General features: G+C 66.9%; 87 protein-coding genes and 1 tRNA gene (2 of these 88 running past the window's edge). 35 read left to right on the top strand and 53 right to left on the bottom strand.

Annotated features, from left to right (window positions below; genetic code table 11):
• Positions 1-1,460 carry the 3' portion of an acyltransferase family protein gene (locus ACR81A_RS02485; RefSeq protein WP_440312477.1) on the top strand. The gene continues 772 nt to the left of window position 1, outside the view, so only the last 1,460 of its 2,232 coding nucleotides appear in the window; its start codon lies off the left edge, out of view; the stop codon is at positions 1,458-1,460.
• A gap of 59 nt (positions 1,461-1,519) precedes the next feature.
• Here the strand turns inward: ACR81A_RS02485 and glf are convergent, their stop codons facing one another.
• On the bottom strand, positions 1,520-2,659 hold the full coding sequence (gene glf / locus ACR81A_RS02480) for a UDP-galactopyranose mutase (protein ID WP_440312476.1): 1,140 nt from the start codon (positions 2,657-2,659) through the stop codon (positions 1,520-1,522).
• A gap of 110 nt (positions 2,660-2,769) precedes the next feature.
• Between glf and ACR81A_RS02475 the strand changes: the two genes are divergently transcribed.
• Positions 2,770-4,584 carry a methyltransferase domain-containing protein gene (locus ACR81A_RS02475; RefSeq protein WP_440312475.1) on the top strand — a complete coding sequence of 605 codons (1,815 nt, stop codon included), beginning with the start codon at positions 2,770-2,772 and terminating at the stop codon, positions 4,582-4,584.
• Positions 4,585-4,673: 89 nt separating this feature from the next.
• Here the strand turns inward: ACR81A_RS02475 and ACR81A_RS02470 are convergent, their stop codons facing one another.
• Together ACR81A_RS02470 and ACR81A_RS02465 are read right to left on the bottom strand one after the other, a co-directional pair.
• Positions 4,674-5,969 carry a nucleotide sugar dehydrogenase gene (locus tag ACR81A_RS02470; protein ID WP_440312474.1) on the bottom strand — a complete coding sequence of 432 codons (1,296 nt, stop codon included), beginning with the start codon at positions 5,967-5,969 and terminating at the stop codon, positions 4,674-4,676.
• Positions 5,970-5,978: 9 nt separating this feature from the next.
• Positions 5,979-7,094 carry a glycosyltransferase family 4 protein gene (locus tag ACR81A_RS02465; protein WP_440312473.1) on the bottom strand — a complete coding sequence of 372 codons (1,116 nt, stop codon included), beginning with the start codon at positions 7,092-7,094 and terminating at the stop codon, positions 5,979-5,981.
• Between the two features lie 56 nt (positions 7,095-7,150).
• Between ACR81A_RS02465 and wecB the strand changes: the two genes are divergently transcribed.
• The gene (gene wecB, locus ACR81A_RS02460; protein ID WP_440312472.1) at positions 7,151-8,221 is read left to right on the top strand and encodes a non-hydrolyzing UDP-N-acetylglucosamine 2-epimerase; all 1,071 of its coding nucleotides are present in this window, start codon (positions 7,151-7,153) and stop codon (positions 8,219-8,221) included.
• Between the two features lie 23 nt (positions 8,222-8,244).
• Here the strand turns inward: wecB and ACR81A_RS02455 are convergent, their stop codons facing one another.
• The gene (locus ACR81A_RS02455; protein WP_440312471.1) at positions 8,245-9,333 is read right to left on the bottom strand and encodes a glycosyltransferase; all 1,089 of its coding nucleotides are present in this window, start codon (positions 9,331-9,333) and stop codon (positions 8,245-8,247) included.
• The gene (locus ACR81A_RS02450; protein ID WP_440312470.1) at positions 9,334-10,500 is read right to left on the bottom strand and encodes a glycosyltransferase; all 1,167 of its coding nucleotides are present in this window, start codon (positions 10,498-10,500) and stop codon (positions 9,334-9,336) included.
• 85 nt (positions 10,501-10,585) lie between these two features.
• Between ACR81A_RS02450 and ACR81A_RS02445 the strand changes: the two genes are divergently transcribed.
• Positions 10,586-12,211, top strand: coding sequence for an asparagine synthase-related protein (locus tag ACR81A_RS02445; RefSeq protein ID WP_440312469.1), 1,626 nt, complete (start codon positions 10,586-10,588; stop codon positions 12,209-12,211).
• On the opposite strand, the gene ACR81A_RS02440 is transcribed toward ACR81A_RS02445, so the two are convergent.
• From ACR81A_RS02440 to ACR81A_RS02410, 7 genes are all read right to left on the bottom strand, one after another.
• On the bottom strand, positions 12,208-13,320 hold the full coding sequence (locus tag ACR81A_RS02440) for a glycosyltransferase family A protein (protein ID WP_440312468.1): 1,113 nt from the start codon (positions 13,318-13,320) through the stop codon (positions 12,208-12,210). The genes ACR81A_RS02445 and ACR81A_RS02440 overlap by 4 nt on opposite strands.
• Before the next feature lies 1 nt (position 13,321).
• Positions 13,322-14,476 carry a glycosyltransferase gene (locus tag ACR81A_RS02435; protein WP_440312467.1) on the bottom strand — a complete coding sequence of 385 codons (1,155 nt, stop codon included), beginning with the start codon at positions 14,474-14,476 and terminating at the stop codon, positions 13,322-13,324.
• 13 nt (positions 14,477-14,489) lie between these two features.
• Positions 14,490-15,605, bottom strand: a complete 1,116-nt coding sequence (locus ACR81A_RS02430; RefSeq protein WP_440312466.1) for a glycosyltransferase family 2 protein — start codon at positions 15,603-15,605, stop codon at positions 14,490-14,492.
• A gap of 4 nt (positions 15,606-15,609) precedes the next feature.
• Positions 15,610-17,394 (bottom strand): ABC transporter ATP-binding protein, encoded by a 1,785-nt coding sequence (locus ACR81A_RS02425; RefSeq protein WP_440312465.1) that lies wholly within the window; start codon positions 17,392-17,394, stop codon positions 15,610-15,612.
• Entirely contained in the window at positions 17,391-18,038 is a 648-nt protein-coding gene (locus ACR81A_RS02420; RefSeq protein ID WP_440312464.1) for a hypothetical protein, read from the bottom strand. Before ACR81A_RS02420 ends, ACR81A_RS02425 begins: the two co-directional genes overlap by 4 nt.
• A 550-nt stretch (positions 18,039-18,588) precedes the next feature.
• Positions 18,589-19,746 carry a glycosyltransferase family 4 protein gene (locus tag ACR81A_RS02415; protein WP_440312463.1) on the bottom strand — a complete coding sequence of 386 codons (1,158 nt, stop codon included), beginning with the start codon at positions 19,744-19,746 and terminating at the stop codon, positions 18,589-18,591.
• Positions 19,747-19,781: 35 nt separating this feature from the next.
• A complete protein-coding gene (locus ACR81A_RS02410) occupies positions 19,782-20,900 on the bottom strand; it encodes a DegT/DnrJ/EryC1/StrS family aminotransferase (RefSeq protein ID WP_440312462.1) in 1,119 nt (372 codons plus the stop codon).
• 163 nt (positions 20,901-21,063) lie between these two features.
• On the opposite strand from ACR81A_RS02410, the gene ACR81A_RS02405 reads away from it, so the two are divergent.
• From ACR81A_RS02405 to ACR81A_RS02375, 7 genes are all read left to right on the top strand, one after another.
• Entirely contained in the window at positions 21,064-21,768 is a 705-nt protein-coding gene (locus tag ACR81A_RS02405) for a glycosyltransferase family 2 protein (protein WP_440312461.1), read from the top strand.
• 5 nt (positions 21,769-21,773) lie between these two features.
• Complete coding sequence (locus tag ACR81A_RS02400) at positions 21,774-22,142, top strand: DUF2304 domain-containing protein (RefSeq protein ID WP_440312460.1); 369 nt, start codon at positions 21,774-21,776, stop codon at positions 22,140-22,142.
• On the top strand, positions 22,142-24,118 hold the full coding sequence (locus tag ACR81A_RS02395; protein ID WP_440312459.1) for a DUF6541 family protein: 1,977 nt from the start codon (positions 22,142-22,144) through the stop codon (positions 24,116-24,118). Before ACR81A_RS02400 ends, ACR81A_RS02395 begins: the two co-directional genes overlap by 1 nt.
• A 76-nt stretch (positions 24,119-24,194) precedes the next feature.
• A complete protein-coding gene (locus ACR81A_RS02390; RefSeq protein ID WP_440312458.1) occupies positions 24,195-25,190 on the top strand; it encodes a Gfo/Idh/MocA family oxidoreductase in 996 nt (331 codons plus the stop codon).
• A gap of 2 nt (positions 25,191-25,192) precedes the next feature.
• Positions 25,193-25,945, top strand: a complete 753-nt coding sequence (locus ACR81A_RS02385) for a DapH/DapD/GlmU-related protein (protein WP_440312457.1) — start codon at positions 25,193-25,195, stop codon at positions 25,943-25,945.
• An 11-nt stretch (positions 25,946-25,956) separates the two neighbouring features.
• Positions 25,957-26,823 carry an ABC transporter permease gene (locus ACR81A_RS02380; RefSeq protein ID WP_440312456.1) on the top strand — a complete coding sequence of 289 codons (867 nt, stop codon included), beginning with the start codon at positions 25,957-25,959 and terminating at the stop codon, positions 26,821-26,823.
• Positions 26,824-26,830: 7 nt separating this feature from the next.
• Complete coding sequence (locus ACR81A_RS02375) at positions 26,831-27,931, top strand: ABC transporter ATP-binding protein (protein WP_440312455.1); 1,101 nt, start codon at positions 26,831-26,833, stop codon at positions 27,929-27,931.
• Between the two features lie 179 nt (positions 27,932-28,110).
• Here ACR81A_RS02375 and ACR81A_RS02370 read toward each other — a convergent pair whose 3' ends face one another.
• The 7 genes from ACR81A_RS02370 to galE form a co-directional block, all read right to left on the bottom strand.
• Complete coding sequence (locus ACR81A_RS02370; protein WP_440312454.1) at positions 28,111-31,827, bottom strand: CDP-glycerol glycerophosphotransferase family protein; 3,717 nt, start codon at positions 31,825-31,827, stop codon at positions 28,111-28,113.
• A 142-nt stretch (positions 31,828-31,969) separates the two neighbouring features.
• Positions 31,970-34,000 carry an LGFP repeat-containing protein gene (locus tag ACR81A_RS02365; protein ID WP_440312453.1) on the bottom strand — a complete coding sequence of 677 codons (2,031 nt, stop codon included), beginning with the start codon at positions 33,998-34,000 and terminating at the stop codon, positions 31,970-31,972.
• A 311-nt stretch (positions 34,001-34,311) separates the two neighbouring features.
• Entirely contained in the window at positions 34,312-35,181 is an 870-nt protein-coding gene (locus ACR81A_RS02360; protein WP_440312452.1) for a glycosyltransferase, read from the bottom strand.
• A 65-nt stretch (positions 35,182-35,246) separates the two neighbouring features.
• The gene (locus ACR81A_RS02355; RefSeq protein WP_440312451.1) at positions 35,247-37,007 is read right to left on the bottom strand and encodes a sunset domain-containing protein; all 1,761 of its coding nucleotides are present in this window, start codon (positions 37,005-37,007) and stop codon (positions 35,247-35,249) included.
• A gap of 76 nt (positions 37,008-37,083) precedes the next feature.
• Positions 37,084-38,061: a glycosyltransferase gene (locus ACR81A_RS02350; protein WP_202382275.1), complete on the bottom strand. Its 978-nt coding sequence runs from the start codon at positions 38,059-38,061 to the stop codon at positions 37,084-37,086.
• Between the two features lie 105 nt (positions 38,062-38,166).
• Positions 38,167-39,555, bottom strand: coding sequence for an LCP family protein (locus tag ACR81A_RS02345; RefSeq protein ID WP_202382276.1), 1,389 nt, complete (start codon positions 39,553-39,555; stop codon positions 38,167-38,169).
• A complete protein-coding gene (galE, locus tag ACR81A_RS02340; protein WP_440312450.1) occupies positions 39,552-40,565 on the bottom strand; it encodes a UDP-glucose 4-epimerase GalE in 1,014 nt (337 codons plus the stop codon). Before galE ends, ACR81A_RS02345 begins: the two co-directional genes overlap by 4 nt.
• 236 nt (positions 40,566-40,801) lie before the next feature.
• Between galE and ACR81A_RS02335 the strand changes: the two genes are divergently transcribed.
• A complete protein-coding gene (locus ACR81A_RS02335; protein ID WP_440312449.1) occupies positions 40,802-41,920 on the top strand; it encodes a glycosyltransferase in 1,119 nt (372 codons plus the stop codon).
• A 21-nt stretch (positions 41,921-41,941) separates the two neighbouring features.
• On the opposite strand, the gene purE is transcribed toward ACR81A_RS02335, so the two are convergent.
• The 3 genes from purE to ACR81A_RS02320 form a co-directional block, all read right to left on the bottom strand.
• The gene (gene purE, locus ACR81A_RS02330; RefSeq protein WP_202382279.1) at positions 41,942-42,475 is read right to left on the bottom strand and encodes a 5-(carboxyamino)imidazole ribonucleotide mutase; all 534 of its coding nucleotides are present in this window, start codon (positions 42,473-42,475) and stop codon (positions 41,942-41,944) included.
• 38 nt (positions 42,476-42,513) lie between these two features.
• Positions 42,514-43,662, bottom strand: a complete 1,149-nt coding sequence (locus ACR81A_RS02325; protein WP_202382280.1) for a 5-(carboxyamino)imidazole ribonucleotide synthase — start codon at positions 43,660-43,662, stop codon at positions 42,514-42,516.
• Positions 43,663-43,846: 184 nt separating this feature from the next.
• Positions 43,847-44,764 (bottom strand): endonuclease domain-containing protein, encoded by a 918-nt coding sequence (locus tag ACR81A_RS02320; protein ID WP_440312448.1) that lies wholly within the window; start codon positions 44,762-44,764, stop codon positions 43,847-43,849.
• A gap of 362 nt (positions 44,765-45,126) precedes the next feature.
• On the opposite strand from ACR81A_RS02320, the gene ACR81A_RS02315 reads away from it, so the two are divergent.
• Both ACR81A_RS02315 and ACR81A_RS02310 read left to right on the top strand, forming a co-directional pair.
• On the top strand, positions 45,127-46,830 hold the full coding sequence (locus ACR81A_RS02315) for an MDR family MFS transporter (protein ID WP_202382282.1): 1,704 nt from the start codon (positions 45,127-45,129) through the stop codon (positions 46,828-46,830).
• 11 nt (positions 46,831-46,841) lie between these two features.
• Positions 46,842-47,432, top strand: coding sequence for a MarR family winged helix-turn-helix transcriptional regulator (locus tag ACR81A_RS02310; RefSeq protein WP_202382283.1), 591 nt, complete (start codon positions 46,842-46,844; stop codon positions 47,430-47,432).
• A gap of 54 nt (positions 47,433-47,486) precedes the next feature.
• On the opposite strand, the gene phnE is transcribed toward ACR81A_RS02310, so the two are convergent.
• The 4 genes from phnE to ACR81A_RS02290 all read right to left on the bottom strand — a co-directional run bounded on the left by phnE (position 47,487) and on the right by ACR81A_RS02290 (position 51,308).
• Entirely contained in the window at positions 47,487-48,341 is an 855-nt protein-coding gene (phnE, locus tag ACR81A_RS02305; RefSeq protein WP_440312447.1) for a phosphonate ABC transporter, permease protein PhnE, read from the bottom strand.
• 17 nt (positions 48,342-48,358) lie between these two features.
• The gene (locus ACR81A_RS02300) at positions 48,359-49,186 is read right to left on the bottom strand and encodes a phosphonate ABC transporter ATP-binding protein (protein WP_440312446.1); all 828 of its coding nucleotides are present in this window, start codon (positions 49,184-49,186) and stop codon (positions 48,359-48,361) included.
• Positions 49,186-50,094, bottom strand: coding sequence for a phosphate/phosphite/phosphonate ABC transporter substrate-binding protein (locus ACR81A_RS02295; protein ID WP_202382285.1), 909 nt, complete (start codon positions 50,092-50,094; stop codon positions 49,186-49,188). The genes ACR81A_RS02300 and ACR81A_RS02295 overlap by 1 nt, the downstream gene beginning before the upstream one ends.
• A gap of 74 nt (positions 50,095-50,168) precedes the next feature.
• Entirely contained in the window at positions 50,169-51,308 is a 1,140-nt protein-coding gene (locus ACR81A_RS02290) for a TIGR03364 family FAD-dependent oxidoreductase (RefSeq protein ID WP_440312445.1), read from the bottom strand.
• Positions 51,309-51,472: 164 nt separating this feature from the next.
• On the opposite strand from ACR81A_RS02290, the gene ACR81A_RS02285 reads away from it, so the two are divergent.
• A complete protein-coding gene (locus ACR81A_RS02285; protein WP_202382287.1) occupies positions 51,473-52,255 on the top strand; it encodes a GntR family transcriptional regulator in 783 nt (260 codons plus the stop codon).
• Between the two features lie 31 nt (positions 52,256-52,286).
• Positions 52,287-53,027, top strand: a complete 741-nt coding sequence (locus tag ACR81A_RS02280; protein WP_440312444.1) for an HAD family hydrolase — start codon at positions 52,287-52,289, stop codon at positions 53,025-53,027.
• Between the two features lie 27 nt (positions 53,028-53,054).
• On the opposite strand, the gene ACR81A_RS02275 is transcribed toward ACR81A_RS02280, so the two are convergent.
• A complete protein-coding gene (locus tag ACR81A_RS02275; protein ID WP_202382289.1) occupies positions 53,055-53,750 on the bottom strand; it encodes an endonuclease/exonuclease/phosphatase family protein in 696 nt (231 codons plus the stop codon).
• Between the two features lie 109 nt (positions 53,751-53,859).
• Entirely contained in the window at positions 53,860-54,768 is a 909-nt protein-coding gene (locus tag ACR81A_RS02270) for a LysR family transcriptional regulator (protein WP_202382290.1), read from the bottom strand.
• A gap of 158 nt (positions 54,769-54,926) precedes the next feature.
• On the opposite strand from ACR81A_RS02270, the gene ACR81A_RS02265 reads away from it, so the two are divergent.
• The gene (locus ACR81A_RS02265) at positions 54,927-58,517 is read left to right on the top strand and encodes a proline dehydrogenase family protein (protein ID WP_440312443.1); all 3,591 of its coding nucleotides are present in this window, start codon (positions 54,927-54,929) and stop codon (positions 58,515-58,517) included.
• Positions 58,518-58,669: 152 nt separating this feature from the next.
• Here ACR81A_RS02265 and ACR81A_RS02260 read toward each other — a convergent pair whose 3' ends face one another.
• The 13 genes from ACR81A_RS02260 to ACR81A_RS02200 form a co-directional block, all read right to left on the bottom strand.
• A complete protein-coding gene (locus tag ACR81A_RS02260) occupies positions 58,670-60,022 on the bottom strand; it encodes a DUF5684 domain-containing protein (RefSeq protein ID WP_440312442.1) in 1,353 nt (450 codons plus the stop codon).
• Between the two features lie 124 nt (positions 60,023-60,146).
• The gene (locus ACR81A_RS02255) at positions 60,147-60,626 is read right to left on the bottom strand and encodes a hypothetical protein (protein ID WP_440312441.1); all 480 of its coding nucleotides are present in this window, start codon (positions 60,624-60,626) and stop codon (positions 60,147-60,149) included.
• Positions 60,619-63,114, bottom strand: a complete 2,496-nt coding sequence (locus ACR81A_RS02250) for a transglutaminase domain-containing protein (protein ID WP_440312440.1) — start codon at positions 63,112-63,114, stop codon at positions 60,619-60,621. The genes ACR81A_RS02255 and ACR81A_RS02250 overlap by 8 nt, the downstream gene beginning before the upstream one ends.
• Entirely contained in the window at positions 63,111-64,370 is a 1,260-nt protein-coding gene (locus tag ACR81A_RS02245) for a DUF58 domain-containing protein (protein ID WP_440312439.1), read from the bottom strand. Before ACR81A_RS02245 ends, ACR81A_RS02250 begins: the two co-directional genes overlap by 4 nt.
• Positions 64,367-65,494 (bottom strand): AAA family ATPase, encoded by a 1,128-nt coding sequence (locus tag ACR81A_RS02240; protein ID WP_440312438.1) that lies wholly within the window; start codon positions 65,492-65,494, stop codon positions 64,367-64,369. The genes ACR81A_RS02245 and ACR81A_RS02240 overlap by 4 nt, the downstream gene beginning before the upstream one ends.
• Before the next feature lie 43 nt (positions 65,495-65,537).
• Positions 65,538-71,489 (bottom strand): Ig-like domain-containing protein, encoded by a 5,952-nt coding sequence (locus ACR81A_RS02235; RefSeq protein ID WP_440312437.1) that lies wholly within the window; start codon positions 71,487-71,489, stop codon positions 65,538-65,540.
• Positions 71,490-71,530: 41 nt separating this feature from the next.
• On the bottom strand, positions 71,531-72,634 hold the full coding sequence (locus ACR81A_RS02230; RefSeq protein ID WP_337248957.1) for a serine/threonine-protein kinase: 1,104 nt from the start codon (positions 72,632-72,634) through the stop codon (positions 71,531-71,533).
• A gap of 181 nt (positions 72,635-72,815) precedes the next feature.
• Positions 72,816-73,505, bottom strand: a complete 690-nt coding sequence (gene rplA, locus ACR81A_RS02225; protein WP_025134077.1) for a 50S ribosomal protein L1 — start codon at positions 73,503-73,505, stop codon at positions 72,816-72,818.
• 11 nt (positions 73,506-73,516) lie between these two features.
• Positions 73,517-73,945 carry a 50S ribosomal protein L11 gene (gene rplK, locus ACR81A_RS02220; RefSeq protein WP_025134078.1) on the bottom strand — a complete coding sequence of 143 codons (429 nt, stop codon included), beginning with the start codon at positions 73,943-73,945 and terminating at the stop codon, positions 73,517-73,519.
• Positions 73,946-74,249: 304 nt separating this feature from the next.
• On the bottom strand, positions 74,250-75,071 hold the full coding sequence (gene nusG / locus ACR81A_RS02215) for a transcription termination/antitermination protein NusG (protein WP_202382298.1): 822 nt from the start codon (positions 75,069-75,071) through the stop codon (positions 74,250-74,252).
• Positions 75,072-75,132: 61 nt separating this feature from the next.
• A complete protein-coding gene (gene secE / locus ACR81A_RS02210; RefSeq protein WP_202382299.1) occupies positions 75,133-75,405 on the bottom strand; it encodes a preprotein translocase subunit SecE in 273 nt (90 codons plus the stop codon).
• 53 nt (positions 75,406-75,458) lie between these two features.
• Positions 75,459-75,531, bottom strand: a tRNA-Trp gene (locus tag ACR81A_RS02205).
• Positions 75,532-75,776: 245 nt separating this feature from the next.
• Positions 75,777-78,164 (bottom strand): chitobiase/beta-hexosaminidase C-terminal domain-containing protein, encoded by a 2,388-nt coding sequence (locus tag ACR81A_RS02200; RefSeq protein WP_440312436.1) that lies wholly within the window; start codon positions 78,162-78,164, stop codon positions 75,777-75,779.
• A gap of 173 nt (positions 78,165-78,337) precedes the next feature.
• Here ACR81A_RS02200 and ACR81A_RS02195 point away from each other — a divergent pair, with 173 nt between their 5' ends.
• Positions 78,338-79,540 (top strand): pyridoxal phosphate-dependent aminotransferase, encoded by a 1,203-nt coding sequence (locus ACR81A_RS02195; RefSeq protein ID WP_440312435.1) that lies wholly within the window; start codon positions 78,338-78,340, stop codon positions 79,538-79,540.
• Between the two features lie 110 nt (positions 79,541-79,650).
• Here ACR81A_RS02195 and ACR81A_RS02190 read toward each other — a convergent pair whose 3' ends face one another.
• Both ACR81A_RS02190 and ACR81A_RS02185 read right to left on the bottom strand, forming a co-directional pair.
• Entirely contained in the window at positions 79,651-80,211 is a 561-nt protein-coding gene (locus tag ACR81A_RS02190) for a TetR/AcrR family transcriptional regulator (protein ID WP_202382302.1), read from the bottom strand.
• Positions 80,212-80,225: 14 nt separating this feature from the next.
• Positions 80,226-81,275 (bottom strand): Lrp/AsnC family transcriptional regulator, encoded by a 1,050-nt coding sequence (locus ACR81A_RS02185; RefSeq protein ID WP_440312434.1) that lies wholly within the window; start codon positions 81,273-81,275, stop codon positions 80,226-80,228.
• 108 nt (positions 81,276-81,383) lie between these two features.
• Between ACR81A_RS02185 and ACR81A_RS02180 the strand changes: the two genes are divergently transcribed.
• A complete protein-coding gene (locus tag ACR81A_RS02180; protein WP_440312433.1) occupies positions 81,384-82,613 on the top strand; it encodes a M20 metallopeptidase family protein in 1,230 nt (409 codons plus the stop codon).
• A 17-nt stretch (positions 82,614-82,630) separates the two neighbouring features.
• Positions 82,631-83,920, top strand: a complete 1,290-nt coding sequence (locus ACR81A_RS02175; protein ID WP_440313121.1) for an MFS transporter — start codon at positions 82,631-82,633, stop codon at positions 83,918-83,920.
• Between the two features lie 75 nt (positions 83,921-83,995).
• Here ACR81A_RS02175 and ACR81A_RS02170 read toward each other — a convergent pair whose 3' ends face one another.
• Complete coding sequence (locus ACR81A_RS02170; RefSeq protein WP_440312432.1) at positions 83,996-86,521, bottom strand: YhgE/Pip family protein; 2,526 nt, start codon at positions 86,519-86,521, stop codon at positions 83,996-83,998.
• A gap of 33 nt (positions 86,522-86,554) precedes the next feature.
• On the bottom strand, positions 86,555-87,259 hold the full coding sequence (locus ACR81A_RS02165) for an ATP-binding cassette domain-containing protein (RefSeq protein WP_440312431.1): 705 nt from the start codon (positions 87,257-87,259) through the stop codon (positions 86,555-86,557).
• A gap of 137 nt (positions 87,260-87,396) precedes the next feature.
• Here ACR81A_RS02165 and ACR81A_RS02160 point away from each other — a divergent pair, with 137 nt between their 5' ends.
• The 3 genes from ACR81A_RS02160 to ACR81A_RS02150 all read left to right on the top strand — a co-directional run bounded on the left by ACR81A_RS02160 (position 87,397) and on the right by ACR81A_RS02150 (position 89,845).
• Complete coding sequence (locus ACR81A_RS02160) at positions 87,397-88,581, top strand: LLM class flavin-dependent oxidoreductase (RefSeq protein WP_440312430.1); 1,185 nt, start codon at positions 87,397-87,399, stop codon at positions 88,579-88,581.
• A gap of 96 nt (positions 88,582-88,677) precedes the next feature.
• Positions 88,678-89,136, top strand: a complete 459-nt coding sequence (locus ACR81A_RS02155; RefSeq protein ID WP_202382308.1) for a MarR family winged helix-turn-helix transcriptional regulator — start codon at positions 88,678-88,680, stop codon at positions 89,134-89,136.
• Positions 89,137-89,152: 16 nt separating this feature from the next.
• The gene (locus ACR81A_RS02150) at positions 89,153-89,845 is read left to right on the top strand and encodes a CE1759 family FMN reductase (protein WP_440312429.1); all 693 of its coding nucleotides are present in this window, start codon (positions 89,153-89,155) and stop codon (positions 89,843-89,845) included.
• Positions 89,846-89,976: 131 nt separating this feature from the next.
• Here ACR81A_RS02150 and ACR81A_RS02145 read toward each other — a convergent pair whose 3' ends face one another.
• The 4 genes from ACR81A_RS02145 to ACR81A_RS02130 form a co-directional block, all read right to left on the bottom strand.
• Positions 89,977-91,269, bottom strand: a complete 1,293-nt coding sequence (locus tag ACR81A_RS02145) for an MFS transporter (protein WP_440312428.1) — start codon at positions 91,267-91,269, stop codon at positions 89,977-89,979.
• 126 nt (positions 91,270-91,395) lie between these two features.
• A complete protein-coding gene (locus ACR81A_RS02140) occupies positions 91,396-91,854 on the bottom strand; it encodes a MarR family winged helix-turn-helix transcriptional regulator (RefSeq protein WP_440312427.1) in 459 nt (152 codons plus the stop codon).
• A gap of 117 nt (positions 91,855-91,971) precedes the next feature.
• A complete protein-coding gene (locus ACR81A_RS02135) occupies positions 91,972-93,360 on the bottom strand; it encodes an aspartate aminotransferase family protein (RefSeq protein ID WP_440312426.1) in 1,389 nt (462 codons plus the stop codon).
• Between the two features lie 25 nt (positions 93,361-93,385).
• The gene (locus ACR81A_RS02130) at positions 93,386-94,870 is read right to left on the bottom strand and encodes a CoA-acylating methylmalonate-semialdehyde dehydrogenase (RefSeq protein WP_202382313.1); all 1,485 of its coding nucleotides are present in this window, start codon (positions 94,868-94,870) and stop codon (positions 93,386-93,388) included.
• A 169-nt stretch (positions 94,871-95,039) separates the two neighbouring features.
• On the opposite strand from ACR81A_RS02130, the gene ACR81A_RS02125 reads away from it, so the two are divergent.
• Positions 95,040-96,695, top strand: a complete 1,656-nt coding sequence (locus ACR81A_RS02125) for a PucR family transcriptional regulator (RefSeq protein WP_440312425.1) — start codon at positions 95,040-95,042, stop codon at positions 96,693-96,695.
• 25 nt (positions 96,696-96,720) lie between these two features.
• On the opposite strand, the gene ACR81A_RS02120 is transcribed toward ACR81A_RS02125, so the two are convergent.
• A complete protein-coding gene (locus tag ACR81A_RS02120) occupies positions 96,721-97,395 on the bottom strand; it encodes a Maf family protein (RefSeq protein WP_440312424.1) in 675 nt (224 codons plus the stop codon).
• A gap of 94 nt (positions 97,396-97,489) precedes the next feature.
• Here ACR81A_RS02120 and ACR81A_RS02115 point away from each other — a divergent pair, with 94 nt between their 5' ends.
• From ACR81A_RS02115 to ACR81A_RS02090, 6 genes are all read left to right on the top strand, one after another.
• Entirely contained in the window at positions 97,490-98,293 is an 804-nt protein-coding gene (locus ACR81A_RS02115; RefSeq protein ID WP_440312423.1) for a DUF6612 family protein, read from the top strand.
• Between the two features lie 95 nt (positions 98,294-98,388).
• Positions 98,389-99,717, top strand: coding sequence for a class I SAM-dependent RNA methyltransferase (locus ACR81A_RS02110; RefSeq protein WP_440312422.1), 1,329 nt, complete (start codon positions 98,389-98,391; stop codon positions 99,715-99,717).
• A 77-nt stretch (positions 99,718-99,794) separates the two neighbouring features.
• Positions 99,795-100,751 carry a LysR family transcriptional regulator gene (locus ACR81A_RS02105; protein ID WP_440312421.1) on the top strand — a complete coding sequence of 319 codons (957 nt, stop codon included), beginning with the start codon at positions 99,795-99,797 and terminating at the stop codon, positions 100,749-100,751.
• Between the two features lie 88 nt (positions 100,752-100,839).
• The gene (locus ACR81A_RS02100; protein ID WP_440312420.1) at positions 100,840-102,279 is read left to right on the top strand and encodes an MFS transporter; all 1,440 of its coding nucleotides are present in this window, start codon (positions 100,840-100,842) and stop codon (positions 102,277-102,279) included.
• Positions 102,276-103,559 (top strand): M20 family metallo-hydrolase, encoded by a 1,284-nt coding sequence (locus ACR81A_RS02095; protein ID WP_337248960.1) that lies wholly within the window; start codon positions 102,276-102,278, stop codon positions 103,557-103,559. Before ACR81A_RS02100 ends, ACR81A_RS02095 begins: the two co-directional genes overlap by 4 nt.
• Before the next feature lie 45 nt (positions 103,560-103,604).
• Positions 103,605-105,104: an amidase gene (locus ACR81A_RS02090; RefSeq protein WP_440312419.1), complete on the top strand. Its 1,500-nt coding sequence runs from the start codon at positions 103,605-103,607 to the stop codon at positions 105,102-105,104.
• On the opposite strand, the gene ACR81A_RS02085 is transcribed toward ACR81A_RS02090, so the two are convergent.
• From ACR81A_RS02085 to ACR81A_RS02075, 3 genes are all read right to left on the bottom strand, one after another.
• Positions 105,101-105,505, bottom strand: a complete 405-nt coding sequence (locus ACR81A_RS02085) for a plastocyanin/azurin family copper-binding protein (RefSeq protein WP_440312418.1) — start codon at positions 105,503-105,505, stop codon at positions 105,101-105,103. The genes ACR81A_RS02090 and ACR81A_RS02085 overlap by 4 nt on opposite strands.
• Positions 105,506-105,551: 46 nt before the next feature.
• Entirely contained in the window at positions 105,552-106,991 is a 1,440-nt protein-coding gene (locus ACR81A_RS02080; protein ID WP_202382322.1) for an NAD(P)H-quinone dehydrogenase, read from the bottom strand.
• A gap of 75 nt (positions 106,992-107,066) precedes the next feature.
• Positions 107,067-107,543 carry an SIP domain-containing protein gene (locus ACR81A_RS02075; RefSeq protein ID WP_440312417.1) on the bottom strand — a complete coding sequence of 159 codons (477 nt, stop codon included), beginning with the start codon at positions 107,541-107,543 and terminating at the stop codon, positions 107,067-107,069.
• Positions 107,544-107,750: 207 nt separating this feature from the next.
• On the opposite strand from ACR81A_RS02075, the gene ACR81A_RS02070 reads away from it, so the two are divergent.
• The 5 genes from ACR81A_RS02070 to ACR81A_RS02050 form a co-directional block, all read left to right on the top strand.
• On the top strand, positions 107,751-110,591 hold the full coding sequence (locus tag ACR81A_RS02070) for an aminotransferase class I/II-fold pyridoxal phosphate-dependent enzyme (RefSeq protein ID WP_440312416.1): 2,841 nt from the start codon (positions 107,751-107,753) through the stop codon (positions 110,589-110,591).
• A 75-nt stretch (positions 110,592-110,666) separates the two neighbouring features.
• Positions 110,667-112,040, top strand: coding sequence for an amino acid permease (locus ACR81A_RS02065; protein ID WP_440312415.1), 1,374 nt, complete (start codon positions 110,667-110,669; stop codon positions 112,038-112,040).
• 10 nt (positions 112,041-112,050) lie between these two features.
• Positions 112,051-112,857, top strand: a complete 807-nt coding sequence (locus tag ACR81A_RS02060; RefSeq protein ID WP_202382325.1) for a purine-nucleoside phosphorylase — start codon at positions 112,051-112,053, stop codon at positions 112,855-112,857.
• 8 nt (positions 112,858-112,865) lie between these two features.
• A complete protein-coding gene (locus tag ACR81A_RS02055) occupies positions 112,866-114,008 on the top strand; it encodes a hypothetical protein (RefSeq protein WP_440312414.1) in 1,143 nt (380 codons plus the stop codon).
• Positions 114,009-114,217: 209 nt separating this feature from the next.
• On the top strand, positions 114,218-115,343 hold the 5' portion of the coding sequence (locus tag ACR81A_RS02050) for a flavin monoamine oxidase family protein (protein ID WP_440312413.1). It continues 179 nt past the right edge of the window; 1,126 of the gene's 1,305 nt are visible here — the first part of the coding sequence; its start codon is at positions 114,218-114,220; the stop codon falls past the right edge of the window.

The following is a 115,343-nucleotide window of genomic DNA, read 5'->3' as shown; positions in this document are numbered from 1 at the left end:
GGGGCACCGGAGTGACCCTCTTCCGCGGTGCCGCGCACTGGCTCGGCATCGGCATGATCGGGATCTCGGCGCTCGCGTTCACCGCGACCACCCCGTTCCCGGGCCCGTGGGCGGCTCTGCCCGTCGCGGGCACCGTGCTCATCATCGCCACCGGGGATGCGGCACCACGGTGGTCGCCGCTCTTCCTGTTGCGATGGCGACCGGTGCAGTGGACGGGCGATCTCTCATACTCGCTGTACCTCTGGCACTGGCCGCTCATTGTGCTCGCCCCCGCGGTACTCTCCCGGGACCTCCGTCTGCGCGACCGCCTCATCATCCTCGCGCTCACGGTTGTGCTCGCTGCGCTCACCAAGTACTTCGTTGAGGATCCGGGCCGCACACGGCTGTTCCGCGGCGCACGCCCCCGGCGCACGCTCTGGGCCACCGCGGCGAGCATCGTTGCCATCGCGCTCCTGGCCGGCGGAGTGCACGTGGCGGCCCAGCAGATTGCTGCTCAGACCGCGCGTGAGGCAGCGCAGTTTGAGAGCGGCGGGTGCTTCGGCGCTGCTGCCCTCACACCTGGCGCAGACTGCGGCGACCCGTTTGGTGTCGCGCAGGTGCCGCCACGGGGCGACGACAACACTCCGTGGTTCTCACCCGCCGAGTGCGTCCTCGCGGAACAGCAGATCCTGGCGGACGGGAAGCCGTCGCTCGTGGAGTGCGACTTTGCCGCACCCGGCGCGAGCGCTGACGCTCCGCTCGTGTGGCTCGTGGGTGACTCGCACGCGGAACACTGGAAGGCCGCCGTGTACGACGTGGCGCGCGGCAATGGGTGGCGGGTCAACGCCTCGATGCAGGGTGGCTGCCCCATCGTCGATGTGCCACGCGTCGCGTTCAAGGGAACGCCCGACTCGAACGGCGCGAAGGCCGAGGCATGCCGCAGCTGGAGCGCAGAACTCACCGAACGGATCCGCGCGAGCGATCCCGATCTGATTCTGGTCTCCACATTCACCGCCCAGGAGACCATCGATGACGGGAGCGGCCGCCCGCAGGACGCGCAGTATGCTGCTGCAGCCGAGCGCTTGTTCTCGGAGTGGCGTGCCGCCGGCGCATCAGTCGTGGCGATCCGGGATGTCCCGTACGCGGAGACTCGCCTCGGCCCCGACTGCGTGGAGCGCGCGCTCGATACCCCCGCGGCGTGCACTGCCCCGAGCGCCGAAGTGTTGCCGCCCGACGCGTTCGCGGCAGCTGCGGCCGCGAGCCCGGGCGCCGGAGTGACGGCGATCGATCTCACCGACCGGTTCTGTCGCGAGGGCACGTGCCACGGGGTCATCGGAGGCGTTCCCGTGTTCTACGACAGCGACCACATCTCCCGCAGCTACGCGCGCAGCCTCGCCCCGGCGCTCGCTGCCGCGCTCGAGGGCCAGGTCGGCTGGGCGCTGCGGCCGCCGCTCGCGGAGGCCCCAGCAACAGAGCGCTAAACGCAGAGAGGCCCGATCCCCCTCCCGGGAATCGAGCCTCTCGCAGCGGCGCGGCTGGGTTACAGCAGCTCGCTCAGCTTGTTGTTCCACATCGACAGCGCCGAACCGATGGCCATGTGCATGTCGAGGTACTGGTAGGTCCCGAGGCGGCCGCCGAAGAGGACGCGGTCCTCGCTGTCGGTGAGCTCGCGGTACTTGAGCAGGCGCTCGCGGTCCTCCGGGGTGTTCACCGGGTAGTACGGCTCGTCCTCGCGCTTCGCGAAGCGGGAGAACTCGCGCATGATGACCGTCTTGTCGGTCGGGTAGTCGCGCTCAGGGTGGAAGTGGCGGAACTCGTGGATGCGCGTGTACGGCACGTCGGATCCCGCGTAGTTCATCACGCTGGTGCCCTGGAAGTCGCCCGTGGGGAGCACCTCCTGCTCGAAGTCGAGCGTGCGCCAGCCGAGCTCGCCCTCCGCATAGTCGAAGTAACGATCAACGGGCCCCGTGTACACGACGGGCACGGTGCCGATGATGGCGTTCTTGTTGAGCGGCTGCGACTCGTCGAAGAAGTCGGTGTCGAGCTTCACCTCGATGTTCGGGTGGTCGGCCATCTTCTCGAGCCACGCGGTGTAGCCCTCGGTGGGCAGACCCTCGTGGGTGTCGTTGAAGTAGCGGTTGTCGTAGGTGTAGCGCACGGGGAGGCGGCTGATCACCTCGGCGGGCAGCTCCGTCGTCGGCGTCTGCCACTGCTTCGAGGTGTAGTCGCGGATGAACGCTTCGTAGAGCGGGCGACCGATGAGAGAGATGCCCTTCTCCTCGAGGTTCTGCGCACTCTTCGTGTCGAACTCGCCCGCCTGCTCGGCGATGAGGGCGCGCGCCTCGTCCGGGCCATAGGCGGCGCGGAAGAACTGGTTGATGGTGCCAAGGTTGATCGGCAGCGGGAAGACCTCGCCCTGGAAATTCGAATACACCTTGTGCTCGTAGTTCGTGAACGTGGTGAAGCGGTTCACGTACTCCCACACGGTCTCGTTCGAGGTGTGGAAGAGGTGGGCGCCGTAGCGGTGCACCTCGATGCCCGTCTCGGGCTCCGCCTCCGAGTAGGCGTTGCCGCCGATGTGCGAGCGACGGTCGATCACGACGACCTTCTTGCCGGCGCTTGCGGCGCGCTCCGCAATCGTGAGCCCGAAGAAACCTGATCCAACTACAAGGAGATCCATGTGCGTCAGTTTACCCGCCCGCACCGGGTGGGCCGTCTTCGGGGCGGCGGTGCGCAAAGAGTATGCTGAATCGGATACGCCCGTTCACGAGATGTTGAGAGTGCCTTCGAATGACCGCAGCTGCCACGCCAAGCGCCCTGACGCTTCCAGCGCTGCCCGCGTCAGTGGTCTCCGTCGATGTGCGCTTCGACGGCACCCGCGTCTGGTCCATCGATCTGACCGCGCAGCCGATTCCCGAAGACCGCACGGTCGCGTGGCCTGACGCCCTGCTCCCCCACCTCACGGGCAGCACCGAGATCACCATCCGGGATTCGGGAACGAAGAACGAGTTTGCGCGTTTCCCGGTGGTCTTCAGCGACGCCGAGGAACGCACGAGCATCCGCGACAGCGACGGCATCCCGCTCGCTGTGAACAAGTGGGGCCGGCTCGGAAAGACGCTCGCGGCCGGCAATCCCGGCGTGCAGGAGCGCATCCTCGCGCGAACCACGGAGATCGTCGCACTGCTGCAGGAGATGGGGCTGCGTCCCTTCATTGTCGGCGGGACGCTGCTCGGGGCCGTGCGAGACGGCGCGCTGCTTCCCCACGACGACGACGCCGACGTGGCGTACCTGTCTGAGCACAGCAACCCCGCGGACGTCGCGCGTGAGGGTTTTGCAGTGGGCCACCGCTTGCAGGAACTCGGCTACGAGGTCGTGCGGCACAGCGCCACCCATATGCAGCTCCAGTTCCGCGCAGACTCGGGGCGGCTCGATCACTACCTGGATGTGTTTACCGCGTTCTTCACCGACGACGGTCACATCAACCAGCCCTTCCACGTGCGCGGGGAGCTGCGGCGCGAGCAAATGCTGCCGTTCTCAACCGTGCAGATCTCAGGCCGGGAGTATCCGGCACCCGCCGATCCCGAAGCCTGGCTCGTCATCAACTACGACGAGAACTGGCGCACCCCGATTCCGGGTTACCAGCTCGAGACCCCGCGCAGCACCGTGCGTCGCTTCGACACCTGGTTTGGCGCGTTCCACTTTCAGCGCGACTTTTGGAACGACTGGTTCCAGACGCACAGCGCCTCAGACGAAGCGGATTGGCAGCCAGGCAGGGATTGGGTGCTGAGTGTTGCGGACGAGCTCCGCTCTGCCACGGTGCTCGAGCTCGGAGCCGGACGCGGCACGCTTGCCGCCGCGCTTGCGGCGGCACGGCCCGAGCGGCGCGTGATCGCCACCGATTTCTCGCACGACGCAGGAGCACTCGCTGCGACAGGGGCGCGCGCCGGCGGGTACGAGACCGCGCACGTGAACCTCTACCGCACCCTCGCACTCGCGGCCCCGCAGCAGCTGGGGATCACCGGACCCTTCGACGTTGTCGCCTCACATCTCCTTGAGCAAACCGGCCACCTCGCACGCGCGAATGCCCTCCGGCTCATGCGAATGGCGCTCCGCTCCGGTGGCACTGCACTCGCGACGTTTTACGGGGAGCCCGCGGCGGATGTCGTGTACGACGACCCGACCGGGTGGCACATGCACCGCTTCGACCTCGCACGCGAGGCGAAGCAGCTCGGGTTGGGGATCGAGTTTGAGGCGATCCCGCTTCCCGATCCCGATCGAGATACGGCTGCGGGGGCACCGGACGATCCGGCCCGCGCGCTTCGCCGCCGCTACGGGGCCCGTTTCACTCTTTCCGACCGTCCATTCCCTGCCCAGGAGGATTCCTTGCGCCAGCGACTGAAGCGACTGTTCATGCGTTCCCGCCCCCAGAGCTCCCGGGAAGCGCTCGAGGCGCTCACCGCCCGGGTCGCAGAGCTCGAGCTCGAACTCGACGAGTATCGCCGCGACAGCCTGCGCGTGGCCGAGTTGATGGACCTCGCCGAGCAGAAGTTCACCCCTGGTACCCCTGGGGGCCAGGGCTCAGACGAAACACTGCGGAACGTCTAAGCAAACGCTCGCGCGCTCGATTTATGAGCGCGCGCATGCAAACGCCGCCCTCCTAAGCTTCGGAAGAGCGGCGTTTGTGAGGCGCGTTGCTACGCGCCAGCTCCAATGACGATGCGCGGAACGCCGCGCCACTGCGCAGGGTCAGTAGCGTTGCGGCCGTCCGCAAACAGCTTGATGCCAGGGAAGTCTGCGGGCCCAAGCTCGCGGTACTCCGCGTGGTCAGCCTGCAAGATCGCAACGTCTGCGGGGTCACCGATCGTGTGAGCGGTGAATCCGTAGGCGGCGAGCTCGTCGGCGCTAAAGAGCGGGTCATGCACGGTCACGATCGCACCACGCGATGTGAGTTCCTCAACGGTCGGGAACACCCCGGAAACCGCAGTCTCCTTCACTCCTCCGCGGTACGCTGCGCCGAGAACGACTACGCGAGACCCGTTGAGGTCACCGATCGTCTGTTCAACTCGATCCACCACGTACTGGGGCATGGTTGCGTTGTAGTTGCGCGCGGTCCGCACGATGTCAGCGTCGGGATCCGTTGAGAGATACAGGCGGGGGTACACCGGAATGCAGTGTCCGCCAACCGCGATCCCGGGCCGGTGGATATGACTGAAGGGCTGCGAGTTGCACGCCTCGATCACCTTGTACACGTCGATGCCTGCGGTGTCCGCAAAGCGGGCGAACTGGTTCGCGAGCCCGATATTCACATCACGGTAGGTGGTCTCCGCAAGCTTCGCCATCTCCGCGGCTTCGGCGGTGCCCATGTCCCATACGCCGTTGGGACGTGCGAGATCCGGGCGCTCGTCAAACGTTAGGACGGACTCGTAGAACTCTATGGCTCGCTGCGTGCCCGCTTCGGTGAGGCCGCCAACGAGCTTCGGGTACTTCTTGAGGTCAGCGAAGACGCGCCCCGTGAGCACGCGCTCCGGCGAGAACACCACGTGAAAGTCTTCGCCCTCAGTCAGGCCAGAGACTTCCTCGATGAGCGGCTTCCAGCGGCCACGAACCGTGCCGACGGGCAAGGTTGTTTCGTAGGACACGAGCGTCCCCGGGGTAAGGTGCTCTGCGAGCGAACGCGTAGCGGCGTCCATCCATTTGAAGTCCGGTTGCCAGGTCTCCTCGTCAACGAGAAGCGGCACAACAATAACGATCGCGTCAGCACCGGGGATGGCTTCCGCATAGTCGGTCGTTGCACGGAGCTTTCCCGCGGGAACGAGTTCCGCAAGGCGCTCGGCAAGTTCAGCTTCGCCGGGGAACGGTTCTTCCCCACGATTAATCGCGTCAACCAACGCCTGGTTCACGTCGACGCCAATCACGTCGTGTCCCATCGACGCATACTGCGTTGCGAGGGGGAGGCCAATTTTTCCGGTGGCGACGACTGCGATCTTCACGGGGACAGTCTACGGCTTCTTGCTCGAAGACCGCTCAACCGCCCGCCGATAGACCTCTTCGTAGGCGGCGACGCGCGAAGCCTCGGAGAAACGTGCGCGCGCGTAGGCCGAAATCTCTGTGCGCGACCACAGCTTTGGGTCCCTCATGAGCTCTCCCGCGGCCGCGGCGAGTGGTGCAGCCGCTCGCTCGGAAACGAGCCTCGACGCCTCCGGCGGCAGGAACTCTTCGTGCCCGCCGGTCCCCGTTGCCACCACAGGGAGTCCGTGGGCGAGCGCCTCCGCCATCGCAACACCGAATGTCTCGGTCTCAACCGGAAGCACAAAGAGGTTTGCGGCCTGCAGCTGCTGCGAGAGCTCATCGGGTGTTTGGTGGCCGGGCAGCGTCAGTCGATCGCGTACGCCGAGCTTCTCCGCGAGCGCCACCATTTCATCGCGCAGTGGCCCTGTTCCCACCCACGTGAGACGCGCTTCGAAGCCTCGATCCACCAGCTCGCCCAGCACACCGACGGCTTCGAGCGCGCCCTTCCTCGCAACCATGCCGCCGACGCTGATCATGCGCACCTCGGCAAAGCGTTGGCCTTCCTCGTCCGGCACGGACGCTTCCGGCATCATGACGTGATTCGGGATCACCGTGGTTGGACGCGAACGCACGCGATCGATGACTCGAGCGAGCGCCGAGCTGACCGCGACCGCTTCGGTCGGCCGGCTGAGTAGGCGTGTGAGCAGATGCTTCGCTGCTCGACCCACAAAGTTCCCGCCCGGAGTAACGAGCATCGACATGTGCTCGGTGTGCACAAACGGCTGCCGCACGCGCACCAGTCGCAGTGGGATCAGCGCGGGGAGCGCCATCGAGTGGAGCAACTCCGCGCCACGCAGCTCCTCCTTGATCGCCCGCGCGGCCGCCAGCGTCCCCCGCACGGAACCCACCCGATACGGCACTCGCCGCACCGTCATCCCCGCGGTCCGCTCTTCTTCTTCCCCGGTGCCCAGCAGACTGGGCGTACACAGGTGAAGCACGCGCAGTTCGTGCTGCGATGCGAGCAGCTCAGCGTCGCGAAGGTTGAAGATGCCCGATCCCGGTGCCGCGGCAGTGGGAAACCAAGGGGTCACAACGAGCACGCGCATGCCCTCAGTCTAGGCTCCGCGCCGTCCGAGCGAGCCGCACAAGTAGGATTGAGCACGTGAAGATCATGAGTGTTGTGGGCGCACGCCCCCAGTTCGTTAAACTCGCGCCCATTGCTCGAGCCATCACCTCGGCTGGTCACGAACACGTCATCGTGCATACTGGCCAGCACTACGATCCGATGCTCTCGGACGTGTTTTTCCGCGATCTCGGTATCCCTGAACCCGACGCGCATCTCGGAGTCGGCTCAGGATCGCATGGCGTTCAGACCGGCAGCATGCTTGCGCAAATGGACGAAGTGCTCGAGCGGTTCACCCCCGACTGTGTCCTCGTGTACGGCGACACGAACTCCACGCTTGCCGCCGCGGTGAGTGCGGTCAAGCTGCACTACCCCGTCGCACACCTCGAGGCAGGGTTGCGCTCGTTCAACCGGAGGATGCCCGAGGAACACAACCGTGTGCTGACCGACCACGCCGCTGATCTCTGCCTCGCTCCAACGGAGGTCGCAATGCAGCACCTCGCCACTGAGGGGCTGACTGCGCGGTCCGTTCTCGTGGGCGATGTCATGACCGATGTGTTGTTCGAGGTGCGTGATCGTGTGCTCGCTACCGACGAGCCACACCCGCTTGCTCAGGACTTCGCCGCGGGCGAGTTCTATGTCGCGACCATTCACCGGGCTGAGAACACGAATGAGCCCGATCGGCTCCGAGAGGTTGTCGCTGCGCTGAGCCAGGCAGACAAGCCCGTCGTGCTACTCGCGCACCCTCGTGTTCGCGCGAAGGCCGAGGAGCATGACATCTCGCTCGATTCCGGCGCCTTGACCACCCGCGATCCGCTCGCCTACCCGCAGCTCATTGCCGCTGTGCTCGCAAGCGCTGGAGTCATCACCGACTCGGGCGGCCTGCAGAAGGAGGCGTTCCTCCTGCGTGTCCCGTGCACCACGGTGCGCCACGAGACTGAGTGGGTGGAGACTGTGGAGCTTGGTTGGAACGTGCTCGCGAACACGCCCGCTGAGATCTCGGCAGCGCTCACTCGACCGGCACCCCAGCCCACCGATGCGGCCCCGTACGGTGACGGTCACGCGGCGGAGGCTGCCGTTCGCGCAATTGCGGAACGCATCAACTCGTAAGTGACGCTCGTATCCGCCGTCCTTCAGTCGGCGGGTACGAGCGCAGCTCGCGCCTGGGCAGCGCGCGCTTCCCAGGTGTGCGCTTCACGCACCTCGCGGACGCGCGCGCTCGCGCGCTCATACTCCTCGGGATCCTCCTGCAGGCGAACAAGCAGCTCTGCAAGCGCCTCCGCACTGTACGGAAGGGCCCAGCCCACGCCGTGTTCAACGACAAAGTCGCCGGCGAGCGAGCCCTCAGTGGCGAGAATCGGCTTTCCGTGGCCGAGGTACTCGTACAGTTTCATCGGCGCGGCAAACTCGCGGTAACCGATGGGCTCCATCATCAGGACCCCCAGGTGCGCATCGTCGTAGAGCTCTTCGAGCGCCGCACCGGATCGGTGCACCACGGTCGTGGCCGCTCCCAGCACCTCAGCGTATGCGGACTTCGCCTGCTCCCACTCGTTCTCCCGCGTGCAGATGGTCAGCCGGGCGCCCGGCGCGGCTTCGACGCCCGCGACGGTCTCCTGCATCCGATAGTAACTCCCGGTTCCGCCGACGTAGAGCAGCGACATCCCCTCGTCGGGACGGGCCGAATCAACGATCGGGGATCCCGGTGGGAGCGCGGTGCACTGCTCGATCCGAGTCAGGGGCATCACCTCCGCCATCCGCATCGACGGTACAAAAATCCGCGCAACCGCGGTGCGATAGCGTCGCAGGTCTGAACGGTACAGGCGGCGGGTCACCGCGGCCACAGGCGCGGGCACCGTCTCCAAGTACTTCGGACTATCCCAGTAAATGTCGCGGTAGAACACCCCAACGGGGATCCCGCGTCGGGTGCAGAAGCTGAGGAATCCGAGATCGAGGAAGGGGTGCGTCGGAAGGCTGTGTGATTCGGTCATCGCGGTCGGTTTCGTCGACGCCTCCGAGTACACAAACTCGAACTCCTCGCCCGCCCGAATTCGCCGCTTCACCTCGCGGATGAGCCGCCGGCGCTGTCGCGCGTCTCCCGAAATCTCAACGACCTCGTACCCGATTGCTGCGAATGCATCCCGCATGCGCACCGGCCGGATCCCGCTTGCCGAAGTCGCCTCGCGGTTCAGCGGGTAGGGGACGTGGAAAATCATCTTCGCCATTTAGTGGGACTCGTCAATCGCGTCGCGATACACCTCGGTGTATCTCTGGGTGAAGGTCTTTGCGCCGGCCTCGTCGATACTGATCCGTCGGATCGCGGCGCGGTCGTACTGGCCGGCAGTCTCGCGCATGGTTCGCAATGCCTGCACCAACGCCGCATGGTCGTCAATTTCGACGAGCAGCCCCGTCTCGGGTCGAACCGCATAGCGCCCGCCGTCGGTGTTCGTTGCAATCAGCGGAAGCCCTGCGGCAAGCGCTTCCCAGAACACCACACCGAACGACTCGGCCGTGCTCGGCAGCACGAACGCGTCGTAGTGCGCGAACTCCGCGGCGATGTCCTGTCGTGGCACGGACCCCACGAACAAGACGTTGCTCAGGCCCAGCTGCTCAGCCACCCGTTCGAGCTCAGAGCGATGTTCCGAGTCACCAGCGATCCGAAGCTGCACTGCAGGGCTATTCCCGAACGCTTCGGCAAACGCCTCGATCAGCCGGTCGACGCGCTTCATGGGAGTGAGGTTCGATACACACCCGAACACGAACGGGTCGGCGGCCTGTCGCGCAGGCTCCAACTCAGCAAACTGCGCGGGCAGCAGGTTGGGAATCGATTCCCAGCTCAGCGGGGCGTACACCTGCGAAAGCTGACTCGCAAATCCTGGCGATACCGCGATAAGCGCGGCAGCCTCGCATGCCACGTTCCGCAGGAGTGCGGCCAACCGCGGAGAGCCAAGCTCCTCGATCGAGCTCTCAGCACGATGCTCAGTCACCACGAACGGGATACCGTGGCGTTTCGCGATACGAGCCGCCGCAACCCCACCCGGGTTCATCGCGTGCGCGTGCAGCACGTCAGGTCGCCCGTGCTGCGCAACGTACTGTACGAAATAGCGTTCCCAGCGTCGCGCGATCGCCTGCGCGTTCAGCCGATGCGCGAACGGGATCGGTCGAAGCGCGGCTCCGCGCCACACGGTGACGCCGTTCTCCTGTGCCGGCGCGGCACGCAAGGCGGTCGCTGCCCGGAATGCGCCACGGTCGAGCACAGATGCAGCGGTGACACTGATCACCCCGACCTGATGACCGGCCTGAACGAGAGCTTCCGCTTGCTCTCGGAAGAAGCTCCCGTGAAACTCGCCCTCCCCCTGGGGATACCACGACGGGAGCATCAGAATGTGCATGCGGATGTCCTCGGGTTGATCGTGCGGGAGGTCCCCATGCTACCGGAGTTCCTGTAGCCGAGCCGGGCACGGCAGAATAGAGCACATGCAGATCGATGTGCAGCTCACGGACGCGGAATGGCAGAGCCAGGAGACTCCGTCGGGCACGCTCCTCTGGCGCGGTTTCCCCGACAGCGTTGAGGATCTCAGTCGCGCCATCGCCGCCGCAGCCGCAACCGGGCATGCTGATGCCACCGCAGCCGCGGGCCACTGGACCGCGATCCTTCGCTCGCCCAGCGGCGTCATCCTTGCGCAGGACAGCGTCCGCAGCTGGCCACTCTTTATCGCAACGGACGAGCACGGCAAGCGCACCGTTACGGATCAGATCGATCGAGCGCGGCAGGCTGCGGGCGATCCCGATCGTGATGGAGCAGCGGCGCTCGAGTTTCTCCAGCTCGGCTATGTCACCGGCGGTGACACGCTCTTCACGCGGATCTCTCAGCTGCAAGCAGGCGAATGGCGCAGGATCAGCGGGGAGACGGACGAACGTTTGTCCGGTGCGCTCGGAATGAAGCCGCATGTCGCCCCCGGGATCACTGATGTGGCGGAGCTTGATGCTGCGTTCACGGGCGCTCTCGACGCAGTGTTCGACCGGTTGTTCGATCGGATCGGCGAACGCCAGGTCGTCATCCCACTGAGCGGGGGGCTCGACTCCCGCCTGCTCGCCATTGCACTGCGGGAACGGGGGCACCAGAACGTCGTGAATTTCACGTACGGCGTTGGGCGCACCCGCGAAGTCGCGATCAGCGAAGAGGTCGCTGCCGCGCTGGGGCAACGGTGGGAATTCATCCAGTACTCCAACGAAGAAATTCGCGCGGCGTGGCAGTCACCAGCGGCCGCCGAGTTCATTACCGCAAGCTATGCTGGCGCGTCTCTCCCCCACATTCAGGATTGGTATCCAGTCGCCGAGCTTCGCCGTCGCGGTTTGATCGCCGATGACGCGGTGTTCCTCCCCGGGCACACGGTCGTCGGGAATATGCACGACGAAGAAATTCTCGTGGACCCGCAACCGATGTCGCGTGCTGCACTCACGGACGTCCTGCTGCACCATCACGCGACGATTCAGCCGAGTCACGACGCGCTGCGAGATTCACCCCGGTTCTCGGCGAAGCTCGCAGAGTTCCTCGACGGAATGCAATACGACGGAAGCCCAGCGTCTCGCCTGGATGCCCTGGAGTCGTGGAACATCGTTGAGCGCCAAACCAAGTACATCAATCACTCGGTGCGCGGCTACGAACACCACGGGTATGAATGGGCGCTCCCGATGCTCGACCGCGAGCTTCTCGATGTCTGGGCGCGGTTCGATCTCTCGGTCGCTCAGGATCGCGAATGGTACCGAGGGTACGTTGACCGCAGGTACACCGCGGCGAGCGGTCAGAGCGCGCCGACGTTTGAGGCGTTTGCCGCCGCAAACGTGAGCAAGAGCAACCGGGACCGCGTGAAGGCGGTGCTCCGCGGGCTCGGCCTGCTCCGACGCGTCGAACGGGGAATCACCGCGAACGCGTACGCACAGCATCCGATGGGATTCCAGGAGTTCGTAGGAGACGCAACGCCGGCGGAGGTGCGCAAGTTCATCCTTCGTGGCGGGCTGCCGATGGGAATCTACACGCGGAAGTTCCTTGACGACAGTTGGAACCCGCACACCCGAATCTTCCGCGGGCAGCCTTCCTAGCCGCGAGAACCGCGCAGCAGCAGCGCACCCGCGAGGTGGTAGCGGAGCGGGGCCTGCGAGTGGAAAACGTATCTCATTCGCTGTGGCAGCAACGCGCCGGGTGAACGCAGGTGACCACGGGCCGCAAGCAGGTCGCGAAGGATCGCTGAGTCCGTTTCCTCCGCGCGAATCGCAGCGAGCAACCGTGCATCGGCTCGCGAGAGAAGCCCTGGAGCGAGCGGCGCCCAGGCGGCAATCCGTTCCGCTGCTTCGGCGAGCTGTGACGCTGCCTCGCGATCCCACGCTCCATTGATTCTGGCCCGCAGCGCATCAAAGAGGTGCACCCGCATCAGTTTCACGCCCAAGCTCAACCGCGCGTTCTTCGAACGGGCCCACGGCGTGCCAGGGGCAAGCGTCACATCGAGCGAGGCGAACTCTTCCGCCACGGAACGCGAGACGGCGGTGACTCGATCAACCTGGTCATCATGTTCCAGGTAGCGCGGCGCTCGGGTCGGGAACACCACGCGCGATCCGGGAGTGAACCAGAGCTCCGCGGTGACCGGCTGGTCTTCGCCGGTGGGAATGCCCTCAGCAAACCGAAGGTGCCCGAACCGTGCGCGGCCGATCAGCCCGAGCGGAGAGGCCCGGTAGGCCAGTCGGTCCAGGTACGGGTCGAGCGGACTCCCGGTGCGCGCCCGCATCCACCGAATCGGCGGCGAGGGGTGGAGCCTGCCGTGTGCTCCCGAAGTTGGCGCAATCACCGCGTCAGCTGCGCCGGCGGGCGTCTCCGCTGCAGCGAGCCACGCATCGAGCGCGCCCGGCTCAAGCGAATCATCGGAGTCGAGCATTGCCGTGTACTGGGCCGTCGCGAGTGAGAGGCCCAGGTTCTTCGGCCCCGCCGGGGTTCGGTAGTCGTCCGTATGAGTAATCACTCGGAGACGGGGATCATCGAGGTACTCCTGCAGCCGCGCGCTGATCGGCGCTGGATCGGTGTTATGCACAACCACGGTGACCCGAACGTCTGCGACCGTGTGCTTGAGCACCGAACCCACTGCGCGTTCCACTGGCCGGCTGGGCGTGTGGACCGCAGTAATCACATCAACAGCTGGAGCGGGGTGTGTGTCTTGCATTTCAGCGACCGCGCGGGTGTGTAAGAAGACCGCCGAGGGCGGCAACCAGCACCGGCAGCTCGGCATCGGAGTTCAGGACCTCAGCGGCTGTGTGCGATGCAGCCTTCCACGCACGCACGTCCTCGGCCGTCACCGCGTCCAGTGCGCGCACCACGGCGTCTTCGTCGAAGCCGTCCGCGACGAGGCCGAGTCCAAATCCCTTGACCCGGCTCGCCATATCTTCGGTGGGACCGACCACGAGCCCTAACCGGGCCTGCACGTAGTCGAACAGCTTGTTCGGGAGCGCAAGCGCATTGTTCGTGTTCGTCGCTGGCAGCACATGGATCCCGAGATCGTATTCGTTGAGCGTCGCGATCAGCTCGTCATAGGGCTTCGGAGGCAGGATCCGCACGCGGTCGCCGAGCTCCGACGCAAGTGCGAGCAGTGACTGCGCGTACTCCGTGTGCTGCCCGGTGAGATACATGTCCATCTGCAGCGGAGCGGAAGATCGAGCAACTGCCCGCATCATGATCTCGGGCTGGCGGTTGGGCTGGGCTCCGCCGGAGTGCACCACCCGAATCACATCGCCGACCGGAGTTGGGAGCAGGTCATGCTTCGGGGTCGCGTTGTGGACCACGCCGCAAGATACCCCGAACTCACGTTGGTATCGGTCTGCAATGGCCTGAGAAACGGTGATCGCCGCGCCGGCCCGCGCCACAAACGTGCGAATCATCCACCGATAATACGGTTGCCGCAAACGCACCCAGTTGGGGATCTGGTCGTGGAGCCCAGGCCAGTACTCGTGGAGGTCCGAGAGCGTGCGCTCGTACCCGGCACCCGCTGCCGCAACCGGCACGCTCTCGAGGTCGTTCGCAATCGCGAGATCGAAGGTCCGTCCGCGGAGCAGGCGGCGAGCTTGACGCGCTTCGGTCTCAAGCGAGAATGCGCCACGCCACATCTTTGCCCGGAGCAGGACCGCCTGGGCGACGTCCCGGATCTTGGACTCCTGGGGAGTGAGTTCGATGTGCTCGACGTCTTCCCGGATCGCCGGACCCCGCCCGCATGTCGTCACTCGGAATTGTTCCGCGAAGAGGTTGATCTGCTTCTTCACGCGTGCATCGTTTGCGATGTCGGAGAAAGAAACGATGAGGAGGCTCGGCCGCTGGTCGGTGGTCACTCACACATCCTAACTACGCTGCGGAGCCGGCTGAGCTGTCGCCGGCCTCTTCATCCAGCAACTCGGTAAGCGCGCGCGAGCGCCTCCCCCGCATCAGGAACGCTTCCGCAGCGAACGTCCGGAGCGGGTTCGCGGGGATCAGCTTGGACCGGAAACTCGCAGCGTCGATGGCGCGCATTGCGCGCTCAAAACCGGCGGCGTCTTCCGCTCGGATCGCGTCGATGGCTTGTGCCTCACGCCGCTGGAAGAACCCGCGGCTTCCCGGAGCAAACTGCAAAAGCTCGTTGAGGGTCGCTGCGGCCTCCGGGAGGAATTCCGAGATCGAGCGCCCGGCGCGGAGTTGAGCGATGAGAAAGTCCAGCACGTGGCGGCGCATGAGCTTCACTGCAATTGCCTGCCGCTTTCGACGCTTCAAAGCCTCGAGAGCGGGCAGTCTGACTACCGAGCGCACCGGTGAGAAGAGTACCCCTGGGGAGTGCTGTTCTTGGGTCACACGGTCGGTGGCATCGCCATGCAAGTAGTACCCAGAGGGCGCTGACACGTAGCGAATATGCGAGGCATGGTTCCAGACATAGAGGCCAATACCGATGTCCTCGCCCACACGAAAGGACTCGTCAAACTTCGGACAGTCAGCGTTCTGGAGTACCGCGGTGCGCACCAACGTCCCTTGGAGTGTGGTGCGATAATTCAGCAAGTCTCGCACCGGATCGAGCCGGTCGAAGCGAGCAAGCCGAGGAACTGGCGCGAGTGCTCTCCCGCTCCCCTCGACATACATCTGTCCCACAACCAAGTCAGGTTTCGCGGAAAGCTCCGCAGCCAGCACAGCGAGAGCACCAGGCTGAAGCTCATCGTCCGAATCCAAGAAACCAAGATATCGCGCAGAGGAACGCGTGATCCCAAGGTTTCGCGGAGCCGCTGGCGAGTTCGTATCGTCGTTCAGAACGAGGATCCGCACAGCGGGGTCCTCGGCCACCGTCCCCAGTCGTGTTCGGATCTCGCCCGCATCAATGTTGTGACACACGACCACAGCCGAGGCTCCGTCAACACGGTCCGCGAGGACACTCCTCACAGCGCGAGCAATCGGGCGGGACAGCGAGTGGACGGGAATAACTATGTCGATAGTGCTCATCCAGCTACTCCACGAGACCAGCGAGCGTCGCCTGCATTCTGAAGTCTGGCACCTGCGCGACCACTTCGTCGAACGTCCCGCTTCCCAGGATCCGGCCCTGATCGAGGTAGCACACCTGGTCGTAGTCGCGAATCGTCGCGAGGCGGTGTGCCACCGTGATGAAGGTCACTTCGCCTTGAAGATCACGCATTGATTCCGTGATCCGGTTCTCGGTTGCAGTATCGAGCGAACTCGTCGCCTCATCCATCACCATCACCATCGGGTCGGAATAGAGCGCACGCGCGATTCCAAGTCGCTGCTGTTGCCCTCCTGAGACAGACTGGCCACGTTCCCCTATTGGCTCAGCGATACCTCGGCCTCTGGCAATGAGCTCACCAAGATGAGCACGTTCAAGCGAATGCGCAACGCGCGTTGCGTCATAGTCCGACTCCCAAGTCAAAGCAACGTTCTGAGCGATTGAAGCGTCGAAAAGAGCAACTCTCTGTGGCACGTATCCCACGCGGCTACGCCACTGCTGCATAACCTTTGTCAGCGGGATGCCGTCAATGGTCATCTCACCGGAAGTTGGCTCACTCAGGCCGAGCAGAATATCGATGAGTGTGGATTTTCCTGCTCCGGAGGGACCGACCACCGCAAGACTCTGACCAAACGGGACCCGGAGGGAGAGCTCTCTCAATACTTCGTTTTCCGCACCCGGATAGCGGAAGCTCACGCTCTTGAGTTCGAGCATTCGTGGCGCTTCTGGGAGCGGGAGAGGGTCGGAGACGATCGTTGCTTGTTTCTCCTTCTGCGCACGAGAGGCACGAAGCTGCGCGATAACGTCTCGCGCGAAAAACAAATTGGCAGAGGCGTTCGTGATCGCTCCCTGGACGCCATTCATTGCCGGGATCATCCTGAAGCCCGTTGCGGCGAACAGCGTCACCGACGCCACCGCTGCCGCGCTGCCTCCGAGCGCGAACGAGGCCGCGCCGATCAGCAGGAAGCCCCCGATGAGCGCGGCCTCGAAGGCGTACTTAGGCACAATGCCCAGGAACGACATATTCGCGCGAGCACGCGTCGCGCGTGCACGGTTCTTCGATACGACGCGGCCGACCTCGTCGAGCTTCCCCCGCAGGGTTACTTCCTTCAGCGCGTCAACCATCTCAGTCATGATCGTCGCAACGCGGTACGCAAAGTGGCGATTGTGCTCGCCGGCAAGCTTCGCACGACGCGTAATGAGGAGCATCATGACGAGCGAGATCGAGGAGAGATACACGAGCGCGATGAGCGCGGTGAGTGGGTCCGCCACGACCAGAACGGCAAGCACAGCGACGAAGGTGAGCGCGTTCCCGGGAATCTGAGACAGCGGCAGAATGAAGCCAAGGTTCGTGTTCGCCATCGAAGTGTCGACTACGCGCGTAACTTCGGCTGTGCTCATGCGCGAGCGCTCTTCCCAGCTTGATCGCATGTAGTTCCGAAAGAGCTCGTCGCCCACCTCAAGCTCATATCGCGCAAAGCGGCGTGTCGCGAACCAGTGGAGAATAACCGCGAACACACCCTTAAAAATAAAGAGCGCACACACAACCACAGCCACCCACGGCACAGCCCCGGCCGGAAGCTCTCCGATTATCGGAAGGGTGATTGGCTTCCCGGACACAAGGGGGGTGACAGTGAGCACGATCAGCGCAAGCGCTGCCGTATCCAGGATCGCGAGGAGGCTGGTCACGATGGAGTACCAGATATAGAAAGGTTTGGCCCCGGAGGGCAGCACGTCGAACAGCTCGAGGAGAGTCTTCCAAATGGTTTTCACGGCAGATCCACTCCACTCTTCGTGCCAGCGGGACCACCGGCATCGCACTCTTCCAGCCAGGTCGCCAACACTCGACCGCTTTCGCGACCGTCATGCCAGTACTTCACAAAAGCTCGTCCCGCCTCGCTCACGCGCGCGCATCCTTCAGGATCCGCGCTCAGCGCCCGAATTACCTGCTCCAGCGTATCCGGCTGCGCTTCAACAATGGGGAGCTCTTGGCCGCTCAGTTCACGAGTACGTGTACGCACCACTTCTGGGACATGTGCCACGACAACGCGTCCAGCTGCCATCGCCTCGCAAGCGGCAACCCCGTAGGGACCGCCACGAACCTGGTCAACCACGATATCCGCATTGCCCACGAGCTTCCTCACTGCAGCGTGAGGTACGCCGGAGGCTGATCGATACTCGATTAGACCCTCAGCGTCGAGGGCTCTCAGCACCGGTTCAATGAGAGCCGTTCCCTTGACCTGCGAGCTCGACGGTACATGAACCACCACCGGGGTGCGGCTCCGGGAAAATGGGGCATCCGCTGCGCTCTGGGCCCAGGCTTCAACGTCGACCACAACGGGCAACCAGGTTGCGTCTGGCAGCTCAGTCAGGAGGTCTGGTGTGGAAACAAACACCGGCGCATCAACGCGTTCCACAAGTCCACGACTACGCGCTGCGCGAGCCCGCATCTGCGCCGTGAACCCTGGGTCAACTCTGAAGTACGAGAGCGGCTCGGCCGCGAGGTGCAAGTCTGGGTCCCGCAGGTCACTCCCGTGGAACAAGAGACCGACCCCGACACCGGCCTCGCGGAGTTGTGAGATCTGCGCAGCGGGATCATTGTTGTGCATCCCACCCAAAGGCGGGAGGGCAGATTCCACGAGGACCGCAGAGTACTCACGCAGCGCCGCAAACTGGGCCCTCTGCCACCGCCCGGAATACGCTCCGTACCCGCTGAGCACCGCTTGGTCGACGGGAAACTGGTAGCGGTCATCGTTGTGGATGAACTGCATGCTCGTGGCGGCAAGGCCGGGCCGAGAACGTTCCACAGCCCGCGCCCAGGCGTACCCCTGGCCCGCGCTGTTCGCCGGCCCGATGAGGAGCCTCCACTCCGCCCCTCCGGTCTGGGCAGCGGAAGGCAGCGGATTCCCAGCCAGGCGCAGCTTCGCAACTGACACGGCCGCCCAGACCCGGTCTTTCAGCGTCGGCCTAGGCACGAGTGCCCCGCCCGGTCTGCTCCCGAACGAATTCGACCACACGGTCCGCAACCCCGGCAAGTGACACGTTGCGCACCGCCCAGTTGGCGATATCTTGCCGCGATGAGCTTCCGCGTTCGGCAACGCGTCGGATCGCTCCGGCTACCGCGGCGTCGTCGTAGTCGGTTCCTTCGCCAAGCATCGTTGTTTTCGCAAGCGCATCGCGCGCAGGCCCGGGCCCCGCATAGACCACCGGCGTCCCGCATCCCCAAGCGGCAAAGACCTTCGTGGGGTACGCAAAGTCATAGCCAGCCCCGGGCCGAATACTCGCGAGACTTACCGTGGCGCCACGAAGCCACGCGGCAGCTTCGTGCGGTGGCACCGGATCATGGAACTCGACCGGCGCCGAGAGCTCTTCGGCAAGTGCACGAAGCTCCGCAAAGGCGGTCCCCTGGCCCAGGAACACCAGCGAAATCGGTGTTCCCGCGCGGTTGAGCTCCGCCACCGCGCGCACGAACACCTCCGCGCCCTGCCATTCCGAAGCCGTACCCGTATAAATGGCGTAGGCACCGCTCGGCGCCGCAGCCGCGGTTTCCCCGTCTGGCCGGAATACCGCGGTATCGATCCCGTTCCCGACCACACGCACACGAGCACGTGGGGCGATGGCCTTCACACGCTCCGCGACGCCCTCGTTCACCGCAAGCACACCCGCGGCCCTGTTCCACGCGACGCGTTCCATCCACCGCACTGCACGCACGACAAAGCTGGGTGCTCCGGTGCTCTCGCTCGCATCAGACCAAACGTCAGCGGCGTAGGGGAACACCGGAATCCTCCGGATCCACGCGGCGACCGTGGCGCTCAGCGCGGTAGTGGGCGGAGGCTCGACGACCAGAGCGTCCTGACCGCGACCGAGCAGAATCCGGAACCACAACGGAATGTCAAAACTCATGTACTGGGCGTACCCACGTACATACCCAGTGCTGTCCCGGAGCACCGGGAATCGTGTCACACGATAGTTTGTTGCTGACGGTACGGCCCCTTCCGGGGGCTGTACCGTCAGCACACGGACGACATCGCCAGACTCAGCGAAGCGGCTCGCAAGTGCGCTCAAGCGGAACGAGGCAGCACTGGGCTCGGGATCGAAGATCCGCGTGGCAATCGCTATTCGCATAGTCCAGTTCGGGGTTCACAGGCGTCGAGAGACGCCTAGGATCCTGCCCCAAGTACCGCAGTTACGCCAGCCACGATTCGATCCAGATCCACCGCAGTCAGCGCAGGGTGGACCGGCAGCGAAAGCACTTCGCTCGCGGCACGTTCCGTCTCGGGAAGCTCGAGGCCCGGCGCGAAGTGCGCCAGCGAGGGCAGGCGATGGTTCGGAATCGGGTAGTACACGCCGGAACCAACGTTGTGCTCATCCTTCAGAGCGGTCCGAATACGATCCCGCTCCCCCGCTGCAACCCGGATTGTGTACTGGTGATACACGTGCACGGCGCCGTCTCGTACCACCGGAGTGAGCACGCCGTCGACGCCAGCAAGTCCCTCGTTCAAGAACGCGGCGTTTTCTTGCCGCTTCGCAGTCCACGCATCGACCTTCGTGAGCTGGACACGTCCGATCGCCGCGTGAATATCTGTCATACGCGCGTTGAAACCGACGACCTCGTTCTCATACTGCGTCTCCATGCCCTGATTGCGCAGCAGCCGAACACCGCGTGCCAGTTCTGGGGTCGCGCAGGTCACCATGCCTCCCTCGCCCGCGGTCATGTTCTTCGTGGGGTAGAGGCTGAACATGGCGAAGTCGCCGAAGGTGCCGACCGGCTGGCCCTTCCAGCTCGCGCCATGTGCCTGCGCGGCGTCCTCGTACACTGCAATTCCTGCGTCGCGAGCGATCGCACCAATCTCATCAGCGAGGAACGGGTGACCGTAGAGGTGCACGGGCATGACACCCTTCGTGCGCGGCGTAATCGCAGCGCGCACAGCTTCAGGGTCGAGGGTAAACGTCTCAGGCTCGATATCCACGAACACCGGGGTGGCACCCGTCAGCGCAACGGAGTTGCCCGTCGCGGCAAACGTGAAGGAGGGCACGATCACTTCGTCGCCGGGACCCACTCCCGCCGCGAGCAGGCCGAGGTGCTGCCCGCTGGTGCCGGAGTTCACGGCAACGGTTTCGCGGCCCTGTACGAAGTGGTCCGCGAACTCACGCTCGAACGCAGCGACCTCGGGCCCCTGGGCGATCATGCCCGAACGGAGCACACGGTCCACGGCCTCGCGCTCTTCGTCCCCAATGAGCGGGCGGGCCGGCGGAATGAACTCGGGCTCAGTCGACATGCGTGCCTCTCTTCTCCTGCGTATTCAAAGCGCCCGCGGGTGCCAAGCGATTCACCCCGCCTCTCGGATGGGCAGACGGAGCATGCCAATCCTACAGAACCGCGTCTGAGGCCCCGCTGCCGCACAGTGCGCTGAGTTCTTCTGGATCTGAGACAATATGCGCATGACGTCCCCCAGCCCCGGGCTTGCAGCCCCTTCGCATCGCAATCCTGACACCTGGGTTGTGATTCCGCTGTTTAACGAGGCTACGGTGATCGGTCAGGTCATTTCAGAGCTGCGCAACGCTTTCTCGAACGTCGTCTGCATCGACGACGGGTCGCGCGATGGGTCTGGGGAGGTCGCCCGAAACGCGGGGGCTTGCATTGTGCGACACCCGATCAATCTCGGGCAGGGAGCCGCACTGCAGACTGGTTTTGAGTATGCCCTTGAGCGTGGTGCGAAGTTTGTAGTGACCTTTGACGCAGACGGGCAGCATCGTGTCGTAGACGCGGTCGCGATGCTCGATCGTGCACGAGACGAGGATCTTGCCATTGTCTTTGGCTCGCGCTTCCTTGACGACCGCACAAAGCCTGGCTTGATGAAGAAGATCGTGCTCAAGACTGCCGTGTGGGTCACGAACGTGACAACACGTACTCGACTCACCGATGCCCACAATGGGCTTCGGGTGATTCGAGAGGACGCACTCCGCAGGATCAAGTTGCGTCAGGATCGCATGGCTCACGGGACCGAGATCGTTGTTCAGCTGGGGCGCACCGGGCTGCCATATGCTGAGCAGCCCGTTGAAGTGATCTATACGGACTACTCAAAGGCAAAGGGCCAGTCTCTGCTGAACTCCGTCAACATTCTCATCGACCTCGTCATTCGGTAGGCATCATGCAGCTCATCCAGTTCATCCTGATTGTCGGAGTCCTCATCGCAGCAGGTCTCGCGATGAAGTTCCTGCCCGGCGATCGGTCGCTCGCACTGAAGCGAATCTTCGCACTGTGCTTCGTTGTGGTCGCAATACTCGCGATCCTATTTCCCGGCGCGCTCAGCGCAGTGGCCCAATTCATCGGCGTCGGTCGCGGCGCCGATCTCCTGCTCTACATCTTTGTGGTGATGACTCTGCTATTCGCTGTTGCCACGATTCGGGCGAAAGCTCGCAGCGACGCTCGTGTGACCGACCTCGCGCGCGCCGTCGCGCTCATGGACGCGCGAATCTCTGAGCGCACCGAGGCGCCCGAGTCGGACACTGCTGCATGATGTCATGGCTCGCACTCGCGGCCCCTGTCGGTGTCGCGATCGGATTGCTCGCCCTGTTCGGTACTCCCATCGCCTTCGCGCTCAGACTGCGGGGCTTCTTCGCAGCTGTCGCGGCGGCTCCAGCTGCGCTCGCAATCGTCGCGCTCTCGTCGCTCCTGTCGCCACTGCTCGGCTTGTCTTGGGGCCCCCTCGTCCCGCTCGCGCTGACTGTCGCTTGCACGGTGTTCCTTGGAATACTCGGCCGCTGGCTCGGGCCTCGTGCGGCAGTGACAGCTCGGGCCCACCGATTGCTGGTTCCGCTCGGCGCGGCAGCGCTCGGCGGACTCGCAATCGCGGCGGCGCTGGTGATGAGCCTCAAATCACCCGATGCGGTCTCACAAACGTACGATGCGAACTTCCATCTCAACGCGGTACGCCAGATTCTTGATTCGGGAAATGCGTCACCGTTCGCGATGGATCTTTCCGCACCCGGAGACCAGGTCTTTTACCCGACCCTCTGGCACGCTCTGGTTGCACTCGTCGCGCAAGTTACTGGCGCCAGCATCCCTCTCGCAACAAATGCTCTAGTGTTCGTTGTTTGCACAGTGCTGTGGCCCATTGGCATGGTCGCGCTGGGGCGCGCAGTCGCGGGGCCGAGCGTTCGTGTTTCGCTCGTCTCCGGGGTCCTCGCCGCGGCTTTTCCAAACTTCCCGCTCGCGCTGGTCGGCTACGGGGTGTTGTACCCCAATCTGCTCTCGCTGGCCATCGTGCCGTTCATCATCGTGGCATGCATGCAAGTCCTTGGGCTCGGCCATGCACGTAGCGCTGAGCACACCAGTCCTGGCACCGCCTGGCTGCTCCTCGGTGGAGCGTTTGGAGCATCGATCTTCGCGCATCCGAATGCCCTCCACATCACGCTGCTGTGGCTCATTGCTCCGACAGCTCATTGCGTTGTCCGCGCATTTCGAAAGAGCAAGATCCCTACGTGGGCCGGCCCACTCGGAGAGCAGTCTCGTGCCCGCGCGCTGAGCATGGTTGGCGCTGCTCTCGCCTTGCCCGCGCTTGCTCTCGCGTTCGCGGCGGCATGGTACTTCGGCCGCACTTCAGACAATCCTTGGGGCGGAAAGCATGGGCCGAAGGGAGCAATTCTCGATGCGCTGGGGATGACCCCGCACCTCGAGGGACACGTCTGGCCGCTCACGCTTCTCTTCTTTGCAGGCTTGGTGATTGCCTGTCGTTTGCCGCGACTTCGCTGGGCAGTGGGAAGCGCAACCGTACTGCTCGGCGTCTATGTCATCGCTGACGGGTTCCCACCCAGCGAATGGCGAACGGCTATCTTGGCTCCCTGGTACAGCGATCCCTGGCGGCTCTCAGCGCTCGTCTGGCTCGGAGCATTCCCACTTGCGGTCTTGGGGGCAAGCTGGCTCTGGTCCGTTGCAGCAGTGGGAGTGAACCGTGCTCGGCGTATCGGCGGGGTCACGCGCTCGCTACGTCCATTCGCCGCTATCGCGGGCGCGGTGCTCCTGTTGGCTGCGACGCAGGGAGCTGGCGCGTTTGCAGGAGTGCAGTATGTGAGCAGCAAGTACGCGGCCAATGAGGAGTCGCCGCTCCTCACGCCCGATGAACGCGCATTGCTTGAGCGCCTTCCCGAGCACGTTCCCGAGTCTGAGACCATCATCAACAATCCCTGGAACGGCGGGGCGCTCGCCTACGCGCTCGGCGACCGAAAGGTGCTGGTTCCGCATACAGGTGGAGCCTATGACCCCCGCATATTTGAGCTGATCGAGGGAATCGACGACGCCAAGCCCCACGCATGTGACCTCAGCAGAGAGTTCAACGCACAGTTTGTCCTCGATTTTGGCACTGAATACGTCTTTGAAGGCACGCCTCTTGCGAAGCCGTACTCGCCGATCAGTGACATCGAGAGCGCCCCCGCTCTCACCGAGGTAGACCGTGAGGGAGATGCAGTGCTGTACCGCGTCGATGGGTGCAAGTAAACCGACCGTTCATCCTTCAGGCATACACTGAACACGTTTTGCAACACACGCCGTTTCCCGGCAGGAAGAAGCACACATGAGCATCAAGTACGGACTCATCGGACTCGGAATGATGGGGCGGCATCACGCACGCGTCATTCGCGAGACCGAGGGAACGGAGCTCATTGCGCTGGCTGATCCCGCGGGTGACCCGCACGGAGTCGCCGGCGATACCCCCATCCACGACTCTGTGCAGGGGCTTATCGATGCGGGTGTAGAGGCCGCCGTCGTGGCGGTCCCCACGCGGTTCCACGAGGACGTCGCACTCGCGCTCGCCGAAGCGGGAGTCCACACCCTGATCGAAAAGCCTGTTGCTCACACGCTCGAGGCTGCCGAGCGTCTGGTTTCCGCGTTCGAAAGCGCCAACCTTGTGGCCGCAGTCGGCCACGTCGAGCGTTTCAACCCGGCGCTGGTGAGTCTGCGTGCTCGCATCGAGAATGGTGACCTCGGTGAGGTCTACCAGATCCAAACCCGCCGACAGGGCCCTTTCCCGGCACGAATTGCCGACGTCGGCGTGGTGAAGGATCTGGGGAGCCACGACATTGATCTCACCGCGTGGCTTGCGCAGTCCCACTACGCGAGCATTGCCGCCCAGACCACCTGCCGCAGTGGCCGGGAGCATGAGGACATGGTCGCGATCACCGGGACGCTTGAGAACGGGATCATGGTCAATCACATCGTGAACTGGCTCACCCCGTTCAAGGAGCGGCTTACGCTTGTCACCGGCGAACGCGGTGCGTTTGTGGCTGACACCCTCACCGCAGATCTGACGTTCTATGAGAATGGCACAGGTCACGGCACCTGGGACGCAGTCACGACGTTCCGCGGTGTCAGCGAGGGCACGGTCACCCGGTTCGCGCTGGACAAGCGGGAGCCGCTGAAGAGCGAACACGAGGCATTCCGTGATGCAATCCTCGGCACCCGCCAGGACCATGTCTCGCTCCGAGAGGGCTACGAGACGCTCCGTGTCGCTGAGGCCGCAATCGCTTCCGCGAAAAGCGGAGACGCCGTGAAGTTTGGAACCAAGGAGTAAGCGTGTCAGACCGCATTAGCGCTCAGGCTTTTATTGGGGAAGGCGTCGAGCTGGGAAACAACGTCACAGTTGGTCCCGGCGCAGTCATCCTCGGCCCGTGCGTCATCGAGGACGACGTATGGATTGGCCCTGGCGCACAAATCGGGGCCCCACCTGAGATGTCAACCCTGCCGCAGAACGCAGCATGGGCGGGCGAGCTCACCCACGCTGGTGTACGGATCTGCTCGGGCGCAGTCATCCGCGAGGGTGCTGTTATCAACCAAGGAAGCTACCGCGAGACGACGGTCGGCGCCCGGAGCTGGGTCCTGAACCGTGCCTACCTTGCGCATGACGTGCTCCTGGGCGAGGACGTGACTGTCTCCGCGGGTGTTTCTATCGGTGGCCACTGTGTGATCGGCGACCGCGTCAACATTGGCATGAATGCCGTTGTTCATCAGCGTCGCGTGATTGCACCTGGCGCCATGATCGGTATGGGGACGCCAGTGACGCGCGATGTGCCTCCGTTCGCGAAGGTCTACGGCACGCCGCCCCGCCTCACTGGCGTGAATGCTGTCGGGATCGAGCGCGCAGGTCACGCCCCGGAGACTGCAGACGCGCTTCTCGCGCACTACGCTGCAGGTGAGTTCTTTACGGGGGATGACTGGATCCCGGACGACCTCGGCTCGCTCTGTGATGCAGTCTCATGGTGGCGTGCGCAGGGAGACCTGACCGCCGTCACCTTGTCAGGTCATTTCTCCCCCAGAGAAGCGCAGTAGGATACCTCCTCGTGGCATATCAAGCAGCACTTACTGACCCAGATTTCGACACACCAGGTCAGAGCAAGGGTCTCGTTGATGTATTTCGTCACCGATACCTGTTGTCGCTCCTTTTCAAAAAAGGAGTAACAACGAGATATTACGGATCAGCCCTCGGCTGGGTGTGGTCCTACATCCGACCAGCTGCGCAATTCCTGATGTATTTCCTCGTAGTAGACGTCATCATGAGAGCTACTCGAGACATCAGCCAGTTCCCCGTGTATCTGTTCGCAGGGATCGTGGCTGTGAATCTCTTCAGCGAGGTACTCCGAAACACAACGAACGCGATCACCGACAACGCAGCCCTTGTAAAGAAGATCTACCTGCCGAGAGAGCTCTTCCCTGTTTCTGCCGTTGGGATTGCCCTCGTGCATTTCCTCCCGCAAGGCGCGCTGCTGCTCATAGTGTCCATCCTCTTGGGCTGGACAGTTTCCTGGCTGCAAATTGTGACGCTTGTTGTAGGCGTTGCCCTAATCGTAGTTTTCGGCCTCGGCTTGGGTCTATTCTTCGGCGCCATCAATGTCGCCTACCGTGACGCCAAAAACTTCGTGGATCTCATTCTCATGTTTTCCACGTGGGTGTCACCCGTGCTCTACGTGTGGACAATGGTTGCAGACCGAGCCCCAAATTGGCTCTTCCACCTCTACATGTCGAACCCAATGACGGTCGCGGTGGAGATGTTCCACGATGCGTTCTGGCTGCCCCTCGCGCCAGACAGTCCTCGGCCCGATGCACTCCTGACGTATGCGCTTATCGGAAGCGCCATCGCAGTATTTACGCTGCTCCTCGGGCAGCTCGTTTTCCGTAAGTTGGAGGGGTCCTTTGCCCAGAAGCTCTGAGCCAGACGTGCGTCCAGCAATCGTCTTCAACGAGGTTGTGAAGTCCTTTAAGATTAACCACACCCATTCGCTCAAAGAGTCTTTCCTGGCTGCCATACGCAGGAAGGATTTGAGCAGCAGCTTCCGGGCAGTCGATGGCGTGAATTTCGCGGTTCCTGAAGGGCAATCGATTGCACTCCTCGGACGCAACGGTTCGGGAAAGTCGACAACGCTCAAGCTACTTTCGGGTGTCATGCGCCCAGATAGCGGTTGGATTCGCACACGCGGCCGAGTTGCGGGCTTGCTGGAGGTCGGCGCGGGCTTCCACCCAGATCTCACTGGACGGGAAAATGTCTACCTCAACGCCGCCATCCTGGGGATGTCTCGCGAAGAAACTGAAGCGCGATTCAATGACATCTTGGCTTTCTCCGAGATCGGTGATTTCATCGACACGGAAGTCAAACGATACTCGTCTGGCATGTATGCCCGGCTCGGCTTCTCAGTAGCTGTCCACACGGAGCTCGACGTCCTGCTTGTCGACGAAATTCTGTCCGTGGGCGATGCTCAGTTCCGCAAGAAGTGCGATGAAAAAATGCTTGAGCTACGAGAGCAAGGGAAGACCATGTTCATCGTTAGCCACAATGCCAGCCAAGTCAAGCGGCTCTGTGAACGGGGCATAGTGCTCGATCGTGGCGAAGTCATCTTCGATGGCCCGATCGAGGAGGCCGTAGACACAATGAATGCGAGACTGGTCACAGAGCTGCCCTATCCCGTTCTTGGCAGCATTCGAGACGTCTACGATCAGAACCCGGGATTTGGTAAGCCAGTTGGACCCGCTGTCCAAATCTCAGAGTCTGAAGGTAGCTCCTACCAAGAATTTAGCTCGGGGATCATCACTACGTTTCGGGGGTCCGATGGCGAGGCCCGAACCTTTGGCCTGGGCAAGGGAATATTCCTTGCTGCGTACCGCCGCAACGGTGGGCCAGCAGGACCTTGGGGGTGCCTCGATGGCGTTCCGCAAGGCTCTCTCGAGCAGTATGAAGAACGACGCCTCCCGTTCCAACACGGCGTCGCATCGAATCACATCGAAAGAGGGCTGAGGTTCGAAGCTCATGATTCCCACATGTAGCGTTCAGTTGCTGTCTGATTCCAGTCGTAAAGCGAGTTTCTACTTCTCGCTCTCGGGCTAAGGCAGTTGGCACCTTGTTTTCTCACATACAGCGAGGGCCTCCGGTACGGAATATTCCGTACCGGAGGCCCTCGCTGTATGTGTCAGAAAAAACTACCTGGCACACTGTGCCATTGGTTTTACCTCTCTGAGAACAAGGCGCGATACTTCTTATTCACCTCTGATTCGTAAGACACCGGGTTGAATCGTGCCAACTCTCGAACCGGAGTCCCCTCCATTAGGACCCGGTGCAACGCGCCGGCTACGCCTTCTGCGTCGGGATGAAAGCCAATCCCGAGCCGGTCCTGCCCAACCACAGGCAGTAAAGCCGGTATCTTGCTTGCAGCGATGGGAGTCTGCAGCGTGAGTGCTTCAAGAAGCACGAGGCCTTGTCCTTCGTGCACAGAAGCCATGATGACGAGGTCGCTCGCCTTCATCAGCGGGTAGGGGTTCGAAAGGTGTCCAAAAAACTCGACCTGAGACTCGACGCCCAAATCAGACACAAGTCTTTTCAGATCAGACGCCATCGGGCCTTCACCCACAAGTGCTACCTGAACAGCTCCCAAAGTGTCACGGTTCTCAGCAAGAGCCCGAATAATCGCCTCTTGGTTCTTCTCCGGAGCCAAACGTCCGACTGCGGTGACGTGCAAGCCCGGCCGCGTCAGCCAAGCATCTTCAGCATCAGTCAGTTCCACTTGACCGAGTTCTGCAATGCGTGTCGGGTCAATGAGGTTCTCAATCACCCGATGCCGATCGCGAGGCACCCCATACTCTTCAAAGAGCATGTTCTCATTGTCTTCGCGAACGCCTTCGCTCACCGAGACGAGAAAGTCGAACTGGTCATAAAACTTGAAGGATGAGTCAAGCCAGGGGTACTTGATATCCCGCTCTCGCACCATAGCGCTATGCAGGAACTGAGCGTTCCGCGGTGCAAGCTGCGGTTTCTGCATGCCAATAAACACAGACTTCGCAGGAGAATAGCCGTCAAATTCGATCGCGATATCAAACTCCGCTGTTCCAAAGAGTCTTCGCGCTTCGCGTTGTTCCGACCCACGTAAGACGTCGATCAGATTCTGATGCAGAGGAACCTTGCCTTCAAGGGCCTGTCGAAGGACTTCGACTTCAAGCCGAGTACCCGCATGCTGGCCCACAGCAAGCAGTACGTGGCTGAACTCCTGCAGAGCCTCTACTGCGTCTGACGTGCCATTCTCCATAATGTCACGTGTCAGTAGAAGATACGGCTCTACCGGCTCCGCCCTAAAAGACGTCACCATATTCTTCAACGCGCGAGTGATCCCATTGGCATTGAGCCCAGAAACGGAAATCAGTGGGCGGACTTCATCCCTCGGCGGACCGTCCTCCTTAATATCGTCTTGTTGCACAAACTCCCATACCCGCTGCGACGCACTCCCGTCCTCTTGCGCGTAGAAGGACTTTTGCTTCGCCGTTCTCTCTTCAAAGCGCTCGGGAGTCTCCAGCGCGTCGTTTAGTGCTTCCCGCAGTGATTCCAGGCTAAAGCAGCTGCGTCCAAGAATCTCCGAATGAGAAAAGTACAGACCACGTTCTTCTCGGTACGACTCATAGTCAGGAATGTACTTGATCACTGGACGCTCAAGCACACCAAAATCGAAGATGATGCTTGAGAAGTCGCTTACGAGGACATCTGTGATCGACAGCAGCTCGTTGGAGTTCACAGAAGCGGGAACGAGTGCGACATCGCCGAACTCCTCGTTTCTTCGCAGTTCAGCTTCGACAAAATGATGTGCTCGCATGATCACTTGTGCGCCGCTCTGCTGCATGGTGCGTACGGCAGCAAGCGTCATAGAGAGGTCGAAGGATTCATCCGAGACAGAGCCACGCCAGGTCGGCGCGTAGAGCACAACAGGAGTGTCGCGCGAAAGCCCTAGCTCTCGCCTCAGCTGGTCCTTCCTCGCTTCAGAAAACGAAACTGTCAAATCGATGCGGGGGTACCCTGTGACTTGTGTCACAGCAGGAGAAAGCAACCGATCAACGTTTTGGTCGCGAGTCAAAGCCTCAAGTGTGTGACTGTCAGGGGCAATAATGTGAGTCGCTTGGAGCATGTTCCGCGCAATGTTTCCATAGGAGAACGGATCTCCCGCTACGCGTTTACCCAGGTGTTTCCACGGAATACCGTGCCATGTGTTGAGATACCTTTGACCCTCACGACGGTAGTATGCAGCCTCAAAGCTCGTGTTGTTGATGACGGTGCCAGCGGTAGCCAGCATTCGCGCAGCATTTGCGCTCGAGCGCAGGACGAAAGTGACCCGCGAGTCAGCGCGTAGACGTTCGTCGATCTCCGCATTCGAGTTCACAATCCACACATGCTGAAGATGGCTGAGCGACGGCTCACCCAACGCGTGCAAGCACAAGGCCAGCGGATTGCAGGAGGTAGCCCCACCGTGGAAAGACTCATAGACTACGAGGTCTTGTTCCACCGGGAACAGCTCAATCGTCTCAGCGAAGGTCTCATGCCACCGTGGATGAGGTTGTGAACGACGTGCACCAAAATATGGAAGGGTGGCGCCCCGTTTGGAGGAGACCAGTCGAAGTGCCTCGAATGCCAGTTCGTACTCGCCATTCTGGGCATAGCGCGAACCGAGCGTATGGGAGACATAGGTCAGCGCTCGGTGCGTGGAAACGCCTCGTAGCGCACGTCTAAGATCCTCGATGCTCCACTCGCGCAGGTGCTTGCTCGACGCCTGCGTGACCGCACTGAAGTTCGGTTCGCCCTTCAAGGACTTCGAATTCAATTGTCGTGAACGGAGTAGAACATCAACCGCTTGCTGAGTTCGTCCCTGCTGCCCGAGATTGATCCCGGCTCGATAAAGGGAGTCTGGGTCTGAAAGGCCTCTTTGCTCGGCGTCAAGGAGCAACTCGGCAGCACGGTGGAAGTCCCCAAGATGCTCCAGAAGTAGAGCAATATCTTTGATGCGTGACAGCGGGGCACCAGAATCGCGCTTCAGGTACCTATCCGCAATGAAACTGGCTGTTTCCCACTCTCCCTGAAGGAACGCAACTCGAAGTTCCGCCCAATCCCTGCTGCCGTCCAAGTCCGAACTTGCTGGCGCTTTTGAAATGTAATACTCAGCGGCTTCGATATCGACCATCGTGGAGTAAGCATCAGCAAGTACGAGCTCAGGGGCGACCGACGGTTTCTTTCGTCCGCGCCAGTATGTGTTGAGCGCCCGCTTCCTCGCTTCTTCCCGCCCAACGCGCCTGAATGATTCGGCGGCGGCGAGCATCCCCGAGGCCGACGCCCCGTCAAGCTCGGCTTCGGAAAAAGCCTGAGCCGCTGCTTCGAAATCACGCTTCGAATACTCGAGATACCCCAGCTGCACCAGAGCCGCGGAACGCTGCTTGGATTCCTGACTGAGCTCAAGAATTCTTTGTATGGCTGACCGCTCTCGAGAATGATTCCGCCGGACACGCTGATTTGCGGCTTCCTCAAGGTAGATAGGAAGGTAGTCGGGATCTATCTCCTTGGCGAGTTCAAGCGCTTCGTCTCCGCGTCGGTAGTCCCCCCAGCCGTACCAAAAGTTGACAAGAAAGGTGAGCCAAACTGCGTCATCATTGTGCTCGGCTTGAAGCTCCTCTGCGAGTGCACGAACTTTGCCGGCGGGAAGCACACGTCGCAGCTGATTCAGGTAGCGCGGCACAAGTTCCGGATATTCCGGGAGCATTCCCTCTAGTTGGCCTTGCAGCTTGGCAAATGCAGCTGAGTTCACTGCTGCACGCCCCTGGCGGTCAATGATCACACGGAGGAGGAGGAGCCACCGTCTCCACGGTCGGCGGTAGGAAAACGCAATACCAATGGCTCTCCCGACATTCGTGATCATCGCGCTCCTAAAGGTGGGTTTGACTGCGAGTCAAAGCAATCAGTTTACCCTCTCTAATTGCTTCGCTCCTCCTGCTTACTCTTAGAGCTCTGGGCTGGGCTCGTTGCGGCCCTCCCAGATCGAGTGCGGCTTCGCTTTCACGTCACTCGGCCCCAGTCACACCAACACCTGAGTCATCTTGCGGTTGCGCAGAGCGCAATGACTCTTCGTCGTCAGACGGTTCGCCTTTTGGGGCCGGAGAGACAGTCGAGGCCTCCTCCTCTTCACCTTTCTCTTGCGGAGCTTCTGCGTCCTCCTTCTGGGGGACGTTGAGGTCATTTGAGTCTCCTTCAAGGTGTCTCATCGCGGCCTTCGGCGTTACGACAGCCTTGCCAGCCGCGGTGTACTCAATAGTGCCGCCCTGGAAACTCTGCACCAGAGACCCGTCCGCCCGTTTCTGCACACCACTCGTCGGATAGCCGAGCACCCCACGCCAGTAACCGCTCTTCTGATACGCAGCCCGAATCGGATCAGTCACCACCTGAGCACCCGTACTCGGCGAATAGAACACCGACCCACCAGCAAAACGCTGACCCAAGCCACCACCCGGGTACGACTCAACACCACCCGCAGGGTAACCCAGCACCCCACGCCAGTACCCACTCTTCTGATACGCAGCCCGAATCGGATCAGTCACCACCTGAGCACCCGTACTCGGCGAATAGAACACCGACCCACCAGCAAAACGCTGACCCAAGCCACCACCCGGGTACGACTCAACACCACCCGCAGGGTAACCCAGCACCCCACGCCAGTACCCACTCTTCTGATACGCAGCCCGAATCGGATCAGTCACCACCTGAGCACCCGTACTCGGCGAATAGAACACCGACCCACCAGCAAAACGCTGACCCAAGCCACCACCCGGGTACGACTCAACACCACCCGCAGGGTAACCCAGCACCCCACGCCAGTACCCACTCTTCTGATACGCAGCCCGAATCGGATCAGTCACCACCTGAGCACCCGTACTCGGCGAATAGAACACCGACCCACCAGCAAAACGCTGACCCAAGCCACCACCCGGGTACGACTCAACACCACCCGCAGGGTAACCCAGCACCCCACGCCAGTACCCACTCTTCTGATACGCAGCCCGAATCGGATCAGTCACCACCTGAGCACCCGTACTCGGCGAATAGAACACCGACCCACCAGCAAAACGCTGACCCAAGCCACCACCCGGGTACGACTCAACACCACCCGCAGGGTAACCCAGCACCCCACGCCAGTACCCACTCTTCTGATACGCAGCCCGAATCGGATCAGTCACCACCTGAGCACCCGTACTCGGCGAATAGAACACCGACCCACCAGCAAAACGCTGACCCAAGCCACCACCCGGGTACGACTCAATACCGCTCAAAGGAGCACCCAGAATCCCTCCCGATCCTCCAGTCTCTACATACTTCGCTGTGACAGGATCAAGCGCCGTGGGGGACCCGAACCATGTGTTGTAGAAGTTGTAGAAATTGCGGTTGCCGTATGAGGAGCAGGCGTCACCCGTCCCCCAGCCCGCATTCAGCGCCGCCTGGTTTGGGCGGTACGGCGTGTAGATGTAGAGGGAAGCCGTCGCGCGGTTCTCGATGTACACGTTCGACGTGCCACAGCCCAGGTTCGGGTGCCACTGAACCGTGTTGTTCTGGAAGGGCTTGTAGCGGTAGCTGTCCGGGAAAGCGCGGTACACCTTGTATTGCCACGCCGAGTAGTAGACCTGGTTGAAAAAGCCGTAGTACTGCGTGTCACAGTTCGCGGAGCCCCCCGGGCCGGAGTCCGGGCAGGCGTAGCCCATGGCGCGGTCGAACTGGTGCTGCGCCGGGAAGTCATCCTGAACGAGCGACTGTTCCTTCTCAAGCATCACGAGCAGAACTCGCTGGCTAATGCCGCACGCTTGGCCGACCTTCTGGATGATCGTCGCGGCGCTCTCGCCCTTGCTGCCAACGTAGCTACTGCAGTACGGGTTTGATGCCATGCTGCGGGAAGGAAGCACCGCATCCTTCAGGCATTTCGTGGCAAGCTTCGTCGATCCGCCACCCGGGAAGTAGTAGGTCCCTCCAGCTGGTTTTCCCGGGTCGCCGATCGTGCAACGCGGGACACGCTGGTTCAGGAATGTCTGCACCTGGGCTGCAGACATTGCCGTGCCCTGATAGAAGTTTGCATCGGAAATAATGTTGCCCGGATTGAATCCGTTCGACGGGTTCGCGAGTGCGGGAGAAACTGGCGAAACTACCAGACCGACACACAGCGTGAGGAAGGCGGTAGCGAGCGCTGCCCAAGTTCCAGCACGTCGAGCACGCGGCCGTTTCTGGTCGGTCTTATGCTCAGTACGCTGTCTGGCCACTCGGCTCCTCGTTTCGTCTAGGCCCCCACCCGTTCACCCGAGTTTACGCACTTGCGGGGAACTCATAGGAAAAGATGCGTCGCATGTTGCGTGAGAAGGCCTGTTCAGGCAGAGCGGTCGCCGGGGAGGCCGCCGCTCACCAGGCCGCGGAACAGCAGACGCTTGAGGCCCGCCGGGAGCAGCCGGTAGGCGCCCTTCATGACGACGTTGCGCAGGTATTCTCCGCGCGAAATGAAGCCCATCTTGCGCAGTTCACCTTGCAGGCGCCACTCCGTGCGCGCTTCGGTCCATCCGCCGCGGCGCGCGAACGCGCCCGCTCCCACGCGGTAGCGGAGCAGCGGCTCGGGGATGTTCTCGACCTGCGCGCCAGAATCGATGAGCCGGATCCCAAGCCAGTAGTCCTCCATCTTGCCGAACGACTGGTAGCGGCCGATCCGATCAAGAGCTGCCACCCGATACATCATGGTCGGGTGATTGAAGGGGTTGTGCGTGCGCGCGTGCGCTCGAATCCGCTCCGCACCCACGGGCGGCGTGCGCACTGAAGAAATCTGCTCGGGATCGTGCTCAAACTCCGCCATCCCGGTGCCGACCAAGTCAAGCCCGGTTTCCATCAGCGCCCACTGGCGCGCAAACCGCTCGGGCATTGACACGTCGTCGGCGTCCATGCGGGCGACGACCGGGTATGAGCATGCGTCGAGGCCACGGTTCAACGCCTCGGTAAGGCCACGGTTCTCGGGCAGCGTGACCCGCACCACGGGAACCGGGCTCGCTTTCTCGATCCGCGCGAGCTCGTCCGCAAGCGCCTGCGGGACGGGGCCGTCTTGCACGATGACAGCTTCCGCGGGCCGCAGCGTCTGGTGGTCGACCGAGCTCTCGAACGCGAGGCGCAGAAACTCTGCGCTATCTCCCGCGTAGACGGGCAAGAGCAGCGAGAACTCAGCTGTCGGAGCAGCGGGCGCGGAGGGATTCGACATGATCCCCCAAGCCTATCCCGGTGCCGCGGGGCACCCCAGAACGTTCCCGCGGCACCGCGGGCGGCCTACCGGAGCGGGGCGCGGTACCCAGCGGCCTGAGCTGCGGCCACGGTGGAGAAGCACTCCTCAGGGACGGTTCGGCTGTAGTACGTGCTTCCCGGAACGTGGTAGATCCACTTCTTGCCTGTCTGGTTACCCTTGATGGGCGCCCACGCCGGGCAGGTGCCCGAGTACCCGGGGTTGTAGCGACTCGGGGTCTTCACCACGCCGGTGGCGTTCGACACCTGCGCAGCGGTCGAGTACCCGCTCTGCGAGCCCGTGACGCGCACCGAAATCCGCTTCCCAATGTCGCCGCTGCCCACGGTGTAGCTCGACCCAGTCGCGCCACGAATCGCGGCCCCATTGCGCAACCACTGCGTACTGAGCTTCGTGCCCTTGGTCCAGGTGCCACGCTTGACGGTGAGCTTCGACCCCACCACAGCCGAACCCGAGATGGTGGGCTTCGGGCTGCTCAGCACCTTCGGGATGCTGCGCGTACCGGAGGTCTTCGCCACGGTGACGTAGCCCGACTTCTTTCCGGTGATGCGCACGGACACCTTCGCGCCGCCATCGGACTTCGTGAGCGTGTAGCTCGCCTTCGTCGCGCCGCTGATCGCCTTCCCGTTGCGCAGCCACTGGTACGACAGGGAGACGGGGGCCGGCTTCCACGCGCCCGCCGAGGCCGTCAGCTTCGCCCCGACCTTCGAGGTGCCGGAGATCTTCGGCGTCGGTGCCGCGGTGAGCGTCCAGAGCACGGTGCCGGTGGCGGCGGAGGTCACTGTGCGGGTGCCGTACCCGGCAAGCGTGCCCGTGACGCTCAGGGTAATTTTCTTCCCCGCATCGGCGGAGGTGAGCTTGTAGCTCGACCCCGTTGCCTTCGGAATCGCGGCACCGCCGCGATTCCACTGGTATTTGAGCGCCACGCCGCCGGGCTTCCAACTGCCCACGGAACTCTTGAGGGTGGTGCCCACCACAGCGGCGCCCGAGATCTTTGGCGTCGCGGTGGTGAGGGTGCCAGCGGCCACGGCCTTGCCCACCCCAACGGAGGCTGCGGCCGGCGTGAAACCAGCGAGCTGCGAGGTGACCGTGACCGTGATCTGCTTGCCGAGGTCTGCGGCGACAAGGGTGTAGCTCGCCGCGGTTGCCCCCGCGATCGCCGAACCCGCGCGCTTCCACTGGTAGCTCAGCGCCGCACCGCTCGGCACAGATGCCTGCGCGCTCACGCTGAGCTTCTGCCCCACGGTCGCGGTGCCCGAGAGCTTCAACGCGCCGGCGCGGAGCGTGCCGGGCTTCACCAGCACTGCCTCGGAGGCGACCGTGAGCGGATCGGCTCCCGCACGAGACGCGGTGACGGTCAGCCGGACGCTCTTGCCTGCGTAGTCGCGAAGCAGAGGGAACGTGTCGCCGGTGGCCCCGGGGACGTCACTGCCGTCAACCTGCCACTGGAGGGCGAAGTCAAGATCCGGCGCCAGCCAGAGCCCCGGCGTGCCGCGGAGCGTCTGCTCGACCTGCGCGACGCCGGTGACGCTGGGCAGCTGCTCGGGAGCGGGGATGGGCCCGACCTCGCCGGGGTCGGTGACGCCAAGATCGGGATCGGTGTTCTCGCCGCCGGGCCCGGGCTCGACAGGAGTATCGGGACCGGGGACGAGCGTCTCCAGCGATTCCTCGAGCAGCGTGACAGTGGGGGTCGTGTCTGCACTGCGTTCATCGTCGACGGCGAACGCCGGTCCGGCGGGAACGCTGAGCACGAGGCCCGCGGTGAGCAGCACGCCGAGCAGCTTGCGCATGAAATCCCCCTAAATTTTTACAGAGACTTCACATTGTAATCGCAAAGTTCATGCGCGGGTGAGACGGGAACCCCGCTTAGCGCTCCTCGAGCTTCGACAGCTGGTCCACCGCAACCATCACGTCGACGGGCACGCCGGTGTCGCGCAGCACCTCACGCGTCGAGCGCGGCGCCGTGCGCCAGCCATCGCGCCACCCGCGACGCAGGCAATCGCGCAGCTGCGCGCGATCCCCCGACGCACGGAACGTGCGGAACCAGCGGCGGGCCGTCGCCGCCGAGTAGAGCAGCTTCTCCCACCCTGCAAGCGCGCGGCTCGTGCGGAACACCCAGAGCTTATTGCGCACCTCGAAGTAAAAACGCGCGCCCGGATCCTGATCGCTCGAGCCCCGCTTCACCGTCTTGTGCGTGACCACCGAGCCCGGCACGTAGAGCCCGCGAGCGCCGCGCAGTAGCCGCGCGGAGTACTCAAAGTCGTCGTTCCACAGGAAGTAGTCGGCGATCGGCAGCCCGAGGTCGCGCACGCGGTCAGCACGAAGGAACGCGGACACGAACGAGATGGAGCGGATCTCCATGGCCCCGGCAGCGGCAGCGCGGGATCGCTCAGTCTGGTCCGCCCGAATCTTTGCCTTCGGCGTGTTCATGGGGTGGTCTTCGCCGTCGGTCCAGACCACGCGCGACCCCATTACAGCGAGGTCGTCCTGCCCGGAGGCGAGGTACCGCTGATGCGCATCGAGCGCGCCGGCGAGCGCATCGGGGCCGGGCACGGTGTCGTCGTCCATCACCCACACCCAGTCGATGCACTCCTCGGCGACAGCGGCAGCGATGCCGGTCGCGAAACCGCCGGCCCCACCCGTGTTCTCCGTGAGGCGGATCAGGCGCCCGCGCTCGCCCCAGTGCTCAAGCATCTCGGCGGCAACGGCGGCGGAGTCGTCATCAGACGCGTTGTCCACCACGACCAGGCGGTCGACGGGTCGGCTCTGCGCGGCGAGGGCGGCGAGAGATTCCCGCAGCAGCTCGCGCCGGTTGTAGGCCACCAGAACGGCGGTCACGCGCATGCGCTCACACCCCTTTCGACTCGTGTTGGGCCTCGGACAGTCTAGACGGCACCACCGACACCCCGGCCGCGCACGCTCAGCGGCGCAGCCGGGGCATCGCTCGCGCTACTCCTCGGGAGCTGGTGAGGCCTCGGCAATGCCCTGCGCTACCAGTTGCCGGATCACGTCGAAGTCCGGGTAGTCCGGATCCACCTCCGGCGGCACCAGCTCAACGTTCAGCGGCTTGTGCGCGCTCGCCTTCGTTGCGAGATCGAGGAAGCGACCGAGCATCGACTCGGGCAGATCCGTCTCCACGAGCTGCGTGCCCGCGGCGGCGATCTTCTGGAAGTTGAGCAGCACATTGCTCGGGTTCATCTGGTCAAGGATGGCGGCCTGCAGCTCGCGCTGGCGCTCCATGCGGTCGTAGTCGCCACGATCCGAGCCATAGCGGGATCGCGCGTACCACTGCGCGGTGTAGCCGTTCATCTTCTGCAGACCGGGCTCGATGTAGCCGTCAACATTGTTGCCGTACTGGTCGCCACCGATGGGCAGTCGCTCCTCGACGTTGATCGTCACGCCGCCGAGCGCATCGATGATGCTCTCGAACGCATCCATGTTGAGGAGCACGTAGAACTGCACCTCAAGCCCCGTCGTCGCGGTGACCGCGTCCTTCGTCGCCTCGATGCCGGGCGACGACCCCTTCGCCTTCGCGTTCGGGTACAGCTCGGGCTGGAACAGCTCAACCTCGGCGTAGAGCCCGTTGAGGATGCATCGGCCCACCTCGCAGCCACCCCAGTCGCCGTACGCATTCGGTGCGACACCGAAGCCGTTCGGGTGGATGTCGTACATGGGCGAGTCCTCGGGGAACGGCACCCCAGACAGCTCGCGCGGGATCCCGATAATCGCCGATTGCCCGGTCTTCGCGTCGATACTCACGAGCGAGATGCTGTCGGGGCGCAGCCCCTCGCGGTCGGCGCCCGCGTCGGTGCCAAGCAGCAGGATGTTGTAGCGACCATCGACCGGCTCCACCGCCGGGGCACCGCTGAACAGCCCGGAGAGCAGCTCGCGGCCCGCGTTGATCGTCGTCGCGGTCCACGCTGCTCCCGCGGAGGGCACCACGGTGAGCAGCACGGAGAGGATCGCGATCGGCACGCGCCACCCCCGATGCGTCTTCACGAGGCGCGTGAGGCGCAGCGTGTCGAAGCCGAGTACCAGCCAGAGCACCGCGTAGAACACCAGCAGGATCTGCAGCACGAGCAGCACCATGCTGTTCGCAAAGAACGACAGGGTGGCCACCCGCGCGAAGAGCAGGCCGCCGAGCGCCGCAAGCACACCGACGATGAGCAGCGAGGTCGCCACCGCCCCGAAACGGCCAAGCTTCCGGTTGCCGGCGAGCAACTGGGCGCTCCCCGGGAACAGGAACCCGATCAGCACGAGCCACCGCGCCCGCTTCGTCATGAGCGGTGCGGACTCGGTATCCGGGTAGCGCAGCGGCCGCTCGAGGTCGAGCGTCATGCGGTGTAACCGCCCGGGTTTGCAGACTGCCACGCCCACGAGTCGCGGCACGCCTCAGCGAGCGTGCGGGTGGTGCGCCAGTCGAGCTCCTCGTTCGCTCGCGCGGGATCGGCCACGACCTCTGCCACATCGCCCGCGCGCGGCGGCGCGACCACGTAGGGAACGGGGCGGTTCGACGCCTCCTCGAAGGCGCGCACCACCTCCAGCACGCTTGAGCCGGTGCCCGAGCCCAGGTTGTAGGTGCGTACGCCGGCCGCGCCCTGCTCGAGCGCGGCGACGTGCCCCTCGGCGAGATCCATCACGTGGATGTAGTCGCGCACGCCGGTGCCGTCTGGGGTGTTGTAGGTGTCACCAAAGACGCTGAGCTGCGCGCGCTTGCCGACGGCCACCTGGGCAATGAACGGCATCAGGTTGTTCGGGATCCCGGCCGGGTCCTCGCCGATCCGCCCCGAGGGGTGCGCGCCCACCGGGTTGAAGTAGCGCAGCAGCACCGCGCTCAGCTCGGGCCAGGCGTGCTGCGCGTCGCGGATGATCTGCTCGTTCATGAACTTCGACCAGCCGTACGGGTTCGTGAGCCCCACTCCGGCGCGCTGCGCCTCGTCGATCGGCGACACCTCTGGGTCGCCATACACAGTCGCGGAGGAGCTGAACACGAGGTTCGCGACCCCGCGCTCGCGCATGAGGTCGAGGAGCGTCAGCGTCGAATCGATGTTCACCCGGTAGTAGCGCGTCGGCTTGGCAACCGACTCGCCCACGGCCTTCAGCCCCGCGAAGTGGATGACCGCGTCGAACTCCACCCCGTCGAGCGCGGCGGCGGTGGCGACGCGGTCGGCGAGGTCAGCCTCGATGACGGGGATGGTCGCTCCGGTGAGCTGCTCCACACGCCGCACCGCCTCGGGGCTGCTGTTCGAGAAGTCATCGAGCACGATCGCGTCGTGGCCGCGCTCAGTGAGAACCAGGGCAGTGTGCGAGCCGATGTACCCGGCGCCACCTGTCAGCAATACACGCATGCGAACTAGCGTACTTTGCCTGGCCGTGTGCTTCCCGGCAGCACGCGCCGAAGCGGGAAAACGCCCAATCCTGAACAGATTCGCACACTGACCGAATGGTCGCTTGGCGAAAGTGTTGCGATTCGGTCTCGCTCGCGCGCGGCGGGGCCTGCTCGGAGCGGTTTCACGAGGCCGCACTCCGTAGAATGTGAACATCAGATTTATGCGACCTGACTTGGGTAGAAAGGGGATCGGGCGTGGCAACACTGACCCTCATCGCGGATCCGTTCCCCGACTGGGAGGCCGAGGCTCAGGCCGCCGCCGCTCGCGACCTCGCCGTAGCGATCGCCGAGACCGCACCCCGCAGCTGCAGCGCGCGCTACCTCGTCTCGCGCGGCGCAGCGAACCCGCAGTTCACCTCTCCGCTCATCCGCACGGAGCAGCTGCCCATGCGCGCGGGCATGCTCCCCTTCGCTTGGCAGAACGGTGCCACGGCGCGCCCCCTCGACGGCGAGTTCGTGCACGCGCTCACCCCGCTTGTGCCGCTCCGCTCACGCGGCGATGACGATGGCTCGCAGACCTCGGTGACTATCTCGCACGCGCTCGCGTGGGAGGCGCCCGCCCTGCTCGGCAACACGCAGGCACGCCTCTACCGCGCCTTTGCGCGACGCGCAGTGCGGCACGCTGACGTGATCCTCACGCCCACGCACGCGACCGCCCGAGTCCTACAGGAGAACTACGGCACCGATCTTCCCATCCAGGTGCTGCAGCCGGCGCCGCCGCGCGAGTACCTCGCGGGAACGGATGCTGCAGAGCGTCGCGCAACACTTGAGCTGCCGCCCCGTTACGCGCTCACGACCGCAGCCCCCGGCGAGTATGGCCGCCTCGAGTGGCTGCTCGACGCGATGCGCGCCGACCCCGCGCTCGGCTCGCTCGTGGTGATCGCCAGCCTCGATCCCACTCCCCCGAGCCGCGACAAGAGCGGCGCGGATCCGGTCGCGGCAGCGATCCCGAGCGAACTGCAGCATCGCGTGCACATCGTGCAGCCGCGCGAACTCGCCGACATCGGTGCGGTGATCGCTGGTGCCGACGTGCTGCTTATGCCGCAGACCTTCGCGGGCACGGGGTATCTCACCATCGCCGCGTTGAGCGCTTCGGTGCCGGTATTGCACGCGGGTCACGCGGCCACGGCGGAGCTGGTACTCGACGCCGGGGTTGCCGCCGAAACGGCGGAGGAGTTCGCCGCAGAGTGCAGTCGCCTCATTCGGGATCCCGAGGCGATCGCGAAGCTTGCCGTGCTCGCGGGCGATCGCGGCCGCGGCTTCAGCTGGAACGGCGCAGCCTGGCAGCTGTGGGAGACGCACGCGAACCTGTAGTTCGCGCCGCCTCCCGCGGGCTTAGCGGCCGCCGTCCGCCTCGGCGTCAGCGTCCACACGCGCCTGCAGCGCAGCATTCTTAAGCTCCACCATGTCGGTGAGGCTCTGTGCGTACTCGGCAAGCTGCTCCGACAGATCGGGATCGCTCGCGCCGAGGATACGCGCCGCGAGGATGCCCGCGTTCTTCGCGCCACCGATCGACACGGTGGCCACGGGGATGCCGCCCGGCATCTGCACAATGGAGAGCAGCGAGTCCATGCCGTCGAGCATGGCGAGCGGCACCGGCACGCCGATCACGGGGAGCGTGGTCATCGAGGCGACCATGCCGGGCAGGTGGGCCGCGCCGCCCGCACCCGCGATGATCACGCGGATGCCGCGCTCTGCCGCGCCGCGCGCGTAGTCGACCATCTTGTCAGGCGTGCGGTGTGCGCTCACCACCTCGACCTCGTGCGGAATGCCGAAGTCGCGCAGCACCTGCACGGCGTCGCCCATCACGGAGAAGTCGGAATCGGAACCCATGATGACGCCGACGAGGGGCGTTGCGCTACGTGCCATGCCCCAATCGTACCGCGCGGGGTGTGGCGGTCGCGGGCCTAGTCGAACGCTGCGGCGGCGGCCTTCGCGGCGGCGCGCACCTCGGTCATGTCGTCGCCGACCACGGTGACGTGACCCACCTTGCGGCCGGGTCGCGGCTGCTTATCGTAGCTGTGGATCTTGGCGCCTGGGTGGGCAGCAAGCGCGGCCGCGTACCGCACGGGCATCGGCCCTTCAGCGGGGCCGCCGAGCACGTTCACCATCACCGCGGCGGGCGCGGTCATGCGGGTGTCGCCGAGCGGCAGGTCTGCGACCGCGCGCAGGTGCTGCTCGAACTGGCTCGTCACCGAGCCCTCGATTGAGAAGTGGCCTGAGTTGTGCGGGCGCATCGCGAGCTCGTTGACCAGCACGCGGCCGTCGCGGGTCTCAAACATTTCGACGGCGAGGACACCGGTCACCGCAACGCCCTCGGCAACAACTGCACCGATGCGCGCGGCTTCGTCGAGCGTTGCCGGGTTTGCCACGGGAGCCGGGGCGAGCACCTCTGCGCAGACGCCATCGCGCTGAATGGTCTCGACCACGGGCCAGGTGCGAGTCTCACCGCTCGGGCGCCGGGCGACGAGCTGCGAGAGCTCACGTGTGAAGTCGACGAGCTCTTCGACGAGCAGGTGGCCGCCATGGCCGTCCTCGTCAAGTGCCGTGAACCAGTCGCGCACCTCGGCGGCGTCAGCGACGACGCGCACGCCCTTGCCGTCGTAGCCGCCGCGGGCGGTCTTCACGACAGCACGGCCGCCGTTCGCCGCAATGAATTCCTGCAGCTCGGCCTCGTTCGACACGGCAGCCCAGGCCGGGATCGGCACGCCGAGCTCGGCGAGCTTCTCCCGCATCACGATCTTGTCCTGCGCGAACTGCAGCGATGCGGGGCGCGGGTGCACGGCCACGCCGCGGCGTTCAAGCTCCTCGAGAATCTCCTGCGGCACGTGCTCGTGATCGAAAGTGATCACGTCGACGGTGTCGGCGAACGCATATACCGTCTCGGGGTCGCGGTAGTCGCCCACCATGTCGGCGGCGCGCTCGGCGCTCGAGCCCTCGTTCTCGGCGAGCACGCTGATGCGCAGTCCGAGGTGAATCGCCGGTGGCACCATCATGCGGGCGAGCTGCCCGCCGCCGATGACGCCGATGCGGATGCTGCCGGTCTCAAGTCCCATGCCCCTATTCTGCCGTACCCGCGCGCTGCCTGCCGCCACCCCCTTTCCCTCCCCCGCCACACCCCACCCCCGGATCGGGGTCACTTCGGCAGGGTGTCGCGACCGTCGCCTGCGCGACACCCTGCCGAAGTGACCCCGATTCTGGGGGCAACGGGAGGCTCGACGGGTTCAGGGTTGCGCGGCGTCACCGGGCGGCGCGCTCGAGGGCACCCGCGAGGCGCTGAAGAAAGGCGCGGGGCGACCGCAGCGTCTCGGCGGTCACCCTGAGCACCTGCCACCCGGCACCCTGGATGCGTTCAATTCGATCCAAATCTCGCCGCATCTGCGCCGCACTTTGAAAGTGGTACGCGCCCTCGTACTCGATTGCCACCCGCCGCCGGGGATACCCAAGGTCCGAGTGGAAGACGGTCGACCCAGCCTGGATGCGGCAGTTCACGCGTGGCTCTGGAAACCCCGCCGCCACGATGAGAAGCCGCAGTTCAGTCTCGGGTGGCGAGTCCACGGGCGCCCGCAAGAGTGGAAGCGCTGCTCGTCTGAGCGGGGCACCGGTGCTCCCACGGTGTCGCCGCATTGCCGCTGCCAGCGCTGTGGGCGTTGAGAGCGGGCGCGTTCGGCCGCCCGCCGTGCGCGATCCCGAAATGAGAAAGTCGCCCGCCGCGACCAAACCAGTCAAGGGCACGACTGCGGCGAGCTGGCACCACACGTCTTCGGCCGACGGAACCGTGAGTCCCGCGACACTCGCCCAGCGCAGCGCACCACTCCGCACGCGATGCCCCTGAATGTTCGGCCTTCTGGGGGCCCGCAACGGCGAGAACGAGCCAACCTCCACGCGGCCGTGCGGTAGTACGGGCGCCGGGATGCCCCAGAGGAGCGCGGCAGACCGCCGCGAGATGAAGAACTCCTTCGAGAGCGCCTGCCCCACCGCGACTGCCTGGTCTCGCGGGCTGTTGGAATCGTACGCCGCGTCTGGGTGGAGCACCACCCCGCGCCCGACCCGCCTCATGTCCGCTGACCTGAAGCGCCCGCGGGACACCCCGCCCGCGCGTAGCTCTGCCACCTGATACGCCTCATGCGGGGCAACGATAGGGGTGCGCGCGGTCATGCGGCCGAGCGTCTCATTACACCGCGGCACTGGGCGGACGAAGCTTCTTCGCCCCCACAAATCCGCAGGCCAGGGCGCCTCAGCCCCGCTGTGAGCGACTCCCTTCACGCCGCCTTCCCCCATCAGCCCGCCCTCCCGCTGAATCGGGGTCACTTGGGCAGGGTGTTGCGCACGGCACACATGCGACACCCTGCCCAAGTGACCTCGGTTCGGCCGAGCGCGGGGGGGGCGGAGGTAGTTGACGGGGGTCAACTAATCCCCTATAGTTGACCCTCGTCAACAATTTGCGCCGTCGACGGTCCCCTCGAGGTTCGACCGCCGCCGCTGCGCCCATCACCCGTCGCGAAGGATCCCGCACCCGAATGACCTCAGCCGCTCCAACCGCTCCCGCTGCCGCGCTACTCTCCGGCCGCGCGAAGCGCCTTGCCCTCACCGGGCTCTTCCTCAGCATGTTCGTCTCAATGCTTGCGATGAACGTGGTCGGCACGTCGATGCCGATCATCATCGCCGACATCGGCGGCACGCAGGCCGCCTTCACCTGGGTGGTCACCGCGACCATGCTCGCGAGCGCGATCTCAACACCCATCTGGGGCAAGCTCGCCGACCTCACGAGCAAGAAGGTGCTGCTGCAGCTCGCGCTGATCGTCTTCACGCTCGGTTCGGCGCTCGCCGGCACCGCGCAGGAGCCGTCCTGGCTAATCGCCTTCCGTGTGCTGCAGGGCATCGGCGCGGGCGGCCTCGGCGTGCTCGGCCAGATTGTGCTCGCCGAGATCGTCAGTCCACTGGAGCGCGGCAAGTACATGGGCATCATGGGCGCCGTCATGGCAGTCGCCACCGTGGGCGGCCCACTGCTCGGCGGCCTGATCACCGACACGATCGGCTGGCGCTGGAACTTCTACGTCGCCGCCCCGATCGCGATCATCGCAATCGTCATGCTGCAGCGCACCCTCCACTTGCAGACCATTAAACGCAAGATCAAGATCGACTACCTTGGGGCGATCCTCATCTCGACAGGCTTCTCGGCGTTGCTCATTTGGGTGACGCTCGGCGGTTCGAGCTTTGACTGGTGGTCGTGGCAGACCGCAGCGATGGTGGGCGGCGGCCTCATTCTGCTCGTCCTCGCTGTGATCGTCGAGATCCGCGCGGAAGAGCCCCTCATCCCGCTCACCCTCTTCGCTAACCGCACCTTCACGCTGTCCGTCATCGCGAGCGTCGCCGTCGGTCTCGCCATGTTCGGCACCGCGGTGTTCCTTGGCCAGTACATGCAGCTCGCACGCGGCCGCTCCGTGATCGAGGCAAGTCTCCTCACGCTCCCCATGATGGGCGGCGTGCTCATTTCCTCCACGATCGTCGGCCAGATCATCACGCGGACGGGCAAGTGGAAGCGGTACATGGTGGCGGGCGGCATCGCCCTCTTCGCAGGTCTCCTCATGATGGGCCAGCTGCGCTACGACACGTCGTACTGGTACGTGGGCGTCTCGATGTTTGTCATGGGCGCCGGCGTCGGCATGACGATGCAGAATCTCGTGCTCGTGGTGCAGAACACGGTCGCACCGACCCAGATGGGCGTCGCCAGCTCGGCGGTCACCTTCTTCCGCACGATCGGCGGCACCGCGGGCATGTCCGCGATGGGCGCGATGCTTGCGCACCAGGTGACCAGCTACATCACGGAGGGCCTGCAGAAGCTGAGCCCCGCGGACCTCGCGGGCGCCGAGTCGCTCTCGAGCGGCGTGCTCCCCAAGGTGTCCGAGCTGCCTCTGCCGGTGCGCCTCGTCGTCGAGTCCGCCTACGGACACGGGATCGGCAACATCTTCTTTGCTGCGGCACCCATCGCGCTCATCGCACTCATCGCCATCATCCTGCTGCCGAACATTCCGCTCAGCTCAAAGAGCAACGCGGAGAAGATCGCCGAGATGCGCGCCGAGGGCGACGGTGCGACGGGCGACATTGAGCAGCCGCGTGCCGCTGACGCGGTGACGGTCCCCACGGATGCGACGGGGCCGATCGCCCTGCCCACCCGCCACGGTCGGGTGTCCGGTTCGAGCCCTGACGGCACGGCGAGCTAGGGTTATTCATCATGAAGGATCGCACGCTGCCGTCCGCTCACCCCACCGGGCCGGCGGGCGGCAGCGCCGACACTATCGCGGACATCATCGCCGAGTTCTCGGAGGTGATCGCCTTCGCACGGAGCCGCTGGGCCCGCTACGCAGAGGACGTTCACCCAGACCTCCGCGGGGTCGGTTTGATCGTGCTGCAGCTGGTGTTGCGCAAGGGCCCACTCACGGTGACCGGCATCAGTCAGATGCTCGATATGGACAAGGCCGTAGTGAGCCGGCAGATCTCCAAGCTGCGTGAACTGAACCTCGTTGAGGCGGAGCCCGCGCCCGAGGATCGTCGTGTCGTGCTCCTCACGGGGAGTGCACACGCGCAGGAGCTCATCGACGCGATCCGCGAGAAATGGGCAGACGCCTACCACGAGCGCTTCAGCGGGTGGACGGACGCCGATCTGGAGCAACTGCGCGCAAATCTCCACAGGTTCAATGCCTCGGCGGACCACACCGTGGCGCGCGACACACCCTCCGGGCGCTGCTCCCGCGGTGAGACCCCTGAGGCACCCGCGGGCTCTGAGGCCGCCGCAGGAAGTGCCCCGGGAACGTCCGCGGCCTAACCGCTCACGCGAGCCGGGGACGCGGTGACCGCATCCCCGGCTCGATCGCACGCGCTACTGCAGCCGCTTTCGGATCCACGCCGAGGCGAGATCGACGAGCACGATCACCACGAGGATGATGATGAGGTAGGTCATCATCTCGTCGAACTGGAACGTCTTGATCGACTTGTTGATCAGGAGACCGATGCCACCGGCGCCCACGAGCCCGAGCACGAGCGACGAGCGCACATTCACGTCGAAGCGGTAGAGCAGCAGACCGGTCAGCTGCGGCAGCACGCTGGGGATCGTCGCGTTCGCGACCACCTGCCACCGGCTCGCGCCGGCGGTGCGGAGCGCCTGCTCAGGGCCCGGATCGATGTCTTCCATCGCCTCGGACCAGAGCTTGCCCATCACGCCCGTGTTGTGCGCGATGAGCGCGAGCACACCGGCGAACGGGCCGAGCCCCACGGCAGTCACGAAGATCAGCGCGAACACGATGTCGGGCACCGCGCGGAAGAATGACAGGATGCCTCGCGCTACCTGGTAGACGAAGCCGTTGGGCGTCGTTGTGCGCGCACCGAACACGGCGAGCAGCAGCGCGAGCGGGATCGACACCGTGGTGCCGAGAAGGCCCACCCAGAGCGTGGTGAGCGCGCCCTCGAGGCCGGCCTTCACGACATCGGGGCTGAGATCCGGCGGGATCGCCTCGGCGAGGAAGTTCGCCATGCCCTGCGCGCCGGTGACGAGCTTCTCGGGCCGGAAGTCGGTGGCCTGGAACGCGAGCAAGTGCAGCAGCACGAGCACGACGATGATGACGCTCCACGAGCCCGCGCGATACGGCACGCGGGGGTCGCGGGGAACGCCGAGTGCGCGCGGCGCGCCGCCGTGAGACGGTGCGGGGGCTGGCTCGCGGGTCAGGGTGTCGGTCATGGATGGCTCCTCAGGGATCACAGATAGAGGGACGCCAGCTCAGCGTCGTCGATGTCGGCGGTGGGGGCATCAAAGACGAGCTTGCCGCCGCGCAGGCCGATCACGCGGTCAGCGTAAGAGCGCGCAAGGTGCGGCTGGTGCAGCACAGCGGCCACGCCCAGCCCCTCGTTCGCCGCGAGGTCGTGCAGGAGCTGCATCACGTCGTCCGCGGCTTTCGGGTCGAGCGCGGAAACCGGCTCGTCGGCGAGGATCATGCGGGGGCGCTGGCAGAGCGCACGCGCAATCGCCACGCGCTGCTGCTGCCCGCCCGAGAGGCTCCCCGCGCGGTCGTGCGCCCGATCGGCGAGGCCCACCCGGTCGAGGCAGGCCATGGCCTCCTCTTTCAGCTCGCGCCCGAAGAGGGGCGGGAGCGAACGCCATCCCGGCAGGCGGGCGAAGCCGCCCGCGCAGACGTTCTGCAGCACCGAGCGGCGCTGCACGAGGTGGATCTTCTGGAACACGGTGGCGGCGGTGCGGCGCGCCTCAGCGCGACGCTGACTACTCGCCTCGGTGAGGCGAACCCCGGCGATCGTGATGTCGCCAGAGTCCGCCTCGATCAGGCCGTTCACCGCGCGCAGGGTGGTCGACTTGCCGGAGCCGTTCGCTCCGAGGAAGGCAACCACTTCGCCCGCGTGCACGCGCATGCTCATGTCCTGCAGCACGACGCGATCTCCGAAGCTCTTGGAGATGGCCCGGACGTCGAGCAGCACCTCCCGCTCCTCGGCCGCGGCCGCTCCCCCGTGAGCGGGGAGCGCGGTGACGCGCCCCACCTCGGCGGAATCCCTGTGTGCGGTGACGGCGCTCATTAGACGTCCGCCTCGGTGAGGCCCATGGTCTTCGCGAGATCGAAGAGGGGCTGGTAGTCCTGCTTCGTGGTGGGGATCAGCGGCCCGGCGGGGTCAACGCCGAGGAAGCCGGACACCTCTGCAACATCTTCAGCGTCGAGGCTGAGGAGCGCATCGGACACCGCGTCCTTGAACTCCTGCGGCAGGTTGCCGCGCACGGTGATCGGGTCGTTGGGGATCGGATCCGACTCCCAGATCTGGCGGAACTGGCTCGCGTCGAAGGTGCCCTCGGCCGTTGCCGTTGCCAGGGTCTGCGAGTTGATCTGCGCCGCGTCGACGGTGCCGTTCACGAGTGCGAGGAGTGCCTCGGGGTGGCCGCCCGCGTAGTCGGCGGTGACCTCGTCGGCGATCCCCGCGTCGGTGATGGCCGACATGGGCAGCGCATCACCCGAGGTGGAGCCGGGGCTCCCGAGGGCGAGGGTGTGGCCCGGCAGATCCTCGAGCTTCTGGATCTTCGAGTCCTTCGGCACCCAGATGCCGCCCGTGTAGGTGGTGGGGTTGCCCTCGGCATCGCCGAAGGACGCGAGCGGCTCAGCGGCGGCGCGCTCGTTCGCGAACACGAAGCCGAGCGGGCCAAACTGGGCGATCTCGAGCTGGTCGTTCTCCATCGCGAGCACCTCGGCGGCGTAGTCCTCGGTGATCGACACCTCGACCTCGCAATCGAGCTTCTCGGAGAGCGCCTTCGCGAGCACCTGGTAGGCGGGCTCCAGACGCTCGGGGTCCTCGTAGGGCAGGATGCCGAAACGGATCTTACCGTCGGGGCAGCTCGCCGAGGCGGCAGCGGTGTCCTCGCCGGCGGGCGCGCATGCGGCGAGGCCCAGGGTGAGGGCGGCCAGCGCGGTGGCGGCGAGGGCAGCGTTCTTCTTCACGATTCTCCTTGGGTGGGTACTGCGGTGAGTGGGTGTGTAGTTCGGAACAGCAGGTCGATGGAAATTGGGATCCGCTACCGCGACAGTGCGGCGATCGTGCGTGCGCCAAGCCCGAGGCCGACGGTCATGCCGACACCGGTGGTCAGCGTGACGATCGAGACGCCGGGCACAGGGGTCTCCTGGCAGATGTCACCGAGCTCGCTCGTGGCATACAGTCCCTGCCAGCGCTCGAGCACCTCGAGCCGCGGCGTGCCAAGGAGGGTCGCCACCTCATCGAGCAGGATCTGCGACCAGCGCTCGTCAAGGAACGGTGGCGCCGCGTCGTGGCTGGCGTGGGAGTCGCCGACGAGCAGCGTGCCGTCGGCCTGCTGCGTGAACATGACGTTCGCAGTGATCTCGGCAAACTCGGGCCGCTGCGCGAACAGCTCCGCCCGGAGCGCATCGGCAGCCGAGCCCGCGAAGCGGCCGTAGCGCAGCATTGACGTGCCGGTGAGCACGGCCGGGCCGAGCCCCATCGGGCGGGGCGGGCGCACGCGCGCCATCTGCAGCGCGCACTCGCGCACGCCGGCCGCGGTGGCGATCTCGGGGAAGAGCCGTCCGAGCAGGTGTCCGGTCGCGACGATGATGTGATCGGCCTCGACACGGCCGCGATTCGTCTCGACGACACCGGTATGGACAGCATGCACGGTCGTTGCGAAGCGCACCTCGCCGCGCTCATGGCCATTGACCCAGGCCGCAATTCGGGCGACCGCGGTGCGCGGATCGGCGGTCACATCGTCGGTGAGGAGCAGGCCGGCCCGCACGGCGCCGGCCGCGGAGCTGCCCTCCTCAAGGTGCAGCGTCGCGGCGGTCTCGCCGCCCGTGAGGAGACGCGCGCCGGCGGGGGCGCGCTCGGCGACGAGCTCCTCAAGCACGGCCTGCTCCGCCGCAGAGCGCGCAACGGCAAGCGTGCCCGAGCGGCGGGCCGTCACCCCGGCGCGCTCAGCGAGGCTCAACCAGATCGGCAGGCTCTCTGCGGCAAGCTCGCCAAGCTCCCCGTACTGCACCGAGGCGCACACGTGACCGAAGTTCCGCACGCTCGCGGTGACCGCGGCAGCGTCCTGTTCGAGCACGGTGACGCGGTAGCCGGCGTCAAGCGCGGCCACGGCGTGAGCGAGGCCGATGATGCCCGCACCGACGATGGCGATGCGGGGGGCGGGGGTCTGCGATGTCATGCTTCGATCCTGAACCGCGGAAAGTAGTCAACACAACTTTTTGCGCCGGTGTTCGCCGAGCGTTCATTGCGAGCGCGGGATCGGCCCGGAAGCTTCACAATTCGTTCATGTGGCCGTCACCCGCGAACCGCTGCGCTAGTCATGACAACTTGTAGTCTTTCGACATGACATCCACCGCTCCCCTTCACGTGCAGCTGTACGAGGAGATGATTCGCCGCATCCGCACCGGCGCCTGGCAGCAGGGCGACAAGGTGCCGAGCGAGAAATCTCTCATCGCCGAGTTCGGCACCTCGCGTGGCCCGGTGCGCCAGGCTCTCGCCGCGCTGCGCGCCGAGGGCATGATCGTGGGCGGGCGGGGTACCCCGCCCCGCGTGCAGCGCACGGCCCCCGTGCAGTCCTTCGACACGTTCATGTCGTTCACCGAGTGGGCGCGCGATCTCGGGTACACCCCCGGCCAGCGCGTCATCGAGGCGAGCCGCCGCCCCGCAACCGAGCGCATCGCCACCGAGCTGAGGATCGCGCCGGACTCCCCCATCGTGGAGATCATTCGCGTGCGCTCGCTCGATGGCAAGCCCGCCATGCTCGAGCGCTCACTGTACCCCTACGAGATCGGGCGACACCTGCTCTCGGCCGACCTCGACGGCGGATCGATCTACCAGGCGCTCGCGGCAGCAGGCGTGGTGCCCGTACGCGCGCGGCACGTGATCGACGCGATCGCCGCCCATCCGCTGGAGGTGGAGCAGCTGGGCGTCGCCCCCGGCTGCCCGCTGCTGCGCGTACGCCGTGTTGCCACGAACGAGTTCGGCGCGATCATCGAGACCGCCGACGATCGCTACCTCCCGTCAATGACCAACTTCGCCGTCGAGAACAGCGCGGAGCACCGGATCCCGCTCACTCGGCAGGCCGTTACCGCGGCACCGATCGCCGAGCCGACCGCCGCGCACTGAGTTTCCCCACCCACGTTTCAGGAGCACCCCAATGATCACCCTTGCAGTATTCGATATGGCCGGAACGACGATTGACGACGGCGGGGAGGTGTACCGCGCACTCGAGGACGCGGTGATCGAGACCGGCGCCACCGTCGCCCCCGCAGATCTGCAGACCTGGATGGGTACAGAGAAGCGCGCAGCCATCACCGCGCTCATGGAGCTCGGCGGCGGCGATCCCGCGCTTCCCGGTGTGGTCGACCGCGCATTTGAGCGCTTCCAGACGATCCTCGCTGAGCGCTACGCGGCCGCACCGCCCACAGCGATCGCCGGTGTTCCCGAGGCGATCGCTGAGCTGCGCGCCGGTGGCGTGCGCGTGGCCCTCACCACGGGGTTCTCGCACGACGTAGCGACCGCCATCCTCGATCGCCTCGGGTGGCAGGTGGCGCCCGAGGCGGACGCGGTCAGCGCCCCCACGGCTCCCGTTCTCCCCGCAGGAAGTGCCGACTCGGTGGTCGTCGACGCGCTCGTGTGCGGCGACGAGGTGCTCGCCGGCCGCCCGGCGCCGTACATGATCCACTGGGCCATGGAGCGCACGGGCACCCTCGACGTGCGCACCGTACTCGTCGCGGGCGATACCGCGGTGGACGTGCAGGCCGGGGCCAACTCAGGCGCCGCGCACGCGATTGGCGTACTCACCGGCAAGCTCGAGCGCGGCGACTTCCCCGCGGCTGCGACAGCGGTGCTGGGCGGGGTTGCTGAGATCCCCGCATACCTCGCCGCGCAGCGCTAAACGCGGCGCAGCACCGCGTGCCGGGCGCTAAACGAGGCTCGGCACGCGATGCTCCGCGCGCAACTGCGCGGACACCAGGATCGGCAGGTGATCCGACAGGCCCCGGCCCAGCGTGGACACGCTCGAGATGTCGAGACCGGCGGAGGTTGCAAAGTCAAAGTGCCCGCGGAACATCTTGTAGCGGGTGTAGGTGCGCTTGTCGCTCAGGCTGAGCTCGTAGCCGTGATCGCGCATCTCGGTGTCGAGACGGCCTTTGAACACCGGATAGTTGTAGTCGCCGACCATGAGCGCCGGGAGGCCCGGGCCGAGGTCGCGCAGCTCGCCCAGCGCCGCGTGGATCTGGTGTCGACGCAGCGAGTTGAGCGCGGTCAGCGGGGCCGCGTGGAATGACGCCACCACGAGGTCTCGGCTCGTCTCACGGTCGTGCAGGCGTGCGCCCAGCAGGCGCTCGTGTGCGGGCGCGAGCAGCCGGTCGTGAAGCGACTTCTTCAGCTGGAAGGTGTGCGCCGAGCGGGTCTCGAAGCGGTCGCCGCGCACGTACATGGCGAGCCCGAGCCGGTTGCGCTCGGTGGCGTGCACGAGCCGCAGTTCGCCGAGTTCGGCAGGAAGCGCGACGGCCTCAGCTTCCTGCAGGCAGAGCACATCGATCTCGTGGTCTGCGGCGAGCGCGGCGATCTCGGTGACCGCGCGGTTCTTCCGCAGGTTGTAGCTGATGACCTTCATACCGTGCCTTTCCCCGGTGGATCACCGGGCCAGTCCGACAGGCACCACCCTACGCTCGCGAAGCTGAGTGTCTGCACCGGATTCCCCACTTCCCGGCGGGCGAGCCCACTCAGTCGAACAGCACTCCCTGCGCAGCGTCGGCGAGCGCAGCGCGCACGGCCGCGAGCGCGGGGTGGTCGCTGCTTGCGGCACGCGCGGCCGTGAACACGGTGCGCTGTGGACGATCCGGCAGTTCGAGCAGGCGGAGCGTGCCGCCCGCGCCGACGAGCCCGGGGAGCAGCGCGACCGCGTTGCCCGATTCAATGAGGCGGAGGTGCGCCTGCAGATCGGCCGTCTCATACCGCACGTCTGGCTCGAACCCTGCGCTGCGGCACGCCTGCTCGGCCCAGTGCCGGGTGGCGGCGCCGTGCGGCTCCATTACCCAGGGGAGCTCCGCAAGGTCGGCGAGCTGGGTGGCCGCGTCGAACCTGGGGTCCCCCGCCCCGAGCGGGGGGAGGCCGAGCCGAATCGGATCCCGCGTGAGTGGCTCGCGGTCGAGTCCCTGGAAGTGCGGAGCGGAGTGCCCCGGGTACTGCTCGGCCACCACGAGGTCGAAACCGCGAGCCCAGGTCTCGTGGAGCGCCGCGCCGGGCTCCACCTGCACGACCTCGACGCGCAGCGCCGGGTGTCGCTCGCGGAGCGCTCGGAGCGCCTCGGGCATGAACGCGAGCATCGCGGTCTGGAAGGCTGCGACCCGCACGGTGCCCGAGACCTCATCCCGCGCACGGTGGAGTGCCGACTCCGCGCGCTCGAGCCCGGCGAGCAGGGTCTCGGCTTCGGCGGCGAGCGCGGCGCCCGCGGGCGTCAGCTCGAGCGTTCTGCCGCTTTTGCGCAGCAGTTCGACGCCCGCCTCGCGCTCGAGGAGCGCGAGCTGTTGGGAGACCGCCGAGGGACTGTAGTTCAGGGCCTGTGCGACGGCCGCGATCGTGCCGCGCGCGTGCAGTTCCCAGAGCAGGCGCAACCGCTTCATATCGAGCATCGGCGTTCGTTCCCCTTCTACTCGCAACCGTTCAGCTTTTCTTCATGATATTCCATGAAAACAATCGCTGTACTTCATGCTTCAACAGCTCCACACTGACACTACGGGCGCTCACCGCTGACGCCCATCCGCCATACCTGTTCGTTGAAAGGCCCGTCGTGACCGTGCACGCCACCACCCGCCCCCAGGACCTCGCCCCCGAGGCCATCGCGCTCGTCGAGCGCTGGATCCGCGAAGCCGCGGAGAATCCCGCAGACCCCTCGGCCGCGCGCCTCGCCGGCGTGCTGCGCGACCCGAACGGGCTCGATTTCACCGTGGGCTTCGTCGACGGCGTGGTGCGCCCCGAAGACCTCCGCGCTGCGGCGAAGAAGCTGAGCGAGCTCACCCCGCTCACCCCGAAGTTCCTCGCCGCCCCGCTCCGCGGCGCGATCGGCCTGGGTGGCGCATTCGCAAAGCCCCTCCCTGGCGTCGTCGTGCCCATCGCGCGGCGCGTGCTCCGCCAGATGGTCAGCCACCTCATCATCGACGCGAGCGATCAGAAGCTCGGCCGCGCGATCGCCAAGCTCCGCACCGACGACGTGCGACTGAACATCAACCTGCTGGGCGAAGCCATCCTCGGCGAGCACGAGGCGGAGCGCCGCCTCGCCGGCACGCATCGCCTGCTCGACCGTCCCGACGTCGACTACGTCTCGATCAAGGTGTCCTCCACAGTCGCCCCGCACAACCACTGGGCGTTCGACGAGGCCGTCGCGCACATCGAGGAGCAGCTGATCCCGCTCTTCACGCGCGCCGCGGCGGCAAGCCCCCGCAAGTTCATCAACCTCGATATGGAGGAGTACAAGGACCTCGACCTCACCCTCGCGGTGTTCACGAGCATCCTCGACCGACCCGAGTTCCTCGAGCTCGAGGCAGGCATCGTGCTCCAGGCATACCTGCCCGACGCCCTCGGGGCGATGATCCGCCTGCAGCAGTGGTCGGCGGGCCGCGTCGCTCGCGGCGGAGCCCCCATCAAGGTGCGCATCGTGAAGGGCGCCAACCTGCCCATGGAGCTCGTCGACGCCGCGATTCACGGCTGGCCCGCCGCGACCTGGGGCACGAAGCAGGACTCCGACACGAGCTACAAGGCCGTCATCGACTACGCGCTCCACCCGGATCGCGTGCGCAATGTGCGCATCGGAGTTGCCGGCCACAACCTCTTCGATGTGGCACTCGCCTGGCTGCTCGCGAAGGCGCGCGGCGCAGAGAGCGGGATCGAGTTCGAGATGCTGCTCGGCATGGCCACCGGGCAGGCCGAAGCGGTGAAGCGCGAGGTCGGCTCTCTCCTGCTCTACACCCCCGTGGTGCACCCCGAGGAGTTCGATGTCGCCATCGCATACCTGATTCGTCGCCTCGAAGAGGGCGCGAGCCAGGAGAACTTCATGTCCGCGGTGTTCGAGCTGGGCGAAAGTCGCCCCCTCTTCGAACGCGAGCGCGATCGCTTCCTCGCCTCTCTTGACGCGCTCACCGCGATCACCGGGGATGGCAGCGCCGCGGGCCTCGCGGTGCCCCCGCCGAACCGACAGCAGGATCGCCGCGAATACGACACCGCGGGCACTGAGGCGCGCGTTGAGGCCCGCGTGGCCGCCGGCCGGCGGGGCGAGTTCGACAATGCGCCCGACACCGATCCCGATCTGCCCGGAAACCGGGTGTGGGGGCTCGCGATTGCTGACCGCATGACCGACTCGCAGCTCGGCACGCAGCTCGTCGCCGACGCCGTGGTGCCTGATGATTCCGCGCTCGATGCGATCATCGAGCGCGGCATCGCGGCGTCCGCCGGGTGGCAGGCGCTCGGAGCCGACGAGCGTGCCCGCATTCTCATGCGCGCGGGCGAACGACTCGAGGAACGCCGCGGCGAGCTCCTCGAGGTCATGGGCTCCGAGTGCGGCAAGACCCTCGACCAGGGTGACCCCGAGGTATCCGAGGCGATCGACTTCGCGAACTACTACGCGATGCTCGGACAGCTGCTCGAGCAGGTCGACGGGGCGACGTTTGAGCCCGTCGCGCTCACCGCGGTCATTCCACCGTGGAACTTCCCCGTCGCAATCCCCGCGGGTGGAGCGCTCGCGGCGCTCGCCGCAGGCTCGTCGGTGATCATCAAGCCCGCCTCGAACTCCGCCCGCTCGGGCGCCGTGATGGTCGAGGCGCTGTGGGAGGCCGGCGTGCCCCGGGAGGTGCTGCAGCTCGTGCAGTTCCGAGATCGGGATCTGGGCTCGCGGCTCGTCGCCGATCCCCGCGTGGACCGGCTCATCCTCACAGGCGCGTACGAGACCGCAGTCCGCTTCCGCGAGCTGCGGCAGGACCTGCCGATTCTCGCCGAGACGAGCGGGAAAAACGCGATCATCGTGACGCCCAACGCGGATTTGGATCTCGCCGCGCGCGACGTCGCGCAGTCCGCCTTCGGCCACGCCGGCCAGAAGTGCTCGGCGGCCTCGCTCGTCATCCTCGTGGGATCGGTCGCCACCTCGGAGCGGTTCCGCGGGCAGCTGCTCGATGCGGTGCGTTCACTCCGCGTGGGAACGCCCGAACACCTCGGCACGCAGATGGGGCCGATCATCACGGCGCCCGACGGGAAGCTGCTTCGCGGGCTCACGCGGCTGGGTGCGGGCGAGCGGTGGCTCATTGAGCCCGCGCCCGTGGAGAGCGACAGCCCGCTGGCGCGGGATGCGCAGGGCAGCACGAAGCTGTGGAGCCCGGGAGTGCGCGATGGGGTGCGCCGCGGCTCCGAATACCACCTCACCGAGTACTTCGGCCCGATCCTCGGCATCATGACGGCGGACACGCTCGACGAGGCGATCGATATGGTGAACGACATCGACTACGGCCTCACGAGCGGGCTGCACTCGCTCGACCGAGACGACCTCGAGACGTGGCTGCGCCGCATCCAGGCCGGCAACCTGTACGTCAACCGCGGCATCACCGGTGCGATTGTGCGACGGCAGTCGTTTGGTGGATGGAAGAAGTCGGCCATCGGCGCTGGCACGAAGGCCGGCGGGCCGAACTACCTGCACGGGCTCGGCAACTGGGCCGACGCGCCGGTCGCGGTGGCGGCAGGAGCCGCACACCCCGCAGCTGCGCCGGTTCTCGCGGCGGCCGAGCGTGCGGGTCTTGCGGGCGCCGAGCTTGCCTGGCTGCGCACCGCGCTGGGCAGCGATGCGGCAGCGTGGGACGCCGAGTTTGGTGTGGCGCGTGATGCCTCGCAGCTCGGGGTCGAGCGCAACCTGCTTCGCTACCACGCGGTCAGCACCACAATCCGAGTTGCGGCGGATGCACCCCTCCACGAGGCCGTCCGCGCGATTGCGGCGGGGATCACCGCCGGTGCGGCCGGATCGTCGGCCGCGGCCGAGCGCGTCGCCCCCATGGTGAGCGCAGCGTTCGCGTTGCCGACGCCCCTCGCCACGGCACTCGTGCAGGCCGGCGTCTCCGTGCAGCTTGAGGACGAAGCTGCGTGGGGCGCTCGCCTCGCCGGGCTTGCCGCACAGGATGGGCCAGCGGCGAGCGCGCGCGTGCGTCTCGTTGCGGGTGCGTCACGCGCGGACGAGGCGGCGCGCATCTACGCTGCGACGGGCGGCAAGCCGGATATCGCGGTGTACGCCGGCCCGGTCGTCTCCGCGGGCCGCGTGGAGCTGCTGCCGCACCTCCGGGAGCAGGCGGTCTCGATCACCGCACACCGCTTCGGTACCCCGAGCCAGCTGTCCGAGGGCCTCATCTAACCACCCCGCCCCGCCCCGCCCCCCCTGGCGAATCGGGGTCAGTTTGGCAGGGTGTCGCGCGAGCGCGCACACCGACACCCTGCCAAACTGACCCCGATCTTGCGCTTGCGTGTGGGGGGGGGTGGAGTGGGGTGAGCTGGGGAGGGCGGCGGTCAGAGGGCGCGGAGGCGCACCTCAAGAGTGCCGAAGATCATGTGCTCCGTCGCAGGGAACGTCAGCCCGGCGGGCAACTGCGCGCGCTGCCCGTTCGACGAGACCAGTGTGAGGCCGTTCGTAGAGTTCAAATCCTCCACCGTCCACTCGCCACCGGCCAAGCGCAACCGCACGTGCGACTTCGATACCGTCCGGGTGGGGTCTGCAAGCAGCAGGGTCTCGGAGCCTTCCAGGCTGCTCGGTTTCCGGCCCGCCACAATGTCGGTCCCGACGAGTTCGAGCACTTCACCGTCGGGCAGTTCGAGCCCCCACCGCTGCGCCGAGGTCGCTGCTGCAGGCTCTGGCTGTTCTTCGACGGGCACAGGAGAAACTGCCGCAGCCGCAGCCGCAGTCGGCGCAGGGACGGGGGCGGGCTGAGGCACGGGAGCTTCAGTCGCCACAGGCGGCTCGGGCTCTGCGGGGACCTCGGGAGTCGGCGACACCGCCGGGGCCGCCGACTCAGCGGGGGCCGCCGACTCAGCGGCGCGCGGGGCGCGAGGCTCGGGCCACGCGAAGGGCTCTGGCGCAGCGCGCACACCGAGCGGGGTGGCCGGGCGCTCCTCAAGTTCCTCGGCAGCGAGACGCTCGAAGTTGCCGATCGTCGTGTTACTGAAGCCCCAGTCGTTCATGTCGTGCGGATCGGCGGCGGCACGAACGCGCTCGCCTCCGCTGGCTCCCGTCGACGACGGAGCAGCCGGTGCAACCGGTGCAACTGGTGCGACGCGCTCGGCGCCGCCCGCGCGCTGCTGGTCGCTCGGCTCGCGGTGTGCCTCCGCAAGCGCGGCCTCCGAGACGGGAGGCAGGCCCCGCCAGGCTGCGGGTTCATTGGCCACAGGGTTCCCCTCGCCACCCCCCGCTGCCGCCGCAGCCGCGCGACGCGAGGGCGAGAGCGGCGGAAACGCGGTCTCGCCCTGGTACACCCGCGCACCCGCGTACATGCCATCGCCGATGTGGCTTGCCAAGAGCATGGCCCAGATCGGGGGAAGGAATGCACCGAGCACGGTGTACCAGGCGTCCTTGCCGAACTCTCGATTCAGCCGGTGGATGGCGATGATGCTCACAATGATGACCACGAGGATCAGTCCGGGCACGAACCCGAGCAGCACGAGCCAGCCGGGCAGGCCGCCACGCTTCAGCAACTGCCACTGATTCCAGACGGGGATCCACCCATCGCGCGACGGCAGCCCCAGGTAGGGAAACAGCTTCGACAGCGCCCAGAGGTACCAGACGTACAGCACGAGCGCGACGAGGCCCCAAATGCTGAGCATCGCGACAAGCACCGTGAAGCCACCGCTGCTGAGTTCAGAACTCATCGGATCGCCACCAGTCCATTCACTCGGGGAGTCGGAAGCGAATCCCACCGCAGTGCGGGTGATCCACTGCCTCTCATTCTACGTGTGGCGGGTGTGCAACAGCCGGAACGCGCCTGACGAACACTCAGCTGAGCAGCAGCCTCACGATGACCGTGATCCCCGTCACCACACCGATGAGCAGCACCGGTCCGCCGACGAGCACCGCGCGACGGAACCGCGCATTCTGGCGCGCGAGCGACGGGAGCGCTCCCTTGGGGTCATCGGCCGCGGTGGCGCGTGCCTGGTCGGGAGTCGAACCGGGCCCCGGAGCGGGCAGCTCCCCGGGCGCTCCGAGATCCCACGCCGCGAGATCCGCTGCCGCGGCGGCAGGATCCAGTTCCGGTACCGCCCGCGCCCCGTACACCACGGGGATCTCCGGTCGCTCGCCGCCGTGCACCGGTGCAGGCGGTTCGCCCGGCGCCTGCGGCAACCGCCGCTCGGGATCCAGCTTCGGCTTGAACATCAGTGCGGCGAGCGCACGCGCGGAGCGCTCGTCAGTCGGTTCAGGCACGGGCGGCGCGGGCGTTCCGCTCGTACCGCCGGTCACCTCATCAGGGTCACGCACGGGGCACCTCTTCTGGTTTCGCGGGCTCCGCCTCGCCAGACGTGGCCGCGGCCGCGGGTGGATGTGCGGACCGCTCGGGGCCGATCCCGAACGAAGCGAGTGAGAAGCGTGCACGGAGCCGTCCCAGACCCGAGCGGTCCGCGCGCAGCTGATCCCGCGCACGATCGACGCGCGACCACAACTCGGTCGCTTCGTCTGCGGACGCGCCCTCGGGGGAGAACACCGCGTGGTCGACGCGCGCAGCGAACGTCGCACCACCGGGCAGGCGGGCACCCAGATCGCGGCGGCTCTCCGTCGCCGCCCCGCGACTGCGCGGTCGCGGGATCGCCCCGGCGTCCACGTGCAGGTCGACAAACTCCTCCCACGCGCCGAGCGCGCGCACTTCGGGATGCGAAGCACCGCGTCGCCGCCGCGTGCGCAGCGCCTTGATCGCGGGGATGAAGAGCGCCAGGGTGGTGAGCAGGAGCACGCCGAGAAGCCCCAGCGAGACCCCGCGTACCCAGGGCCACACGCTGCCGGGTTCCGTTCGCGGCGGCGCCGGATCGGACGAGCTGTCGCCCGTTCCCGCTCCGTACTCCGGATCGCTCTCGTGTGCGTCGCGCTCCTCCGGCACCGTTGGGTGCTCAGGGAGACGTTCGCCCTCGGTGAGCGCTGCGGGTGGAACGGCGACCTGCGGGGTGACATCGAGCGGCGCCCACACGCCATCCGCGCCACGCGCCTCCACCCACGCGGCGATGTTGCGTCCCGCACACGTTTCGCCGCACGCGGGCACACCGGGCACCTCGCCAGAGTCGGCGGCACCGGCGGCACCGGCGGCACCGTTGAGCCGCACTCCGAGCACGACACGCGCGTCGAAGCCAAACGCCTCGGCGAGCCGCGCGGCGGCAACCGCGAACTGCTCGTCGTCGCCGATGCCCGCCACGAGCTCAGCGCTGCTGGCACCCTCGCCGGCAGCCGCCTGGCGGTCCGCAAGCTGCGCGAACAGTTCCTCGACGCGGGCGTCAGAGTGACCCCCGGCGCTCGCGACGAACCGCGTGCCGTGCTCTGCGCTCAACTCGTCGAGCCAGGCGCGCGCACCGGGGTTGTCGCTCAGCGCGTGACTCAGGTATCCACGCTCGCGCAGCCGCTCGATCGCGGTCTGCAGCCCCGCACCCGTGGCAGGCAACTGCTGCATGCGCACCCAACGGTCGAGCTGCGGGTACGCGGTGCGGTCGATCTGCGGGGTATCAAACGCGGGCGCGGGATCGAGCTGAGCGTCCGCCGCCGTGCCGACGACCGCGGTGTAGCCGTCGCCGGAGCGCAGCCCCGCCGCGGTGGGCACGGCAATCCCGGCGCCGGTCTCGCGATCCAGGTAGAAGCCATCGGCGAGATCTGCGGAGCGCGGGCCGGTGAAGCGCGGCGGCTCACCGAGTTCGGCGGGGAGCGGCAGCCAGATCCCGGAGTCCGCAGAGTCAAGCCGCACGCTGATCCGACTCGGGTCTGGCACGTCGTGCCCGCTCGGGAAGCGGGTGAAGGTGCCGCGCTCCGCGGTCACCGCGAAGTCGACGCCATTCGCGTCGTCGAGCACGGCGATGCGCAGCCGTTGCGGGAGCTCCCCGTCACTCGTCACTGTAAAGAGCGGCGCGTCGAAGGCGGCGTCACGCTTCCACACGCGATACCCCGAGAGCGGGCTGCTCTGTGCGCGGACCACCACGACCGGGTCCACCTGGTCACGCGGCAGCGTGCGCGGTGTCGCGGTGACAGCGGGCGCGAGTATGGTGCCCGCGGCGAGCGCGCCCACCGCAAGGAGCGCAGCCAGGCTGCCGCGCACGAACCGGCGCCCGGTTGCCCGCGGGCCGCCCCCCAGGCGCAGTGCCGCGCGGCGCGCTCGGCCCGAACTCCACGCGATCCAGGTGGTCACCAGGATCGCGCTCACTCCCCAGAGCGCGAGCTCGCGCGGGGCTTCGATGAGGATCGGGCCGATGCTCAGCGGCTCGCTCGGCGTTCCGGGCCCGAACACGGTGCCGAAGAGCACCGGCGCGAGGAGTGGGATCGCGGCGAGCGCGTGCGCCCAAGGGCCGCCCGCGGCGAGGCGTGTCGATGCGGCAACCGAGAGCAGCACAACGACGAGAAGCGGGACCAGCACCGACTGGTAGTGCCCCACGGGGAGCGTGAGGGTGAGGAGCTGTTTCCACCCGAGCGCAACCGAAGCAAGCCCATCGCCGAGCCCCAGGAAGAAGCTGCGTACCCCGCCGCCGAGTGCCGCGGGAACCGCGAGCGGCACGATGAGCGCCGTGCCCACCGCGGCGAGGGCGACCGCGGTGCCGACGCCCCAGCGCCAGCGAGTGCCCGCCCACACCACGAGGAACGCGGCCGCTGCTGCGACGCCCGTGACGAGCGCGGCACGCGGATCCTGATAGATCGGCCAGGCCGCCGCGAGCGCGACGAGCGCAATCGCGAAGGCGAGGAGACCCGCGGCGAAGCCGGGTCCGGGCCGCCGCGGGCTCACGCGCTTCCCCGACGGAGGAGGAGCGGAGCGGTGTCCTGCAGCGCCCCGACCGTGAGGAGCGCGGAACCAGCCCCGCGATGAATCGCGGGATCTGCGTGCAACGCGCAGCGCACCGTCAGCACGGCAACATCGCCCGCGAAGGGGACGGTGGCGCGGCGCAGCCGCTGTGGCTCGGGGCGGGAACCCGTGATGAGCACCACGAGCGACAGTGGTCGCCCCGACTCCGCAAGCCCGCGCGCCAGCTGTTCGAGGGGCACGCCCGCGTCGCTCGGATCGAGTTCCGCCCAGGCGTCGAGCAGCTGCGCGCCGGTACGGCTGGGCAGCTCACATGCACCCGCGAGCGCGGCTCGCACTCGCCCCGCCACCCACTGCGTGGCCACGAGGCGCTCGCGTCCTTCCCGAACCGCGTGCGCACCGAACGAGGCCGCGGTACTCACGCCCAGTTCGAACTCCTCGGGCGTCGCGTACGCGTCACGGCGACTATCGAACAGGATCGCGGAACGCGCGGTCTGGGATTCCTCGTACTGCCGCACCATGAGTCGGCCGGTCTTCGCCGTGGAGCGCCAGTGGATGTGCCGCCGCGCATCGCCCGCGGCGTACTCGCGCACAGCGTGAAACGAGAGGTCGGCATCGGTGAGGCGACGGCTCGCATCCCCCTCTAGGTCGCGGATGAGCCCGGCGCTACTCGCCGGGAGCGCGGCCGTGACCGGGTGCACGTGAATGCGCCGATGCGCCGGCCAGCTCAGCTCGCGCTGCAAGAGACCGATCGGGTCGCGCCGGGTCAGCGCAAGCGGCCCAACATCGATCACCCCGCGGTGGGGCGTCGGCACGGCGACCTCGATCGATGCGTCGGCACCGGGGGTGAGGAAGGGGATCGGTAGTTCACGAAGTGCCGCGCCCACGGGCAGCTCCGCCGTCGCCGGCAGCGCTGGCGTGCGGCTTGCGTTCGTCACGCCGACGCGCAGTGTTGCCTCGCCCCCCGCGACCACCCGCTCGCGTTCTGCGTGCAGCTCGACCCGGTACGCGCGGCCGCCCAGCAGGAACGGCAGCGACACGAGGATCAGCAGCGCTGCGGCGATGGCGAGCATTCCCGCTTCAGCCCACCCCAGCCACGCGGCGAGCACCGCGGCAAGCACACCGCCCAGCGCCACGAAGCGGCCCGCCGGCGTGACAACGCGCACGGCACGGGTGAGACCCGCCCGAAGCATCGCCAGCGGGTTCCGCCGCGAGGGCGGTGCGGTGTCCGTCTGGCTCACGCGGTGCCGTTCTCCCGCGGCATGGGTACGTCAAGCAGCACCTGACCGACGATCTGCTCTGCGGTGACGCCGTCGAACTCCGCCTCCGGTTCCAGCACAAGGCGGTGCGCGAGGGTCGGCAGCGCAAGGTCGCGCACATCGTCCGGCGTGACATAGTGGCGTCCCGCTGCCGCGGCCCAGGCGGTCGCGAGGCGCACAAGCGCGAGCGCACCACGCACACTGGCGCCCAGGCGCACCTCGCGCGCACGGCGAGTGGCCTCGACGATCTGCACGGCGTAGTCGGCGACGAGCGGGCTCACATGGACACGATCGACCAGCGCCTGCGCCTGCGCAACCATCGCGGTCGTGACCACCGGCTCGATGGGCTCCTGCACCCGGCGGTGCTGCTCGAGAATGCGCAGCATCGCGGACGCATCCGGGTAGCCGATCGTCGTCTTGATCATGAAGCGGTCGAGCTGCGCCTCCGGCAAACGGTAGGTGCCCGCCTGCTCGATGGGGTTCTGCGTGGCGATCACGAGGAACGGATTGCCCACCTCGTGGGAGACCCCGTCGACCGTCACGCGCGCTTCCTCCATCACCTCGAGCAGTGCCGACTGCGTCTTCGGGCTGGCGCGGTTGATCTCGTCGGCGAGCACCACGTTCGCGAATACTGGGCCCGCATGAAACTCGAACACCCCAGCGCGCTGATCGAACACGGAAATGCCCGTGACGTCGCCAGGCAGCAAGTCGGGGGTGAACTGAATGCGTGAGGAGGTGCCCTGGATCACTGCCGCGAGCGCGCGCGCGAGCGCCGTCTTGCCCGTGCCGGGAACGTCCTCGAGCAGCACGTGCCCGCCCGCGAAGGTGCTTGCCAAGACGAGCTCGATGACGCGGCGCTTGCCCTGGACAACCTCGCCGAGCGCGTCTGCGCACGCGGAGAACACCTGCTGCACCCACCGTGCCTGCTCTGGCCGGAGCGCATCGCTCGCCACGCCACGCGCTGCGCCACCGGTGCTGCCGGAGGGCGCGCTTCCGAGGGGCGCGCTCGGCCGCGTTGCGGGCTCCGCGCTCGGCGAGGCCGGGACGAGCGTGGGATCGTCGTCCACGGGAAAGTCGTCGCGCGGATCCTGCTGCTGTGCGTTCATGAGTCCTCGTGTGGTTGGGGTGGTCGGTGGAAAAGAATAGGGGCTAGGGCGCGCAGACGGGCGCGTTCAGCACTGCCGGAGTGAGCGCCGCATACTCGCCTGCCCAGCTCACCGTGAGTGGAACGGTTCCGTCCGCAGGCGCGCCGACCGCGTAGCTGGCGCTGCCTGCAGCCGCGGCAGAGATCGTCGCGGTCTTCCCGGCCGCTGCGGGATCGCCCACCGCCGCGGGGTCGACGCAGCTGCCGTTGAGCTCGACAACCACGGGGCGCGGGGCACCGCTCCAGCGCGCCGGCGCGGGCTCCGAACACTGTCCGCCAAGGCACTGCTGCACCGTGATCGGGGTTGCGTCGTTTGGGTTCTCGGGCGGGGCCTCGCCGCCACCCGGCAGGAAGCGGAGCTTCGCGCCGGGGAGGAGCGCCTCGGCGCTCGGCGAGCCCACATAGCCATAGCTTGCGCGGCTGCTGTCGCCCACCGGGGTCGTCGACACCGCATAGCTCGCACGGGGATCCGGGATCGTGCCGCCCACCTGGGTCTCGCCCGTTGTCGCAGAGCTCACGCCGTACGGACTCGTTGCGCACGCGGCGCCGCGGTACCAGCCGCCACGCTTCAAATCGGAGAAGGTCGCATTCGCGCTGCCGCCAGCCACACAATCGGGTGCGCTCCCCCGCGGCGCGACTGCGTACCGCAGCGTGACCGTCTCACTCGCGTGGGCGGAGCCCCCGTCGGGGATCACCGTGGCGCTCGTCGATCCCGATTCGCTCTGCAGCGTGGCGCCGCGCAGGAGCGGAGCGCCGATCACCCGCCCCTCGGCCTGCGCTGCGGTTCCCGTGTCTGAACCGCCCGGCACCGGGGGAAGCTCGTGCGCGGTCACCGGGGTGACGGTGACGGTCGCCGCGCCCACGGGCAGGCCGCGGAGGTCGATGCTGCCACGGCTGCCCGAGATCGTGCCCTGGGCGACCCCGCCGACGGCGACCCGCAGCTCACGCGTATCCGCGGAGCCGTTCGCCGAGACGCGGAGGCCACCGCTCGCCTGGTCGGTGTTTCCCGCGTCAGGGAGGGACGAGACCGAAAGCGTCGGCTGCTCCGGCGCACGGTAGGCCCACGCGGTGATCGCACTCGAGGGAGCCGAGTCGCCCACCGAGTTCTGGGCGCGTGCGGTGAAGCTCTTGCGCACGCCGCTCTCGAGCCCCGTCACCACGCAGTCGAATGCGCCCGATCCTGCCGGGGTGCAGCTCGATGACCCCGCGCCCTGCACACGCACACCCGTCACATCGGGGTGAGCCTGCCGCCCACCCAGGGTCACCCGGAACGATGCGCTCGACGCGGTGAACCCGGTCTGCGTAATGCTTGCCGGCGCGTCAGGAAGGCCCTGCGCGTCGAGCTCAATCGAGCCAGCGCCCACCCGTCCCTGCGCGTCGCGCACCGTGTAGCCCACCGTGCACGTACCGCCGGGGCCGTTCGTGTCGGGCCAGCTCACGTTGACGCGCTGCTCGTCCGACACGGCGAAGCGGGCGATTGAACACCCGGCGCCGTCCACCGACACCACCCGCAGCCCACCGCCGCGCTTCCCGGCAAACGGGTCGTGCTCGCCGGCCACGCCCACGAGGTCTGCAGCGCACGGCTGGCCCACCGTGCAGTTCAGCGAGACCGTGCCGCCACGCGGAAGGTCTCGCGGGCTCTCGCCCACCCGGAGGGTCAGTGGGGCGCGCGATTCACCCGCGCCGGTCACGGATACCGTCAGCGTCTCCTCGACTCCGGCGCGCGCATCTGCGCGGGCCGTCGCCTGCACCGTCCCGCCGCCAATCGTCACGTCGAACGCCTCGCTCGCACCGCTCAACGAGAAACGAAGCGCGGAGGCGGAACCGGCCCGCTCACCCTGCCAGGTCACCATGTCGCTCAGGGCAATCGTTTCACTCGCTCCCGGCGAAATCGTGCGGGTCAAGGCACGGAGCTCGGCGACGGGCTCACTCGGGATGACGCGGATGGGCACGGGCAGCACGGTCCACCGCTCCTGGCCCGCAAGGCGCACTTCCATCTGGCAGCTGTCGCTCCAGGGCTCGCCGCGGCCGGCCAGGTACCGAATCGTGCTGGAGTTCTCGGCTTCGCAGCGCGCACCGGGGCGCCCGGTCGCAAAGACACTGCCGCGCAGCTCAATGCGATCGGTGGGTCCGGCATCCACGAGGTCGGCGACGCGCGCCGAGACGGTCTCGCCCTCGTCGACCTCGAGCGGCGCGAGCCCAGGCTTCAGCGTGACGCGCAGTTCGTCGAGCGGCGGAATCACGAGGAAGCCGTAGCTCGCGACAGCGGTGCCGTTCGCGTCTGTCCCGCTCACCTTGAAGATCACGAGGTCGCCCGCTGGGTTATAGTCGCCGGCAATCTGCGATCCCGAAACCCGGTAGTCGCCGCGCTGCGCGTCCCACAGCGAGAGCTTGAGTGTGTCTGGGTCGCCGCCCTGCCAGCGCACTTTCCCCGAGAGCACGTCCACGCCACGCCCCGCAAGCTGCGAGCGATCCCGCACGCTGAGCACGGTATCCCGCACTGCGGGTGCCTGCGCTCCGACTCGCTCGGAGGTCTGCACGACGATGAGGCCCTCCGCGGTGCTCCCACTCTGCTCCGAGCGCACCGAGTAGCGGTACGAGACCGTGCCCAGTTCTGCGGCCGCGCGCACTCCGACCCGCCCCTCGGCGATCTCGGACACGTCGAGCGCCTCGGCCAAGGCACGGTACTCCGCGCTATCGGGTGCGGCCGTGGTGTTCGGCTGCACCGAGCGCAGGGTGAGCGTGCCGCCCGCGGGGTCAACATCGTTGTCGAGCGGCCGGATCACCGTCGCGCCGCCCGGCACCAACCGCACTTGGTCGGTCATCGCGGTTGGCGCGCCGCTCGAGTCGCCCGTCACCACGACGTTGAGCGTGCCGCGCCCAGTTCCGCCGCGGCCATCGCTCACCGTGTAGCGCAGCGGAACGGTGCCCGCCTCGGCCGCTGCAGATGCGCCGACCTCGATGCCCGTGCCCGACGCATCGAGCGTGGCAGAGATTCGCGGGTCATCGCCCGCGTCGATGCTCACCAATCGCACGCGATCCCCGTCCGGGTCCACACCCGTGAGCGGCACGCGCACGCTCGCGCTGCCGCCCGGCGCCACCCGCGCGGTCACTGCGGAGGGCTGCGGATCCCGGTTGGCTCCCGTCCCGACCACGGTAAACACGACCTCGCCGGTGTCGCTCAGTTCGGGGGCGCCCGCGGCGTATGCGGTGTAGCTCACACGATAGGTGCCCGGCTTGTCCGGCGCCACATACCGCAGTGTGCCCCCCGCTGCGAAGGCGAGTTCGCCGGCTGCCCCGGAGGAGGTGACCTTCGGGTCCAGCAGCAGACGCTCCCCCGGCGGCGCAACATCGTTTTCGAGCACGCGCACGTCGACGGTCGATCCCGCGCGCACGGTCGCGGAGTTGCCGACCGCGATCACCCCAGCGCCGCTGGTCTCGGGCACCTGGAACACGGTGAGGCGACCGCGCGCGCTCGCATCGCCCTCCGCCACAGTGATGTCTGCGGAACCAATTCGGCCGGGCGCCCCGTCCGCGGTGTTTCCGGCGACGCGCACCCGCGCGTGCTCAACGACGTCGGCCCGCAGATCGCCGTCCACCACGGCAACGCTGCGCACCGCGAGCGCACGGTCCTGCGCCCCAGGAATGGCATCGAGCACTTCAACGGTCGAGTCAGCGAGCGGCCGCACATAGGCGCGGAGCGGTGGCAGGACGAGCTGCGGCCCACCCGCCACTGCTGTGACCCGCAGGGTGCCCGTTGTCTCCGTTCCCGTGACCGCATCGCGCACCGTCATCGCGTAGCTGGATACCCCAGCATCGCTCGCAGTCACCTGCACCGTGCCGGAGGTCTGCTGCGGAGCCGCCTGCGCCGAACCAGCGAGCGGCACGACGTCGACCAGCGTGAAGGTTCCCGAGCCGCCGGCCACCCGCTCGAGCGGGCGAATCGTGGTCGGCTGCCCCACCGCGATGGTCGCGGCGGTACCCGTCACGACGGGCACCGCGTCAGCGCGCACCTGCAGCGTCAACTCGCGCTCCGCCTCAGCTCCACGACTGTCGCGCACGGTCACGCGCAGCCCAATGTCCGCGGGCCCAGCGTTCGGATCGGTATGGCGCACCGCCAGGCGCCCGTCCGCAGTGACAATCGCGCGCACGGGATCCGCCGCCCGCACGGGCGCCACGCGCGCGAGGGTCATCACATCACCCTCGGGATCGACCCATCCTTCGAGCAGCGGCGCGACGAGTGTACCGCCCGGCACCACCGCGGGCACGCCCCACTCACGCTGGCACCCCTCCACGGGACACCACGCAGGCGCTCCGTTCTCGTCATCCGCGGCGATGCGCAGCGTGACGGTCGCGGGCGCCGACTCGAGGGTGCCATCTGAGATCCGGTAGCTGAAGCTTGCGGTGCCCCGCGCGCCGGGTGCGGCCTGGAACACGAGCGACTGCCGATCTGCGAGCAGCTCGAGCGTGCCGAACTCCTCGGGCAGCGAGGAATCGTCGATCGAGTCGGGCACAACCGTCAGCACGTCGCGCACGTTCGCATCAAAGTCGTTGAGCAGCACGGGCAGCGGCGTGGGCACCCCGGGGCGGGCGCCGAACGAGTCATCGACGGCGGTGGGCGCCACCTGCTCGGTGACCTCCTCAACCACCACGGCGCCACGCAGCTCTTGCGGCGGATCAGCGAGACTCCACTGCGAGAGTGGGATCAGTGCGCCGTCCGGCAGCGTCCACAGCATGCCGGTTCGCGGTTCGCTCAGCACGGCCCGATCGCCGTTGCTCTGGATCACCGGGGCGAGGTCCGTCGCATCGCGCACCGCGTCATCAAACTGCAGCGGGAGGGTCTCCGCGCGTGCGCTGCGCCACAGCGTGCCCGCGCCCTGCCCGAGCCATGCGGCAAAGCGCTCGCCCGCCACCTCGCTCGGCCGTGCCGGCGTGCCGCTCGCTTCAGCGACGCGCTCGGAATCACGGCCCGGCGAGGCCGCGATAAGGCCCGCCTGGTCTGCGATGAGCGCGGCCGCGCCGTCTGCGCCGCGGCCGGAGCTGCTGAGCTGCAGGCGGGGCGTCCCCTCAAGGGTGAGCTGCGCGGGATCGGCCCCGGCACGCAGCAACCGGCCGTCTGCCGCATCGAGCAGCACCCAGTCGTCACCGATAAGCGCAAGCTGCGGCTCCGCCGCGGGCGATCCCGGCAGCTCCGTGGGGCTTCCACGCTCGGTGTCGCGGGGCACGTCAAATCGGCGAATTGTGTGCGACTCGGCCGAGTACACCGCAACCGTGCCATCGGCGGCGAGTGCAATCGCGGCAGCATCGAGCGCGGTGTCCCCCGCAGCCTCGTCTGCGGCGGCATCGTCGGACGCTTCAGGAGCGTTATCCGAGGGCGTCGCGCTCTCTCCGATCGGGCGCAGCGCGGTGAGCTGGCGTTCCAGTTCCTCAGCGCTCGGCACCGCGCTGAGCGACTCGGCCGCGAGTTCGCCCGCGAGCACGCCGCCAGCCTCCGTGCGCACGGCGACAAAGCGCCCGGCAACGAGCACCTCCCGCGCGCCCTCGGGCAGCCGGACGCTGCGCGCGGCATCGTCGGAGCCCTGCGATCCCGAGCTGGCTGTCGCGGCCTCGTCGGCACCGTCCGCCGCATCTCCCGAACTCGCTCGATCGCGGATGCCCAGGTCCTGCGGGGAGCCCGCCGCAATCGGCCACGCCTCTCCCGATCCGTTCGTCAGCACCGCGGCGCTGCCGCCGGCCTGCACGACGCCGCTGGGTTCAGTGACCTTCCGCACCGTGTCAAGCTCGCCGGTATCCGTGTTCACGCGACCGTATTGGCCCGCGTCGCGCGCCACCCAGACGCCGGGCTCCACGCGTGGCGTGTCACGCGCGTCGTAGCCGCCCGAGACAATCGCGATGGTCGCGATGAGCGCGGTCGCCGCGCCAGCCGCAACCCACGCCCAGAGACGCCGTCGCGACACGGTTTCCCCTGTTCGTGTCTGCCACCCCCGCTGCGCGGCGGTCACCCGCCACCGCCCAGCACCGCCCAGAGGGTGCCTCCCACCACGGCGACCCCCGCGAGCGCGATGGCCGCTCCGATCAACGCGGCACGCTTCGCGGAGCGCGGCCGCTCGACGATGACACCGTCGGAGTCGACCTCGCGGAGCTCAGCGCGGGTGCGACGGCCCGGCACCTCGGAAACGACGGGCCCCCGCACGCCCACGGGAATGGTTCCGGTCTGCGGCGTCCAAACTTCCGCGACGATCTCGAGTGGGGTCACGTCAAAACCGTAGCCGCGCTGCACGTCCTGCAGCGCCGCGCCGAACTCCGCCATCGAAGCGAAACGCTCGGCGGGGGTGCGACGCATCGCACGCGCGAGCACGGCATCAAACGGCTCGTAGCCCTGCGCACCCGGAATCGGCTGCACTTTGCCTCGCACGATCCGCTCGATGAGCAGCGAGCGCGTGTTCTTCTCGCGCGTTGCCTCCTCGAAGGGCGAGAGGCCCGCGGCAAACGAGAACAGGGTTGCGCCGAGCGCCCACACCTCTGTGGCGACGCTACCTCGGGTCTCAAGGCGCACCACTTCGGGTGCCGACCACGGGATAGACATGGCCACCTCGTCAGCGGGCACGGGACCCGCGGGCTCGCCGTTCTCGAGCACGGCGTGGCCGCCCGCGATCCCAAAGTCCGAGAGCGCGGGTTTGCCGAGCGAGGTGAGCAGCACGTTCGCCGGTTTGATGTCTCGGTGCAGCACACCGGCGCGATGCGCGGTCTCGAGCGCGCCTGCGAGCCGCACCCCGGCATCGAGCACGTCGCGCAACTGCGCGGGGTTGCGCTTCGTGAGCGCGCCCAACGAGGCCGGGCAGTACTCCATCACGAGGAACGGCTGTCCCGCAAGCGACATCCCCGCCTGAAAGATCGACACGATCGAGGGGTGGCTGCTCAGTGCGGCCATCGAATCGGCCTCGCGTTCGAACGCGGCGCGCTGCTGCGGGGCCGCGTTCAGCACCTTCACCGCGACCTCGCGGCGGGGGAAGTCTTGTTCGTAGAGGTACACCTGAGCGAAGCCGCCCGATCCCAGCGGGCGCACGTAGCTGAACCCCGGGATCGCCGGATGGGAGGCCACGCGCTGCGAGCCCACGGCTATCCCTCGGCCCCGCAGTGGGGACGTGACGCCTGGCTCTCGTGCATACCCCCAATGATAGGAGATCGCACCGGCACATCCCGAAACGACGCGATCCCCCCGCTCCCAGGGAGCGAGGGGATCGTGTGAAGCTCGATGCCGCAGCATCAAGCAACGTGCGAGCTTAGAGGCCCGAAACGTCCAGCGGGATTCCGGGACCGAAGGTCGTCGAAACGGCGCCCTTGATCACGTACTTGCCCTTGGCCGACGACGGCTTGAGACGCGAGATCTCGTCGAGCACGGACGTGATGTTGTCCGAGAGCTGCTCAGCCGTGAAGGAGGCCTTGCCGACGATGAAGTGCACGTTGGCGTGCTTGTCGACGCGGAACTCGATCTTGCCGCCCTTGATGTCGGTCACGGCCTTGGCCGGGTCCGGGGTAACGGTGCCGGTCTTCGGGTTGGGCATGAGGCCACGGGGACCCAGCACCTTACCGAGGCGGCCAACCTTGCCCATGAGCTCGGGGGTCGACACGGCCGAATCGAAGTCGGTGTAGCCAGCGGCAACCTTCTCGATCAGCTCGTCGCCACCGACCTCGTCGGCACCAGCAGCGATTGCTGCCTCAGCCGCGGGGCCAACTGCGAACACGATGACGCGGGCGGTCTTGCCCGTGCCGTGGGGCAGGCTGACGGTGCCGCGCACCATCTGGTCTGCCTTGCGGGGGTCCACACCGAGCTTGACGGCGACCTCAACGGTCGAGTCGGTCTTGGTGGAACCAGTCTCCTTCGCCAGGGCAACTGCCTCGGCGGGAGCGTAGAACTTGTCTGCCTGGATCTTCTCGGCAGCGGCGCGGTACGCCTTCGACTTCTGTGCCATCTTCAGTACCCTTACTCGACCGTGATGCCCATGGAGCGAGCGGTGCCCGCGATGATCTTCGACGCAGCGTCGAGGTCGTTCGCGTTGAGATCAGCCTGCTTCTGCTCGGCGATCTGGCGAACCTGCTCAGCCGTCACCTTTGCAACCTTGACGGTGTGCGGGGTGCCGGAGCCCTTCTGCACGCCAGCAGCCTTCTTCAGGAGCTCAGCGGCGGGCGGGGTCTTCAGGACGAAGGTGAACGAGCGGTCCTCGTACACGGTGATCTCCACCGGAACGATGTTGCCGCGCTGGGACTCCGTTGCAGCGTTGTACGCCTTGCAGAATTCCATGATGTTGACGCCGTGCTGACCCAGCGCGGGACCCACGGGGGGTGCCGGGTTGGCAGCACCGGCAGCGATCTGAAGCTTAATCAGACCGGTAACCTTCTTGGCCTTTGCCATGATTGTTTCCTTTCCTTCGAACGGGTTTCCCCGCTCTCCCGCAGTTCCGGCCGATCCGGACGCGGTGTGGTTGTGCGCGAACGCACAACTTCACAATCGTACCCCAGTTTTTCCCGCTCCGCACCCCCGCCCACTCCCCTCCCCCGATTCGGGGTCACTTGGGCAGGGTGTCGCCTGCCTAGCTGCACTGACACCCTGCCCAAGTGACCCCGAATCCCGGCGGCGGGCAGGACGGGGCGGGCGCGAAACAAGAAAGAGGGCCCCGCGCCGAAGCGCGGGGCCCTCTCACATCCGGGAAACCGGACTAGACCATCTTGGTGACCTGATCGAAGCCGAGCTCCACGGGAGTCTCGCGCTCGAACAGCGACACGAGAACCGTGAGCTTGCCGGCTGCGGGGTTGATCTCGCTGATCGTGCCCGGCAGCCCCTCGAAGGAGCCGGACTTGATCGTGATCGTCTCGCCGACCTCGAAGTCGATCTCAACGTTGCCCTGGGCGGCGGCATTGGCCGCGGCCTTGCCCTTCGCCGTTGCTGCGGGCTCGAGCTCGACGGTGCTCTTCAGCATCTCGAACGCCTCGTTGATGCGCAGGGGCACGGGGTTGTGAGCGTTGCCAACAAAACCGGTGACGCCAGGCGTGTGGCGAACGACGGACCAGGTGGTCTCAGTCAGATTCATGCGAACGAGCACGTAGCCGGGGATGCGCACGCGCGTCACCATCTTGCGCTGGCCGTTCTTGACCTCCATGACTTCTTCCATGGGGACCTGGATCTCGTAGATGTCGTCAACCGCACCCATCGTCTCGCGACGGTTCCACAGGTTCGACTTCACCTTGCGCTCGTAGCCGGCGTAGGTGTGAATCACAAACCACTTGCCGGGGCGACGGCGCAGATCCTTCTTGAAAGCCTTGTAGGGATCCTCGGAGGTTTCTGCCTCTGCATCCGCAGCGACGCCGTCCTCGGTCTCCTCGTCGACAATCGCCGAGGCCGCAGCCTCTGCTTCCTCAACGGAGTCGATGTCGAGGGCGTCCTCAACTGCCGCGTCGACAACGGGGTCAGCGGTGTGCGCCAGCGCATCGAGGGCCGCGTCGAGGTCGGCCTCGGGAGTGTTGCTCGTCTCGCTCGTCATCTGCTGCTCTTGCTTTCTGTGCTTACCGAATTCGGGGCCGGGAGTAGCGCGTCTCGCGCGACTATCCGAGCGGCGTCCCGAAGATGAAGACGGTGATGAAACTGAAGACCTGGTCAAGTGCCCACACCAGCGCCATCATGATCACCACGAAGGCGATCACAACGAGCGTGTAGTTGATGAGCTCCTTGCGGGTCGGCGTTACGACCTTCTTCAGCTCGGCGATGACCTGCTGGATGAAGAGCACGATCCGGCTGAACCAGTTGCGCTTTGCAGCGCGGTCGCTGGTAGCGCGCTCGGCTACGCCGCCGCTCTCCTCAACTTCACTGGTGCTCACTCGCCGTTCCTTTCAATAGACTCGTTCGGCGCCGAAGCGCCGAACGAGTGCGGCAGGGCGGACAGGACTCGAACCTGCAACCTGCGGTTTTGGAGACCGCTGCTCTACCAATTGAGCCACCGCCCTATGGAAACTGACTTAAGAACTTCCATTCCCGAAAGGTCGAAACCTTCAGGCATAGGAAAGTATGGCAGAAGTCAACTACCGAGGACTACCTTACGGGATCCCGGGCGGGTTGTCGAACTGGCACGCAGCGCCCGGAACGTCGCGCTGCGCCGACACCTCTGCTGCGTATCGGCACGCGTTCGCGCTCACGCGCGGGCAGCGTAGCTCCGGCCCGACTGGTCCGGAGCTACGCCCTGATCGGGGAGTTAGCCCCGACTCATGCGGCGGCGCAGGCCGAGTGCGGCCGCACCCGCGAGCACGAGCGCGCCGGCTGCGGCCAGCACCGGAATACCCGCAGAACCGGTCTGCGCGAGTTCGTCATTCACCGGGGTGTCTCCGGCGCTGGGCCGCGTGTCGCCGCCGGTTCCGGATCCCGCGCCAGTGTTCCCTGACCCCGACCCATCAACGCCGGGGCCGCCCGGCTCACCCGTTCCTGGCTGCTCAGATTCCACCGCCTGCTGCCACACGGCAAGCGCCGCCCGCAGTTCACCCGCGGCCGCATCCAGCTGCGCCTGAGTCACGTTCAGCGTGCCCCGAAGCTCCGTGGCCTCGGCAAGTTCTGCCCGCAGCACTCGCTCGGCAGCCTCCGCCCTGCGCTGCGCGGCCCGCGCCTCGGCGAGTGCCCCCTCGGCTTCCTCGATAGCCGCATCCAGTGGCGCCCGGTCCACCGAGACCATCCGGTCCTCGAGCGCTCCCGCCCCATCCGAGATCTGCCACACCAGTGCGTCCACTGCGTCCTGCGTGGCGGGCTGGCTCGCCAGCTGTGCCCGAAGCTCCGCCACTGCGGCCTCAGCCTCGTGCGTCTCAGGAATCACGAGGTCAAAGTCGCCCGCTTGGGCCGGGGTGACCACACCGAGCACACGCTCGACCTGCGCGATGGCAGCCTCAGCACGCGTGCGCGCGTCAGTCAGGGCAGCCTCATCGAGCGCACCCGCAACGAAGCGGAAGGTGCGCGGAGCGCTCTGGTTTTGGTAGGAGTCGTACGCAACCAGCGTTGCCTCGTACTCGCGCCCGATAGTGAGCGTCCGATCAATCGGCTGCCCCACCTTGTTGCCCGCACGCACCGCAAGCGGAATGTCGAGCGCCGCTGGCTTCGGCGCGACAACATAGTCGGAGTAGATTCGTCCATTCGCCGGCACGAGGTCAGTGACCTGCCCGGTCTGCACATCAGTCACGGTGAGGGTGTACTCGGCCGTGAACTGATCATCGCCAGCCTGCGGGAGCCTGAGCACCGGGCCGGTTTCCGTCTGACGCACGGTCGGCTGGCGCTCTCCCCACGCTGGAGCAACGGCGTTGCGATTGGCCTGCGTGTAAGTGAACTGCGCCTTCGTCTCGGCGGGAGTTGCGCCGCGCGCGATGACCCAGCTCGGGCCCGCGAGCGAACCGGAAGACGCAAACGGCGGATTCTCCTGGAACGCCCACGCCCCATCGTCGGTGTATGTGCGCCCCGGGTCAGCTGCGTAGTTGATTCGGTCGATCTCGATCCGGTCCCCGTACACGTCCACGACCACCGACTGCGCGGTAGGAATCGTGGCATCGCGCGCCAGGCCGGGCCCGAAGACCTGGAACTTCCCGTCGTTTTCGCCGTAGGACATGGACCCCTCGTTCACCGAGGTGAAGTCCTGCTGGTGGATCGAGCGCTCGTCAGTGATGTTCAGGTGCGAGTGCCCGGAGAAGTAGACCACCTGCGGGAACGCGCTGAGGTTCGTCTTCAATCCACCGTTCGAGGCCTGCGCACCATCCCACACTGTCGCGGGGATCGGGCGATGCCCAAACACGAAGATCGGCTGGCCCTGCGTCGCGGGATCCTTGCTCAGCGCGTCGAGCCGCCCGTAGAGCCAGTTTGCCTGCGTGGTGTTCCACGCCTCGGTGTTCACCACGAACGCGGGGAACTCGCCAATTTTGGATTCGTAGTACCCGGTGGTGCCGGGGAACCAGTCATCCGGATACTGCTCCGCCATGCGGGTCACGTAGTCGTCGTGGTTGCCGAACGACATCATCACCTGGGTATCGGTCATCCCGGTGCGCGCGAGGTTGCGCTCCAGCATCTCGCGCGGGTACTGGTGATCCGCCGCCGAGTTGAAGTAATTGTCGTTGATCTGATCGCCGTTTGAAATCAGCGCATCGGGGTTCGGGGCGATCCGCTTCAGGGTGTCGAAGTAGCCGCCCCACTTCGCCATCGCCGGCCCCGTCCCCGTCGAGAGGTGAATGTCACTCATCACGGCGAACTGGGCGAGCGGCTCCTCGGCTGTCTTGACAAGAATCCCGCGAATCATCGGGAGACTCTCTGCGCGGTCGGTGAACGCGACGGCCGTGAGATTCGCGGTCTTTTCGATCAGGATCGGGCCCGTTGCCAGAGCACTGTCACGCGTGGGGTGCGTGCCGTCGAGCGTGTACCGAACCTCCGTCCCCTCAGCCGAGGTGAGGGTCACCGCCTGTGGTCCGACGTAGCGGCCGCTCTCGTGGCTTGCCGCGGGCGGGGAGACTTCACCGCTCACCGCGGCATGAGCTGCGACAGCCGTGGGCAGCGCCGCCTGCGCCCCAAGCAGCGCGACACCGCTCAACGCAAGGGCAGCGATCCTTCGTTTCGACATGGATTCCTCTCGTCCGGCGCCCGAGATAGGCACACATGAATCCAAGTTGTCGATACAGGATGTCGGCGTTTTGGCCCCGGCGTGAAAGCTGCATGAACACCGCTTCACCCCGGATTCACCCATTGGCCTGCACGCATTCCCGCGCGGACGCCCACACGTCCTAGACTGGTCTCGTGACCACCATCTCTCGTCTGTCAAAGAAGCTCGGTGCTATCGCCGAGTCCGCCACGCTCAAAGTCGACGCCAAGGCGAAGGCCCTCCAGGCCGAGGGCCGTCCCGTCATCAGCTACGCCGCCGGTGAGCCCGATTTCGCGACGCCCCCGCACATCGTCGATGCCGCCCGTGCAGCGCTCGATGATCCCAAGAATTTCCGCTACACCGCCGCAGCCGGCCTGCCCGAGCTGAAGCAGGCCATCGCCGCGAAGACCGCGCGCGATTCCGGCTGGGCGATCGACCCCTCGCAGGTGATCGTCACGAACGGTGGCAAGCAGGCCGTGTACCAGGCGTTCCAGGCGCTGCTCGATCCGGGCGACGAGGTCCTCCTCCCGGCCCCGTACTGGACCACGTACCCCGAGGCGATTCAGCTGGCCGACGGCGTTCCCGTTGAGGTGTTCGCCGGCTCGGATCAGGGCTACAAGGTCACCGTTGAGCAGCTCGAGGCCGCACGCACCGAGCGCACGAAGGTGCTGCTCTTTGTCTCGCCGTCGAACCCCACCGGCGCCGTCTACACGCCGGAGGAGACGAAGGCGATCGGCGACTGGGCCGACGCCAACGGCCTGTGGGTCATCGCTGACGAGATCTACCAGAACCTGACGTATGACGGGGTTCGCGCGGTGTCGATTGTCGAGGCAACCCCCGCGCTGCAGGATCGCGCGATCCTCGTGAACGGTGTTGCGAAGACCTACGCAATGACGGGCTGGCGCCTCGGCTGGATGCTCGGCCCCGCCGACGTCATTAAGGGTGCCGCCAACCTGCAGTCGCACCTCACCTCAAACATCAACAACATCGCGCAGCGCGCAGCGATCGCGGCGCTCACCGGGCCGCAGGAGCCGATCGAGGAGATGCGTCTCGCATTCGATCGCCGCCGCAAGCTGATCGTCGCGGAGCTGAACAAGGTTCCGGGCTTCAACTGCCCCACCCCCGAGGGCGCGTTCTACGCGTACGTGGATGTGACCGCGGCACTCGGCAAGCCCGTGCGCGGCGTCACGCCGACGACCTCGCTCGAGCTCGCGGACCTCATCCTTGAGCACGCAGAGGTTGCCGCGGTGCCCGGCGAGGCCTTCGGCCCCTCCGGGTACCTCCGCTTCAGCTACGCGCTCGGCGACGACGCGATCCTCGAGGGCGTCCAGCGCATCCAGGCGCTGCTCTCCGAGTAACACGCCTCGTGCGAACGAGAACGGCGGCAGCTCCTTCGGGAACTGCCGCCGTTCGACGTTGTGCGGGGGGGTGTTGGTGCGGCACCCGTTCCAGCGCCAAGCACGGTCTTCTAGAACGCGACTAGCACCTGGTCGAGCACGAGCTCCACGGGCTGGTCGCTGCGGAAAAGCAGCCAATCTAGGCAGGCGCCCGCCAGGGCGCCAAAGAATGCCGCGCCCGCGGTCTCAGTGGTCTCCGCGGCATGCGGGTCGCCGTTTGCCTCGCGGGCTGCGCGCAGCACGTCTCGGAATCGCACCGTCACTGATCCCCGTGCGAGGGTCATGGTGTCAGCCCAGGGCCGATCGGTACGAAACACTTCGGAGGCCATGAGCTTCGCGAGATCGAGGTTGCCCCTCAGGGTCTCGAGCGTCACGGCCGCGACGGCGCGCGGCCCATCCGCGGGGGCCACTGCCTCACGCGCCGCATCGATCGCGGCGGCAAGCTTCGCAAAACCATCGCGGATCACCTCTTCAAAGATCGCGTCCTTCGAGGCGAAGTTGTAGTACAGGCTCCCCTTGGCCACCCCGGCGGCCTCGGCGATCTGGTCCATGGACGCACCGCTGATCCCGTGCTGCGCGGCAACCCGCACAGCAGCCTCAGTGATGAGCTGTTTGGTGTTGACGCGAGCCATACCTCTATCTTCCCCTACTTGGTGAGCACTTGCCCCCACGAGGGCGGGATGATCTCTCCTGTGGCGCGGCCCCCGTCGCCCAGCAGCCACCCCACGCGTTTCACGATGCGCAGCGCGATGGCGCTCTCGCGGATCACCAGCGACGGCACCGCTTCGACAAGCATCTCCTCGATTCGCGGCACCTCGGCAACCGAGCGCAGCCACACCGCAATCAGGATGTTGGTGCGCCCGGTGGTTGAGGCGCAGAGCCGCACTCCAGGGATCTGGGCCACACGCTGGGCAAGCTTCTCGTGTTCCGTCGCAGGCACCGCCGCAAACCACTGAGCGGTCACCGGGGTTCCCGTCACTCCCTGCGCGACCTCGCATCGGAAGTGCACGAGCCCGTGCTCGACCGCCGCGCGGATCTGCCGCCGCACCGTCGGCTCGCTCATCCCGAGGCTCCTGGCGATCTCGGATGCCGACGCGCGACCGTCGAGTGCAAGAGAGCGGAGCACAGCGGGATCCACGCGCGGCGGTGTGGCCTCTGCACGCTGACGGGGGTTCAGCTTCGCGACGTTGCGCGCCTGCTCCTGCGTGAGCGACTTCATCGACCAGCTATCGGCGATCACGTGCATACGTGTGCTGAACGAGGTCTCGACGTGTTCGACACCCGGTACTGCCGCGATGACGGGCAGCGTCTGCTCCGTGAGGTGCGCGAGCGAGGCCGCCGAGACGGTCAGCAAGAGGTCACGGTGGCGCGCGGAGATATCAAGAGACACGACATCGGGCAGTGCGGACAGCGCGCTGATCACCTCTTCACGCTGCGGCACCGCACACATGACCTCGATAAACGCGGTCACCGGGCAGAGCCGCGTCGCGAGCGGGTGCGCCGCAATCCACGCGACTCCGGCATCGGTGAGACGCTTCCAGCGTGCGGCGAGGGTGGTGCTGTGCACGCCCAGGATGGGCGCCAAACTCGTCCACGAGGCCCGCGGGGCAATCTGCAGCGCATGCACGAGTTGCAGATCCTCATCATCGAGCACCGAGGGATCATGGAGATGATCGTTTCGTGTAATTTCTCGCACGTACTGATTGAAACCTGCATTTTTACTCGACGCAAGATCCAAACACGCAAACTATCTGGCGTGCGGCTGCGCGTTCGCAGCCCCTGACCTTCCTGCAACGGAGCATGTATGACGTCCCCCACCCCCACCGAGCTCACGCAGCTGCGTCGTGCACTGCACGCGATTCCCGAGATCGGACTCTCATTGCCGCGCACGCAGCGGACCCTGCTCGACGCGCTCGACGGGCTTCCGCTGGAGGTGCGCCTCGGACAAGCGAGTACCTCAATCACGGCGGTGCTCCGCGGCACCCACCCTGACCGCGCCTCGGACGCGCCCGCGGTGCTGCTCCGCGCCGATATGGATGGGCTGCCGATCGACGAACCGGAGTCGGCAGATCCCCGATCCGAAATCGCGGGCGCCATGCACGCCTGCGGCCACGACCTCCACATGGCCATGCTGGTGGGCGCAGCTCTCGAGCTGAGCGCACGCCGCGCCGAACTCCGCGGAGACGTCGTCTTCATGTTTCAGCCCGGCGAAGAGGGGTGGGGCGGCGCGCGAGTCATGATTGACGAGGGCGTGCTCACAGCTGCCGGCCCCGAGGCAGGCGCCGCCTTCGCGATACACGTCTTCACCGGCGATCCACGGCCCGCACGTTTCGAGGTGTGCTCCGGCACCGCAATGGCCGCGGCAGCCGCGCTCACCATCGAGATTGTTGGTCGCGGCGGCCACGGCTCGGCCCCGCATCTTGCGAGCGACCCGGTCCCCACCGCAGCGGAGACGATTCTCGCGCTGCAGAGCGCCACGACCCGCCGATTCAATGCGCTCGATCCCGTCGTCGTGACCGTGGGGCAGGTCACGGCAGGCACAGCGCGGAACATCATCCCCGACCGCGCGCAGCTGTTCGCCACCGTTCGCAGCTTCTCGCACACGAGCCAGGCACGTGCGGCTGAGGTGCTCCCCGCCGTCGCTGAGGGGATCGCCCATGCACACGGTCAGGACGCAGTCGTCGAGTTTCGCCCCGAGTTCCCTCCGGTGGTCAACGATGGCGCGAACGTCACCACCACAGTCGAAGCCGCCAGCCGGCGATTCGGGGCTGACGCAGTTCGCACCCTTGATACTCCTAAGACGGCGTCCGAGGACTTCGCCGAGATTCTCGAGCGCGTTCCCGGCGCCTTCGTCTTCCTCGACGCCACCCCTCCCGCGGGAGCCGGGTACAACCACTCCCCCTTCGCCGCGTACGACGATTCCGTACTCGGTGATGGCGCGGCGCTGTACGCAGAGTTCGCGGTGCAGCGGCTCACGGAACTGCGCGCCGCAGATATCGCTTCCCACCCGCTCACGCGCAACGACCGCGCGTGACCCCACCGAAGGACATCATGACCACGACAACCTCCGCTCCCAGAGTCGCACCGCCGCGATCCCAGTTCCGCACCGTCTTCGCCACCAGCTTTGGCAATGCGCTCGAGTGGTTCGACTGGCAGATCTACGCCACGTTCGCGCCGTTCATCGCCGCGCAGCTCTTCAACGCCGAGAACCCGATCTCCTCGCTGCTGCAGACCTTCGCAATCTTTGCTGTCGGATTCCTCGCTCGCCCACTGGGCGGGCTCTTGTTCGGGCTGATCTCAGACCGCTTTGGGCGAAAGTCCTCGCTCATTCTCGCGGTGGGCGCGGCGTCCTTCGGGAGCCTCTTGATCGGCTTGATCCCTACCCACGCCGCAATTGGCGCGTGGGCCGCAGCGTTGCTGCTCGTCGCGCGTCTCATCCAGGGGCTGGCGCATGGCGGGGAGATGCCTGCCGCGCAGACCTACATCTCTGAGATCGCCGTTCCCGAGAAGCGCGGCATGTGGTCTTCCCTTATCTATGTGTCGGGCACCACGGGCATTCTCTGCGCAACCTTGTTCGGTGCGGTACTCACGGGCGCGATGAGCGTGGAAGCCATGCAGCAGTGGGGCTGGCGCGTTCCCTTCATCGTGGCCGCCGCGATGGGGCTCTTCGTGCTCGTGATGCGCATCGGCATGCATGAGACCGAGTCCTTCACCACCGGTCGGCTGCAAACGCTCACCGAGACCCGACCGGAGCCGCTCCTCCCCGCACGCCGCGCCGCCATGCTGGTGATCCTGCTGACCCTCGGCGCCACCGTGTCGTTCTACGTGTGGGGCGTCACGGCCCCAGCGGTCGCAACCGCGACGCTCGGCATGGACCCGAGCGGTGCGCTCTGGGCGGGTGCCGGTGGCATCATCGTCTTCATCGCCGCGCTGCCGCTCTGGGGCCGACTCTCCGATCGCATCGGTCGGAAGCGTGTGCTGGCAATCAGCCTGCTCGGCACCGCGGCACTCTACTTCCCCATGCAGTCGCTGATGTCCGATCAGCCGTGGACGTTGTTCGTCGCGACCGCGTCTGTGCTCGTCTTCCTCGCGGGCACGATGGCGATCCTCCCCGCTGTGTTCGCCGAGCTCTTCCCCACACACATCCGCACGGTGGGAACGGCTGTCCCCTACAGCATCGCGGTCGCGCTCTTCGGCGGCACGGCACCGTACCTGCAGACCTGGTTCAGCGCGCAGCTCGAACTGCCCTGGCTGTTCTCGCTCTACAGCGTGGTCCTGCTGCTGATCTCCGCGGCAACCGCGATCTTCCTGCTCCCGGAGACGAAGGGCCGCGTGCTCTAGCGTCACGCGCAACACGCAGTGGGTGGCGCCCCGGACAGGATCCGGGGCGCCACCCACTGCGTGTGTCGGCCTCGACTAGATCGCGAGCGCCGGGTGGAGCCGCGAGATGGTCCACACCTTCTGTCGCCGCGCGGCCATCGCACTGATGGCGAGCGAACCGACGAACACGACGGCCATCACCGCGAGTGCCACCCAGAAGCGACCATCGATGCCGCCACCGATCAGCTGCCGCAGCCCATCAACCACGTACGAGGCGGGCATGAACGGGTGCAGGATCTGGAAGAACTTCGGAGTCGTCTCCACCGGGTAGGTACCGCCCGAGGAAGAGAGCTGCAGCATGAGGAGCACGAGGCTCACCACGCGGCCCGCCGCCGTGCCGAGCACCGCGATGAACATCTGTTGCAGCGCGAGGAATGCGAGCGTGACCAGCAACATGAACGCCGCCATGCCCACCCAGTGCGTGGGACGCATCCCGATTCCGTAGACGAGCACCAGCATCATGATGACCACCTGGCCAAGGCCGATCAGTGCGGCGGGCCAGAAGCCAGCCAGCACCGAGCGCAGCCCGGACACGTTCGAGGCCAGCGGGCGCCGCGGCAGCGGGCGCAGGATCAGCCAGGTGATGAGCGCGCCAACGAAGGAGGCTAGCGCGATGAAGAACGGGGCGAAGCCCTCGCCGAAGCCCTGCACGGCGTTCTCAGTGGACTCGTCGAGCGCCACCGGCTTCGCCATCGTCTCGGCAATCTTCACGGTCTGCCCGTCCGCGAACTCGGGCGCTTCTTCCGCGCCATCGGCGAGCTTCGTCGCGAACGTGTCAGCGCCGTCGGTGACCTTCTTCGCACCCTTCGCAAGATCGCCCGACTTCGAGCTGGCCTCCTGCGCGCCGTCGTTCAACTTGGTCGCACCCTCGGCAAGCTGCCCGGCCCCGTCCGCGAGCTGATTCGCACCGTCCGCTGCCTTGCCCACACCGGCGGCCAACTCCGAGCTTCCCGCGGCAGCGTCACGTGTGCCACCTGCGAGCGTGCCCAGACCGGAGGCCAGCTGCCCGCTGCCATCACGCGCGACGGTCGACTTCTCTGCGAGCGTGCCCGCGCCGGAGGAGACCTTCGCCGCCCCCGCGTTCAGTTCGGACGCGCTGGAGCTCAGCGTTCCAAGCCCCGACGCAACCGTGTTCGAACCGGTAGCGAGCTTCGCCGCGCTGTCCTGCAGTTCGCCGGTCTTGTCCGCCAGCAGGTGTGTGCCGCCAGCGAGTTCACCCGACTTCGTGGCAATCGTCTGAGCCCCAGCGTTCGCCGCAGCGATCCCGCCCGAGAGCTGATCCGCCCCGCCCGCAAGCTGCTGAGCACCCCCGGCCACCTGCTGCGCACCCGCAGAAACCGCGGAAAGCGAGGTACCGTTCGCCGCAAGCGCGGCCTCGAGGTCGGCGATGGTGGCCTCAGGGTTCGCCGCAGCGAAACTCGCGATCGCAGCGGCGCCCTGCGACACCTGAGCTGCGCCGCCCGAGAGCGCCCCAGCATTCTCGGAAAGGCTCGCTGCGCCTTGCAATGCGTTCGCCGTACCCGCTGCGAGGTCCCCCGCACCCGCGGAGAGCGCATCGGCGCCCGCTGCGAGCTCACCCACCTTGGTGTTCAGCGTGACAGTGCCGGCGCTCAACTGGTTCATGCCCTGCGAGAGGGTGTTTGCCCCCGAGTTGAGCTCTCCGGCCCCCTGGGCGAGCTTGCCGCTGCCATTAGTGACCGCAGCGCTGCCGCTTGCGAGCGCACCGGCGCCCGAGCTGAGCTGGCCCAGCCCATCGCGCAACTGCCCCGACTTGTCGGCGGCTTCCCCAGCCCCGGCCGCAAGCTTGGCGCTACCGTCGGCGAGCTTCGCGCTGCCAGCGCGAGCGGTGTCGAGCCCACCAGCCAGTTGCTGCGTGCCGTTCACCAGTTCAGGCGATTTCTCCACGATCTGCGCCGTACCATCGGCGAGCTCCCCGAGCCCCACACTCAGCTTCTGGGTGCCGTCAGACACCTGCTTCGTGCCCGACTCCAGCGTGTCCGCCGCCTCTGCGGCGTCGCGGGTGCCGTTGCTGAGCTTCTCAACGCCGACAAGCACCTGCTCAGCAGCCGTCTGCGTTGCCGTCTCTGCAACCGCGTCGCGCAGTTGCACCATGGCCTGCTTGCCCAGTGTCGACGCGAGGAACGAGTTGTTGTCGTTGTACTGCACCTCGAGGGTGCCGGCCTTCGGATCATCCTGCAGGCCGGCAAGCGTGCTCGAGAAGTCCTTCGGAATGGTCACGGAGAAGTAGACATCACCATCGGCCACCGCGCTCGCCGCGTCGGCGGCGTCGAGGGGCTTCCAGTCGAGATCCTTCCCTGCTTGCAGCTCTTCGAGCACATCGTCGCCGGCGGTGAGCATCTCGCCGTCTGGCTTCTCTGCGGGCTCATCGAGGTTGACGACCGCGACGGGCAGGTTGTTCATGTTGTCGGTGGGCGCCCAGAACGCCCACAGGTACAGCGCGCCATAAATCAGCGGAATGACCAGGAGGACGACCAGCGAGATCTTCGGCAGGGTCCCCCTGCGGAAACGTTGCAGCTCGGTGCCGCGAGTGAACAGTGACATATCTTTCGTCTTCTTCGTGTGTGTCGGTGAGGCTTAGAGTGCGATCACAGCGGGCTCGAGCGCCGCGAAGCGTTCGACATCGCCGGGATCGCTCGTGGCGAGCACGGTGCGGATGCCTCGCCCGGCGAGGGCGGTCAGCCGCTCAGCGAGGAGGTCTCGGTCCGCGGGATCGCGCAGCGCATCAAAATCGTCGAGCACGAGCAGCTCGGGCTCCTCCAGGAGGGCAAGCCCAATACGTAGCAGCTGCTCGGAGGCCGGATCGAGATCACGCACGAGCGTCTCTATTGGGATCAGGGGAAGGCTCCCGAACGCCGGCTCGAGCAGTTCGGCCGCGAGTTCTTGCGTGATGCGAGGAACTCGGCGATACCAGGGCAGCGCCCAGGAAAGCCGCTCCCGGAGAATGTCGGCAACCGTGACCTGGGGTTCGAGGGCGTCAATCGCCTCGAAGCCCGCGATACCGGTGAGTCGGCGGATTTCGCCGAGCTTCGCGGTGCCCAGGGTCTCGAGTTCGCCCTCATGCAGGCGCATCCGGCCAGCGATGCTCAGAAGGAGCGAGGTGCGTCCGCTCCCCCGTGTACCAACGATCGCCGTGATGGGGCGATCGCTCGTGGCGGTGAGCGGACCGAACACGGGGCCGTGCTCGCCCTTCACCAGAGCATCGCTCAGCGAGACGATGGGCGCGCGAGCGGCGCTGGTGGAGCTGGGCGCTGAGGTGTGCGCGGCGTGCAGTGTGGTCACGATGATCCTTCGCTGTTTTCTTGAACTGACTAGTCAGTCTAAAAGCATGCCGCGCGAACGTCAAATTTGGCTGGGAATAGATCCGAACCCTCCGTGTTACATTTATATGCAAGCGCATATAAATGGAGGCAGGCATCATGGAATTTGGGATCTTCTCGGTCAGCGACGTCACTCGCGACCCGGTGGCCGACTACACGCCGAGTGAGGCAGAACGCATCGACGGTCTCGCGAAGATCGCCGTTCACGCCGAAGAGGTCGGCCTCGACGTCTTCGCGATCGGCGAACACCACAACCCGCCTTTCTTCTCCTCGAGCCCCACCACGTTCCTGGCGTACATCGCCGCGCAGACGAAGACGCTCAAGCTCTCGACGAGCACCACGCTCATCACCACGAACGACCCCGTGCGCATCGCCGAGGAGTACGCGATGCTCCAGCACCTCGCGAAGGGCCGCATGGATCTCATGCTCGGCCGCGGGAACACCGCACCCGTGTACCCCTGGTTCGGCAAGGACATCCGCTCCGCGCTGCCGCTCGCGCTCGAAAACTACAACTTGCTGCACCGCCTGTGGCGCGAAGACGTTGTCGACTATGAGGGCAACTTCCGCACCCCGCTGCAGGGCTTCACCTCGACGCCCCGCCCGCTCGACGACGTGCCGCCCTTCGTGTGGCACGGTTCCATCCGCACGCCGGAGATCGCCGAGCAAGCCGCCTACTACGGTGACGGCTTCTTCGCGAACCACCTGTTTGCGCCGTCCGAGCACTTCCTGCGCCTCGTACGCTTCTACCGCGAGCGCTTCGAGCACTACGGTCACGGCACGCAGAAGCAGGCGATTGTTGGCCTCGGCGGCCAGGCGTTCATCGCGAAGAAGTCGCAGGACGCTGCAGCGCAGTTCCGTCCCTACTTCAACGAGGCCCCGGTCTACGGCCACGGCCCCCGCATGGAGGACTTCACGCAGCAGACCCCGCTGACGGTCGGCAGCCCGCAGGAGGTCATCGACAAGACACTCACGTTCCGCGAGACGTTCGGTGACTACCAGCGGCAGATGTTCCTCGTCGATCACGCGGGTCTGCCGCTCAAGACGGTGCTCGAGCAGCTCGATATGCTGGGCTCCGAGGTGATCCCCGTGCTTCGCAAGGAGATGGCGGCCCGCCGCGATCCCGAGGTTCCCGAGTCGCCGAGCCACGAGAGCCTCGTGAAGGCAAAGTACGGCGACGACGCTCCGCGCCAGCCGCGGCCGAACGCCAACCGCGGCGACAACGTGACGGGCGGATCGCCCTACCAGGATTCGTCGGCAAAGCCCGGCGCTTCCTTCGGCCTGTAGTCAGCACGGTGTGGTGCGGCGGCTTCCCCCGCCGCACCACCCCATCTGCCCCGCACCTTCCCACCCAACCCGCATCACCACCCGAGAGGACCGCTCATGAGCACCCCGCAGCGCGCAGACATTCGGCTCAGCAATGAGTCGTGGGAAGCGCTGATGACGGCCCACGCCACGCTCATGGGCACCTTCGGCGCCGAGAACATTTGGGGCGAGGCGAGCGTGCGAGAGTACGACGTGCTCTACACGCTCGCGAAGCACGGCGCCCCCATGCGCATCTGTGAGATCCAGAGCAGCGTGCTGCTCAGCCAGCCGGCGCTCTCACGCATGATCGACCGGCTCACCACCCGCGGGCTGCTCGCCCGCGCCGCCGATGAACAGGATGGGCGCGCGGTACGCGTCTCGCTTACCGAAGACGGCGTACGTGTGCAGCGCGAGATTGGTCGCGCACACGCGAAAAGCGTTGCCCGCGAGGTGGGATCACGCCTCACCGCGGATGAAATGCACGAGCTGACGCGACTGACCCGCAAGCTCGTTGCCCCCGCCGAACCCCAGATCTAAAGAGGAACAGACCATCATGAACACTCCCCTCGACGGCGGCACCCCCGCCTCGCGCACCGTGAGCATCGCGGTCGTCAGCGCCGGCACCAGCGATCCGTCCACCACCACCATGCTCGCGCGTCGCGTGGCCGACAAAGCGGCCACCCTGGCTGCGCGGCACGGCGTCGACGCCCAGATCCGCATGGTCGATCTTCGCGCACTCGCCGCTGACGTGACCACCGCGATGGTGTCCCAGCACATTTCGCCTGCGCTTCAGGAAGCGAGCGACATCATGCGCGACGCTGACGCGATCGTGGCGTCCACCCCGGTGTACAAGGCCGGCGCAAGCGGACTCTTCACGAGCTTCTTCCAGGCGCTCGACAACGACCTCCTGATCGGCACCCCCGTGGTGCTCGCGGCGACCGCGGGGAGTGCCCGGCACGCACTCGTGGTCGACGATCAGCTGCGCGGGCTCTTCGCTTACCTGCGAACGGTCACCGTGCCGACTGGGCTTTTCGCGGCGCCCGACGACTGGAACCACAGCGACTTCGGGACCCGCATCGAGCGCGCCGCCGCTGAACTCGTCGCGCTCATCGTGGGCGGCTTCCGCAGCGCGGTGCGCGACGAGACGTGGGGCGCGTACCAGCACTCCTACGGCAGCGCCGGCGGCACCGAGCTCGGCATCAACCTCGATTCCGACCTGATGCGCCTCGCCACGGGCGGTCGCTAACGGGGCGACCGACGCCCGGGCACGCACCCGCATCCACCCGCACACGCACGCAGGGCAGGACATTCACGAAAGGGTAGGCAATCGCACGGGATTGCCTACCCTCACGCGGAGAAGCTACCCGTTGGGGCGGCTCAGGCGTCGCCCGCGGTGATCGCCGCGGCTTCCTCCGTTGCCGTCTCGTGCGGGCGGCCGATGTGCGCGAGGTGGCGGCCGCCGACGAGCAGTGCGACAATCGCGAGCACCACGGCGGCGGCACCAACGAAGTACGGCACAGGTGCACCAAGTGCAGCAGCGAGCGGACCCGCTATGGCCGGCGCAATCGCACCGCCCATGAAGCGGACACCCGAGTACGTGGACGACGCGACATTGCGGGGCAAGTCCGTCGCCTCCATGACGGCCTCCGTGAGCGCGGTGTTCATCACGCCGAGCAGCAAGCCGCTCACCACAACCACCGTGACCAGGCCCGGCAGCGAGTCTACGAATACACCGAGCAGCACAAGGCAGACGGTCAGCCCGCCGAGCATCGTGAAGAGCACGGGGCGCAAACCGAGCTTGCGCGTCAGCACGGGCGCGACGAGCACCGAGGTGATCGCGAGTGCGAGCCCCCACCCGAAGAAGACGAGCCCGAGTTCGCTCGCCCCGAACTCGCGACCGCTTGCGTGCGCGGCGGCCTCGAGTGGGTAGGGGCTGTACGCGAGCAGCATGAAGAAGCCGAAGTTGTAGCAGAGCGCCACGAGTGACAGCGCCAACAGCGCCGGGTTGCGAAGCGCGCGGAAGCTCGCAAGGAGCGACACCTTCGCAGGCGGCTCCACCGCGGCGCCCGCGGCGGGCTTCGGGCTGCGCAGCAGTGCGAGGATCGCAATCAGGGCGATCGCCATGAGCGCCGCCGTACCAAAGAACGGACCCCGCCACGACACGGAGCCGAGTGCCCCGCCGATGAGCGGGCCGGTGGCGAGGCCGATCCCAAGCGCCGCTTCGTACAGCACGATCGCCTGGCGTGCACCGCCCGCAGCGGCCCCCACAATCGCGGCGAGTGCGGTCGAGATGAAGAGCGCATTACCGAGGCCCCAGCCCGCACGGAAGCCGATGATCGCGTCGACAGAGCCCGCGGCGCCGGCGAGCGCCGCGAACACGACAACGAGCACGAGGCCGGCGATGAGCGTGCGCTTCACCCCGATGCGACTCGACACCCAACTCGTGAAGAACATCGCGATGCCGGTGATGAAGAGGTAGCTCGTAAAGAGCAGCATCGTCTCGCTCGGCGTCGCTCCGAGCTCGCGACTGATCGCGGGCAGGATGGGGTCGACGAGGCCGATGCCCATGAAGGACACGGCGCAGGCGAAGGCAATGGCCCACACTGCGGTGGGCTGCTTCAGGATGGAGGGGCGCGGCGCGGTGGCCTGCGGGGCCTTCGCGGCGATCACGGGTACGGCCTGGGGTGCGGTCTCAGCGGACGTGGGAGTCTCCTCTATAGAACTGGATGGATCGAGATTGGGATCGCGGGGCGCTGCCGCGCGAGGTGCACGGCGCGGCGGCGCGATGGGTCCCGGCTAGCGCGTGTCAGCGTCGATCTGGTCGCTGAGCTGCTGCAGGAGTTCGGTGGCGCGCACAAGGGTGGCGCGATCGAAGTCAGTGAGCTGCGCGAGGTGCGGATCGACCGCAGCCGCGGCGCTCTGCCGATAATCGGCGAGCGCAGCACGGCCTGCGTCGGTCACGGCGACGAGCGTGGCGCGCCCGTCTTCGGGGTCGGGGCCGCGCGTCAGCCACCCTTCCCCCTCGAGCCGCTGCACCAGAGCAGTCATCGTGGGCTGCGCCACTCGTTGCTGCTGGGCGAGCACACTGATGCGGGTCGGCGTACGGCTCACCTCGCCGAGCACTCGCCAAGCGACCGTCGAGTAGTGCACTCCAGGCACACGGCCGAGCGTGCGCGTAAACCGGCTCGTGGCGACGAGCAGATCCAGAGCAGTGCGATGCTTATTCGCGGCAGCTGTGGCGATTTCTTGGCTCATAGTCAGACAGAGTAGCACTATTTACATAGCTCACCTATTCATTGCCGCGGGGCCCACGTCCACACAACGACGCAGGGCCGGATCCCAATGGGATCCGGCCCTGCGTTGCTTCGGCGATTACGCCGTGACGTAGCCGTCTGCGACATCAAGTGCCGCATCGATGATCTCGAGGCCCGCAATGAGGTCTTCCTCGGAGATGATCAGCGGGGGCGCCACCTGCAGGCGGTTGCCCGCAGCGAAGGGCCACAGCCCCTTCGCCTTGCACGCCGCCACAACCGCGTTGAACGGAGCCGCAGCTTCGCCCGCCGCGTTGAACGGTACGAGCGGCTCGCGCGTCTCGGCGTTCTTCACGAGCTCGATGGCCCAGAAGAGCCCCGTGCCACGGACCTCGCCGACGGATGCGTGCTTTGCCGCCATCGCCTCGAGGCGCGGGCGCACCACACGCTCACCCAGATCGCGCACGCGCTCCAGGATTCCCTCTTCCTCGAAGATGTCGAACGTGGCAACGCCGGCCGCACACGCGAGCGGGTGACCCGAGTAGGTCAGGCCGCCGGGGAACGAGCGCTCCTCGAACGTGGCGTGGATCGCCTCGCTGATCACCACGCCGCCGAGCGGCACGTAGCCCGAGTTGACACCCTTCGCGAAGGTGACGAGATCGGGGTTCACGCCGAACGCCTGGTAGGCGAACCACTCACCCGTGCGGCCGAAGCCGGCCATGACCTCGTCGCAGACCATCACGATGCCGTACTCGTCACACAGCGCACGCACACCCTCGAGGTAACCGGGCGGCGGCACGAGAATGCCGTTCGTGCCGGTGACCGACTCGAGGATGATCGCGGCGATCGTGCCGGGGCCCTCAAGCTCGATGGTCTGACGCAGGTGCGCAAGCGCACGCTCCGACTCCTGCTCCGGGGTCTCAGCGTAGAACGCCGAGCGGTAGGCGTACGGTCCGATGAAGTGGACGACGCCCGCGTCGAGCGTGCCGTTCGCCCAGCGGCGGGGCTCACCCGTGAGGGTGATCGCGGTGCCGGTGGAGCCGTGGTACGAGCGGTAGCGCGAGAGCACCTTCTGGCGACCGGTGTGATGGCGCGCCATACGCACGGCGTACTCGATCGCGTCCGCGCCGCCATTCGTGAAGAACACCGAGCGCGCACCCTCGAAGGAGTGCTCAACGATGCGCTTCGCGAGCTCGCCGCGCACATCGTTTGCCATTGCGGGCTGGATGGTCGCGAGGCGGCCGGCCTGCTCCTGGATCGCCTGCACGAGACCGGGGTGCTGGTGCCCCAGGTTCAGGTTGACGAGCTGCGACGAGAAGTCGAGGAACTCGTTCCCGTCGTAGTCCCAGAAACGCACGCCTTCGCCCTTCGCGATGGGCAGGGGGTTGATGGCCCCCTGCGCCGACCACGAGTGGAAGACGTACTGGCGATCGTTTGCGCGCACCTCGCGCTGCGCCTCGGTGTCGCCGAACTGCTGCTCGGCACCGTTCAGATCAATGTAGTCAGCCATGACTGCAGTCTCCTTCGAATCCGTCTTAGCTGTTGCTCGGGAAGCCGAGGTCAACCTTCGACTGGTCCGGGTTCGGCCAGCGCGTGGTGACGACCTTCGAGCGGGTGTAGAAGTGCACCGACTCGGGGCCGTAGATGTGTGCGTCGCCGAAGAGCGAATCCTTCCAGCCGCCGAAGGAGAAGGAGCCGACGGGCACAGGGATCGGCACGTTGATGCCCACCATGCCGGCCTCAACCTCGAACTCGAACTGGCGCGCCAGGCCGCCGTCACGCGTGAAGATCGCGGTGCCGTTGCCGAACTGGTGCTCATTGATCAGCTTGACACCCTCTTCGTAGGTGTCAACGCGCACCACTGCAAGCACGGGGCCGAAGATCTCCTCGCGGTACACCTTCGAGTCGGTCTTCACGTGATCGATCAGCGAGACGCCGGTGAAGAAGCCATTGCCCTCGAACTGGGTCTCGCGGCCGTCGACCACCACGGTCGCGCCCTCGGCCGCAGCGCCTGCGACGTAGGACTCGACGCGCTCCTTGGCCTCCTTGGTGATGAGTGGGCCCATCTCCGATGCGGGGTCGGTGCCGTCACCGATCTTGAGGTCCTTCATGCGGTCGGCGATCTTCTGCACGAGCTCGTCGCCCGTGTTGCCCACGGCAACGACGACCGAGACGGCCATGCAGCGCTCGCCAGCCGAGCCGTAAGCGGCGGAGACCGCAGCATCAGCCGACATGTTGAGATCAGCGTCGGGCATGACGATCATGTGGTTCTTCGCGCCACCGAGCGCCTGCACGCGCTTGCCGTTGGCAGCTGCGCGCTCGTAGATGTACTTCGCGATGGGAGTCGAGCCCACAAAGCTGATCGCCTTCACCGACGGGCTGTCGAGCAGCGTATCGACGGCAACCTTGTCACCGTGCACGACGTTGAGCACACCGTCGGGCAGGCCGGCCTCGCGGAACAGATCCGCGATGAACACTGAGGCGGAGGGATCGCGCTCTGAGGGCTTCAGAACGACGGTGTTGCCGCAGGCGATTGCCGAGGCAATCATCCAGAGCGGAACCATCACGGGGAAGTTGAAGGGGGTGATCGCGGCAACAACGCCGACGGGCTGCTTCACCGAGTGCACGTCAACGCCGGTCGAGACCTGCTCGTCGCGCTCGCCCTTCAGCAGGTGGAGGAGACCCGAGGCGAACTCGACATTCTCGAGGCCACGTGCGATCTCGCCCGCAGCGTCCGAGAGGACCTTGCCGTGCTCGCTGGTGACAATCGCCGAGAGCTCGGGGGTGCGCTGCTTGAGCAGCTGGCGCAGGTTGAAGAACACGTCAGCGCGCTTCGTGAGGCTCGTCTTGCGCCACATCGGCAGTGCAGCCTGGGCTGCAGCAATGGCCTGCTCGACGGTCTCGACCGAAGCGATGCCCAGCTCGTGCTGCTGCTCGCCCGTCGCGGGGTTGTAGACCGCCTGGTAGCGCTCGCCTGCGTCGACCTTCTCGCCGCCAATGACGTGGGGAATGCGTGCCATGCTGCTCGCCCTCTTTTCCATGGTGTGGGATTTCTACCATCACCCGGGCCATTCCGGGCAATGTGTTCGAAGCTCTCGGCTTCGGTGATCCCAGTGTGACACTGAGCGAAGCGCAACACGACCGACAAAGCATCGCAGAATTCGCCCGATTCCGTACAATGTGTCTGACATGCACACTCCAGCCCCCGAATTCATCCCCATCACGGTGTCCGACGTGCTCGCCCTGCCGGAGCTGCAGGCGAGCGAACCCGAGCTCGTCGCGGGCGCCGCCGGGCTGTCCCGCAGCCTACGTTGGGCGCACGTCGTCGCGGGCACCGGCGCCCTCGACCTCCTCGACGGCGACGAGCTCATCCTCACGACCGGTGCCGGCTGGCCGACGGACCGTGACGCGCTCGACGAGCTCGCTCGGAAGCTCGTCAGCGCGAACCCGGCGGCGGTCGTGTTCGAGCTCGGCACGCACTTCGCGGCCGCCCCAGACGCGCTTGCCGAGGTCTGCGAGCAGCGCGGGATCCCGCTCATCACCCTGCACCGCGAGGTGCGCTTTGTGCAGATCACGCAGCGGATCCACCAGCTCGTGCTCGCAGCCCAGACCGAGGCGTTGTCGGCCCGCGCCGAGGTGCACACGATGCTCACCGAGCTGGGCCTCAACCGCAGCCCAGTCGACTACGTGATTGAGCGACTCTCCGAGACACTCGACGCCCCCGTGGTACTCGAAGACTCCGCTGAGCACGTGGTCGCGTGGGCAGCACCAGATCGGGATCCGGAACGTGTCCTGCGCCCTTGGGCGGCCGACGCCGGTGCCGAACTTCCCGTGGGCTCCGAATGGGTGACCGTCGAGGCGCAAGAGCGTCGGTGGGGGCGGCTCCTCGCGCTGCCCGGCCCCCCGCACCCGGCCGGCCGGCGCACGGTGCTGGAACTTGGCGCCTTCGCGCTCGCCCTCGGCAGGCTCGCCGACGCGAGCGGAGAAGCCTGGCTGCAGCTCAGCTCCAAGCAGCTCTTCGACACACTGCTGAGCGGGCGGTACCGGCGCGACACCGAACTCGCGACCCAGCTCGCCGCCGCGGGGCTGCCCGTGAGCGAGCGCCTGCTGCTTGGAGCAACCCTCCGCGGCACGGGCGACTTTGGCGCACACGAATCGCTTGAGCGCGCGATTCTTGAAACCGCGCTGCGCCGCGCTGTGGCGCCCGAGGGACGGGTGATCCTCGTTCCCGACGACGGCGCCGTTGGCGGCAACGCCGCGCTCATCGCACTGCTCTCCTTCCCACCGGAGGACCCGCGCGTCGCACCGCCGGCGGGAGGCGCCGCGCCGCCCCTCGCGGCACGGCTCGCACGCGAGCTCGACATGCTCCTCCCGTCGACCACCCCGGCGCCGTGGCGCGCACACCTATCGCTCGGCGCGGTGGGGCGCGGCGTGCGCGCACTCATCACCTCGCTCGAACGGGTGCGCGCGGCCGGCTCGCTCCGCCCGTCTGGAGCCATCGGCAGAGTCACGGCGCAGCAGGCGGAGCGACAGGCCCTCGCGTACCTCGTGCGTGGGCTCTCCGCAGCCCCCGAAGTGCAGGAGTACGCGGCGCACACGCTCGGCCCGCTGCTCACACACGATGCGGGATCGGGGCCGGGCCACACGGGCGATCTCATCGACGTGTTGCGCGCGTACCTCGACCACCCCACGAACCGCTCGCTCGCGGCACAGCGCGCGCGGCTCTCCCGCTCTGTGTTCTACCAGCGCCTCGCACTGATCGAAGAGCTGCTCGACGTGGATCTCACCGACGGCACCACGATTGCCACGCTCGCGGTGGCACTGCTAGCCCGCGGCGAGGGCTAGGGGGGCGAGCGCGTGACGTGGCGCGCTACGCCTGCGGTGTCCAGAGCGCCGGGTACGAGTGCCCCAGCGCGCGCACGAGTTCTCGCAACTTCGGCAGCGACAGCCCGATCACACAGCTCGGTGCCCCCTCGATGCGCTCGATGAACGCGCCCGCGAGGCCATCGATCGCGAAGCCGCCGGCCAGCTCAAGCGGCTCCCCCGTCGCGACGTACGTGGCAAGCTCGTCATCCGTGAGATCGGCCGAGAGCGTCACGCTCGCAGTGTCCACTCCGCCCACCGCGGGGAGTTCGGCGGCGCTCGGCGCTGATCCCGATCCGCTCGTGCAATCAATCAGCCAGTGGCCCGAGTGCAGCACACCCGTGCGTCCGCGGTGGTGCTGCGCACGGGCGAGCGCGATTTCTGGCTCGTGCGGCTTGCCGAGAATCTCGCCGTCGAGGAGGAACATCGAATCGCCGCCCAGCACGAGCCCGCCACCCAGTTCGGCGATCTCTGCGCCGTGCCGCCGCACCACATCTTCCGCTTTGAGTCGCCCCAGGTACTCGGTGAGCTCCGGAGCCGACAGCGAGCGGCCGAGCTCCGCCTCACGAGCGGCCACCGCAGCGTCCTCATCGACCTCCGGGGAGAAACACACGGGTTCGATTCCCGCCCCGCGCAATACGGAGAGACGGGCTGGGGAGGTCGAGGCGAGGATGAGGCGCATGCCCCCAGCCTAGGCACTCTGGGCGGCATCGCGCGTGCGATCCGGCGCGCTTGTTCGCACGGCGCCCCATTTCAACACGCGCTACCGTAGAAGCATGAAGCTCACACGGAAGTCCACTCTCACCGCGTCGCTCCTCCTCATCGGCGGCCTCGCGCTCTCCGGCTGCAGCACGGCGGAGGCACCCGCGAAGGATGGCGCCGCGTCCTCCGAGCAGGCACCCGCGGCCTCGGGCCCGCTCACCGAAGACAACTTCATCGAACGTATCGCTGCGGCGCAGCTCGCCGCCGGCACGATGCACCTGTCGATGGATATGGGCGACAGCGTCGATGGCGGCCTTGAGGCGGATCAGCAGCTCGCCAAGGATCCCAAGCAGGCAAAAATGCGCATGACCATGTCCGCATCGGGCATGGAGAACGAGATCATCCTCATTGATGGCAAGCTCTACATGAACATGGGTGCGCTGTCGCAGAACAAGTACATGGATATGTCGGCAGACGAGGCCTCCGCAGGAAGCATCGACGCGATTCTCGAGCAGGCGAACCCCGAGGCGCAGCTGCAGGCGTTCCGCTCCGCGCTCACCGAGTTCTCGGCCGAGCCGAACTCCATCGAGATCGACGGCGCCACGACCACCGCGCTCACGCTGACGCTCGACACGAAGAAGATGTTTGCGGCGAGTCTGCCCGAGGGCGCGACCGCCGATGAGCTCGTCTCGAAGCTCGGCGAATCGGTCGTCTACGAGATGTACGTCGGCTCGGACGACCTGCCCCGCCGCATCGTGATGCCGAATGTCGCCGGGCTCGGCACCGCAACGCAGAACTACACGAAGTGGGGCGAGCCGGTATCGATCGAGGCCCCCGCGGCCGACGAGATCATCGATCCCGCGAAGCTGCAGGGCTAGTCACCAGGCCGCGCGCTTCACGCGGGCGCGCGGCACAGCCACCGCCCCCGTTCTCCCCTGGCAGAGCCGCCGCTCAGCCATGGGAGAATGGGGGCATGGCTTTTCCTGAAACCCCCGCTGGCGCGCCCCTTGAGGTCGGCGCCGAGATCGAGCTCGACGTCACCGGTATCGCCCACGGCGGTGTGAGCGTTGCGCGCCACGAGGGTCGCGTTGTGTTCGTCGCAGACGCGATTCCCGGCGAGCGCGTGCGCGCCCGCGTCACCGACGCCAAGAAGAAGTCGTTTGCGCGCGCGGTGACCACCGCGGTCGTCGACGCGTCCGAGGATCGCCGCGACCATGTGTGGGATGCTGCGTCTCTCGAGCGGGATCCCGAGAACCGTGCGGGCGGCGCCGAATTCGGTCACATCGCGCTCGAGCGTCAGCGCACGCTGAAGGCCGAGGTGCTCACCGATGCGATGTCCCGCTTCGGTGGCGTCGAGTTCGCCGCCGAAGATGGTGAGGATCTCGCGGAGACGCTGGCGGAGCTCGTCGAGGCGGCACCCGGCGACGACGAAACGAATGGCCTCGGCTACCGCAGCCGGGTGCGTCTGCACGTCGATCCCGAGACGGGCGCGGTCGGGCCGTACGCGGCGCGCAGCCGTCGCGTGATCCCGGTCGACTCGCTGCCGCTCGCGAACGAAGGCATCGCACAGATCGCCCCGCTCGGCGACTTCATGCCCGGCGTCGCAACCGTCGATCTCGTCGCCCCGTCCGCGGACGATCCCCGCATGCTGCTCGGCATGGTCGGCGAGAAGACCCGCGCGGGCGCCGGCGACGCGGTGCAGGAACTCGTGGAGGATCGCGGCTTCCTCGTGCGCGCCGGTGGGTTCTGGCAGGTGCACCGCGAGGCTCCCGCCGTGCTCTTCACTGCGGTACGCGACGCGATTTCCGAGCTGATCGAAGACGGTCGCTTCGACCCCGCAGCGGGCAACCTCGACCTCTATGGCGGCGCCGGGCTGCTTGCCGCCGCGATGGCGGAGGCCGCGGGCCCCAGCCTCAAGGTCACCACGGTCGAGTCGGACGAAGCCGCGACTGATGACGCGGCCGAGAACCTTGCCGAGCTGGTCGGCGCGCTCGCGCTGACGGCACGCGTGGATCGCCACCTTGCGGAGCTCTTGAAGGCCCCCGCTTCGGTGCGCGATCGGCTGCGACGCGGCACCGTCGTGCTCGATCCGCCCCGCTCGGGCGCCGGCGGCGGCGTCACCGGCCAGATCACCGAGCTCGCACCGGCGAACATCGTGTACGTGGCGTGCGACCCGGTCGCCCTTGCCCGCGACACGAAGACGCTGCGCGAGTCGGGGTACGAGCTGACGGGGCTGCGCGCCTTCGACATCTTCCCGCACACGCACCACTTCGAGTCGCTGGCGGTGTTCGAGCGCGAGTAGGCCCGCGCCTGGCCACCCCGGCCTGGGGTGGCCGGACTCACCGACGCACCCGAGCTACGCCCTGCCACAATGGGCGCATGACATCGTCGTTCACCCTCGTCCAGCTCCGCTACTTCGCCGCAGTGGCCCGACTCGAGCACATGACGGCGGCGGCCGCCGAGTTGAACGTCACGCAGTCCACCCTGTCGAGCGCGATCTCGCAGCTGGAGCGGGAACTCGACGTCCAGCTGTTCACCCGCATCCCACGCCGCGGGCTGCAGCTCACCCCGGCGGGTAAGGCACTCCTCGCGCGCAGCGGCGCCTTCCTTGAGGAGGCCGAACTCATCGAGCGTTCGGTGCGCTCCGCCGACGATGCGCTCACGGGCGAGATCACGGTGGGCATCTACGCCCCACTCGCCCCCTTCCACGCCCCGTCGATCCTGGATCGATTTGAGGAGCGGTACCCCGGGGTCACGATCGAGTTTTTCGAGGGGGATCAGGGCACGCTGCAGGAGGCGCTGTACGACGGCCGATGCGAGCTTGCCCTCATGTACGACCTGGGCGTCGACGAGCGCTTTGACCGCACCGTCATCGACCGCATCCCGCCACACGTGATCGTGCCGGAGGAGCACCCGGTGGCGCGAAGCGGGCGCACCTCCGCGAGCCTCACCGAGTTCGCTGAGGAGCCGCTCGTGCTGCTCAATCTGCCGCACACGCGCGACTACTACTTGAGCCTGTTTCGTCAGCTCGGCATCACACCCCGGATTCGCCACGTTTCGCTCGGCTACGAGACTGTGCGCTCATTCGTGGCACGTGGGCTCGGCTACTCCGTGCTCAACCAGTGGCTTGACCACGGGGTCACTTACTCGGGCGCCCGCGTCGTCCCCCTCAGAATCGATGAGCCCCTCGCCCCCACGGAAGTGTCGCTCGTTCGTCGTCGCGGCCTCGTGCCCACGCAGAAATCCCTGGCCGTCGCACGAGTCTGCGCGGAGCTGGCGCAGGAGCGCCCGCACGCATCGAGAACGTCGATGCATGCGAACGAAACTCCTCATTAGACCGATGCTTCGCACTCCTCCAAGATGAGGAGCACGCCCGCCCCTTCACCGACGCAGGGACCCCAGCTGGCGAAACCAGGAGGACGCAATGACGCCGCAATCCGAGACACAGACTTCCGCCGCTGCGGGCCCGCTCGGGGCTCCGCCTGCGGGGAGCCCCGAAGCTCCCTCCACCGATCCCGTCAACCTGCCCACCGGGCCGGTCTCCGTCGCCGAGCGTCGCTCGCTCACCCGCGACCGCCGCCGCGTGCTTCTCGCAGGCAGCGTTGGCCAGTTCATCGAGTTCTACGACTTCAGCCTCTACGGCCTCTCCGCGCTCACGCTGTCCGCGCTCTTCTTTCCGACAGAGAACCCAGCGCTCGGCCTCCTCTCCACGTTCGCGGCGTTCGGCGTCGCGTTCTTCATCCGTCCCCTCGGCGGCCTGTTCTTCGGGGCGCTCGGCGACCGCTACGGCCGCCGCCCGGTGCTCTATGTCACGCTGCTCACGATCGGCATCGCGACCACCGCGATCGGGCTGCTTCCCACGTACGCGCAGATTGGTCTGTGGGCGCCCGTGCTGCTGGTGCTCTGCCGGCTGCTGCAGGGCTTCTCCGCCGGCGGCGAGTCGGTCGGCGCCCCCGCGTTCGTGTTCGAGCACGCGCCGAAGGATCGCCGCGGCTTCTGGTTGAATGTCACGCTCGCTGCCACCGCGCTCCCGTCGGTGGTGGGCGGCACGCTCATCCTTGTCCTCTCGCAAAGCATGTCGGCGGAGTCGTTCGAGGCGTGGGGCTGGCGCGTGCCGTTCCTCATCGCGCTGCCGCTCGCGCTGTTCGGGCTGTGGATCCGCTCGCACACCGAAGAGTCTGCCGCCTTCAAGCAGGTGCAGCTCGAGCAGCAGGCGCAGCAAGAGGAGCACACTCCGATTCGCGACGCGTTCCGCGAGAACTGGCTGCAGATGCTGCAGGTCATCATGGTGATGGGCCTCACCGCGATGGGCTTCTACTTCCTCTCAGGCTACTTCGTCGCGTACGTGCAGACCGCGGGCGAGCTGAGCCGGGAGGCCGCGCTGCTCGCCAATGCGGCGGCCATGCTGCTGTACGCACTGCTCTTGCCCATCGGCGGCAGGCTCAGCGACCGGTTCGGACGCAAGCCGATGCTCATCGCAGGGTCGGCAGCGTACGCAATCCTCTCGGTCCCCGCGTTCCTCCTCGTCACCTCCGGGTCACTCACGCTCGCGCTACTCGGTCAGTTCATCTTCGTGATCGCCGCGTGCATCTACGGCGGTGGCTGCTACACCTTCTTCGTCGAGATCTTCACCACCCGCACTCGCTTCACCTCTGCCGCGGTCAGCTACAACGTCGGCTATGCGATCTTCGGTGGCACCGCGCCGTTCATCGGCACCTGGTTGGTCTCGGCAACCGGCTTCAACGCGAGCCCAGGTGTCTATATGGCGACCGCCGCGGCCGTCGTGCTCCTCGTTCTCATTCTGACCCGCATCCCCGAAACCCACCCGCTGAAGCGGACGCGCACGACAGGAGTCGCACAGTGACCACCGAAACCCTGAGCCAGGCACCCGCCCCCACGACCGCCGAGGTGAACGCGTTCCTCAGCGATTTCCACGAGGTTGCGACGATCGGCGCGACGCCCAACAACGGGGTTGACCGCCAGGCAGCAACACCCGAGGATCGTGAAACTCGCGAGTGGTTCCGCGCCTTCGCCGAGCAGCGCGGCTGGGAGGTGCGCGTCGATGGCATCGGGAACCAGTTCGCCCTCATCGAGCTCGTGCCCGGTGCGCCCTACGCGCTGCTCGGCTCTCACCTCGACTCGCAGCCACTCGGCGGACGTTTCGATGGGGCGTACGGGGTGATCGCCGGCCTGCACGCGGCCGACCGTCTCGCCACGCGCCTCGCAGGCGACGCGGGCGCTGCGCCCAGCCTCAACCTCGCCGTCGTCAACTGGTTCAACGAGGAGGGCGGACGTTTCGCCCCCTCCATCATGGGCAGCTCCGTCTTTGCGGGACTCAAGGACGAGGCCGAGATGCTCGCGGTGCAGGATCTGCGGGGCGTCACCGTCCGCGACGCCCTCGAGTCCATCGGGTATCTCGGTTCCGATGCGCGCCCGGAGATTGCCGCTTACGCCGAGATCCACATCGAACAGGGGCGCATCCTCGAGCGAGAGGGCCTGCCCATCGGCGCGGTCGATGCGAGCTGGCACACGCAGAAGCTCGACATCGAAGTGCTCGGTGAGCAGTCGCACACCGGCGCAACGCTGATGGGTGATCGCCACGACGCCCTGCTCGGCGCCGCGAAGGTGATTCAGCGCGTGCACGAGGTGACCGACCTCTTCCCGCCGGAGACCCTCGTCTCTTCCGTGGGCCAGCTGACCCTCGAGCCGAACTCGCCCATCGTCGTTGCGCGGCGCGTGCACCTGGTGGCCGATCTGCGCGCGGATGAGCGTGAGGTGGTGCTCGCCGCGCGGGAGCGGATCCTGAGCGACATCCGTGAGATCGAGGCAGAGCACGGACTGGTCATCCACGCGCGTGACTTCGATGTGCGCGAGAACCAGTTCTACCCCGAGGCGGGCTTGGCCCTCGCGGAGGACGTCACCGCCGCGCTCGGCCACGACGCCCGTCGCATTCGCACGATGGCGGGCCACGACTCGGTCGCGATGAACCGTATCGCACCCACCGTGATGCTGTTCATCCCGTCGGTCGACGGCGTGAGCCACTGCGAGCGCGAGTTCTCCCGCGACGAGGACATGGCGGTGGGTGTTGAAGTGCTCACCGAGGTCGCGTGGCGCCTCGTCCACGGGGCGCTCCCCCGCAGCTAATCGCCCCGCCCGCTTCCTCGCTCCCCCCACGTTTCGGAGAAACTCATGTCGCTCACCGCTTCTAATCAGGCCCTCGCCACGCTCGACGCCCAGGCCGCCCGCGCGCTCTTTCGCTCGGGCGAGTTGCGTCCCAGCGAACTGCTCGACGCGACGCTCGCGCGCATCGCCGAGGCGAATGGCGACCGAGAGAGCGGGATCAACGCCTTCACCGAGGTGCTCGCCGATGAAGCACGCGCGCAGGCCATGCGAGCCGACACCCAGTGGGCGGAGGCGCGTGCGGCGGGGGTGGAGCCGCCGGCGCTCCTCGGGATTCCCGTGGCCACAAAAGAAAAGCACGGGATCGCGGGCCGCACAGTGAGCCAGGGGCTCGCGGTACACCGGGGGCAGCTTGCTGCCGCGCATCATCCCGTGGTCGAGCGCGTGCTCGGTGCTGGCGGGATCATCCACGCGCGCACCACGTCGCCCGAGTTCTCGTGCGCCACGGTGACGCACTCCCCGGAGTGGGGCATCACGCGGAACCCGTGGAACCTTGCCGCGTCGCCCGGCGGGTCCTCCGGCGGTGCCGGGGCCGCCCTTGCCGCCGGGATGGCCACCCTGGCAACCGCCTCCGATATCGCAGGGAGCACCCGCATCCCCGCAGGCTTCACGGGGACCGTCGGCTACAAGGCACCCTATGGTCGGATTCCCGGGCTGCCGCCGCTCGCCGGCGACTGGTACCGCGGAGACGGGCCGATGGCGCGCACGGTCGCGGACACGGCGCTCTTGGCCGGCGTGCTGAGCGGACGCCATCCCGTGGACCACGGCTCGTTCGGGGAGTCGCGTCCTCCCGTTCCCGCTGGCGGACTGCGCGGTGCCGCGGGGGTGGCCGGGCTGCGCATCGGGCTCAGCGTCGAGCTGGGCGACTATCCGGTTGCGGCCAGTGTGCGCGCGAACACAGAACGCGTCGCGGCGGCGCTCGAAGCTGCCGGAGCGGTGATCGTGCCAGTCGCGCTGCCCTGGACCACCGAGCGTATTTCTGCAACCACGTTTGCGCACTTCGGTCACATTCTCGGCCCGGCAATGGCCGAAATCACCGCGGGCACCGAAGACCTGCTCGCCGCGTACACGGGCCAGTTCATCGCCGATGCGGCCCGAGCAAGCGCCGGGGTTTCCCTGCCGCAGTCGCTCGCACTCGATGCGACGCTGCAGGCAGAGCTCGCGTCGGCCATGCAGGGGCTTGATGCACTCCTCACCCCGACGCAGGCCGTCGAGATGCTCGACGCCGCCGGTGACTACCTGAATGGCATCGACACCGTCGACTCGGCGGGCCGCACCGTGCACCTCGCGCACTACTGGGAGGCGCACATGACGAGCCCGTTCAACGTGGCGAACCGCTGCCCGGTGCTCTCGGTGCCGAGCGGCATCTCGTCCGTGGGAGTGCCCACCGGCGTGCAGGTCGTAGGGCACCCGTTCGACGAAGCGACCGTGTTTGAGATCGGTGCGGCGATCGAGGAGCTCACGGATATGCCGGAGTTCCCGGCCCTCAATCGCTCACCCCAGTCCTAGGGCGCGACCGCCACCCGCACCACGCCCGTCATCTCCGGGTGAATCGAGCAGAGGTAGTCGTAGTCGCCCGCCTCCTCGAAGAGGTGCGTGTAACTGCCCGTCTGCTGCAGCTCGGAGACAAAGCTGCCGTCTTTCGCGACCACGTCGTGCTCCATGCTGCCTTCGAACACCCAGCGCACCGCCTGGCCCGGCTCGATCTCCACCTCGCTCGGCTCGTAGCGGTTGTCGATCGCGCGCACCGTGATCGCGGCCTTCACCTTCTCGTCGGAGGGCACCACCTCGGGCTTCGACGGTGCACAGCCGCTCAGCGCGCCCGCGGCGCCCAGCCCGATGAGGCCAGCAACCCCGCCGAGCAGCCGGCGGCGCGAAACCGTGGTCGTTCCGATCGAGGTGCGTGACATGCGTGATCCTTCTCGTTCGTGGGTGGTGCCGCGGGCAGCGTGCCGGCTAGTGGCGGTGCAGAGCGCGCGCGGCGTCGGTGATCGCGCCCGTCATCGACGGGTACACCGCGAACGCGGAGGCGACCTGGTCGACGGTGAGCCGGTGCTCAACCGCAAGCGCCAAGGGGAAGATCAGCTCGCTCGCGCGGTGCGCAACGATCACGCCACCAATCACCGTGCCGGAGGCCTCCCACGCGAACAGCTTCACGAAGCCGTCGGTGAAGCCGATCATCTTCGCACGCGGGTTTACGCTGAGCGGGATCGTGTGCGAGATGGCCTTCGCCACATCCGCATTGTCGGCCAGCGTGCGCTCGTTCCAGCCCACCGTCGCGATCTCGGGGTACGTGAACACGTTCGCCGCGACGTTGCGCAGGTCGATTGGACGCACGAAGTCGCCGAGCGCGTGCATGATGGCCGTGCGGCCCTGCATCGAAGCGACCGAGGCCAGCGGGTAGAAGTCGGTGCAGTCACCGGCTGCGTAGATCGACGGCACCGCGGTGCGCGCCACCTTGTTGACCTGGATGTGGCCGCTGTCGGTGAGCGTCACGCCGGCTTCTTCGAGTCCGAGCCCCGCAGTGTTCGGGATCGAGCCGACCGCCATCAGGCAGTGCGAGGCCTCGATCGTGCGGCCGTCCTCGAGTTCAACAAGCACTCCCGCATCGGTGCGCGTCACGGTGGTTGCGCGCGACTTTGACATCACGTTCATTCCGAGTCGTGCAAACTCGCGCTCGATCACTGCGGCGGCGTCTGGGTCCTCGCCGGGGAGCACCTGCTCGCGGCTCGACACGAGCGTCACTTCAGCGCCGAGCGTGCGGTACGCGTTGGCGAACTCGGCCCCGGTGACGCCGGATCCGACCACCACCAAGTGCTCAGGGATCGCGTTCAGGTTGTAGAGCTGCTTCCAGGTGAGGATGCGCTCACCGTCCGGCTTCGCGGAGTCCAGTTCCCGCGGGCTCGCACCCACCGAGACCACGATCGTGTCGGCTTCGATCCGATCGAAGTCCGTGCCTTCGCCGGCGGCGGCCGTCGAGACGAGCACCGCGTTCGGCCCGTCGAGGCGTCCCTCGCCCTGCACCACGCGCACGCCTGCGTCTTCGAGTGTGCGCAGCATGTCGACCGACTGCGAGCCGGCCATCGCGAGCAGGCGCTTGTTGACTGCGGCGAGATTGACCGCGATCTCGGGGCGCACGGGCTTCCCGTCGCCGCCCGGCACGAACGCCTGCACGCCGAGCTTGCCCGAATCGCGCACCGCCTGCACCGCGCCGGCCGTGCCGATGAGGCTCTTCGAGGGCACCACATCGGTGAGCACCGCGGAGCCGCCGACTCCGGCCGCTTCGATCAGCGTGACCTCGGCGCCGAGCTGCGCGCCTGCGAGCGCCGCCTCGTAGCCGCCGGGACCCCCACCCAGCACCGCGATCCGATGCTTCCGTTCATACGCTTTCGCCATGCCCTCAGTCTACGACCCGGCGGAGGCTTCGTGGCCACCGCGGTCAGTGAGCAGGGAGCCGCGATCCGCCCGCGCTCAGGCTTCTGCGCGCGCGCAATCCTGCGAGCAGGATCCGGGCCACCGCTTCTCCACGCGCCGGTCGAGCGCGGTCCAGTAGTTCTGCATCACGGGGCTGGTGCGTGCGCCAGTCCAGAGCTGGATGTTGCGCACCGCTTCGCTGTCAGCCCAGAGCCACTCGTCGAGCCACGCGTCGACGGCTGCGGCGAGCGCCTCTCCGCGTCGGCGGCCAACGCCGGGCCGGGGGCTCTCTTCGCGCTCTTCGCGACACAGCCAGGTGACGCCCACGTGTTTGGGGAGTGGGAGATCCGCAATCTGGATCGGCGAGAACACCTCAACAAACACCTGCCCGTAGCTGGACTCGGGGAGGGCGCGCAGCCAGGTGCGCAGCGCCGGCAAATCAGACGCATCACCCGCGGCGAGCACGCAGTCGATGCCAGCGGGGTCGACAACCGTCACCGCGTTCGGGCGGTCGGCAGGATCAGAAACACTCACACGCACTAGCTTAGGGCATCCTTACCAACATCGGGTGATCTCTCGGCGAACGGTCAGCCCGAAGGATCCCACTCCGAATGACGCCCCGCGACACCCACGTTCCCGCCCCGGCATCCGGAAGCGCCTATGATCGACGGTCAAGGGCGCGCCAGGCAGCGCCCCGCCCCTGAGGCTCGCACAATGAAGTCAGTAAGGACAGGCACACCGATGACGAGGACCGAATCTCCCTACGACATGTCAGCGGACGCGTTCCGGCGCGGCCTTGGAACCATTGACATGGCGATTACGGGATCGATTCCCCTGCCCGGCGCCGACGCGGCGGGCCCGAGTTCTCAGATCGCACCCGCCCACGGCTCCTCGGGCCCCGTGCTCGAGCGAGATCCCGGCATGCCCTCCAGCACCTGGCGCATGCGCAGCGATGCGTGGGAGTACCTGCGCTTCGCAGTGAAGCGACTCGTTTACGGCGCCGACGAGAACACTGACCTGCTCGCGGCGGACGGCGAGATCCAGCGCTCGCTGCGTTCCCTCGAGACCGTTGAGATGTACTGGGCCGGCTTCGGCCAGCGCTACGTGATTGCGATCGGCGAGCTCCTCGAGGCCGGCGACTACCGCACGGCACTCGAGCGCATCGGCCGGGTGGTCAATCGCCTGCGTGGCGACACGATCATCGATGAGCCACGCGACGAGTTCGGGGAGGATCAGGATCGCGCGGAGTTCGCGAGCGACCTCGATCCCCGTCCGCGCTTCGAAGTGCTCGTGATTGACGAGACGACGCCGGGCGACCGGGACGCCATGCGCGCCGAAGGGCTGCGGCTCCGCAGCGCGGCGGACACGTTCATCTACGAATTCGTCATCGTGCCGTCGGCGGACGACGCGGTGGCGGCGATCCTCACCAACCCCAACATCCTCGCCTGCGTGGTGCGCCCGAGCTTCAGCGAGCGCACGCGCCAGCGCCTCAGCCGAGATCTGCGCGAAACCATCGAGCTCGCCCGTGCCGAGGTGGCACCCGGTTCGGCGCCCTCACGGAGCTCGCTCGCATCCGTGCAGCGCGTGCTCGGCATCGCGGACACGCTTGCCGCGCTGCGCCCCGAGCTCGACCTGTACCTCATGGCGGGCGCGCACATTGAGGATCTCGCGGGCGCGCTGACCCGTCGCTTCCGCCGCGTGTTCCGCCGCGAGGACCAGCTCGAGCTGCACCTCTCGCTGCTGCGCCGCGTCTCACACCTGTACGACACCCCGTTCTTCACCGCGATTCAGGATCACGCGCGACGCCCCGTCGGCGTCTTCCACGCACTCCCCGTGGCGCGCGGTGGCTCGGTCGTCTCCTCCAAGTGGATCCGCGACCTTGCCGACTTCTACGGCCTCAACCTGTTGCTCGCGGAGACGAGTGCGACATCGGGCGGGCTCGACTCCCTGCTCGCCCCGGTGGGTGCGATCAAGAAGGCGCAGGATCTCGCCGCCCGCGCGTACGGCGCAAAGCACACCTTCTTTGTGACGAACGGCACGTCGACCGCCAACAAGATCGTGCACCAGGCGCTTGTCGCCCCCAATGACGTCGTGATGGTGGATCGCAACTGCCACAAGTCGCACCACCACGCCGTCATGCTCACCGGAGCGCGCCCCGCCTACCTCGAGGCGTACCCGCTGAACGACTTCGCCTTCTATGGCGCCGTGCCGCTCGACCGCATCAAGCAGCTGCTGCTCGACTACCGCGCACAGGGCCGCCTCGACGAAGTGCGCATGATCACGTTGACGAACTGCACGTTCGACGGCATTGTGTACGACCCGGAGCGCGTGATGGCCGAGTGCCTCGCGATCAAGCCCGATCTCGTGTTCCTGTGGGACGAAGCCTGGTTCGCGTTCGCCGCGTTCCACCCGGTCACGCGTCGCCGCACGGCAATGGCCGCCGCGAAGCGCCTCGAGCAGCGACTTGGCAGCGCGGCGCACGCGACCGCCTACCGCGAGCAGCAGGCTCGCCTCACAAGCGCCGACGGCAGCCCTGCCCCCGACGCCGCCTGGCTCGAGGAGCGCCTCATCCCCTCCCCCGACGCGCGGATTCGCGTCTACGCCACGCAGTCGACGCACAAGACGCTCACCGCGCTGCGCCAGGGCTCGATGATCCACGTCTACGACCAGGATTGGGTGCGCGAGGCCGAGGAGCCGTTCCACGAGGCGTACATGACGCACACCTCGACCTCACCGAACTACCAGATCCTCTCCTCGCTCGACATCGGCCGCCGCCAGGTGGAGCTCGAAGGCTTCGAGCTCGTGCAGCGCCAGCTCGACCTCGCGACGAGCCTCGCGCAGGCCATCGCGCGCCACCCGCTGCTGCGCCGCACATTCCGCGTGCTCACCGCACACGACCTCGTGCCACGTGAAAACCGTGGCGATGGCCGCCCCATGCCGCTCCGCGACGGCCTCTCCTCGATGTGGGAGGCGTGGGCCCACGACGAGTTCGTCGTGGACCCCAGCCGCATCACGATCGAGATCAGCCGCACCGGCGTCGACGGAGACACGTTCAAGCACGAGCACCTCATGGATCGCTACGGCATCCAGGTGAACAAGACGAGCCGCAACACCGTGCTCTTCATGACGAACATCGGCACCTCGCGCAGCGCAATCGCCTACCTCATCGAGGTTCTCGTGAAGCTCGCCGAACGGTTCGAGGAGATTCAGGCACAGCGCGATCCCGATATCCCGCTCCCCGAGGAAGCGGAGATGCCCCCGCTGCCCGACTTCAGCTCGTTCTCCCCCGGCTACGCCACCGACGCGGTGCTGCCCGATGGTGACATGCGCGCGGCGTTCTTCCGCGGCCAGCAGCGGGGCGCGGTCGAGCACGTGCGCCTCGCAGATCTCAGCGAGCGCGTGGCGCGGGGCGCCGCCCCCGTGTCCGCCGGGTTCGTCACGCCGTACCCGCCCGGCTTCCCCGTGCTGGTGCCCGGCCAGGTCATCACCGCGGAGGTGCTCGATTTCATGGCGGTGCTCGACACCCGCGAGATCCACGGCTACGACCCGCGGCGCGGCTTCCGCATCCTGCGCGAGCAGTAGCCCCCGTCCGGAAGCGCTACCCTGGGGTCTTCCCCCGCGTGCATCCTGCGCGGGGGGTCGATCCCGGAGTACCGCATGACCGATTCACCGCCGCAGGCCCTGCGGCGCACCCTCAAACCGCGCCACATCCAGATGATCGCGCTCGGTGGCGCCATCGGCACGGGGCTGTTCTACGGTTCCGCCGAGTCCATCGGGCTTGCGGGCCCCTCGGTGCTTCTCACGTACCTCATCGGCGGCGCAGTGATCTTCCTCGTCGTCCGAGCGCTCGGCGAGATGTCGGTCGACGACCCCGTGTCTGGGGCGTTCAGCCACTACGCGAACGTGAACTGGAGCGCGCGTGCCGGCTTCGTCTCGGGCTGGAACTACTGGTTCAACTACATCGCCGTGTCGATGGTTGAGCTCTCGGTCGTCGGTTCCTTCGTGAGCTACTGGCTGCCCGACGTGCCGCCCTGGGTGAGTGCAACGATCTTCCTCGTGCTCATCACCGGGGTGAACCTCGTTGGGGTGCGCGTGTTTGGTGAGACCGAGTTCTGGCTGGCCTGCGTCAAGGTCGCCGCCGTGATCGGCATGATCGTGCTCGGCATTGTGGTGGTCGTGCTCGGGATCAACCACAGTGCCGACCTCCCCGATCCGAGCTTCGCGCACCTCTGGGATCAGGGCGGCTTCTTCCCGCTCGGCGCCGGGGGCACGCTGTTCGCCCTCGTCGTCGTGATGTTCTCGTTTGGTGGCACCGAGCTCATCGGCATCACCGCCGGCGAGGCCGAGCGGCCCGAGCGCACGATCCCGCGCGCCATCAACCAGGTGGTGCTGCGCGTACTGATCTTCTACGTCGGCGCGCTCGCCGTGATCATGGCGGTCGTCCCGTGGAACCGGCTCGACGGCTCGACCAGCCCGTTCGTGCAGATCTTCGACCGCATCGGCGTCCCCGGGGCCGCGCACATCCTCAATCTGGTGATGCTCACCGCCGTCATCTCCGTCTACAACTCGGGCCTCTACGCAAACGGGCGCATGCTCTACGCGCTCGCCCTGCAGGGCAATGCGCCGCGCTACCTGCGGCGCGTGTCACGCTCCGGGATCCCCATCTTCGGGGTTCTTACCTCCTCCGCAGTCACCGCGCTCGCCGTGGTCGTGGTGTTCCTGTGGCCCGAGTTCGCGTTCCAGATCCTCATGTCGGTGGCGCTCATCGCGGCGATTATCAACTGGTCGATGATCATGATCACGCAGCTGAAGTTCCGCGCGCGCATCGGGCCCGCGGGCGCCGCCGCACTCACCTTCCGGCTGCCGTTCGCCCGAGTGACGCCGTGGCTCGTGCTCGCGTTCTTCGCGTGCCTCCTCGTGCTCATGTGCTTCCACCCGGGGTACCGCACCGCCGTGCTTGTCGGCCCGATCTGGCTCGCGGTGCTCCTCGTCGCGTTCGAGGTGCAGCGGCGGCGGCGAGCGGCCGCGTAGGCTTGTCGGTATGAGCCAGGATCAGGATCCCATCGCCCTCGCCGCCGACGCCGCACGCGAGCTCGCTCGCCTCACCGGGGTGGAGCGCCACGACATTGCGCTGACGCTGGGCAGCGGGTGGGGTGGCGCAGCCGACGTGATCGGCGAGACGATCGCCGAGATTCCCGCGGAGCAGGTTCCCGGCTTCCACGCCTCCGGTGTCGCCGGCCACTCGGGCACGCTGCGCTCGATCCGGCTCGAGAACGGCACGCACGCGCTCATCATTGGGGCGCGGACGCACTTCTACGAGGGACGCGGCGTGCGGGCGACTGTGCACGGCGTGCGCACGGCAGCCGCTGCGGGCGCGAAGATCATGGTGCTCACGAATGGCGCCGGCGGCGTTGATCCGGCGTTTAAGGCTGGTGAGGCCGTGCTGATCAGCGATCACCTGAACCTCACCGCGACATCCCCGATCGAGGGCGCCAACTTCGTTGACCTCACCGATCTGTATGCGTCACGGTTGCGCGATGTGGCACGCAGCGTCGAGCCGTCGCTTCAGGAGGGCGTGTACGTGCAGCTGCCCGGCCCGCACTACGAGACGCCCGCGGAGATCCACTACCTTCGCACGATCGGCGGCCAAATCGTGGGCATGTCGACCACGCTCGAGGCGATCGCCGCGCGCGAGGCCGGCATGGAGATCCTTGGCCTGTCGCTCATCACGAACCCGGCCGCGGGCATGGGCGAGGATCCGCTGAACCATGAGGAAGTGCTCGAGGCCGGCCGCGCCGCGGCTCCGCGCCTGGCAGACCTGCTGCGCCGCGTGGTCGCCGCCCTCTAGTCGTGTCGATGCCGCAGGCGGAGCCCGGGCCGGAGTGGGAGGCAGAATCGACGGGCGGGATCATCGTGACCCGTCCGCGGCGCGCGGCGCTGCGGCGCAGACGCTGGGTGCTGGGAGGCCTGCTCGTGTTCCTCCTCGTGGCGTTCCTGTCGTTCATGTTCTTCTTCCTCAGCGAAGGCCCGGCTCGCGGCGCAGGGCAGACCTTCAGTGCCGAGGCGATTCGTACGAATCTTGACGAAAGCTTCGGGCTATCGGAAGAGACTTTCTGGGGCGTTGTTGGGGTGCTCGCCGCCGTCACCGTGGCTCTGGCGCTGGCAAGCTCAACGGCGAGCAGGAACCTGGCTCACGCGTTCGAAACCTGGCGGCCCGGCCAACGAGCAAGCCAAACGCTCCGCGTGGAATACGCGCACACGGCCAGGCTACTCACGCTTCAGGTCCTATTCGTCTTACTTCTAGTACTCACGGCGGCCTTTGCGGCAGTGCTCGGCAAGCTCTTCGGCATGATCCTGCTCGTGCTGATCGCCGCGTTCATCTCGATCGAGAGCTTCAAGAGCATCACCACGTTCGACCGTGACCCCGGCGTATTCCTGAACGAACGAATCGCTCTACTGCGCTGGCGCGCCGCCCGAATTCGCGAGACGCCCGACGACCGCGCGGTCATCGTTGCGCTGTTCGCCGGCGTGTCCATGCTTGTCGCCGCCGTTCTCGGATTCGCATTCCTCTCCACACCCGATCCACTCTGGCGCGGGACAATCGCGACCGTCGCCGTTTCAACGGTCTTTCCGACTTTCGGAATAGCTGGGGTACCGACGGCCGTGAGCCCATCGCGACTCGTTGAGCTCGCCGGCTGGGTGCTCCTCGGCACCTTCTGGGCAATGTTCACTCTGCTTTGCCTACTTTCAGGATTCCTGGCGGCCATCGCCACCGGGTTCCACCCAACCGGGCTCGCCGTCTTCGCTGCGGCGACTCTCGCGAGCGTAGTCATGTCCCTCGCCTGGGCCGGCGCATTCGGGCTCGGACCATTGCGCGGGCTCGCACACGGCTCGCTCCGGGAGCTCGATACGGCTGGCGCCCGGCTCAAGCAACAGCAGCGGATGCCAGAGCACCGCGCCGCGCTCAAACAGGCCACGGCCGGACGAAACTCCAGATGAGGTCAACACCACTCGTCGCAACACTGTAGCCACTCAGCCACGGGCCGATACGCGGGCAGGGCAGGCCCACGCAAGACATGCCCTCAGACCCCTCGTACCTTCGTACGAGCCATGACTCCGACTCGCTTGGATCGTCTGCTGCGGCAGCGCCGCCCGCGCCGATACGCTGGAAATCCACGGGGGCAACGAAGCCTTGAAGAGGAGAAGACATGCAGTCGGTTGACGTCGTCGTCATCGGTGCCGGGTTCGCGGGGCTCACTGCCGCGCGCGAGCTCGGGCACGCCGGGTTCGAAGTACTCACGCTCGAAGCGCGCGACCGCGTGGGTGGGCGCACCTGGACGGAGAAGCGCCTGGGGCACGAGCTCGAGCTCGGCGCGAACTGGATCCACTGGGTGCAGCCCCATGTGTGGGCCGAGATGACCCGGTACGGGCGGGAGATGATCCGCAGCCCGCGCGCTGACGAAGCGTATTGGCGCGGGGCCGACGGTTCCGCGAGGCAGGGCACGCTCGACGAGTTCATGGCGCTCATCGATGAGGGGCAGCAGCTGCTCATCGATGACGTGCGAGAGGCGATGCCGCGGGGCTCGGAGCCAACGGTCGGCACCATTCAGGAACTTGATTCGCTGAGCATTCAGGATCGCTTTGACGAGCTGGGGCTCGACCCCGAGGCGCGCGCCGCGAACGAGTCTGTCTGGGTGGGGCATGTCAACGCACCGCTCAACCAGGTGGGACTCTCGAGCGCTCTCCGGTGGGTGGCGGCAACGGGTGGCCACTGGCAGCTCATGCACGAAGCCTCGTCCACGTATCGCGTGGTGGACGGCATGCGGGCATTCACCGACGAGATCGCAAAGGATGTGCCGGGCGAGATTCGCCTGGGCGCCACCGTTGTGTCGGTCATCCAGGAGGACGCAGGAGTGATCGTCAGGACGGCCGACGGCGCGCAGATTCGTGCACGTCGCGTCGTGAGCACGCTGCCCGTCAACGCGATCGCCGGTATCGAGTTCACCCCGACGCTCCCACCAGTGTGGGATCGTCAGTCCACCGAGACCGTCGCGTCACAGGGCACGAAGGTGTGGATGCGCGCCACCGGGCACGTGCCGCGCTTCTTCGCGTACGGCACCCAGCACGACGCGCTCTCGGTGCTGAAGGCGGAGTTCTACCTCAGCGACGAGCAGGGGGACTACACGCTGCTCGTGGGCTTCGGGCCGGAGCACGCGCGGGTTGATCCGGATGACCTCGCCGGGCTGCAAGCCGCGGTTGACGCTGTGCGCCCGGGGCTCGAGATCACCGAGGCGACCGCGCACGACTGGATGACCGATTCACTCGCCCAGAACA

This window comes from Leucobacter chromiireducens (genome assembly GCF_051993095.1).
In the GTDB taxonomy this organism is placed as follows: Bacteria; Actinomycetota; Actinomycetes; order Actinomycetales; family Microbacteriaceae; genus Leucobacter; species Leucobacter chromiireducens.
Note: the sequence above shows the minus strand (reverse complement) of the source record. Positions and strands in the feature narration are given on the sequence as shown.

Bases quoted from the DNA above. Each gene is read 5' to 3' on its own strand.
- ACR81A_RS02240 (WP_440312438.1), bottom strand. From the start codon at position 65,494: ATGAACGCACAGCAGCAGGATCCGCGCGACGACTTTCCCGTGGACGAC.
- ACR81A_RS02155 (WP_202382308.1), top strand. From the start codon at position 88,678: ATGAGCACCCCGCAGCGCGCAGACATTCGGCTCAGCAATGAGTCGTGG.
- ACR81A_RS02415 (WP_440312463.1), bottom strand. From the start codon at position 19,746: ATGCGAATAGCGATTGCCACGCGGATCTTCGATCCCGAGCCCAGTGCT.
- ACR81A_RS02405 (WP_440312461.1), top strand. From the start codon at position 21,064: ATGACGTCCCCCAGCCCCGGGCTTGCAGCCCCTTCGCATCGCAATCCT.
- phnE (WP_440312447.1), bottom strand. From the start codon at position 48,341: ATGACCGACACCCTGACCCGCGAGCCAGCCCCCGCACCGTCTCACGGC.
- ACR81A_RS02160 (WP_440312430.1), top strand. From the start codon at position 87,397: ATGGAATTTGGGATCTTCTCGGTCAGCGACGTCACTCGCGACCCGGTG.
- ACR81A_RS02450 (WP_440312470.1), bottom strand. From the start codon at position 10,500: ATGCACATTCTGATGCTCCCGTCGTGGTATCCCCAGGGGGAGGGCGAG.
- ACR81A_RS02175 (WP_440313121.1), top strand. From the start codon at position 82,631: ATGACCACGACAACCTCCGCTCCCAGAGTCGCACCGCCGCGATCCCAG.
- ACR81A_RS02105 (WP_440312421.1), top strand. From the start codon at position 99,795: ATGACATCGTCGTTCACCCTCGTCCAGCTCCGCTACTTCGCCGCAGTG.
- ACR81A_RS02430 (WP_440312466.1), bottom strand. From the start codon at position 15,605: ATGAGCACTATCGACATAGTTATTCCCGTCCACTCGCTGTCCCGCCCG.
- ACR81A_RS02455 (WP_440312471.1), bottom strand. From the start codon at position 9,333: ATGGCGAAGATGATTTTCCACGTCCCCTACCCGCTGAACCGCGAGGCG.
- ACR81A_RS02465 (WP_440312473.1), bottom strand. From the start codon at position 7,094: ATGCGCGTGCTCGTTGTGACCCCTTGGTTTCCCACTGCCGCGGCACCG.
- ACR81A_RS02170 (WP_440312432.1), bottom strand. From the start codon at position 86,521: ATGTCACTGTTCACTCGCGGCACCGAGCTGCAACGTTTCCGCAGGGGG.
- ACR81A_RS02270 (WP_202382290.1), bottom strand. From the start codon at position 54,768: ATGCTCGATATGAAGCGGTTGCGCCTGCTCTGGGAACTGCACGCGCGC.
- ACR81A_RS02315 (WP_202382282.1), top strand. From the start codon at position 45,127: ATGACCTCAGCCGCTCCAACCGCTCCCGCTGCCGCGCTACTCTCCGGC.
- ACR81A_RS02360 (WP_440312452.1), bottom strand. From the start codon at position 35,181: ATGTCGAATCCCTCCGCGCCCGCTGCTCCGACAGCTGAGTTCTCGCTG.
- ACR81A_RS02365 (WP_440312453.1), bottom strand. From the start codon at position 34,000: ATGTCTGCAGCCCAGGTGCAGACATTCCTGAACCAGCGTGTCCCGCGT.
- ACR81A_RS02445 (WP_440312469.1), top strand. From the start codon at position 10,586: ATGCAGATCGATGTGCAGCTCACGGACGCGGAATGGCAGAGCCAGGAG.
- ACR81A_RS02440 (WP_440312468.1), bottom strand. From the start codon at position 13,320: ATGCAAGACACACACCCCGCTCCAGCTGTTGATGTGATTACTGCGGTC.
- ACR81A_RS02280 (WP_440312444.1), top strand. From the start codon at position 52,287: ATGATCACCCTTGCAGTATTCGATATGGCCGGAACGACGATTGACGAC.
- ACR81A_RS02290 (WP_440312445.1), bottom strand. From the start codon at position 51,308: ATGACATCGCAGACCCCCGCCCCCCGCATCGCCATCGTCGGTGCGGGC.
- ACR81A_RS02070 (WP_440312416.1), top strand. From the start codon at position 107,751: ATGACGAGGACCGAATCTCCCTACGACATGTCAGCGGACGCGTTCCGG.
- ACR81A_RS02150 (WP_440312429.1), top strand. From the start codon at position 89,153: ATGAACACTCCCCTCGACGGCGGCACCCCCGCCTCGCGCACCGTGAGC.
- ACR81A_RS02135 (WP_440312426.1), bottom strand. From the start codon at position 93,360: ATGGCTGACTACATTGATCTGAACGGTGCCGAGCAGCAGTTCGGCGAC.
- ACR81A_RS02130 (WP_202382313.1), bottom strand. From the start codon at position 94,870: ATGGCACGCATTCCCCACGTCATTGGCGGCGAGAAGGTCGACGCAGGC.
- ACR81A_RS02200 (WP_440312436.1), bottom strand. From the start codon at position 78,164: ATGTCGAAACGAAGGATCGCTGCCCTTGCGTTGAGCGGTGTCGCGCTG.
- ACR81A_RS02140 (WP_440312427.1), bottom strand. From the start codon at position 91,854: ATGAGCCAAGAAATCGCCACAGCTGCCGCGAATAAGCATCGCACTGCT.
- ACR81A_RS02355 (WP_440312451.1), bottom strand. From the start codon at position 37,007: ATGCGCAAGCTGCTCGGCGTGCTGCTCACCGCGGGCCTCGTGCTCAGC.
- rplK (WP_025134078.1), bottom strand. From the start codon at position 73,945: ATGGCAAAGGCCAAGAAGGTTACCGGTCTGATTAAGCTTCAGATCGCT.
- ACR81A_RS02055 (WP_440312414.1), top strand. From the start codon at position 112,866: ATGCCGCAGGCGGAGCCCGGGCCGGAGTGGGAGGCAGAATCGACGGGC.
- ACR81A_RS02090 (WP_440312419.1), top strand. From the start codon at position 103,605: ATGTCGCTCACCGCTTCTAATCAGGCCCTCGCCACGCTCGACGCCCAG.
- ACR81A_RS02100 (WP_440312420.1), top strand. From the start codon at position 100,840: ATGACGCCGCAATCCGAGACACAGACTTCCGCCGCTGCGGGCCCGCTC.
- ACR81A_RS02115 (WP_440312423.1), top strand. From the start codon at position 97,490: ATGAAGCTCACACGGAAGTCCACTCTCACCGCGTCGCTCCTCCTCATC.
- ACR81A_RS02300 (WP_440312446.1), bottom strand. From the start codon at position 49,186: ATGAGCGCCGTCACCGCACACAGGGATTCCGCCGAGGTGGGGCGCGTC.
- rplA (WP_025134077.1), bottom strand. From the start codon at position 73,505: ATGGCACAGAAGTCGAAGGCGTACCGCGCCGCTGCCGAGAAGATCCAG.
- ACR81A_RS02190 (WP_202382302.1), bottom strand. From the start codon at position 80,211: ATGGCTCGCGTCAACACCAAACAGCTCATCACTGAGGCTGCTGTGCGG.
- ACR81A_RS02125 (WP_440312425.1), top strand. From the start codon at position 95,040: ATGCACACTCCAGCCCCCGAATTCATCCCCATCACGGTGTCCGACGTG.
- ACR81A_RS02285 (WP_202382287.1), top strand. From the start codon at position 51,473: ATGACATCCACCGCTCCCCTTCACGTGCAGCTGTACGAGGAGATGATT.
- ACR81A_RS02325 (WP_202382280.1), bottom strand. From the start codon at position 43,662: ATGGGACTTGAGACCGGCAGCATCCGCATCGGCGTCATCGGCGGCGGG.
- ACR81A_RS02390 (WP_440312458.1), top strand. From the start codon at position 24,195: ATGAGCATCAAGTACGGACTCATCGGACTCGGAATGATGGGGCGGCAT.
- ACR81A_RS02370 (WP_440312454.1), bottom strand. From the start codon at position 31,827: ATGATCACGAATGTCGGGAGAGCCATTGGTATTGCGTTTTCCTACCGC.
- ACR81A_RS02320 (WP_440312448.1), bottom strand. From the start codon at position 44,764: ATGACCGCGCGCACCCCTATCGTTGCCCCGCATGAGGCGTATCAGGTG.
- glf (WP_440312476.1), bottom strand. From the start codon at position 2,659: ATGGATCTCCTTGTAGTTGGATCAGGTTTCTTCGGGCTCACGATTGCG.
- ACR81A_RS02260 (WP_440312442.1), bottom strand. From the start codon at position 60,022: ATGAGTTCTGAACTCAGCAGCGGTGGCTTCACGGTGCTTGTCGCGATG.
- ACR81A_RS02410 (WP_440312462.1), bottom strand. From the start codon at position 20,900: ATGTCGACTGAGCCCGAGTTCATTCCGCCGGCCCGCCCGCTCATTGGG.
- ACR81A_RS02345 (WP_202382276.1), bottom strand. From the start codon at position 39,555: ATGACGCTCGACCTCGAGCGGCCGCTGCGCTACCCGGATACCGAGTCC.
- ACR81A_RS02350 (WP_202382275.1), bottom strand. From the start codon at position 38,061: ATGCGCGTGACCGCCGTTCTGGTGGCCTACAACCGGCGCGAGCTGCTG.
- ACR81A_RS02060 (WP_202382325.1), top strand. From the start codon at position 112,051: ATGAGCCAGGATCAGGATCCCATCGCCCTCGCCGCCGACGCCGCACGC.
- ACR81A_RS02395 (WP_440312459.1), top strand. From the start codon at position 22,142: ATGTCATGGCTCGCACTCGCGGCCCCTGTCGGTGTCGCGATCGGATTG.
- galE (WP_440312450.1), bottom strand. From the start codon at position 40,565: ATGCGTGTATTGCTGACAGGTGGCGCCGGGTACATCGGCTCGCACACT.
- ACR81A_RS02085 (WP_440312418.1), bottom strand. From the start codon at position 105,505: ATGTCACGCACCTCGATCGGAACGACCACGGTTTCGCGCCGCCGGCTG.
- nusG (WP_202382298.1), bottom strand. From the start codon at position 75,071: ATGACGAGCGAGACGAGCAACACTCCCGAGGCCGACCTCGACGCGGCC.
- ACR81A_RS02120 (WP_440312424.1), bottom strand. From the start codon at position 97,395: ATGCGCCTCATCCTCGCCTCGACCTCCCCAGCCCGTCTCTCCGTATTG.
- ACR81A_RS02475 (WP_440312475.1), top strand. From the start codon at position 2,770: ATGACCGCAGCTGCCACGCCAAGCGCCCTGACGCTTCCAGCGCTGCCC.
- ACR81A_RS02110 (WP_440312422.1), top strand. From the start codon at position 98,389: ATGGCTTTTCCTGAAACCCCCGCTGGCGCGCCCCTTGAGGTCGGCGCC.
- ACR81A_RS02080 (WP_202382322.1), bottom strand. From the start codon at position 106,991: ATGGCGAAAGCGTATGAACGGAAGCATCGGATCGCGGTGCTGGGTGGG.
- ACR81A_RS02400 (WP_440312460.1), top strand. From the start codon at position 21,774: ATGCAGCTCATCCAGTTCATCCTGATTGTCGGAGTCCTCATCGCAGCA.
- ACR81A_RS02065 (WP_440312415.1), top strand. From the start codon at position 110,667: ATGACCGATTCACCGCCGCAGGCCCTGCGGCGCACCCTCAAACCGCGC.
- purE (WP_202382279.1), bottom strand. From the start codon at position 42,475: ATGGCACGTAGCGCAACGCCCCTCGTCGGCGTCATCATGGGTTCCGAT.
- ACR81A_RS02310 (WP_202382283.1), top strand. From the start codon at position 46,842: ATGAAGGATCGCACGCTGCCGTCCGCTCACCCCACCGGGCCGGCGGGC.
- ACR81A_RS02180 (WP_440312433.1), top strand. From the start codon at position 81,384: ATGACGTCCCCCACCCCCACCGAGCTCACGCAGCTGCGTCGTGCACTG.
- ACR81A_RS02275 (WP_202382289.1), bottom strand. From the start codon at position 53,750: ATGAAGGTCATCAGCTACAACCTGCGGAAGAACCGCGCGGTCACCGAG.